106 protein-coding genes (1 of these 106 only partly in view) are annotated in these 84,929 nt (G+C 57.6%); 48 read left to right on the top strand and 58 right to left on the bottom strand.

Translation table 11 applies throughout. The annotated features are described in order from the left end of the window. The 3 genes from DK510_RS12085 to DK510_RS12075 form a co-directional block, all read right to left on the bottom strand. The coding region (locus DK510_RS12085) for a GTP-binding protein (RefSeq protein ID WP_234998857.1) at positions 1 to 127 on the bottom strand (127 nt) is incomplete at its 3' end. Positions 128 to 240: 113 nt separating this feature from the next. Beyond that, positions 241 to 834 (bottom strand): hypothetical protein, encoded by a 594-nt coding sequence (locus tag DK510_RS12080; protein ID WP_058273249.1) that lies wholly within the window; start codon positions 832 to 834, stop codon positions 241 to 243. Positions 835 to 931: 97 nt separating this feature from the next. Further along, the gene (locus DK510_RS12075) at positions 932 to 3,280 is read right to left on the bottom strand and encodes a DNA topoisomerase IV subunit A (RefSeq protein WP_109312299.1); all 2,349 of its coding nucleotides are present in this window, start codon (positions 3,278 to 3,280) and stop codon (positions 932 to 934) included. A gap of 228 nt (positions 3,281 to 3,508) precedes the next feature. Between DK510_RS12075 and DK510_RS12070 the strand changes: the two genes are divergently transcribed. The 6 genes from DK510_RS12070 (at position 3,509) to DK510_RS12045 (ending at position 7,826) form a co-directional block, all read left to right on the top strand. Next, positions 3,509 to 4,120 carry an SH3 domain-containing protein gene (locus tag DK510_RS12070; protein WP_234999046.1) on the top strand — a complete coding sequence of 204 codons (612 nt, stop codon included), beginning with the start codon at positions 3,509 to 3,511 and terminating at the stop codon, positions 4,118 to 4,120. A 69-nt stretch (positions 4,121 to 4,189) separates the two neighbouring features. After that, positions 4,190 to 5,017, top strand: coding sequence for an SDR family NAD(P)-dependent oxidoreductase (locus DK510_RS12065; RefSeq protein ID WP_109312298.1), 828 nt, complete (start codon positions 4,190 to 4,192; stop codon positions 5,015 to 5,017). Positions 5,018 to 5,097: 80 nt separating this feature from the next. Continuing rightward, positions 5,098 to 5,301, top strand: coding sequence for a twin transmembrane helix small protein (locus DK510_RS12060; RefSeq protein WP_058273252.1), 204 nt, complete (start codon positions 5,098 to 5,100; stop codon positions 5,299 to 5,301). Further along, positions 5,302 to 5,874: a cob(I)yrinic acid a,c-diamide adenosyltransferase gene (locus DK510_RS12055; RefSeq protein WP_058273253.1), complete on the top strand. Its 573-nt coding sequence runs from the start codon at positions 5,302 to 5,304 to the stop codon at positions 5,872 to 5,874. Between the two features lie 264 nt (positions 5,875 to 6,138). Beyond that, the gene (locus DK510_RS12050) at positions 6,139 to 6,897 is read left to right on the top strand and encodes an electron transfer flavoprotein subunit beta/FixA family protein (RefSeq protein ID WP_058278923.1); all 759 of its coding nucleotides are present in this window, start codon (positions 6,139 to 6,141) and stop codon (positions 6,895 to 6,897) included. Then, positions 6,897 to 7,826, top strand: coding sequence for an electron transfer flavoprotein subunit alpha/FixB family protein (locus tag DK510_RS12045; protein ID WP_058273255.1), 930 nt, complete (start codon positions 6,897 to 6,899; stop codon positions 7,824 to 7,826). The genes DK510_RS12050 and DK510_RS12045 overlap by 1 nt, the downstream gene beginning before the upstream one ends. A gap of 64 nt (positions 7,827 to 7,890) precedes the next feature. Here DK510_RS12045 and DK510_RS12040 read toward each other — a convergent pair whose 3' ends face one another. Further along, the gene (locus tag DK510_RS12040) at positions 7,891 to 8,712 is read right to left on the bottom strand and encodes a DUF6473 family protein (protein WP_234999045.1); all 822 of its coding nucleotides are present in this window, start codon (positions 8,710 to 8,712) and stop codon (positions 7,891 to 7,893) included. A 162-nt stretch (positions 8,713 to 8,874) separates the two neighbouring features. Between DK510_RS12040 and DK510_RS12035 the strand changes: the two genes are divergently transcribed. Continuing rightward, positions 8,875 to 9,750, top strand: coding sequence for a 3-hydroxybutyryl-CoA dehydrogenase (locus DK510_RS12035; protein ID WP_109312296.1), 876 nt, complete (start codon positions 8,875 to 8,877; stop codon positions 9,748 to 9,750). A 50-nt stretch (positions 9,751 to 9,800) separates the two neighbouring features. On the opposite strand, the gene DK510_RS12030 is transcribed toward DK510_RS12035, so the two are convergent. From DK510_RS12030 to DK510_RS12000, 7 genes are read right to left on the bottom strand one after another with little or no spacing between them, the layout of a single operon-like run. Continuing rightward, positions 9,801 to 10,700 (bottom strand): lysophospholipid acyltransferase family protein, encoded by a 900-nt coding sequence (locus tag DK510_RS12030; RefSeq protein ID WP_109312295.1) that lies wholly within the window; start codon positions 10,698 to 10,700, stop codon positions 9,801 to 9,803. Positions 10,701 to 10,739: 39 nt separating this feature from the next. Beyond that, positions 10,740 to 11,009 carry an HPr family phosphocarrier protein gene (locus DK510_RS12025; protein WP_058273259.1) on the bottom strand — a complete coding sequence of 90 codons (270 nt, stop codon included), beginning with the start codon at positions 11,007 to 11,009 and terminating at the stop codon, positions 10,740 to 10,742. A 17-nt stretch (positions 11,010 to 11,026) separates the two neighbouring features. After that, the gene (locus DK510_RS12020) at positions 11,027 to 11,419 is read right to left on the bottom strand and encodes a PTS sugar transporter subunit IIA (RefSeq protein ID WP_108861263.1); all 393 of its coding nucleotides are present in this window, start codon (positions 11,417 to 11,419) and stop codon (positions 11,027 to 11,029) included. After that, the gene (gene rapZ / locus DK510_RS12015) at positions 11,416 to 12,297 is read right to left on the bottom strand and encodes an RNase adapter RapZ (RefSeq protein ID WP_109312308.1); all 882 of its coding nucleotides are present in this window, start codon (positions 12,295 to 12,297) and stop codon (positions 11,416 to 11,418) included. Before rapZ ends, DK510_RS12020 begins: the two co-directional genes overlap by 4 nt. Next, the gene (locus DK510_RS12010; protein WP_109312294.1) at positions 12,294 to 12,764 is read right to left on the bottom strand and encodes an HPr kinase/phosphorylase; all 471 of its coding nucleotides are present in this window, start codon (positions 12,762 to 12,764) and stop codon (positions 12,294 to 12,296) included. Before DK510_RS12010 ends, rapZ begins: the two co-directional genes overlap by 4 nt. Before the next feature lie 3 nt (positions 12,765 to 12,767). Then, positions 12,768 to 14,477 carry a sensor histidine kinase gene (locus DK510_RS12005; RefSeq protein ID WP_109312293.1) on the bottom strand — a complete coding sequence of 570 codons (1,710 nt, stop codon included), beginning with the start codon at positions 14,475 to 14,477 and terminating at the stop codon, positions 12,768 to 12,770. Positions 14,478 to 14,509: 32 nt separating this feature from the next. Continuing rightward, complete coding sequence (locus DK510_RS12000) at positions 14,510 to 15,214, bottom strand: response regulator transcription factor (RefSeq protein WP_058278931.1); 705 nt, start codon at positions 15,212 to 15,214, stop codon at positions 14,510 to 14,512. Between the two features lie 347 nt (positions 15,215 to 15,561). On the opposite strand from DK510_RS12000, the gene DK510_RS11995 reads away from it, so the two are divergent. From DK510_RS11995 to DK510_RS11985, 3 genes are all read left to right on the top strand, one after another. After that, on the top strand, positions 15,562 to 17,160 hold the full coding sequence (locus tag DK510_RS11995; RefSeq protein WP_109312292.1) for a phosphoenolpyruvate carboxykinase: 1,599 nt from the start codon (positions 15,562 to 15,564) through the stop codon (positions 17,158 to 17,160). A gap of 369 nt (positions 17,161 to 17,529) precedes the next feature. Continuing rightward, on the top strand, positions 17,530 to 17,820 hold the full coding sequence (locus tag DK510_RS11990; protein ID WP_058273655.1) for a hypothetical protein: 291 nt from the start codon (positions 17,530 to 17,532) through the stop codon (positions 17,818 to 17,820). Between the two features lie 111 nt (positions 17,821 to 17,931). Next, positions 17,932 to 18,396, top strand: a complete 465-nt coding sequence (locus DK510_RS11985; RefSeq protein WP_234999044.1) for a hypothetical protein — start codon at positions 17,932 to 17,934, stop codon at positions 18,394 to 18,396. Here the strand turns inward: DK510_RS11985 and DK510_RS11980 are convergent. Further along, positions 18,393 to 19,157 (bottom strand): sulfite exporter TauE/SafE family protein, encoded by a 765-nt coding sequence (locus tag DK510_RS11980; RefSeq protein ID WP_109312291.1) that lies wholly within the window; start codon positions 19,155 to 19,157, stop codon positions 18,393 to 18,395. The genes DK510_RS11985 and DK510_RS11980 overlap by 4 nt on opposite strands. A 145-nt stretch (positions 19,158 to 19,302) precedes the next feature. On the opposite strand from DK510_RS11980, the gene DK510_RS11975 reads away from it, so the two are divergent. From DK510_RS11975 to DK510_RS11965, 3 genes are all read left to right on the top strand, one after another. Next, the gene (locus tag DK510_RS11975; RefSeq protein WP_109312290.1) at positions 19,303 to 20,994 is read left to right on the top strand and encodes an acyl-CoA dehydrogenase family protein; all 1,692 of its coding nucleotides are present in this window, start codon (positions 19,303 to 19,305) and stop codon (positions 20,992 to 20,994) included. Positions 20,995 to 21,211: 217 nt separating this feature from the next. Next, positions 21,212 to 21,766, top strand: coding sequence for a hypothetical protein (locus DK510_RS11970; RefSeq protein ID WP_109312306.1), 555 nt, complete (start codon positions 21,212 to 21,214; stop codon positions 21,764 to 21,766). A gap of 49 nt (positions 21,767 to 21,815) precedes the next feature. Then, positions 21,816 to 22,208: an META domain-containing protein gene (locus tag DK510_RS11965; protein WP_109312289.1), complete on the top strand. Its 393-nt coding sequence runs from the start codon at positions 21,816 to 21,818 to the stop codon at positions 22,206 to 22,208. On the opposite strand, the gene recO is transcribed toward DK510_RS11965, so the two are convergent. After that, positions 22,192 to 22,917, bottom strand: a complete 726-nt coding sequence (recO, locus tag DK510_RS11960; protein ID WP_109312288.1) for a DNA repair protein RecO — start codon at positions 22,915 to 22,917, stop codon at positions 22,192 to 22,194. The two genes, DK510_RS11965 and recO, sit on opposite strands and share 17 nt — an antisense overlap. A gap of 96 nt (positions 22,918 to 23,013) precedes the next feature. After that, positions 23,014 to 23,913: a hypothetical protein gene (locus DK510_RS11955; protein WP_234999043.1), complete on the bottom strand. Its 900-nt coding sequence runs from the start codon at positions 23,911 to 23,913 to the stop codon at positions 23,014 to 23,016. A 278-nt stretch (positions 23,914 to 24,191) separates the two neighbouring features. On the opposite strand from DK510_RS11955, the gene DK510_RS11950 reads away from it, so the two are divergent. After that, a complete protein-coding gene (locus tag DK510_RS11950; RefSeq protein WP_109312286.1) occupies positions 24,192 to 24,497 on the top strand; it encodes a hypothetical protein in 306 nt (101 codons plus the stop codon). Positions 24,498 to 24,525: 28 nt separating this feature from the next. Here the strand turns inward: DK510_RS11950 and DK510_RS11945 are convergent, their stop codons facing one another. The 3 genes from DK510_RS11945 to era all read right to left on the bottom strand — a co-directional run bounded on the left by DK510_RS11945 (position 24,526) and on the right by era (position 26,189). Then, positions 24,526 to 24,798 carry a SemiSWEET transporter gene (locus tag DK510_RS11945; protein ID WP_109312285.1) on the bottom strand — a complete coding sequence of 91 codons (273 nt, stop codon included), beginning with the start codon at positions 24,796 to 24,798 and terminating at the stop codon, positions 24,526 to 24,528. Between the two features lie 156 nt (positions 24,799 to 24,954). Continuing rightward, the gene (locus tag DK510_RS11940) at positions 24,955 to 25,284 is read right to left on the bottom strand and encodes a DUF1491 family protein (protein ID WP_109312284.1); all 330 of its coding nucleotides are present in this window, start codon (positions 25,282 to 25,284) and stop codon (positions 24,955 to 24,957) included. Next, the gene (gene era, locus DK510_RS11935; RefSeq protein ID WP_058273275.1) at positions 25,281 to 26,189 is read right to left on the bottom strand and encodes a GTPase Era; all 909 of its coding nucleotides are present in this window, start codon (positions 26,187 to 26,189) and stop codon (positions 25,281 to 25,283) included. Before era ends, DK510_RS11940 begins: the two co-directional genes overlap by 4 nt. Before the next feature lie 157 nt (positions 26,190 to 26,346). Between era and DK510_RS11930 the strand changes: the two genes are divergently transcribed. Continuing rightward, on the top strand, positions 26,347 to 27,723 hold the full coding sequence (locus tag DK510_RS11930) for a multicopper oxidase family protein (protein WP_109312283.1): 1,377 nt from the start codon (positions 26,347 to 26,349) through the stop codon (positions 27,721 to 27,723). Positions 27,724 to 27,750: 27 nt separating this feature from the next. On the opposite strand, the gene DK510_RS11925 is transcribed toward DK510_RS11930, so the two are convergent. The 11 genes from DK510_RS11925 to folK form a co-directional block, all read right to left on the bottom strand. Further along, positions 27,751 to 28,227 (bottom strand): hypothetical protein, encoded by a 477-nt coding sequence (locus DK510_RS11925; protein WP_058273276.1) that lies wholly within the window; start codon positions 28,225 to 28,227, stop codon positions 27,751 to 27,753. A gap of 156 nt (positions 28,228 to 28,383) precedes the next feature. Then, positions 28,384 to 29,061 (bottom strand): ribonuclease III, encoded by a 678-nt coding sequence (rnc, locus tag DK510_RS11920; RefSeq protein WP_109312282.1) that lies wholly within the window; start codon positions 29,059 to 29,061, stop codon positions 28,384 to 28,386. Further along, on the bottom strand, positions 29,058 to 29,897 hold the full coding sequence (lepB, locus tag DK510_RS11915) for a signal peptidase I (RefSeq protein ID WP_109312281.1): 840 nt from the start codon (positions 29,895 to 29,897) through the stop codon (positions 29,058 to 29,060). The genes rnc and lepB overlap by 4 nt, the downstream gene beginning before the upstream one ends. 57 nt (positions 29,898 to 29,954) lie before the next feature. Further along, on the bottom strand, positions 29,955 to 30,374 hold the full coding sequence (gene acpS, locus DK510_RS11910) for a holo-ACP synthase (RefSeq protein ID WP_109312280.1): 420 nt from the start codon (positions 30,372 to 30,374) through the stop codon (positions 29,955 to 29,957). Next, positions 30,371 to 30,697: a Dabb family protein gene (locus tag DK510_RS11905; protein ID WP_160116505.1), complete on the bottom strand. Its 327-nt coding sequence runs from the start codon at positions 30,695 to 30,697 to the stop codon at positions 30,371 to 30,373. Before DK510_RS11905 ends, acpS begins: the two co-directional genes overlap by 4 nt. 16 nt (positions 30,698 to 30,713) lie before the next feature. Further along, positions 30,714 to 31,337: a LysE family translocator gene (locus tag DK510_RS11900; protein WP_109312278.1), complete on the bottom strand. Its 624-nt coding sequence runs from the start codon at positions 31,335 to 31,337 to the stop codon at positions 30,714 to 30,716. Further along, positions 31,334 to 32,080, bottom strand: a complete 747-nt coding sequence (locus tag DK510_RS11895) for a pyridoxine 5'-phosphate synthase (protein ID WP_109312277.1) — start codon at positions 32,078 to 32,080, stop codon at positions 31,334 to 31,336. The genes DK510_RS11900 and DK510_RS11895 overlap by 4 nt, the downstream gene beginning before the upstream one ends. Continuing rightward, entirely contained in the window at positions 32,073 to 32,771 is a 699-nt protein-coding gene (locus DK510_RS11890) for a DUF2062 domain-containing protein (protein ID WP_109312276.1), read from the bottom strand. Before DK510_RS11890 ends, DK510_RS11895 begins: the two co-directional genes overlap by 8 nt. 16 nt (positions 32,772 to 32,787) lie before the next feature. After that, complete coding sequence (locus DK510_RS11885; RefSeq protein WP_109312275.1) at positions 32,788 to 34,920, bottom strand: bifunctional (p)ppGpp synthetase/guanosine-3',5'-bis(diphosphate) 3'-pyrophosphohydrolase; 2,133 nt, start codon at positions 34,918 to 34,920, stop codon at positions 32,788 to 32,790. Positions 34,921 to 34,946: 26 nt separating this feature from the next. Next, a complete protein-coding gene (gene rpoZ, locus DK510_RS11880) occupies positions 34,947 to 35,300 on the bottom strand; it encodes a DNA-directed RNA polymerase subunit omega (protein WP_010437681.1) in 354 nt (117 codons plus the stop codon). 94 nt (positions 35,301 to 35,394) lie between these two features. Beyond that, positions 35,395 to 35,952: a 2-amino-4-hydroxy-6-hydroxymethyldihydropteridine diphosphokinase gene (gene folK / locus DK510_RS11875; RefSeq protein WP_109312274.1), complete on the bottom strand. Its 558-nt coding sequence runs from the start codon at positions 35,950 to 35,952 to the stop codon at positions 35,395 to 35,397. 153 nt (positions 35,953 to 36,105) lie between these two features. Between folK and DK510_RS11870 the strand changes: the two genes are divergently transcribed. The 7 genes from DK510_RS11870 (at position 36,106) to DK510_RS11840 (ending at position 40,592) form a co-directional block, all read left to right on the top strand. Continuing rightward, a complete protein-coding gene (locus tag DK510_RS11870; RefSeq protein ID WP_058278950.1) occupies positions 36,106 to 36,678 on the top strand; it encodes an NYN domain-containing protein in 573 nt (190 codons plus the stop codon). Between the two features lie 193 nt (positions 36,679 to 36,871). Next, the gene (gene ispH / locus DK510_RS11865; protein WP_109312305.1) at positions 36,872 to 37,822 is read left to right on the top strand and encodes a 4-hydroxy-3-methylbut-2-enyl diphosphate reductase; all 951 of its coding nucleotides are present in this window, start codon (positions 36,872 to 36,874) and stop codon (positions 37,820 to 37,822) included. Continuing rightward, a complete protein-coding gene (locus DK510_RS11860) occupies positions 37,819 to 38,271 on the top strand; it encodes a DUF3429 domain-containing protein (protein ID WP_109312273.1) in 453 nt (150 codons plus the stop codon). The genes ispH and DK510_RS11860 overlap by 4 nt, the downstream gene beginning before the upstream one ends. Further along, positions 38,268 to 38,855, top strand: coding sequence for a bifunctional 2-polyprenyl-6-hydroxyphenol methylase/3-demethylubiquinol 3-O-methyltransferase UbiG (locus DK510_RS11855; protein ID WP_234999042.1), 588 nt, complete (start codon positions 38,268 to 38,270; stop codon positions 38,853 to 38,855). The genes DK510_RS11860 and DK510_RS11855 overlap by 4 nt, the downstream gene beginning before the upstream one ends. Further along, entirely contained in the window at positions 38,848 to 39,315 is a 468-nt protein-coding gene (gene rnhA, locus DK510_RS11850) for a ribonuclease HI (protein WP_108861286.1), read from the top strand. Before DK510_RS11855 ends, rnhA begins: the two co-directional genes overlap by 8 nt. Next, positions 39,312 to 39,935, top strand: coding sequence for a trimeric intracellular cation channel family protein (locus DK510_RS11845; protein ID WP_109312271.1), 624 nt, complete (start codon positions 39,312 to 39,314; stop codon positions 39,933 to 39,935). Before rnhA ends, DK510_RS11845 begins: the two co-directional genes overlap by 4 nt. Positions 39,936 to 39,989: 54 nt before the next feature. Then, on the top strand, positions 39,990 to 40,592 hold the full coding sequence (locus tag DK510_RS11840; protein ID WP_109312270.1) for an alpha/beta hydrolase: 603 nt from the start codon (positions 39,990 to 39,992) through the stop codon (positions 40,590 to 40,592). A 6-nt stretch (positions 40,593 to 40,598) separates the two neighbouring features. Here DK510_RS11840 and DK510_RS11835 read toward each other — a convergent pair whose 3' ends face one another. The 5 genes from DK510_RS11835 to def (DK510_RS11815) are packed head-to-tail and all read right to left on the bottom strand — an operon-like array spanning position 40,599 to position 43,023. Further along, positions 40,599 to 40,835 (bottom strand): GlsB/YeaQ/YmgE family stress response membrane protein, encoded by a 237-nt coding sequence (locus DK510_RS11835; protein WP_058273291.1) that lies wholly within the window; start codon positions 40,833 to 40,835, stop codon positions 40,599 to 40,601. A gap of 1 nt (position 40,836) precedes the next feature. Then, positions 40,837 to 41,091, bottom strand: coding sequence for a hypothetical protein (locus tag DK510_RS11830; RefSeq protein ID WP_058278955.1), 255 nt, complete (start codon positions 41,089 to 41,091; stop codon positions 40,837 to 40,839). Between the two features lie 14 nt (positions 41,092 to 41,105). After that, on the bottom strand, positions 41,106 to 42,011 hold the full coding sequence (gene fmt / locus DK510_RS11825; protein WP_109312269.1) for a methionyl-tRNA formyltransferase: 906 nt from the start codon (positions 42,009 to 42,011) through the stop codon (positions 41,106 to 41,108). Positions 42,012 to 42,013: 2 nt separating this feature from the next. After that, entirely contained in the window at positions 42,014 to 42,508 is a 495-nt protein-coding gene (gene def, locus DK510_RS11820; RefSeq protein WP_109312268.1) for a peptide deformylase, read from the bottom strand. Further along, a complete protein-coding gene (gene def, locus DK510_RS11815) occupies positions 42,505 to 43,023 on the bottom strand; it encodes a peptide deformylase (RefSeq protein ID WP_058278958.1) in 519 nt (172 codons plus the stop codon). Before def (DK510_RS11815) ends, def (DK510_RS11820) begins: the two co-directional genes overlap by 4 nt. Before the next feature lie 94 nt (positions 43,024 to 43,117). Between def (DK510_RS11815) and DK510_RS11810 the strand changes: the two genes are divergently transcribed. After that, complete coding sequence (locus tag DK510_RS11810) at positions 43,118 to 44,290, top strand: MalY/PatB family protein (protein ID WP_109312267.1); 1,173 nt, start codon at positions 43,118 to 43,120, stop codon at positions 44,288 to 44,290. 36 nt (positions 44,291 to 44,326) lie between these two features. On the opposite strand, the gene DK510_RS11805 is transcribed toward DK510_RS11810, so the two are convergent. Next, positions 44,327 to 44,680 carry a hypothetical protein gene (locus tag DK510_RS11805; protein ID WP_109312266.1) on the bottom strand — a complete coding sequence of 118 codons (354 nt, stop codon included), beginning with the start codon at positions 44,678 to 44,680 and terminating at the stop codon, positions 44,327 to 44,329. A gap of 215 nt (positions 44,681 to 44,895) precedes the next feature. Here DK510_RS11805 and DK510_RS11800 point away from each other — a divergent pair, with 215 nt between their 5' ends. Continuing rightward, a complete protein-coding gene (locus DK510_RS11800) occupies positions 44,896 to 45,885 on the top strand; it encodes a glutathione S-transferase family protein (protein WP_109312265.1) in 990 nt (329 codons plus the stop codon). On the opposite strand, the gene DK510_RS11795 is transcribed toward DK510_RS11800, so the two are convergent. Next, positions 45,867 to 46,229 (bottom strand): response regulator transcription factor, encoded by a 363-nt coding sequence (locus tag DK510_RS11795; RefSeq protein ID WP_109312264.1) that lies wholly within the window; start codon positions 46,227 to 46,229, stop codon positions 45,867 to 45,869. The genes DK510_RS11800 and DK510_RS11795 overlap by 19 nt on opposite strands. 182 nt (positions 46,230 to 46,411) lie before the next feature. Here DK510_RS11795 and cobD point away from each other — a divergent pair, with 182 nt between their 5' ends. The 3 genes from cobD to DK510_RS11780 are packed head-to-tail and all read left to right on the top strand — an operon-like array spanning position 46,412 to position 49,469. Continuing rightward, positions 46,412 to 47,377 carry a threonine-phosphate decarboxylase CobD gene (gene cobD / locus DK510_RS11790; protein ID WP_109312263.1) on the top strand — a complete coding sequence of 322 codons (966 nt, stop codon included), beginning with the start codon at positions 46,412 to 46,414 and terminating at the stop codon, positions 47,375 to 47,377. Continuing rightward, positions 47,374 to 48,294 carry an adenosylcobinamide-phosphate synthase CbiB gene (gene cbiB / locus DK510_RS11785; RefSeq protein WP_109312262.1) on the top strand — a complete coding sequence of 307 codons (921 nt, stop codon included), beginning with the start codon at positions 47,374 to 47,376 and terminating at the stop codon, positions 48,292 to 48,294. Before cobD ends, cbiB begins: the two co-directional genes overlap by 4 nt. 11 nt (positions 48,295 to 48,305) lie before the next feature. Then, positions 48,306 to 49,469 carry a lytic murein transglycosylase gene (locus DK510_RS11780; RefSeq protein ID WP_109312261.1) on the top strand — a complete coding sequence of 388 codons (1,164 nt, stop codon included), beginning with the start codon at positions 48,306 to 48,308 and terminating at the stop codon, positions 49,467 to 49,469. A 52-nt stretch (positions 49,470 to 49,521) separates the two neighbouring features. Here DK510_RS11780 and DK510_RS11775 read toward each other — a convergent pair whose 3' ends face one another. From DK510_RS11775 to DK510_RS11755, 5 genes are all read right to left on the bottom strand, one after another. Further along, a complete protein-coding gene (locus DK510_RS11775) occupies positions 49,522 to 50,319 on the bottom strand; it encodes a class II glutamine amidotransferase (protein WP_109312260.1) in 798 nt (265 codons plus the stop codon). Between the two features lie 179 nt (positions 50,320 to 50,498). Next, complete coding sequence (locus DK510_RS11770; RefSeq protein ID WP_109312259.1) at positions 50,499 to 50,849, bottom strand: hypothetical protein; 351 nt, start codon at positions 50,847 to 50,849, stop codon at positions 50,499 to 50,501. A 54-nt stretch (positions 50,850 to 50,903) separates the two neighbouring features. Beyond that, the gene (locus tag DK510_RS11765) at positions 50,904 to 54,359 is read right to left on the bottom strand and encodes a chromosome segregation SMC family protein (RefSeq protein ID WP_109312258.1); all 3,456 of its coding nucleotides are present in this window, start codon (positions 54,357 to 54,359) and stop codon (positions 50,904 to 50,906) included. Positions 54,360 to 54,498: 139 nt separating this feature from the next. After that, the gene (locus tag DK510_RS11760) at positions 54,499 to 54,894 is read right to left on the bottom strand and encodes a hypothetical protein (protein ID WP_109312257.1); all 396 of its coding nucleotides are present in this window, start codon (positions 54,892 to 54,894) and stop codon (positions 54,499 to 54,501) included. Between the two features lie 45 nt (positions 54,895 to 54,939). Beyond that, entirely contained in the window at positions 54,940 to 56,139 is a 1,200-nt protein-coding gene (locus DK510_RS11755) for a PLP-dependent aminotransferase family protein (protein ID WP_109312256.1), read from the bottom strand. Between the two features lie 155 nt (positions 56,140 to 56,294). On the opposite strand from DK510_RS11755, the gene DK510_RS11750 reads away from it, so the two are divergent. Further along, on the top strand, positions 56,295 to 57,062 hold the full coding sequence (locus tag DK510_RS11750) for a FadR/GntR family transcriptional regulator (RefSeq protein ID WP_109312255.1): 768 nt from the start codon (positions 56,295 to 56,297) through the stop codon (positions 57,060 to 57,062). Between the two features lie 7 nt (positions 57,063 to 57,069). On the opposite strand, the gene DK510_RS11745 is transcribed toward DK510_RS11750, so the two are convergent. The 7 genes from DK510_RS11745 to DK510_RS11715 all read right to left on the bottom strand — a co-directional run bounded on the left by DK510_RS11745 (position 57,070) and on the right by DK510_RS11715 (position 62,054). Further along, the gene (locus DK510_RS11745; protein WP_109312254.1) at positions 57,070 to 58,323 is read right to left on the bottom strand and encodes a glycosyltransferase; all 1,254 of its coding nucleotides are present in this window, start codon (positions 58,321 to 58,323) and stop codon (positions 57,070 to 57,072) included. Positions 58,324 to 58,416: 93 nt separating this feature from the next. Beyond that, on the bottom strand, positions 58,417 to 59,352 hold the full coding sequence (locus DK510_RS11740) for a sugar transferase (RefSeq protein ID WP_109312253.1): 936 nt from the start codon (positions 59,350 to 59,352) through the stop codon (positions 58,417 to 58,419). A gap of 131 nt (positions 59,353 to 59,483) precedes the next feature. Beyond that, on the bottom strand, positions 59,484 to 60,044 hold the full coding sequence (locus DK510_RS11735; protein WP_109312252.1) for a F0F1 ATP synthase subunit B: 561 nt from the start codon (positions 60,042 to 60,044) through the stop codon (positions 59,484 to 59,486). 5 nt (positions 60,045 to 60,049) lie between these two features. Continuing rightward, positions 60,050 to 60,601 carry a F0F1 ATP synthase subunit B' gene (locus DK510_RS11730; protein ID WP_058278974.1) on the bottom strand — a complete coding sequence of 184 codons (552 nt, stop codon included), beginning with the start codon at positions 60,599 to 60,601 and terminating at the stop codon, positions 60,050 to 60,052. An 86-nt stretch (positions 60,602 to 60,687) separates the two neighbouring features. Continuing rightward, positions 60,688 to 60,912, bottom strand: a complete 225-nt coding sequence (locus DK510_RS11725) for a F0F1 ATP synthase subunit C (RefSeq protein WP_005981269.1) — start codon at positions 60,910 to 60,912, stop codon at positions 60,688 to 60,690. A 48-nt stretch (positions 60,913 to 60,960) separates the two neighbouring features. Then, the gene (locus DK510_RS11720; protein WP_058278975.1) at positions 60,961 to 61,719 is read right to left on the bottom strand and encodes a F0F1 ATP synthase subunit A; all 759 of its coding nucleotides are present in this window, start codon (positions 61,717 to 61,719) and stop codon (positions 60,961 to 60,963) included. 2 nt (positions 61,720 to 61,721) lie between these two features. Continuing rightward, on the bottom strand, positions 61,722 to 62,054 hold the full coding sequence (locus tag DK510_RS11715) for an AtpZ/AtpI family protein (RefSeq protein WP_109312304.1): 333 nt from the start codon (positions 62,052 to 62,054) through the stop codon (positions 61,722 to 61,724). Positions 62,055 to 62,285: 231 nt separating this feature from the next. Here DK510_RS11715 and DK510_RS11710 point away from each other — a divergent pair, with 231 nt between their 5' ends. Next, positions 62,286 to 62,621: a helix-turn-helix transcriptional regulator gene (locus DK510_RS11710; protein WP_058273314.1), complete on the top strand. Its 336-nt coding sequence runs from the start codon at positions 62,286 to 62,288 to the stop codon at positions 62,619 to 62,621. A gap of 2 nt (positions 62,622 to 62,623) precedes the next feature. On the opposite strand, the gene DK510_RS11705 is transcribed toward DK510_RS11710, so the two are convergent. The 4 genes from DK510_RS11705 to DK510_RS11690 all read right to left on the bottom strand — a co-directional run bounded on the left by DK510_RS11705 (position 62,624) and on the right by DK510_RS11690 (position 65,274). After that, positions 62,624 to 63,037 carry a universal stress protein gene (locus tag DK510_RS11705; RefSeq protein ID WP_058273315.1) on the bottom strand — a complete coding sequence of 138 codons (414 nt, stop codon included), beginning with the start codon at positions 63,035 to 63,037 and terminating at the stop codon, positions 62,624 to 62,626. Between the two features lie 106 nt (positions 63,038 to 63,143). Next, the gene (locus DK510_RS11700; protein ID WP_058278977.1) at positions 63,144 to 63,422 is read right to left on the bottom strand and encodes a hypothetical protein; all 279 of its coding nucleotides are present in this window, start codon (positions 63,420 to 63,422) and stop codon (positions 63,144 to 63,146) included. Positions 63,423 to 63,484: 62 nt separating this feature from the next. Continuing rightward, the gene (locus DK510_RS11695) at positions 63,485 to 64,399 is read right to left on the bottom strand and encodes a DMT family transporter (protein ID WP_109312251.1); all 915 of its coding nucleotides are present in this window, start codon (positions 64,397 to 64,399) and stop codon (positions 63,485 to 63,487) included. Continuing rightward, positions 64,396 to 65,274 carry a LysR family transcriptional regulator gene (locus tag DK510_RS11690; protein ID WP_109312250.1) on the bottom strand — a complete coding sequence of 293 codons (879 nt, stop codon included), beginning with the start codon at positions 65,272 to 65,274 and terminating at the stop codon, positions 64,396 to 64,398. The genes DK510_RS11695 and DK510_RS11690 overlap by 4 nt, the downstream gene beginning before the upstream one ends. Positions 65,275 to 65,392: 118 nt before the next feature. On the opposite strand from DK510_RS11690, the gene DK510_RS11685 reads away from it, so the two are divergent. Together DK510_RS11685 and DK510_RS11680 are read left to right on the top strand one after the other, a co-directional pair. Beyond that, a complete protein-coding gene (locus tag DK510_RS11685; RefSeq protein WP_058279048.1) occupies positions 65,393 to 65,974 on the top strand; it encodes an FMN-dependent NADH-azoreductase in 582 nt (193 codons plus the stop codon). Between the two features lie 71 nt (positions 65,975 to 66,045). Further along, on the top strand, positions 66,046 to 66,786 hold the full coding sequence (locus DK510_RS11680) for an aspartate/glutamate racemase family protein (RefSeq protein ID WP_109312249.1): 741 nt from the start codon (positions 66,046 to 66,048) through the stop codon (positions 66,784 to 66,786). Here DK510_RS11680 and DK510_RS11675 read toward each other — a convergent pair whose 3' ends face one another. Beyond that, positions 66,787 to 67,317, bottom strand: a complete 531-nt coding sequence (locus DK510_RS11675) for a prolyl-tRNA synthetase associated domain-containing protein (RefSeq protein ID WP_109312303.1) — start codon at positions 67,315 to 67,317, stop codon at positions 66,787 to 66,789. Between the two features lie 88 nt (positions 67,318 to 67,405). Here DK510_RS11675 and DK510_RS11670 point away from each other — a divergent pair, with 88 nt between their 5' ends. From DK510_RS11670 to DK510_RS11615, 13 genes are all read left to right on the top strand, one after another. Beyond that, positions 67,406 to 67,924: a hypothetical protein gene (locus DK510_RS11670; RefSeq protein WP_109312248.1), complete on the top strand. Its 519-nt coding sequence runs from the start codon at positions 67,406 to 67,408 to the stop codon at positions 67,922 to 67,924. Positions 67,925 to 68,085: 161 nt separating this feature from the next. Then, the gene (ffh, locus tag DK510_RS11665) at positions 68,086 to 69,591 is read left to right on the top strand and encodes a signal recognition particle protein (protein ID WP_109312247.1); all 1,506 of its coding nucleotides are present in this window, start codon (positions 68,086 to 68,088) and stop codon (positions 69,589 to 69,591) included. Between the two features lie 41 nt (positions 69,592 to 69,632). After that, complete coding sequence (locus tag DK510_RS11660) at positions 69,633 to 70,145, top strand: GNAT family N-acetyltransferase (protein ID WP_109312246.1); 513 nt, start codon at positions 69,633 to 69,635, stop codon at positions 70,143 to 70,145. Next, entirely contained in the window at positions 70,142 to 70,687 is a 546-nt protein-coding gene (locus tag DK510_RS11655) for a GNAT family N-acetyltransferase (RefSeq protein ID WP_109312245.1), read from the top strand. The genes DK510_RS11660 and DK510_RS11655 overlap by 4 nt, the downstream gene beginning before the upstream one ends. Then, positions 70,684 to 71,235, top strand: a complete 552-nt coding sequence (locus tag DK510_RS11650; protein ID WP_109312244.1) for a GNAT family N-acetyltransferase — start codon at positions 70,684 to 70,686, stop codon at positions 71,233 to 71,235. The genes DK510_RS11655 and DK510_RS11650 overlap by 4 nt, the downstream gene beginning before the upstream one ends. Beyond that, on the top strand, positions 71,232 to 71,528 hold the full coding sequence (locus tag DK510_RS11645; protein ID WP_058273325.1) for a chorismate mutase: 297 nt from the start codon (positions 71,232 to 71,234) through the stop codon (positions 71,526 to 71,528). Before DK510_RS11650 ends, DK510_RS11645 begins: the two co-directional genes overlap by 4 nt. Positions 71,529 to 71,595: 67 nt before the next feature. Continuing rightward, the gene (gene rpsP, locus DK510_RS11640) at positions 71,596 to 71,985 is read left to right on the top strand and encodes a 30S ribosomal protein S16 (protein WP_058273326.1); all 390 of its coding nucleotides are present in this window, start codon (positions 71,596 to 71,598) and stop codon (positions 71,983 to 71,985) included. A gap of 12 nt (positions 71,986 to 71,997) precedes the next feature. Beyond that, entirely contained in the window at positions 71,998 to 72,633 is a 636-nt protein-coding gene (gene bluB, locus DK510_RS11635; protein ID WP_109312243.1) for a 5,6-dimethylbenzimidazole synthase, read from the top strand. A 6-nt stretch (positions 72,634 to 72,639) separates the two neighbouring features. Next, on the top strand, positions 72,640 to 72,789 hold the full coding sequence (locus DK510_RS22975; protein WP_199520026.1) for a hypothetical protein: 150 nt from the start codon (positions 72,640 to 72,642) through the stop codon (positions 72,787 to 72,789). After that, complete coding sequence (gene rimM, locus DK510_RS11630; protein ID WP_058278985.1) at positions 72,782 to 73,285, top strand: ribosome maturation factor RimM; 504 nt, start codon at positions 72,782 to 72,784, stop codon at positions 73,283 to 73,285. The genes DK510_RS22975 and rimM overlap by 8 nt, the downstream gene beginning before the upstream one ends. Next, entirely contained in the window at positions 73,285 to 74,100 is an 816-nt protein-coding gene (locus DK510_RS11625) for a hypothetical protein (RefSeq protein ID WP_109312242.1), read from the top strand. Before rimM ends, DK510_RS11625 begins: the two co-directional genes overlap by 1 nt. Further along, positions 74,097 to 74,906 (top strand): tRNA (guanosine(37)-N1)-methyltransferase TrmD, encoded by an 810-nt coding sequence (gene trmD / locus DK510_RS11620; protein ID WP_109312241.1) that lies wholly within the window; start codon positions 74,097 to 74,099, stop codon positions 74,904 to 74,906. Before DK510_RS11625 ends, trmD begins: the two co-directional genes overlap by 4 nt. 134 nt (positions 74,907 to 75,040) lie before the next feature. Continuing rightward, positions 75,041 to 75,466 carry a hypothetical protein gene (locus DK510_RS11615; protein ID WP_160116504.1) on the top strand — a complete coding sequence of 142 codons (426 nt, stop codon included), beginning with the start codon at positions 75,041 to 75,043 and terminating at the stop codon, positions 75,464 to 75,466. Here the strand turns inward: DK510_RS11615 and DK510_RS11610 are convergent. Beyond that, positions 75,463 to 76,266 (bottom strand): GH25 family lysozyme, encoded by an 804-nt coding sequence (locus DK510_RS11610; protein ID WP_109312239.1) that lies wholly within the window; start codon positions 76,264 to 76,266, stop codon positions 75,463 to 75,465. The two genes, DK510_RS11615 and DK510_RS11610, sit on opposite strands and share 4 nt — an antisense overlap. A 378-nt stretch (positions 76,267 to 76,644) precedes the next feature. Here DK510_RS11610 and rplS point away from each other — a divergent pair, with 378 nt between their 5' ends. Continuing rightward, a complete protein-coding gene (gene rplS, locus DK510_RS11600; RefSeq protein WP_058273331.1) occupies positions 76,645 to 77,028 on the top strand; it encodes a 50S ribosomal protein L19 in 384 nt (127 codons plus the stop codon). Positions 77,029 to 77,039: 11 nt separating this feature from the next. Beyond that, positions 77,040 to 77,261, top strand: coding sequence for a 50S ribosomal protein L31 (gene rpmE / locus DK510_RS11595; RefSeq protein ID WP_010437577.1), 222 nt, complete (start codon positions 77,040 to 77,042; stop codon positions 77,259 to 77,261). 80 nt (positions 77,262 to 77,341) lie between these two features. Here rpmE and DK510_RS11590 read toward each other — a convergent pair whose 3' ends face one another. From DK510_RS11590 to DK510_RS11580, 3 genes are all read right to left on the bottom strand, one after another. Then, positions 77,342 to 77,806, bottom strand: a complete 465-nt coding sequence (locus DK510_RS11590) for an N-acetyltransferase (protein ID WP_109312237.1) — start codon at positions 77,804 to 77,806, stop codon at positions 77,342 to 77,344. Positions 77,807 to 77,865: 59 nt separating this feature from the next. Then, positions 77,866 to 79,461 (bottom strand): MFS transporter, encoded by a 1,596-nt coding sequence (locus DK510_RS11585; RefSeq protein ID WP_109312236.1) that lies wholly within the window; start codon positions 79,459 to 79,461, stop codon positions 77,866 to 77,868. Between the two features lie 81 nt (positions 79,462 to 79,542). Next, positions 79,543 to 80,430: an AEC family transporter gene (locus tag DK510_RS11580; protein WP_109312235.1), complete on the bottom strand. Its 888-nt coding sequence runs from the start codon at positions 80,428 to 80,430 to the stop codon at positions 79,543 to 79,545. Between the two features lie 217 nt (positions 80,431 to 80,647). On the opposite strand from DK510_RS11580, the gene DK510_RS11575 reads away from it, so the two are divergent. Together DK510_RS11575 and DK510_RS11570 are read left to right on the top strand one after the other, a co-directional pair. After that, the gene (locus tag DK510_RS11575) at positions 80,648 to 81,457 is read left to right on the top strand and encodes a division plane positioning ATPase MipZ (protein WP_109312234.1); all 810 of its coding nucleotides are present in this window, start codon (positions 80,648 to 80,650) and stop codon (positions 81,455 to 81,457) included. A gap of 323 nt (positions 81,458 to 81,780) precedes the next feature. After that, positions 81,781 to 83,247, top strand: a complete 1,467-nt coding sequence (locus tag DK510_RS11570; protein WP_109312233.1) for a uracil-xanthine permease family protein — start codon at positions 81,781 to 81,783, stop codon at positions 83,245 to 83,247. A 77-nt stretch (positions 83,248 to 83,324) separates the two neighbouring features. On the opposite strand, the gene DK510_RS11565 is transcribed toward DK510_RS11570, so the two are convergent. Both DK510_RS11565 and DK510_RS11560 read right to left on the bottom strand, forming a co-directional pair. After that, a complete protein-coding gene (locus tag DK510_RS11565; RefSeq protein WP_109312302.1) occupies positions 83,325 to 84,569 on the bottom strand; it encodes an adenylate/guanylate cyclase domain-containing protein in 1,245 nt (414 codons plus the stop codon). A gap of 60 nt (positions 84,570 to 84,629) precedes the next feature. Next, positions 84,630 to 84,929, bottom strand: partial view of a MarR family winged helix-turn-helix transcriptional regulator gene (locus DK510_RS11560; RefSeq protein WP_109312232.1) — the 3' portion only. Its footprint extends 153 nt past the window's final position; the window shows 300 of its 453 coding nt (coding positions 154-453); its start codon lies off the right edge, out of view; its stop codon occupies positions 84,630 to 84,632.

Here is an 84,929-nt window from a genome sequence, read left to right as displayed (position 1 = left end):
CATACGCTTTGAAGTCACCGAAATACTTGGTGATTGCTGCGGTCAGCGTGGTCTTGCCGTGGTCAACGTGGCCAATCGTGCCGATGTTGACGTGCGGCTTATTACGCTCAAACTTTTCCTTTGCCATTCCTCAGGCGCCCTTTTGCGATTGGGGGGACCCGTGGTCCCGTGTTTACATCTGCGCGCGCGAGATATTGGGTTCAAAGAAGAAAATCAAGCACATCCTGCTTGAAAAGCTGGTTAAGACGCCGGATTTTGGGTGACCTCGACGGATTCCAACGGCTGGATCAGGTCGGGACGCTTGTCGAACCAGCCGTTGTCCTTGTGTTCCTCGGCCAGCCATTCCTCGACACGATCGGCAACCTTGAGGGCCAAACCGTCCATTTGCTCTTCTCTGGTGCGGGTATGCCCGGATCCTGTAAGTGCGCTTTCACCAGTCGTGTCTTCAAGAACCTGGAACTGTTTGCCTTTAGCCAGAAACTCTTTTTTGCGCACGTCGTAAACATTCACCAGAACGATTGCCGTGCTTTTGGGGTTGTAGATCACCGGCACACCCGGAGGGGCCAGCATAAACCCCTCAAGACTGATTCCTATGTCGTATTCCTGGGCACCCTCATACCGGCCAAGCCGAATATTGACGGCGTTCTGAATAGCGTCTTCCCACTCTTTAGGCGTCGCTTCCCGCGACACTGGCCCCTTCCGGGCCTTTTCAGCAAAGGCATAATTCACGCGCAATTTGAATTCGCCCAGCGACTCAGGCTCTTCGTAAACCTGTGTCTGCGTACACGCGCCCATCAGGGCCAGTCCGGTAATCAGGGTCAAAGCTCGCAACATGTTCTCGTCTCGATATGCCTGTTTTTCTTTGATCTAGCGCAACGATACGGCTTGTGCCAAGCCGTATCGGCAGAAATCCACTTGCCTGCGCGCTTACTCACGAAAATTTATAGTCGCGCGGGAAACCATAAGGCGCTTTTTTCCCAACGCTGGCCCGTTTGGCCAGCCACTGTGACATGTCCGCCTCGTGCCGGGTCTTGTCACCGCCCATGGACCACCTCAGCCCCTCTTCCCAGTTGAAGGTCGTGATGTCGGACAGGCCACCATCCAGTTCCAGTGTCCCCTGTCGGCCACGCGCCATATTGTATTTTTGCAGGCGTACGCCCTTACCGCGACCCATTTCGGGCAGCTCTTCCACTGGGAACACCAAGAACTTGCCGTTCTGCGACACAACCGCGACGTGATCGCCCGAAACGGGCTTACATATCATCGCCGTCTCGTCAGCTTTGACGTTCAGCACCTGCTTACCGTTGCGGGTCTGGGCCAACACGTCATCTTCGGGCACCATGAAACCGTTACCCGCGTCTGACGCCACCAACAGCTTGCGCCCTTGCTTGTGGATCAGGATGTCGATGATCTGTGCCTCATTCGGCAGATCGACCATCAGGCGCAGCGGTTCGCCCATACCGCGCCCGCCCGGCAGATTGGCGGCGCTGAGCGTGTAGAATCGTCCGTTCGAGGCAAACACCAGCAAGCGGTCAGTCGTCTCAGCGTGGAATATGAAACGCGGGCCGTCGCCGTCCTTGAACTTTAACTCGCGCATAAGGTCGATGTGACCGGTCATGGCGCGAATCCAACCCATCTGAGAGCAGACAACCGTGATCGGTTCTTTGTCGATCATTGCCTCAAGCGGCACTTCTTCAACCTGCCCGGCTTCGGCGAATTGGGTTCGGCGCGCGCCACCTTCATAGTCTTTGCCAAAGGTCTTCTTGGTCTCTTTCAACTGCTCGGCGATTTTGGCCCATTGCAGGGCCGGGTCGGCCAGCAGGTCTTCGAGATTGGCGCGTTCCAACATCAATGCGTCGCGCTCACGAACCAGTTCCATCTCTTCCAGACGGCGCAAGCTGCGTAGGCGCATGTTGAGGATCGCATCGACCTGAACCTCGGACAATTCGCCCTCGCCCGGCTTGGGCGACACATAGTCCGCCTCGCTGGTGGCGCGGATATGGTCGATGCCCCAATCCTCGCGCATCAACGCGGCTTTGGGGTCGTCGTCGTAGCGGATGATGTCGATCACACGATCCAGGTTCAGGAAAGCGACGATAAAGCCTTCCAACACCTCCAACCGGTGGTCGATCTTCGCCATACGGTGACGCGAACGGCGCAGCAGCACCTCTTGCCGGTGATCAAGGAAAGCGCGCAGCACTTCCTTCATCGAGCAGACCTTGGGCGTCACCCCGTCGATCAGCACGTTCATGTTCAGGCTGAATCGAACCTCAAGGTCCGAGCTGCGGTAGAGCATGCCCATCAAAACCTCAGGGTCCACGTTCTTGGAGCGCGGTTCGAGAATCAGGCGGATGTCATCTGCGGATTCGTCGCGTACGTCGGCAAGGATCGGGATTTTCTTGGTCTGGATCAGTTCCGCGATCTTTTCGATCAGTTTGGATTTCTGAACTTGATAAGGGATCTCGGTGACAATGATCTGCCACTGGCCGCGGCCCAGATCTTCGACCTCGTATTTGCACCGCAGACGGAAAGATCCACGCCCGGTTCGATAAGCCTGCGCAATATTCTCTGGGGGCTCGACGATAATGCCACCGGTCGGGAAGTCCGGACCCGGCACATAGTTCAGCAACGTATCATCGCGGGCATCCGGCACCTTGATCAGATGCAAACAGGCATCACACAGCTCGGCAATATTGTGCGGCGGGATGTTCGTTGCCATGCCCACCGCGATCCCGCTGGACCCATTGGCCAGCAGGTTCGGAAACTGCGCCGGCAGTACGACCGGCTCGGACAGCGTGCCATCATAGTTGTCGCGGAAATCGACGGCGTCTTCGTTCAGCCCCTCAAGCAACGCCTCGGCCACGATGGTCATCCGCGCCTCTGTGTAACGTGAGGCCGCCGGGTTATCACCGTCGATGTTGCCAAAGTTGCCCTGCCCGTCGACCAGCGGGTAGCGAACGTTGAAATCCTGCGCCAGACGCGCCATCGCGTCGTAGATCGCGGCGTCGCCATGCGGGTGATAGTTACCCATCACGTCGCCGGAAATCTTCGCGGATTTACGGAACCCGCCCGTTGCGCTGAGTCGAAGCTCGCGCATCGCATAGAGGATTCGCCTGTGCACAGGCTTCAGCCCATCGCGCGCATCAGGCAATGCCCGGTGCATGATGGTGGACAGCGCATAGGTCAGATAGCGTTCGCCAATCGCGCGGCGCAGCGGTTCAGCTATCTCGCCCCCATTGTCGGGGGCCTCCATATTGGGGTCGTCGATCGTATCGTTCATATATGATGTGATACGCCGCAAGCGCGCGCTGGTAAAGCAATCAGCTTAGATTTTGCTGGGGACAAGTCGCGCTTTTTGCAACAGGGGGAGACAAGTCCCGGAATTCCCCCGGTTTTCGACTCGGACCGAGAAATATGGTAGGCTGTCTTCATTAGACTGCTGCCAAAGACTGCTGCCAAAGACTGCTGCCAATTTCTTGTACCTGACGATTGACTTGGGGGATGCGCCATGACGCGCCTTATTATTTTGACTTTCACCGCACTTGGCTGGTGTTTTTACGTTATGAGCGGCGGACCAGATTTCGAACCGCGCGGCTTGCGGAGCGATCAACCCGTGCGCGTTGCTTCTGTACCCCAACCTGCGGAGGTAGCACCCACCCGGGTAGAAGAACTTGTGACCAGTGTGGCCGTACGGGCTCCGACCGTGCGTGCTCAACCTCAACTTGAACCCGAAGAGATCGTGCAAATCGTGGCCGAACCAGCCAGCCTTCAGTCTCTGTCCGGCATCTCGGTGTTCGATGATCAGAGCGCAAACATCACGCTTGCTTCGCTGGAAGACGGCGTGGCGGGATTGCGTCAGACCGATGATGCGCCCCTGCCGGAAACATCAGAGGCCGCGGCGATTCCCGAACCTGAAAAAGACATCCGCGAAATCTCGGGAACGCGGGTGAACATGCGCGATGGGCCTGGCACCATATACCCAATTGTCGGCAAAGCGGCCATCGGACAAAAGGTCGAAGTACTGAGCGATTCCGGAACCGGCTGGCTGCGCCTGCGCGTGTTGCCCGCGCAACAGGTCGGTTGGATTTCCGCCTCACTGGTTCGAAAAATTCAAAACTGACGCTGCACCGTCATTGTCCTGACCCACACCTCGCAATAGCTTTGGCCTGAATTGAAGGTCAGGAAGATCATGCAGAAAACCATTCTTATCACCGGCTGCTCATCCGGCATCGGTCTGGACGCGGCACACGGTATGCGTGCACGCGGTTGGCGTGTCTTTGCATCCTGCCGCCAGCAGCGTGATTGCGACCGGCTGCGCGCGCAAGGCTTTGAAAGCCCGCGCATAGACTATACCGACGCCGCAAGTATCGCCTCGGGCCTGACCGAAGTGCTTGAGGCCACCGGAGGCACGCTGGATGCGCTGTTCAACAACGGAGCGCACGGCTTGCCCGGCGCAGTTGAAGATCTGCCGACCGAAGGGCTCCGCGTGATATTCGAGGCCAACTTCTTTGGTTGGCATGAACTGACACGGCTGGTGATTCCAGTTATGCGCGCGCAAGGACATGGGCGAATCGTTCAGAATTCGTCGGTTCTGGGCCTGGTGGCCTTCCCATGGCGCGGCGCATATGTCGCCACAAAGTATGCCATTGAAGGTCTTACCGACACGCTGCGTCTGGAACTTACCGGGACGAATATCAAGGCCATCCTGATCGAACCCGGCCCAATCACGTCGAAAATCCGCGAGAATTCGATCCCTTTCTTCGAGCGTTTCATCAACTGGGAGAACTCGGCTCTGCGCGAAAAATACGAGGCTTCGCTGTTGAAAAGACTGTACGAATCCTCAGGCCCGGACCGGTTCGAACTGCCTGCATCAGCGGTGACCGACAAGCTGGCCCATGCGGTTGAATCAAAAAGGCCGCGCGCGCGCTACTATGTCACTACGCCAACCTATATCGCCGGATATCTGCGCCGCCTTTTGCCCACCCGCACCATCGACCGCATTCTGTCGGACGTCTGAGGCGAAATTACCCGTTCGCTTTTCATGTACATGAGGCTAGATGATAGCCAAACGAAACAAGAAACGCGGACGGTGTGCTTATGGACCTTTTGATGGTCATTTTGCTGTTGGCCATGGCGGCGGTCGTCGTCGTGCTGGCGATCGGCATCTCCAATTTCGGCAAAAGCGGCAAAGCTGCTGCGATGAAAAGCAACAAGATGATGCGCCTTCGCATCCTGTTCCAGTTCATTGCTGTGGTGCTGATCGTGCTCTACGTCTACCTGCGCGGACAAGGAGCTCAATAAATGGTCGTTCTGAACAAGATTTACACCCGCACCGGCGATGATGGAAAAACTGCGCTGGGCAACGGCGAAAGGGTCGCCAAGTATTCTGGTCGCGTGGCCGCGTATGGGACCGTTGACGAACTGAACGCTTTTGTTGGCGTTGCTCGGACCGAGGCGGAAGGCGACGTCGATGCCGCCCTGGCGCGCATTCAAAACGACCTGTTCGATCTGGGCGCAGATTTCTGTCGCCCCGACATGGAAAAAGACGCCGAGGCGGACTACCCGCCCCTACGCATCGTTGCATCTCAGATTGATCGGTTGGAAGGCGAGATTGACGTGATGAACGAAACGCTAGAGCCGCTGCGCAGCTTCATTTTGCCCGGCGGGTCGCGTCTGGCAGCGAATCTGCATGTCTGCAGAACCGTATCCCGCCGCGCCGAACGCCTTGCGGTCGAATTGACCAACATGGAGCCCGTGAACGCAGTCGCGGTGAAATACCTCAATCGTCTGAGTGACTGGTTTTTTGTTGCCGCCCGCTGCGCCAACGAAAACGGAACTGCGGACGTTTTGTGGGTTCCGGGCGCAAACCGCTGAAGTTGGCGCGGGATCCGGCGAACCCTGCAGCGACCAACAAAGCAAAACCCCAGCCAAACGGGTGGGGCCCAAAGCTCTGGCACCGGCCACCAAAGCAATAAAATTTCACGCCGTTGCGTCAAAATACATGAAACGCGACGTCTCAAGTTCATGACGTGACGATTTTGCCCTGTTGCAGCGTGAACTGAGACGCTATTCAGTCCCCCGAGAGCATTGGTGGAGTCGCTTCGCGGCTTACCGTTTTTTGTGAGGAGCAAGCGCAAAATGAAGGTACTCGTGCCTGTCAAACGCGTGATTGACTATAATGTGAAAGTTCGCGTGAAAGCGGACGGTAGCGGTGTTGATCTCGCCAATGTCAAAATGTCGATGAACCCGTTCGACGAAATCGCTGTGGAAGAAGCGATTCGCCTGAAAGAAGCAGGCAAGGCTGACGAAATCGTTGCGGTTTCGATTGGCGTCAAGCAATCGCAGGAAACCCTGCGCACCGCACTGGCCATGGGCGCTGACCGCGCCATTCTGGTTGTTGCCGCCGATGACGTCCATCAAGACATCGAACCGCTGGCCGTTGCCAAGATCCTGGCCAAAGTGGTCGAGGAAGAGCAACCCGGCATCGTTTTGGCTGGTAAGCAAGCGATCGACAACGACATGAACGCTACCGGTCAGATGCTGTCGGCCCTGCTGGGCTGGTCGCAAGGCACCTTCGCGTCCGAGCTGGACATCGAAGGCGACAGCGCCAAGATCACCCGTGAAGTAGACGGCGGCCTGCAGACCATCAGCGTCAAGATGCCGACCATCGTCACTGTTGACCTGCGCTTGAACGAGCCGCGCTATGCGTCTCTGCCGAACATCATGAAGGCGAAGAAAAAGCCGCTGGACGAGAAAACCGCCGCCGATTACGGCGTCGACGTCACACCGCGTTTGGAAGTTGTCAAAACCGAAGAGCCGCCGGCACGTGCTGCTGGTATCGTCGTCGGCTCGGTTGATGAGCTGGTCGAGAAACTCAAAGAAGCGGGGGCTGTGTAATGGCTGTTCTTCTTCTCGCAGAAGTCAACAACGGCGAACTGGCGATGGATGCCACCGCCAAAGCTGTCACGGCCGCAAAGGCACTGGGTGACATCACCGTTTTGGCCGCGGGCGGTTCTGCCGCTGCTGCCGGTGAAGCCGCCGCCAAGATCGACGGTGTGTCCAAGGTACTGGTTGCCGAAGACGCGTCGCTGGGTCACCGCCTGGCTGAATCGACCGCGGCGCTGATCGTGGGTCTGGCTGATGGCTATGAGCACATCGTTGCCCCAGCGACCACCGACGCCAAGAACGTGATGCCGCGCGTTGCAGCCCTGCTGGACGCGATGGTGATCTCGGATGCATCCGGCGTGGTTGACGGCTCGACTTTTGAGCGTCCGATCTATGCGGGCAACGCGATCCAGACCGTGAAGTCACACGATGCCAAGAAAGTCGTCACCTTCCGTACCGCGTCCTTTGACGCGGCTGGCGAAGGCGGCTCGGCTGCGGTTGAGACCATCTCGGTTGGTGACAACCCAGGTCTGTCGTCATGGGTCGAGGACAAGGTTGCCGCGAGCGACCGTCCGGAACTGACCTCGGCTGGCGTTGTTGTCTCGGGCGGCCGTGGTGTCGGCTCGGAAGAGGACTTCAAACTGATCGAAGGTCTGGCTGACAAGCTGGGCGCCGCTGTTGGCGCATCGCGCGCCGCCGTGGATTCGGGCTATGCACCGAACGACTGGCAGGTCGGTCAGACCGGTAAGGTTGTTGCACCCGACCTGTATGTCGCGATCGGCATTTCGGGCGCGATTCAGCACCTGGCTGGTATGAAAGACTCGAAAGTCATCGTTGCGATCAACAAGGACGAAGAAGCGCCGATCTTCCAGGTTGCGGATTTCGGACTGGTTGCAGACCTGTTCCAGGCCGTACCCGAACTGACCGAGAAACTCGGCTAACCGCTGGCTTAGCTTTTTCATCGCGAAATTTGGAAAGGCCCGCTAATTGGCGGGCCTTTTTTTATTAATGCAGATTGCGTATTGGTCCCATCAAAGCTGCCGCAATCGCCCGATGGGCAGCTGGGCCAATCATGTGCTCTGCCATTGGCTGTTGCAGTGTACCGAACAACATGTCCTCAATCTCGTCAGACTGGCCGCACACATGGGTTTTGACGTCGGCGATATCCGTGCAGGATTTGCCAACGACCTGGATCATCTGATCCGTTACGTCGACATCGGCGAAGTCAATGTGATGCGCGCCCTGCTCTCCTCGAAGGACCTGCAGCCGCAAGAGGATCACCGGGGTTTCGAGGCCTTGCAAAAATTCACCAATCTTCCGAACCCAGTTTCGGCGCAGTTCGTCCAGAACAACTTCGATGCGCGCGTCGCGAACCTTTTGCAGGCAGGTCATCAGATGGCGCACGAAATGAAACTCGGTGAAGTCGATTTCGGGATACAGGCTGATCAAGTCCTTGGTTGGCGCCAAAAACCGGTCGTTGCGCCTGGAATGAACGCGATAAAAACGATTGGACTGCCCAAGAAGCCCTGGCGCCTGCATGACGCACAGATCTGCGCCCCTTAGCAAATTGCACAACCCCATGTCATCACACAACGCGTCAACGCCGCTGAACAGGCATCCAAAGTTCAGAACGCGTCTTTCAAGCCGGTCTTCGAGAATAGCTGAGAATGGCCGGTCGACGAATCGCCCAAATGTCTCATCCCCGCCAACGCAAGCTGCGTAGGGTTGATCCAGAACACGCCGAGCACCGCGAAACCACAGCCGCGATCCGTCATATTGGCATACCTCATGCCCGGGTCCCCCCGAGCCTGTTTGATGATAGCTCATATCACTCACCCATTTTTCACCCGGTTGCCATCTTGCAGCCGCAAGTCTTGAGAAAATCCTAATGTGCGCATTTGAAGCAAAATCGAACGGTCGGATCCCCTTGCCGCCCGCCCCGATCTGTCGATACTGTCGCCGTATCCCGAGACACAAAGGCACCTGAACATGGATGTAAAATCGGTCGGAGTGATTGGCGCAGGTCAGATGGGCAATGGCATTGCTCATGTTCTGGCGCTGGCGGAGTATGACGTTCTGCTGAACGATGTCTCGCAGGACGCGCTGGACAGCGCCGTAGCGACGATTGAAGGCAATCTGGTTCGACAGGCATCAAAAGGCAAAATCTCGGACGAAATGATGCAAGCCACGCTGAGCCGGATCAACACGACGTTGGAGCTGCCCCAGTTGGGTCAGACCGATCTGGTGATCGAAGCCGCAACCGAGCGGGAAGCAATCAAACAGGCGATTTTCGAGGACCTGCAGCCGCATCTTCTGCCCCATACGATTCTGACATCCAACACGTCCTCAATCTCGATTACCCGCCTGGCCAGCCGAACGGATCGGCCGGAACGCTTCATGGGGTTCCACTTTATGAATCCGGTGCCCGTGATGCAACTGGTCGAGCTGATCCGGGGGATTGCCACGGATGAAGAGACGTTCAAATCGTGTAAAGCGGTTGTGGACCGGCTTGGCAAAACCGCAGCTAGCGCGGAAGACTTCCCGGCCTTCATCGTGAATCGCATCCTGATGCCGATGATCAATGAGGCCGTATATACTCTCTACGAAGGGGTCGGCAGCGTGCAGTCGATTGATCAATCGATGCGGCTAGGCGCAAACCACCCAATGGGCCCGCTGGAACTGGCTGATTTCATTGGGTTGGACACATGTCTGGCGATTATGAACGTGTTGCACGACGGGTTGGCAGACACCAAGTATCGGCCCTGCCCACTGCTGACAAAATACGTCGAAGCCGGCTGGCTTGGCCGTAAGACCGAACGCGGGTTTTATGATTACAGAGGTGAAACACCGGTCCCAACGCGCTAAAGGGGCCCAGCCCCCTCGCCCGGGATATTATGAGCCAAATGAAGAGCGGATCAGGAATCGCGTGATTTACCAAGCGCCATTGTGCGTTTTCTGAGCCACGCCATGAAACCGCGCGGATCACTTTCCAGCAGCTTCATATCCTCGTCCGAAATCGGCTCGCCAATCACCGGAGATTGCGGCTTGTTGCAAGAGCGAACGATCTCATGCAACAGAAGCCCCTGTCGTAGGATCGGCGACAGCTTGTTGGCAATCTGATAGGCGCGTGAATTGCTGCCGGGGAAGAAAATCGGAACCACCTGCGCGCCGGATCGGCGGATCATCTTGGCGGTAAACACATTCCATTCCTGCTCTTGCGCAGGACCGAACCAGTCGTCCGAGGACATCACCACACCCGACGGGAACAGCGCAACCACGCCACCTTCCTTCAGGTGTTCCATCGCCTTGCCACGCATCTCAAGCATTTTGGCTTGCGCTTCGGGGTCGTGTGGAAAAGGAACCGGGATCATGAACGAGGTCGCGGCCTCATCCAGTCCAGTCAGGACCGAGCGGGTCAGGATGCGGTAGTCATTGCGAACCTGCCCGATCAATTCGGCCAGTATCATGCCGTCGACCATGCCATGCGGGTGATTGGCCACGACGATCACAGGCCCTTCTTTCGGGATATTTGCATATTGGTCCTGCGGCGTGGTCAAGTTGATTCCCATGACCTCAAGCGCACCGCCCCAGAACCTTTGACCACGATAGTATTCGTTCTTTTTTTCGAACTTATTGACCATCCGCAGAATGGTTAGCTTACCCGTACACCATTCGATGGCGCGGATAGCTGTAGACGTCCAAGCATCGTCGAAGGAATTCGCATAGGTCAGGGTTCTACGATCATAGATTTCGCCCTGATCTTCCGTCCCGTCCACCACCGGGCCTGTCTTGGTCTCGTGCGTCGTTTGCGCCAATTCCTGGTTTTCCCGTTCTTCGTATCGCGACTGGCAGGATTAGAACCCTTCCCCGAACTTTCCGTTCACAAGGGTTTCCAATGCATCCGCCAACGCCTCAGCATCCGGTCCGGACGTCTCGACGTCAATAGTCGTTCCGCGAGACGCTGCCAACATCAAAAGACCCATGATGCTGTCCCCTGATGCAGAAAGTCCGTCTTTGGACACCTCTGCCTGCGCGTCAAACCCCTCAACTACTTCGACCAGCTTAGCCGAGGCGCGGGCGTGCAGGCCTTTTTCATTGATTATTTTCAAGCTTCGGTTGGTCATTCTTAATCAATCCGGTCTTAATCTAACGTCACGTTTTGGGCATTGATATATTTGCGTCCAGCCTCCATCGCCCGCCGGACCGCATCCCCGATCGGCAGGTGGCGACTTTTGGCCAATTTAATCAGCATAGGCAGATTTGCACCGTAAAGAATACGCCGGTCCTGCGGCGCACAGGCCTTCAGACTTAGATTCGACGGGCTGCCGCCGAATAGATCCGTGACGACAACCACACCGTCGCCGACATCGACACCGTCAGCGGCGGTGCAGATTTCTGACTGCTTGGCTTCCCGGTCGTGGTCAGCCTCAATAGAGATTGCGGCCAGGCCCGGTTGATTTCCGACAACATGCTGCATTGCGGCCAGATATTCCTGAGCCAGCCCGCCATGTGCTACGAGTACGATCCCGATCAATCCAGCCTCTCATTCAACGATCGACGTTCCATTTCGCGGTGCCTAATTGCCACTTGCTGCCCTTCCTGTGCAAGGGCCTTTGCGACCGCTTCTGCAGTTGCGACCGATCTGTGTTGCCCTCCGGTACACCCGAAGGCCACCGAGAGATGCGCTTTGCCTTCGGCGCGGTAGGCTGGAAGTAACAATTTCAGCAGATCGACAACACGGTCAAAAAACGGCGCGTAATTCGCGTCAGACTGTACATAGTGCGCCACGTTCTGGTTTCGACCATCTTCGGCTCGCAATTCCGGACGCCAGTAGGGATTCGCCAGAAACCTGCAATCAAAAACCATGTCCAATCCGTGCGGCAAACCGCGTTTGTACGAAAAAGATTCGATGGATACCGCCAGATGTCGACCGCCTTCCGGAGCGAACCAATGCTCGACCTCCTTGCGAAGCTGGTGAACGTTAATCTGGCTGGTGTCGATCAGAATGTCCGCAATTTCTCTGATCGGGGCCAACAGCCCCTTTTCCTGCAATACACCGGCTTCAGGGCCTGCATCGGCCGCAACCGGATGGCGCCTTCGGGTTTCCGAAAACCGCCGCAACAGCACTTCGTTTCGGCAATCCAAATAGAGAACCGTCAGCTCGACTTGTTCGGTCCGCCGCAGCCGCATAATAAGATCAATGAACCCGATGGTCGAGAAATCGCGATTTCGTGCATCGATGCCCAACGCCATTGGCCGATCGTTCTCCGGACCGTCCAACAAACGCATCAAAAGGCCCATCGGCAAATTGTCGATGGCTTCGAACCCCAAGTCTTCAAGCACACGGATCGCCGTTGTCCGCCCAGCACCCGAAGGGCCGGTGATCAGAACGATCCGCCGCTGTTGTTTCATTTGCTGGGCCATTCCGGGTTCACGCGCCCCATTTTAATCAGTTGCATCAATGCCGAAGCCAAGTTGGGGACGCCGCGCCCGCGAAGCAAGGGCACAGTTTGCCCAAGGGCTCGGATCGAGATCGGATCTGGCAAACGTGCTTCTTCCCGCTGGTCCAGATCCACCACATAGCGCAGGCCCACTGGTCCTACGGGTGGCGCGCGCAACAATCCGATACCGCGGGCCTCAATAAAGCCGCGGATATTTGGGGCCGCATCAGCAGTCACTTCACCGCCGTTATTGCGTAAAGCCACGCGGTCATCACCGACAAGTTCGGCACCCAGCGCCATCATCTGCAAGACCAGCGCGGATTTTCCCGCTCCTGACGCGCCAACAACCAGCAGACCGCGCCCGCCAACAGCCACGCAGCTGGCGTGAAGTGTGGCACTGTCCTGTTTTTCCAAATCATAGATTGACAGGGCACTCATGATTTACACGGGCAAGCCGACTACAAAGCGCGCGCCTAGCGGGTCCGAGGTAATATCGGCATCGGTAGGCCGGATGTTTTCGGCCCAGATCACACCACCATGTGCTTCGACAATCTGCTTGGAGATTGCCAGCCCCAGGCCCGAGTTATTTCCGAAGTGCTCGGCGGGACGCTCGGAATAAAATCTTTTGAAGACCTTGGTCAGGGCCTGCTCCGGAATGCCGGGGCCGGTGTCTTCGACCACGACCAGCACCCTGTTTTCGCGCCGCCGGACCCAGACGCGGATCGCATCGCTTTCCCCGCAGAACGAGGTGGCATTGGTGATCAGGTTGACAAAGACCTGCGCCAGTCGCGCCTCCAGCCCGTTGATTATGATCGGATTGGATGGCAGGTCGGATATATAGTCGATGCCCTTTGCCCGCGCATCTTCACCCAGATGCTGGCTAATATTGCCAACCAGCTTCACCAGATCAAATGGCAGTTCTTCTTCCTTGACTAGTTCGGCATCCAGACGGGACGCGTTCGAGATATCGCTGACCAGACGGTCCAGACGCCGAACGTCATGTTCGATCACACCCATCAGTTTTTCACGTTGGTCATCGCGTTTGACCATTCGTAACGTTCCCACAGCAGATTGAAGGCTGGCCAGAGGGTTCTTGATTTCATGCGCGACATCAGCAGCGAACTGTTCGTTCGCATCAATTCGGTTGTACAGTGCTGTCACCATGCCCCTCAGCGCGCGACTGAGCAGACCGATTTCATCCGGACGTGCGGTCAGGTCAGGGATACGGATGCGGCCAGGGTTGACGCCGGCGCCCCGGTCCTTGCCCAGCTCGGCGGCTGCCGCAAGATCCGCCAACGGGTTTGCGATGGTTGAGGCGAGAACAAGGCTCAGTCCGATCGAAACAAGAAGCGCGACAACAAACATCTGAAGGATGCGCTCCTGCTCGCGACGGGCGAGGGCGTCAATCTCTCCGGATGGACCGGCCATGGCAACGGCCCCCACGGCGACGCCATCCTGCAAGATCGGGGCGGCTGCCACGATGACCGTTTCGCCAAAGTCATCCTTGACGGCCTGCACCTGCATCTGCCCCTGCAGCGCGCCGGGCACTATGGTCTGAACCCGTTGCGCCAGCGTAGGCGCTTCGCTGGGTTCTGTGGAGGTGAACACGCGCGACAAACCCGTCCACACGGCGTTCAAGGCGTCGCTGATCAACGTACTGCCGGTTTGCACCTCAGACTCGGACGCCAACAGCGCCTGCTCGGATGCGGCGCCACGCGCCCATCCAATCAGAGTTCCCCGTTCGTCATAGACAAAGACTTCGCCCCCTTGGGGCAGTGTGAGGCCCTCCAGCGTGTCCTTTACGTCCAGTGTGCCGGCATCCTGCGACAGGCCGGATGCTGTCTGGCGCAGCTGTGCTTCGAACACGTTGCTGACCAGTTGCGCATCCCCGATCAGATTGCGCGCGGTCTGCTGAACCTGCTCATCACGGGAATCGTCCAGATACAGCAACCCGGTGACAAGGATCACCAAGGCGATCAGGTTGAGCGTGATGATTTTGCGCGCAAGCGGCGAGCCGCGCATTGCAAACAGGCCGCGATGGCGGCGCGCATGCCGAAGTTCGGCTGACTCAGGATCCTGTGGGATGACCCAATCATCCCCTAGAACGACATCACCGTCCCGCAATTCGCTGGCTTGTTCTGTATCCCGCACGAGACCCGGTTACCCCTAGTATTTGGCCACGCCTATTCTTCGTTGTACCTGTACCCAATTCCGTACAGTGTTTCGATCGCCGAAAACTCGGAATCTGCGGCGCGCATTTTCTTGCGCAGTCGCTTAATGTGACTGTCGATCGTACGATCGTCCACATAGACCTGATCGTCATAGGCAACATCCATCAGCTGATCGCGGCTTTTGACAAAGCCCGGTCGCTGGGCCAGCGCTTGCAACAGCAGGAACTCGGTCACGGTCAAAGAAACGTCCGAGCCCTTCCAGCTGACCGCGTGGCGCAGAGGATCCATCCGCAGATCGCCGCGCTCCATAACCTTGGCGTCACCTGTGTTGGCGGTTGTCACATCGCCAGTTGTCGCCTCTTGCCGGCGCAGCAGCGCGCGGATGCGTTCAACCAATAGACGCTGAGAAAAAGGTTTCTTGACGTAATCGTCCGCGCCCATGCGCAGGCCGAGAACCTCGTCAATTTCGTCATCCTTGGATGTAAGGAAAATCACCGGCATCTGGGTTTTCTGCCGCAGCCGCTGCAACAGGTCCATCCCGTCCATCCGCGGCATCTTTATGTCCAGAACAGCCATATCGGGCAGTTTTTTGTTGAAAGCGTCCAGCGCTGCCTGCCCATCATTATAAGTCTCAACCTCGAACCCTTCGGCTTCGAGCGTCATGGATACGGACGTCAGAATATTTCTGTCGTCGTCCACCAATGCAATCTTCGACATCGGGTTAACCCCTATTCCTGCTCACTCACGCAATATTTCGCTTATTAGTAGGGCATCTTTGTCGTTTTTATGGCCGCGAATCAATCCGTATCTGCGAATCGTGCGATTGTTGTCACACAGATGCGGCAAAAAAGCCGTTAATACGCGCGTAAAAGCGCCTTGTTTTCTGGCGGGAAATTAGTGGTGGCGCTAAACTTTGACTTGGTTGCGCTAACTGCGCCAAACCGTCCTGTTCATGCCCCAAACGACCATGTTAAGACCCGCGCATCCGCCGGTTTTTCCCGGTATACTGCCCCAAGAGCGCTCCCGGCCCAACTGCCGGCGCGCCGCCACAGGAGAAGAAACGCATGACATCTGGACGGGTTAACCCGCAATTCCGCCTCGAAGATCAGGGCATCGAGGGTCTGGGCAATGTCTATTACAACTTCATGGAACCGGCGCTGATCGAAGAGGCGCTGAAGCGCGGCGAAGGCACTCTTGGTAATGGCGGAGCCTTTCTGGTTACCACCGGCAAATTCACCGGCCGTTCGCCCAAGGACAAACACGTCGTCAAAACCGACAGTGTTGCCGATACCATCTGGTGGGAAAACAACGCCGCGATGACCCCCGAGGGTTTTGACGCGCTGTATACCGATATGCTCGAGCATATGAAGGGCCGTGATTATTTCGTGCAGGATCTCGTCGGCGGCGCCGATCCCGCCTATTCGATCAATGTGCGCATGGTCACCGAACTGGCATGGCACAACCTGTTCATCCGCCACTTGCTGCGCCGTCCGGATCGCGAAGATCTGGAAGAGTTCATTGCAGATTTCACCGTCATCAACTGCCCTAGCTTTCTGGCCGACCCGGCCAAGCATGGCTGCCACAGCGAGACCGTGATTGCGCTGAACTTCGACCGCAAGATGATCCTGATCGGCGGTACGGAATACGCGGGCGAGAACAAGAAATCGGTTTTCACCCTGCTGAACTACATGCTGCCTGAAAAAGGCGTGATGCCGATGCATTGTTCGGCCAATCACGCCGTTGGCAACCCGGTCGACACCGCCGTGTTCTTTGGCCTGTCCGGCACCGGCAAGACCACCCTGTCTGCAGACCCTGCCCGCACGTTGATCGGCGATGACGAACATGGCTGGTCGGATCGCGGCACCTTCAACTTCGAAGGCGGTTGCTATGCCAAGACCATCAATCTGAATGCTGAAGCCGAGCCGGAAATCTATGCGACAACCAGCAAATTCGGCACTGTGATCGAGAACATGGTCTTTGACCCCGAAACCAAGGAACTGGATTTCGAGGATGACTCTCTGACCGCGAACATGCGCTGCGCCTATCCGCTTGAGTATATCTCGAACGCCTCGAGCAGCGCGCTGGGTGGGCACCCCAAGAACATCATCATGCTGACCTGTGACGCATTTGGTGTACTCCCTCCGATCGCACGGCTGACCCCGGCGCAGGCGATGTACCACTTCCTTTCGGGCTTCACTTCGAAAGTGGCGGGAACAGAGCGGGGCGTCACCGAGCCTCAGCCCACCTTCTCAACCTGCTTTGGCGCGCCCTTCATGCCGCGTCGCCCGGAAGAGTATGGCAACCTGTTGCGCGACAAGATCGCCCAGCATGGGGCGACCTGCTGGCTGGTAAACACCGGCTGGACTGGTGGTGCCTATGGTGTTGGCAGCCGTATGCCGATCCGCGCGACCCGCGCGTTACTGACAGCTGCCTTGGAAGGATCGCTGCGCGACGCCGAGTTCCGCAAAGACGCCAATTTCGGCTTTGACGTCCCGGTATCCGTGCCTGGCGTGGCCGAGGTTCTGCTGGATCCGCGCCGCACTTGGGATGACCAGGCCGCATTCGACAAGCAGGCTGAAAAACTGGTGCAGATGTTTGCCGAGAACTTCGAGCAGTATCTGCCCTTTATTGACGATGACATCAAAGCCGTCGCAATCGGTTGATATCAAAGGGGGCGGTTTGCGCCCCCTTCCTCTTCCCACAGACGAGTAACTTCGCGGTAATCTTCTTGTGGTTGTATAATGCACCTTGCATATACAAATTCATTGCCCGCTGCAGCAGATTGCAGTACTCCACTGTGTCATTATGACGTAAAAGCCCGGCGCTTTCGCACCGGGCAGGAAGTAAAAAGACCTTGGGGACACTCAATGAGCGCGCACTCACATTCGCGATTTGAGCAACCTAATCAGATATCTAGTGTAATCCATCGGGGATGGGTGTCAACATGAGACGTGCTGAAAAAATTCAGTTTCGGCGAGTTTCTAACTTTCGCTTTAGCGCGAAAGGCGACAGGGAAAACGACAGGTAAACAAATGACGGAAATCTCGAAACTGACCGAACTTCGCAAATTGATGCAGAGTATGGAACGGACGCTTGGGCTGGAACAACTCTCTCCGGTTGAGCGTGACATTTACTACGCGGCTGAAGAATTGTCGAAAGCCGATCAGGAAGTCCGTACGTTCGGTTTGATCGAGCATACCCTTGTTCAAAGCGTCTCGCGCCCGACGTTTTTCCGTGCGCTGAAATCGCTGGTCCAAAAAGGCTATCTGTCTCAAAGCGGCAACGCCAACCGGGGGCGGTATATCGTACATGCGCCCAGGTGACACCGCCAACCTGCGTGTTGATGGCTAATCATCGTGCGCAGATGGGCCTCTGACACTTTCTTCGCCTCACTGGCTTACATAGTTGCATCATTCCTCACCTTTGAGGTCTTGATGCCGCTGCAAAACGTGTTCTTTCCGGAATATCCAAGCCGGGCCAGCCTGCTGTTCCTACCTCACGGGGTTCGGGTCCTGGCGGCGTGGCTGTTAGGGTGGCGTGCGATTTTCGCATTGTTGCCGGGCGTCTTTGCAGTCTTTGCATTCCTGGGGGGTGCGGATGTCTTTTTACCAAGCCGCATGTTGGCAATTGTCATCGCGGTCACAACGGTTCCCACCGTGTTCTACCTGCTCAAATGGGCAGGTTGGGACTTATTTCCCAGACCTGATCGCAAACCCTGCTGGCTGTGCGTCATGGGTGTCGGCGTGATCACGTCGTTCCTGGCATCCGCCATGACAAACATGAGCTTTGGCAGCGCAGGGGTAGAGTATATCGCCTTTCTGATCGGCGATATCTCGGGGCTGTTTTTCCTGATGCTGGGGCTTTACTTCACGTTTCGGTTTATGGACCGCAGAACTTAACCCATCAGGCCGCGGCGCAGCAGGTTCAATCCTGCGGCCAACAGCACAACCAAAGTCACTTTGCGAAACAGCGCCTGATCGATTCTCGATTGCAACTGCATGCCCACCCACATCCCGATCACCGCCGGAGTGATCAGGGCAGCCGAAAACGGCGCGGTGTCGACCCGCAGGATACCTGATCCCATATGGGCGACCATCAAGGCTATTGCGCCCAGCCCATAGATGACCCCCTGCACCCGCATTTGCACGGCTTTCGGCGTGTTCAGGGCCGTCAGGTACGCCACAGTTGGCGGCCCCCAAATACCGGACATACCACCGACAAATCCTGCGACGGCCCCAATGAGAACCTCTACACGGGCCGATGGTTCTTTCAGCACCAGTTTCACACCCAGGACCTGAATCAAGGCAAAGAACGTGACAGGAACGCCTATCATCAACAGGAAGGTCGATGTCGGCACCAAAGTGACTAGCTTGGCTCCGGCCAGAAGGAACACCAAGCCCACGATTAAAAAGATGCGAAACTCCCTGACCGACGACACGGCCGCGGAAACACCCTGTCCCAAAGCCTGAAAGACATTAGTTACCAGTGTCGGAAGGATCAGACCCGCGATGGCCAGCTCGGGCGGTAGAAAGACACTCAACCCTGAAACCATAACCATCGGCATGGCAAAACCGACGATACCTTTGACCCACCCAGCCAGAAACGCAACGCTCAGAGCCAGCAGAAGATCCTGTGGAGGTAGTAAAGAAAACAATGTCATGGCCCCCTGATATCATTCCTGACGGGCGCTGCACTGCAAAAACGCTCGAGAAATATTAGAACTTTTTCGCAACGTAATACGTATTTTTGTTGCGCTGCACGTGCAGCATGATATGACCAGACGACACGAGAAAAGGACACGATTCATGGCCCATGACGGACAGGATATGACCCAGATGACGACACCTGCGATTTTGCCCGATCTTCTGACGCTGACCCGTGCGGCCGCACCCGCCGTTGAAACAGTGTTTGAGCGTGCGCGTGAGTCGGTGCGCGGTATGGTTTCCGCTGATGGCCGTGTATCCGGTGCCTTGATCGAAGCCAATCAAACTGCCGCCCATGGCTTGTCATGGCTGGCCACATATTCTCAGTCCCTAAAACAGATGCAACGCTGGGCCGAGGCGCTGGAGGCCGATGGCAAGTTCGGCGAGATCGAACAATTGCTGCACCAAATCGCCTTTGGCGAATACCTGCACCAGGTTGCGGGCGGCATTCCGATGAACCAGGGCGAAGTCGTGCGCCTGCAGGACATGGGTCTTGGCTGGGACGCGCTTTCCGGATTTCAGATCCCCGAAATTCAAACGCTGATGGCACAGGCCAATTCTCAGGCCGCCCGCACACGGCTGGTGGCTCTGATGGAAGATCAGGCCGGTGCCACTGTGTTCGGCGCCTCAGGCCTGGATGAAGAACTCGAGATGATCCGCGACCAGTTCCGCCGCTATGCGGTCGAAAAGGTCGAGCCCCACGCTCATGATTGGCACCTCAAAGACGAACTGATCCCGATGGAAGTCATCGAGGAACTGGCGGAAATGGGTGTTTTTGGCCTGACCATCCCCGAAGAATTTGGCGGCTTCGGCTTGTCCAAAGCCTCGATGTGCGTCGTGTCCGAGGAATTGTCGCGCGGTTATATCGGCGTGGGCTCTCTTGGTACACGCTCCGAGATCGCGGCCGAGCTGATCATCGCGGGCGGCACCGATGAACAAAAAGCCAACTGGTTGCCTAAACTGGCCAGCGCCGAAATTCTGCCGACAGCCGTTTTCACCGAACCAAACACTGGCTCGGATCTGGGCAGCCTGCGTGCACGTGCGGTCAAGAACGCGGACGGTGACTATGAGATCACCGGCAACAAAACCTGGATTACCCACGCGGCACGGACCCATGTGATGACGCTGCTGGCCCGGACCAACGCGGACACTACCGATCACCGCGGTCTGTCCATGTTCCTTGCGGAAAAGACGCCAGGCACAGACGAGACCCCGTTCCCTACCCCCGGCATGACCGGCGGTGAGATCGAAGTTCTGGGCTATCGCGGCATGAAGGAATACGAGCTGGGCTTTGACGGTTTCAAAGTCAAGGGCGAGAACCTGCTGGGCGGTGAAGAAGGCAAAGGCTTTAAACAGCTGATGGAAACCTTCGAAAGCGCACGCATTCAAACCGCTGCCCGCGCCATTGGTGTGGCCCAAAGCGCGCTGGATATCGCGATGCAATACGCGCAGGACCGCAAACAGTTCGGCAAGTCGCTGATCAACTTCCCCCGCGTGTCCGGCAAACTAGCCATGATGGCGGTCGAAATCATGATCGCACGTCAGCTGACATATTTCTCAGCCTGGGAAAAAGACCACGGTCAACGCTGCGACCTTGAGGCCGGCATGGCCAAGCTGCTTGGCGCTCGTGTGGCCTGGGCTGCGGCGGATAACGGTCTGCAAATCCATGGCGGCAACGGTTTTGCGCTGGAATACAAGATCAGCCGCGTTCTGTGTGACGCGCGCATTCTAAATATTTTTGAAGGGGCTGCCGAAATTCAGGCACAGGTTATTGCACGGCGTTTGCTGGGCTAACCGGAATTAGGCATCCCGTTTCCCCAACTAGACCCGGTCTTGTGCCGGGTCATTTTCTTTGTTCCGAACCCCAGTTTGAAATTCATGCCATCCGACCTGTGACCGGATAGAGACCTTTTCAGATCCTCGACCGAAAAAACTTCCCCCTTTGCTTTTTGTTGAAACCCCTTTAGGGCACGCTGCGACCCAGACCGGGCCCAAGGATGGTGATGACAGAATGACCCGACTATTTTTTGCGCTTTGGGCGACCGTTGCAGCCCTGATACTGGGCGGATGCGCCACAACCCAGCCTGTGGCGGGCTACACCGAGGTAGACGAGCTGGCACTGGCGATCGAAAACCTTGGACCCCAAGTCGATCCTGCCGAGGCACAAAAGGCCGCCACCATCGCCTACACCTATTCGCAGCAACTGAAGCGGGATTGGAACGTCACAGACCCGGCGATTATCCATAACGCCAAGGTCATCAACGGGTTCCGGGAAAAGGGATTGTGCAATGACTGGGCGCAGGCCATGACCCGCCGCCTGCAGCAGGAAAACTTCCGAACTTTGGACGTGCACTGGGCTACGTCGCCCCCAACCGCCTTTCGGATCATCCACCATTCTGCCGCTATCAGCGCCAAAGGAGACACGATGAAAGATGGCATCATCCTTGATCCATGGCGCAACAGCGGTGCACTGTTTTGGGATCAGGTAACTGACGACACCAGATACAATTGGCGGCCGCGCCTGGACGTTCGCGAAGAACTTATCAGCGGTGAGATCCCCTACTAGTCTGGCTTCGCCGGTTCCCTCGGCACCAGTAAGAAAGTAAGACACCCGAATGATGCGTCTGATCCTGACACTGCCTTTGATTGGCCTGTTTCAATGCGACAGGGACGAATCTGTTGCCGCCTACGGCGCCGCGGACCAGACTTGGGTGCTACAGGAAATCGACGGACAGCCTTTCGAGGCCATCGCCATGTTGCGGTTCCCCGAAGAGGGCAAGATCGCGGGTAACGCCCCTTGCAACAGCTATAGCGGCACCCTGAACGCGCCCTACCCCTGGTTCGAGATTATGGACCTGAACGCAACACGTGCGGCCTGTGCCGGGCTTGAGGCCGAAGGCTTCTATTTCGCTGCGCTGATTGCGATGACGCAGTCCGAAGTGTCAGGCGACTTGCTGATACTGCGCAATGATGACGGGCACGAAATGGTGTTCAAAGCCGCCGAGTGAACTGATCCACAAATCTTGCCCGCGCATCCGGCAAGGGGTTATGCCCCAGGGACGGGGCAAGATGGTGTTCCAGAAAGTTACCGGTGGTTTTCAACCCTGCGGCAATCTCAGCGTCCGGCGCTTGCCCCTCACCGCGCAAACAGGGTGGCAGGGGCAACAGCTTATCCGCCCATTCGCCAGCACCATCGGCGCTAACGGCTCGACCAGTCTTGGGGGAGACATAGACCAATCCATCCGCCGCCCCTGTCACAGCACAGGCCGACAGGTCCAGGCCAAAGCCCAGTTCTTCAAGCAACGCCAATTCCCAGCGCAGGTAAGCTAGCGGCCAGATTTCGTCCTGCCCCAGCAGATCCAACAACTGTTCGGTCTGTTTGTAGATCGCTGGATGCGGTTCACGCTCGGGCAGGCAAAAGGACAACAGCGCAACGGACGCGTTCAATCCTGCCAACGCCATCCGACCCGAAAATGCCGCTGCTGCACGTGAACGCAAAGGTTCAACCTGAAATGTGCCAAGGTGTTCTTCTAACCGCGCGCGCCATAAAACATCTATTTGCGCGCCGGGCTGCAGGATGGGGGCAATTTTGCGGCTGGTGCCACCGCGTACGACGCCTGCATGACGACCGTGGCCTTCGGTGAAGACCTCGATAATCGCCGCCGTTTCGCCATGCCGACGAGACGTCAGAAGGATGCCGTGATCGCGCCAGTCCAAGTCAGGCTCCTTTCGTCTCAGGCTCGCCCCCGGTTTGCAACAGATCGCAAGGCTGAAACATCCGCAAGTGGGCAGGCATCCAACTGGTCTTTGGAATTAGAACCGGGCCCTGAAGGCCACCCCTACCAAAGGCGCGGTTTCATAGTTTTGGCGGCTGAGTTCCGTGCCGTTCGCATCATCCAGTGTAAGACGCCCATCCAATTCAGCACCTGCGAAAACGTTCAGCGAAATGCCGGGATTGGGATTGTAGCCAAAGGAAACCACCACTGGAATACTTTTGTCCTCGCCTATCCCGTTTGGGGCCAGCCCTTCCTCGTCAAGCCGGAACCGAATGCGCTCAGAGCGAGCAGAAAGGCCGAGGGTCATCGTGTCATTCAGCGCATAGCTGAGTGTCAACCCCGGCCCCTGCGTTGCGCCAATCCCCGAGCCGGTATTCAGGTTCCAACGGTCATTGATATCCCAATCCACCAGAAGCGCCGGAAAAAAATCGATATCATCGTCTTCGAACTGCGAAAACGCTCCAAACGCAGGGCCGATGGTCAGGCTCTCGCTTAACTTCCAGGCAATACCAGCAAAGACACCATAAGTTCTGCCGTCCGCCGCATCAGCACCGCTCTGGTAATCCCAGCGGACCTGCGGTGACACGAAAACGCTTGCAGTATTGCCGGCACGAAATCGAACTGGAAAAGAGATTCTGATGTCGCGGATGTCCTCCCACGGTTGGTTATCCGCCTGACTAAAGTTGTAATCGAACCTGCCGATGCTTGCTGACAGCCCAACCGAGGTTCCACCATTCAGATTATACAAAGCGGTTGTTCGCAAAAACGCGCGGCTGGCCGAGAACTCCCCGCTTTCACTCAGGTCCGCGTTGCTTTGATAAGCGGTCAACCCATCGATTTGATAAACCCACCCCAACCTCTGCTGCGCAAAGGTGGGCGAAGTCACCATGCCCAAGACTAGGATCGTTGAACAGCAGGCCAAAGTGAAGGTTTTCATCTTTTTTCAACTCGATAGGGGCAAGGACACATTCTCAGATAGCATTCTGTCGGACACGATCAAATGATTGAAGGGAACTGAATTGTAGAGTGTGACAGCGAAGTCGAAGACAAACCCTGCGTGCTGGCTTTTGCTCACCACCGAAACGATGGCCGCCAGAAAAGACCTGAGATTGCGCTGTAACTCCCATCTATGGTCAATAAGTTACCAACCTCGTTTCCTTGACAACGCGGGGTTGCCACCCTTTATTTAACAGCACAGTTAAACAGGAGGTCACGATGCGAGGCATAACCATTACATATTCCTTCGATGGCAACGAAGCCAAATGGCAGGCCACCATCCGCACATTTATCGAGGCAATCAACGCCGACCCTGAGGCGGCTGGAAAATTCACCTATCAGGTTGCGGTCGCTGATGACGGAAAGTCCCGGGTTCACTGGGGCCGCTGGGACAGCGCCGAGACATTGGCTCATGTGCAATCGCAACCCTATTTTCAGGCCTTCGCACCCAAAGTAAAGCAATTCACCGGTGAAACATTGACCACCACCGGACACGATATCACGCTTAAAAGCATCGGCTGGTGACGCCTTGGCACCGGATCGTGGCGGCTGGTCAAAACGTTAAACCGGCGTGGATCAGGATGCCCAGAACCATCAGGACATTCAGCACCATCGAGATACCGTTGCCCACGTAAATAGGCAGCTTGCCGACCACCAGCCCGTAGGCGAACCATAAGAATGACAGCACAGCGCAGAGCGACCAAGACAGCAGAGACTGGCCGGTCGCATGTTGTGAATGCGTGAAGTACAGCTTGATCAACTGCGGCAGCGTGGCAAAAGGGCCGACAATGCCAATGAAGACCATGAAGCCTTCAAACCGATGCATCCAATGACCAAGTTCTGAATTTTCAAGCTTTTTCAGCGAGTGTTTCGGCCATACATACACCTATTATCTATTCAAACGGTGCGGCGATCCTCGCCGACAGAGTGCGGGTAAAATAGACGTTTTGGTCCGAGCGACCAAGACCCGTTGAACTGCGTGCTAGTCCAATCCCTCTTCGCCCAGCAGATGACGCCCTTGTCGGTCTTCAACCTCGATCACCCAAAGGTCAGGGTCAAAGCTGCGTTGCCGGGTGATGGCGTCGTCGACCTCTGTCTCGGCACCGGAGGAAAGCTCGACCCATTTGCGCTCACCGCTCATCAGATCAAAGCTGCGCTGAAATGCGGCCGCTTGCCCATCCAAGGTGTTTAGTTTGACCAACACCGCGCCCGCTGTGTCGTCGCCATGTGCCACGACAAAAGCAGGGATTTCCTGAAACCGTAACCGCGCCAAATAGGCGTGGACCCAAAAATCAGCCGTCAGGCGGGTCATGCGTTTCCGTCTTTGAAATCCAGACCCATTTCCGAGTAACGCTCGGATTCCTCGAGCCAGTTCGGGCGCACTTTGACCTGCAGGAACAGATGTATCTTGCGGTCCAGGAACTCTTCCAACTCGGCCCGCGCGGCTTGGCTGACCGCCTTGATCGTCTCGCCCTTTTTGCCCAGCACGATGCCTTTGTGACCGTCGCGCATGACATAGATGATCTGGTCAATCTTGGCAGAGCCGTCTTTGCGCTCTTCCCAGTTTTCGGTCTCGACCGTCAGCTGATAGGGCAACTCCTGATGCAGGCGCAGGGTCAGTTTCTCGCGCGTCATCTCAGCCGCGATCATGCGCAGGGGCAGATCGGCGATCTGATCTTCGGGATACAGCCACGGGCTTTCGGGCAATTCCGCAGCCAGCCATTTGCGCAGATCCTCAACGCCATAGCCCTTTTCGGCGGAAATCATAAAGGTTTCGGAAAACGGGTAGCGTGCGTTCAAGTCACTTGTCAGGGCCAGCAGCACCTCAGACTGGACCTTGTCGATCTTGTTGATCGCCAACGCAACCTTTCGGCCCTGCCCGATCTCTTCCAGACCTTCGAGGATACGCTCGACCCCTTCGGTGATGCCGCGATGCGCTTCGATCATCAGAACGACGACATCTGCATCCGCGGCTCCGCCCCAGGCCGCGGCAACCATGGCCCGATCCAAACGACGACGCGGTTTAAACAGGCCGGGTGTGTCTACAAAGACCAGCTGCGCATCGCCTTCCATTGCCACACCGCGAATGCGGGTACGGGTCGTCTGAACCTTATGCGTCACGATCGAAACCTTGGCCCCGACCATGCGGTTCAGCAGGGTGGATTTGCCTGCGTTGGGCTCTCCGATCAGGGCGATAAATCCGGCGCGTGTGGTCATGTGTCTGGCGTTCCTGGTTGCAAGTGCGCACCCCTATAGCAGAAAGGCCGCGCGGGCCAGAGGGATTTGTCGCATTGCGGTCATGCAAAATCGGTGGCACGCCTATTCCAAGCCGCGCCAAATCCAGCCAGGCAACCATCGGAAAAAGAGGCAAGACATGAAACGTCGCGAGTTTCTTTTGGGCAGCGGGGCCGCTGCCGGCGCGCTGGGTCTGGGCGGTTTCGGGTTGGCGCAGGGGACGCCGGAGTTAACCATTCAACCAGCAAGCTTTGCCCTGCGGGATACGTTGACGACCGGAATGGTCAGCCTGTCCCCTAACGCACCGCCGCCGGTATTGTATGGCAAACAAGGGGAAGTGATGCGGCTGCCGGTGCGCAATACGCTGTCGGAATACACGGCAATGCACTGGCACGGGATGCGGATCGCGAACAACATGGACGGCGTCCCTTACCTGACCCAAATGCCATTGGGTGAAGGTGAGGTCTTTAACTATGAATTCACTCCGCCCGATGCAGGCACCTACTGGTATCATCCACATTGCATGACGATGGAGCAGATGGCCCACGGTTTGACGGGCGTCATGGTGATTACAGAACCCCATGACCCCGGATTTGACAGCGAACAGGTGATCAACCTGCGCGATTTTCGGTTGGATGAAGATGGCGCGTTCCTGCCCGCCTATACCCAGCGCGGCGCCGCGCGGGCCGGGACCTTTGGCAATGTCCACACCGCCAACTGGGTGCAGGGTGCTGTCTACGATCATGCCGCAGGCAGTCTGGTGCGACTGCGAGTCGTAAATACGGACACAACGCGTATCTACAAACTGCATCTTGAGGGCGGCGATGCACGGATTATCGCGTGGGATGGCCATCCGCTTGAGATTAACATCCCGATGCCCAGCGCTGATGAGCCGCTTCTTGTCGGGCCCGGTCAGCGGGTGGATTTTGCGGTTGCAATGCCCGGCGACGAGGGGCGCAGCGTTGCGCTGATGGCAAAATTGCCCGGTCAGCCGCACAGACCTATGGCACAGCTGCGCGCAATCGGATCATCAGCGTCACGGGACCTGCAAGAGTTGCGCCCTCTGCCCGTCAACCCGGTCGCGAAACCCGATCTGACCAATTCCGAGCTGCACGAGTTTGTTTTTGGCTGGACCCCCGAAGGTGGTGAACCCAACAACGGGTTCTGCGGCTCGCTGGGGTATAACTTCTGGTCTATCAACCGCAAACCATGGCCCGGCGACGCGGCGCAGGGTGTTGGGCCTTTGGCAACGCTGGAAATGAGCAAAAGTTATGTCCTTCGGCTGCGAAATGAATCTCCTAACTTGCACCCGATCCACCTGCACGGGTTGGCTTTTGTGCCGATACGGTCGAACCTGCGCCAACTGCCGCCTCTGATGACCGACACGATGCTGTTGCTAAAAGACGAGGTTGCCGAGATCGCGCTGGTCGCTGATAACCCGGGCGACTGGGCGTTCCACTGTCATGTCATCGAGCACCAAAAGACCGGGCTGACTGGATTTATCCGGGTGGTCTGAGGGGCGTGCTAGACGCCCCCAGGCATTTCATGCGTTCTGGCGCTCAATCAAGCGCAAGACGGCAACCATGACGATCCCATAAAGAACATGCCCGATTAGTGCGACCCAAGTGATCGCCGAGAAGTTCAAGAAGGTCGGCAGACCGGACAAGGTCGTGATGCCACCCAAAGCAAAAACCCAGAGACCAAACCCGTAAATAGCCGAGGCCACAAACATATGAACGGGGCCAAGTACCTTAACCCAGACCGGTTTGAAGATCAGAAACCACCCCAGCGGATAGGCAATCAGGCCCACAAGATAGAAGTGCACGAAAAAGCCCAAAAACGCATTGCTGGGCAGGCCGAGACTGGACAACAGGCTCTGGGCCAGCCCTTCCGGTGAAAGATTGGCCCAGCCGATGCCGGGGCTGACAACCTGCCCCCAGAAATCGAAGGCGATCGTGGCGATAAAACCGGCGATGAACAAAAAGCCGATATTCACGGTAGTCAGTTTTGCGTTTTGCATGGAAATGCCTCAACTCATTGTATCCGTTTCGCCTTGCTCGCTTGTTCTTAGACATGCGCCAAAGCGGATGATGTTCAGATACGCCCGCGACCCGAGGTCTGCTATAGGCCTCAAGTTAGATTGAGAATTGTGACATGTTCGGGCTGTCGAGGGTTGCTATTTCAACTGATCCAGCAGCGCCCTTGCGGCGGCTTGTTCCGCCTGACGTTTCGACCCTGCCGTTGCCTGCGCTTCGGTTCCGTCCTGCAACCTAGCCGCAATCGTAAACACCGGTGCGTGGTCGGGACCGCTGCGTTTGACCTCGACGTAAGCCGGCGGTTTTTGCCCACGCGCCTGCGCCCATTCCTGCAGCGATGTTTTGGCGTCGCGCGCATCCGCTTCAACGTTGTGGACGCGATCCCCCCACAGTCGCAGGATGACGTCCCGGGCTGCCTCAAATCCGGCATCGCGATAGATCGCGGCGATCACAGCCTCCATCGCATCACCCAGCAAGGCCTGTTTGCGGCGCCCACCTGACAGCATCTCGGACCGGCCCAGTTTCAGCACCACACCAAGATCGATTTGCCGGGCCACATCAGCGCAGGCTTCTTTGCGGACCAACGCGTTGAACCGAGGGGCCAACTGCCCTTCGGATGCTTTTTTGTCGGCCTCCAGCAAGGCGGTTGCCATGACAAGGCCCAGAACCCGATCGCCCAGAAACTCCAACCGCTGATTATCAGGTCGTGTCGAGGACGAGACCGATCCATGGGTCAGTGCGCGCACCAGCAGTTCAGGGTTCGAAAATTCGTACCCCAGACGCTGCTGGAACGCCTTTATCTCGGCCGAAAGCTTCAATTGACCGCCTTAAAGAAGCGATCCCCGCGCCATGTCCAGAAGAACAGCATTGACCGGCCAGCGGATGAGAACAGGATGCGATCAGCCCGCCCGATCAGGTCTTCGTAAGGTACATAGCCAACGCCACCTGCGGATTGCGGCACGCGGCTATCGCTGGAGTTGTCGCGGTTGTCCCCCATGAAGAAGTAGTGCCCTTCGGGAACCGTATAGATGCCGGTATTGTCAGCGGCCTGGTTGCCGATGTTCAGCACTTCGTAGGACACACCGTTTGGCAGTGTTTCGATCATACGCGATTTTTCGCAGACACCGCCAAAGCCGACAGGACCGTTTTCGCAGCGTGGGCGTAAACCTTGCGAACCTTGTGGTTCGGCGACTTCGGTGAACACACCATCAGGTTCTTGTTGTACGGGCGCACCGTTCAGAATGATCTGACCGTCCCGCACCTGAATGCGGTCCCCGGGCAGACCAATCAGACGTTTGATATAGTCACGACCGCTGACCGGGTGGCGGAAAACAATGACGTCACCGCGTTCGGGGTCACCACCCCAGATACGGGTGTTTTCATCGCTTTGCATCCAGCCGCAGAGGTCTTCGGCGTCAACATTCAGGCCGACGCTTGGGATGATCAGGCTGGGGCAGGACGCGTAGGAATAACCGTAAGACATTTTGTTGACGAACAGGAAATCCCCGATCAACAAGGTGGGCTTCATCGAACCCGACGGAATCCAGAACGGCTGAAACAGGATCGTGCGGAAGACGCCCGCGATCAGCAGGGCATAGACGATGGTTTTGATCGTCTCCCAAACGGCGTTACCTGTTTTGGCTTCCTCGGCCATACTGCTCTCCGGTCGTTTATTCGTTGGGGTGCTACATGCGGGTCAGTTAAGGGCAAGTCAAGGCTGCGCGGGGCCATCGTGAAGCGGACGCGCCTCGATCACCACGAATGCCTGTGCCCAGGGGTGATCGTCGGTCAGGGTAACGTGGATGATGGCCTCATACCCTTTGGGCGTCATCTCTTTCAGCCGATCTGCCGCCCACCCGGTGACATGCATCACAGGCTGACCGGTGCGCAGATTGGTCACCGACATGTCCTTCCAGGCGATGCCCATAGCCAGACCGGTGCCCAGCGCCTTAGAGCATGCCTCTTTTGCGGCCCAGCGTTTGGCATAGGTTCCGGCGACATCAGCGCGTCGTTCGGCTTTGCTCTGTTCGATCTCAGTGAATACACGGTTGCGAAACCGGTCGCCAAACCGGTCCAGCGTGCCCTGAATTCGGTCGATATTTGCGAGGTCGGTGCCGATGCCGAGGATCATTGCGCGCTCCGTTCCTGAGCATCCAAATCAAACACCAAGATCCCTGCCGCTCCACCGGTGCACAGCTGAACCAGACGGGCACCCAGTTCCTGATGCTGAGGGTTCTCGGCATATTGGCGCAAGGCTGATGCGTTCTCAAAATCCAAAGTGAAGCCATATGCATAATCGGGAGACTTGGCTTCAAAGTCCCTGTTAGGACCACAGACAAATCCAGAGCAACCCGGCAACTTTTCTGCAACGTCCTTTAGCCTGGCCATCACATCCAAAAGCTGTGACGGATCATACCCGGCAGCAAGGTTCAGCATCACACAATGGCGGATCATCATTGCACCCCTTTTGTCACCCCAACCGAACTGTAAGTATCTTATAACTCGCCACCCCAAAGAACCCGGCAAAGGCGAAGTCGAACCAGCGACGGGCGCGGCTGTAGACGCACACCATACGCTCGGAAGAGAAGAGAAAGGCGTAGCCGATGAAGATCAGCAAAGATCCTGCATAAAGCATGGCGAAATAGCCCAGCAACATCGAAAGGCTGGAATCACTAGGGGCGACGATGGCATAGATCGACCCCCAACTTAGGATCGCCTTAGGGTTGGTCAGGTGAATGGCCGCGCCCTTGGCAAAGATTGTGCGAAAAGAGCCGGTGACAGGGTTGCCCATAGCAACCTCATCAGACGTCATCGCCCGGCGCAGCGCCTTGATCGCCAGCCAGCCCAGATAGGCAACCCCCACATAGCGGATGATCTCGAACACCCAGGCATTTGCCAACATGATTGCTGATAGGCCCAGCGCGGCGGCGATGCCCCACGCGGCAGAGCCTGCGCAAATGCCCAAAGCAAATACCAGGCCAGCGCGGCGACCTTCGTTCATTGCGTTTCCGGCAATCCCCATTGTTGCAGGCCCCGGAGAGCCACCGGCCATCAGCCAGGCAAACCAGATGGCAACAAATCCGGGTGTGATCATCCGCGCGCCTCATCCATTAGACGCCGCATCTCGGCCATGGCAGGCGTGAGGCCGCGAAAGATCGCCTCGCCAATAAGGAAGTGGCCGATATTCAGCTCGCGCACTTCGGGGAATGCCGCGATCGGTTGTACGGTGTCATAGGTCAGGCCGTGACCCGCGTGCACCTCAAGGCCCAGTGAATGTGCAAAAGCGGACATTTCGCGCAGGGCTTCCAACTCACTGTTGGCTTTGTCGTCGTGGTCTTCGGCCATGGCATCGCAATATGCACCGGTGTGCAGCTCGATCACTTCGGCGCCGATACGATGCGCCGCCTCGATCTGGCGCTGATCAGCAGCAATAAAGATCGACACACGACAACCGGCATCGCGCAGCGGAGCGATAAAATGAGCCAACTTGTTTTCCTCGCGCGCGACTTCCAGCCCGCCTTCGGTGGTGCGTTCCTCGCGCTTTTCAGGGACGATGCAAACCGCATGCGGCTTATGCCGCAAGGCAATTTTCAGCATCTCGGGCGTCGCGGCCATCTCAAAGTTTAACGGCACCGACAGGACCTCCATCAGGCCATCGATATCAGCGTCCGAGATATGGCGACGGTCTTCGCGCAGATGCGCGGTAATGCCGTCAGCCCCGGCCTCTTCGGCTAGCTTTGCAGCGCGCAAAGGGTCAGGATAGGCCCCGCCCCGCGCGTTACGCACTGTGGCCACGTGGTCGATATTCACGCCAAGACGCAGTTCGTTGTCAGACATCGCTCGAATCCTTCTTCAACCCTTGGCCTGAACCTAGGGCATTCATCAATGGAACGGCAGGCTTTGTTTCGGCCAAGCGTTTGATTTCGTCAAACTTTGCCTTGATCTTGTCGCGACGGCGCTGCTGATAGGTGCGGATCAGCGGCAAGCTGAGATAGGAGCAAATTACACCCGCCAAAATGCCCGGAAGAACGCCGCCAATCATGTAGGGAAAGAACACCTCGTTATAGAAGATGCTGAGCCCATGCCAGTCCGCGACACGGTCGGTGAACATGGCAATAAAGTTGTTCTTCAGATCTCCCATTGCATCTGTGAACTTGCCCATCAGACCATGCGTGTCGCCTTTGTGAAACTTGGTTCCCAGCAGGAAATGCCCGGTCTGCAGGCAAACCACACCGATTGGCACATAGGTGAGTGGGTTGCCAAAGAATGTTCCACTCAGTGCCGCCAGAATATTGCCATTCAGCAAGCGTGCCACCACAGCAGCGACCAGAAAATGCAATCCGTAGAACGGAGTGAATGAGGCAAAGACGCCTGCACCGATGCCACGCGCAATGCGCTCGGGGGAATCCGGCAGCCTACGAACACGATGCTTTACATAGTGAAAGGCCCGCGTCCATCCACCACGGGGATAGACGAATTCAGACGCGATCTGGACAGGCGAGCGTCGGTCTCGGCGCTTAAATACCACTCCTGATCACCCCTTCTCAGCCAGCCGCTACTGCGGTTTTGGTCCTATCCCGATAGCGTTCGACCGCGGCAACATCGCTTTCGGCCTCAAGCATAAGCATCAGCGAATGCAACTGTTCCAGGTCACGCAATTCGACACTGACCAGAAGGCGGTAAAAATCCGGTTTGCGGTCGACAAATTCCAGGTTCGAAATATTTGCCTTTTTCTCGCCTATCAACGTACAAATGCGCCCTAGCACCCCCGCATCATTGCCAATCGTGACGTCCAGCGTCGCACCATGAACGGCCGGGTGCGTGCCAGAATGCCAGTGGAGATCAACCCAGCGATCTGGTTCGCTTTCGAACTCGGACAGGCGGTCGCAATCGATTGCGTGCACCACAACACCCTTGCCGCGATAGGTAATGCCGACGATGCGTTCGCCAGGCAAAGGTTGACAACAGGGCGCGCGGTCGAATTTCTGGCCGGGTTCAAGGCCGATCACCGCGCGGCGCGGAGAAATGGCGTCACCGTCATCCTGGGTAAGTTCAGGGTAAACGGCGCTGACCACATCATGCGCCGTCAGCTCGGCGCTGCCGAGACGCGCCAGCAATTCATGACGATCCTTCAGGCGCAGGTGTTTCGCCGCGGTATCCAGCGCCTTGTCGGTAGCCTTTCGACCGACATGTTCGAAACCGGAACGCGCAAGTTCCTTGCCCAGCTTGATGAACCGCTCGCGGTCGACCTCGCGCAGCGCACGCCGAATGGCGGTCCGGGCCTTGCCGGTCACCGCAATCTCAAGCCACGTTACCTGAGGCGTCTGGCCGTCAGCGGTAATTACATCCACCGACTGACCATTCTTGATCCGCGTCCACAGTGGCACACGGATGCCGTCCACCTTGGCGCCAACACAGGCATGTCCAATGCGCGTATGGATCGCATAGGCGAAATCAATCGGCGTAGCCCCGCGCGGCAGCTTGACAACATCGCCCTTGGGCGTGAAGCAAAACACCTGGTCCGAGTACATTTCCAGTTTGACCGCTTCGAGGAAATCTTCGTGATCTTCCTCACTGTCGAACTGTTCAGTAAGGTTCGCAATCCACTTGGCCGGATCAACGGCAAAAGGGTTTTCCGAGCGGACACCGTCGCGGTACGACCAATGCGCCGCAACGCCGGTTTCTGCCACATCATGCATCTGACGGGTTCGAATCTGAACCTCGACCCGTTTCCCGTCGCGGCCGGAAACTGTTGTGTGGATCGAGCGATATCCGTTCGATTTCGGCTGACTGATGTAATCCTTGAACCGTCCCGGCACCGCGCGCCAACGCTGGTGAATGGCACCCAGCGTGCGATAGCAATCTTCCTCGGACCGGGTGATGATGCGAAAGCCGTAGATGTCAGACAGGCGCGAAAAGCCCTGATCTTTTTCCTGCATCTTGCGCCAGATCGAATACGGCTTTTTGGCGCGACCAAACACTTCGGCTTCGATGCCCGCCTTTTCCAGCTCGTGCCGCATGTCGCCGGTGATCCGGTGAATCACGTCGCCGGTTTCACGTTGCAAGGTGATAAAGCGGCGAATGATCGACTGGCGGCCTTCGGAGTTCAGAACGCGGAAAGCAAGATCCTCAAGCTCTTCGCGCATCCACTGCATACCCATGCGACCCGCGAGCGGCGCATAAATATCCATCGTCTCGCGTGCCTTCTGCACCTGCTTTTCCGGGCGCATTGCCTTGATCGTACGCATGTTGTGCAAACGGTCGGCCAGCTTGACCAGAATGACACGCAGGTCCTTGGACATGGCCATGAACAGCTTGCGGAAATTTTCTGCCTGTTTGGTTTCGCGGCTGGATAGTTGCAGGTTGGTCAGCTTGGTGACGCCATCGACCAGCTTGGCCACCTCTTCCCCGAACATTTCGGACACTTTGCCATAATTGGCCTTGGTGTCTTCGATCGTGTCATGCAGCAACGCCGTAATGATCGTCGCATCATCAAGACGCTGTTCGGTCAGGATTGCGGCCACGGCAACAGGATGCGTGAAATAGGGTTCGCCTGAATGGCGAAACTGACCGTCATGCATCTGCTTTCCGAACTCGTATGCTCGGGCGATGCGGTCAGCATTAGTCTTGGGGTTGTAGTTGCGGACCAGCGCAATCAGGTCGTCTGCAGAAATCATCCGGTCCGCACCTTTATCTTTGGGGATTACCCCTGGCCTTGAGCCTCCATCAGAGCGCGCAGCAGCTTCTCTTCCGACATATCGTCATCGGCAGGTTTGTCCGACTCCGCACCCATCAGCAGAGCCATCTGATCTTCTTCCGGCTCGTCGACCTCAATCTGGGTCTGGTTGGCCTCGATCAGGCGCTCGCGCAGTTCATCCGCGCTTTGGGTTTCGTCCGCAATCTCGCGCAGCGACACGACGGGGTTCTTGTCATTGTCACGGTCGACGGTGATCGGGCCGCCGGCAGAAATCTCGCGCGCACGATGGGCGGCAAGCATCACCAGTTCAAACCGGTTAGGAACCTTGTCTACGCAATCTTCAACCGTCACGCGGGCCATTGGGCGCTCTCCGTTACTGAATCCATGTCAGGAAGAGGTTTATCTAAGGGCGAATCCCTGCCTTGACAAGCAAGAAATGCTGCAAATGCACCGTTCACACAGCCGTGACCTCTGCAATATCCGCCGCGGGCAGGTCTGCCAGCATTTCGGTTACCGTCCGGCCCAGCACAGGATGTCGCCAATCCGGAGCTACGTCCGCCATCGGAACAAGTACAAAAGCACGATCCTGCAGGCGCGGATGTGGAATAATCAGCCGATCCGGCGCCTTTTGCGTCTGTTCCTGTGCTGGCAGGGTCAGCCAGCTATCATATACGGTGCGATCCGGCAGAACCAAATCATCATAGCACACCAGATCCAGATCCAGCGTTCGCATACCCCATCGCTGCACCCTTTCGCGGCCAAACTGATGCTCAATCTGGTGAAGCAAGTGCAACAAATCGGCTGGTGTCCTGTCCGTTTCGATCACTGCAGCCGCGTTAATGTAGTCGGGCCCGGCACCTGCCGGGAAGCACGGGGTCTCAAAAAAACGGCTGACGGCACGAATCACCACCCCTTGACGCAACATCGCGTCAAGTGCGCTTTGAAGTGTCACCTTGGGGCCAATACCTCTCAATTTGAGATTTGCGCCCAGCGCAATAACCGCTTTTGACATAGATTTGTACGTTCCATTCACTATATTCGGCGAATTGCATGCTTGCGATACGACCGAAATGGCCTAATTATAGAAGATCAGCGCGCCGCATATTTCCAAATACCCACTCACGTAACACCACGGCGTCCTGTATTGTACCGGAAGGACCTATTTATGTTCTATAAAGACGAACGGCTAGCGCTGTTCATCGACGGCTCGAATCTTTATGCGGCCGCAAAAGCACTGGGGTTTGACATCGACTACAAATTGCTGCGCCAGGAGTTTATGCGCCGCGGCAAGATGCTTCGGGCTTTTTACTATACGGCGCTATTGGAAAACGATGAGTATTCCCCGATCCGCCCCTTGGTTGACTGGCTGCATTACAACGGCTTCACCATGGTGACAAAACCGGCGAAGGAATACACCGACAGTATGGGGCGTCGGAAAGTCAAAGGTAACATGGATATCGAACTGACAGTCGACGCCATGGAACTGGCACCGCGGGTCGATCATATTGTGCTGTTTTCGGGCGATGGGGATTTTCGCCCGCTGATTGCCAGCCTGCAGCGTCAGGGCGTGCGCGTTTCGGTGGTTTCGACCATCCGCAGCCAGCCGCCAATGATCTCGGACGAGCTGCGCCGCCAGGCTGACAACTTCATCGAACTTGAAGACCTGCGCGACGTGATCGGGCGACCTCCACGTGAAATGCCCATGGAGCCACGCAGCGTTGCTGCGGGTGGACAGTAAGACCCGGCCACTCACCAAGCCCGGGGGAAGAAATTAGCGCGGTCAGGCTGTACCAACCTGGCCGCGCTTCTTTAACTAAAAGCAGGTACTGAAACACCTGCTGGCTAGCAGTGCTTCATGTCAGATCAATGACAACGTCCTGTCTGGACCATAGCCGGGAAAAGACTTACCTGTGGCCTATGGAGACCAAGACATGACCAAGCCGCCCCTTACCCTTTACCTTGCCGCACCACGCGGGTTCTGCGCCGGTGTCGACCGGGCGATCAAGATCGTTGAAATGGCGCTGCAGAAATGGGGTGCCCCGGTCTATGTGCGGCATGAAATCGTGCACAACAAATTTGTCGTCGATGGTCTGCGCGCCAAGGGGGCCGTTTTTGTCGAGGAGCTGGACGAGTGTCCTAACGACCGACCCGTTATCTTTTCAGCGCATGGCGTACCGAAATCCGTTCCCGCGTCGGCGGCCCAGCGGGAAATGATCTACGTCGATGCCACCTGCCCGCTGGTCTCCAAGGTCCATGTCGAAGCGCAGCGCCATGCTGAGGCCGGGTTGCAGATGATCATGATCGGGCACAAGGGCCATCCGGAAACCATCGGCACCATGGGTCAGTTGCCTGACGGCGAAGTGCTGCTGGTTGAAACCGTTGATGACGTGGCCTCGGTTCAGGTGCGCAATCCGGAAAAGCTGGCATTTGTCACCCAGACTACGCTTTCAGTGGATGACACCAAGGACATTATCGCGGCCCTCGAAGCCCGGTTCCCTGCCATCGTTGGCCCGCATAAAGAGGACATTTGCTACGCCACCACGAACCGGCAAGAGGCCGTTAAGGCCGTGGCTCCGAAATCGGATGCTTTGCTGGTTGTGGGCGCACCGAACTCGTCGAACTCACGTCGGCTGGTCGAGGTTGCTGCACGCGCCGGGTGCAACTATGCGCAATTGGTGCAGCGCGCGCACGATATCGACTGGCGGGCACTAGAGGGCATCTCAACCATCGCCATTACCGCAGGCGCGTCAGCACCCGAAGTGCTGGTGAATGAGGTGATTGACGCTTTCAACAACCATTATGACGTAACGGTTGAACTGGTCGAAACTGCCGTCGAAAATGTCGAATTCAAAGTGCCTCGCGTCCTGAGGCAAACCGCATGAGAGGCGTCCCCAAGGCGCCGTTGGTTCTAGCGCTGGCGGGGCTGATCCCGTTCATTTGGGGCGCGCTGACCTCCTTGAACGGCGATTTGCAGGATTGGGGCAGGCAAGAGCTTGGTCCGCGGTTCGTCGGGCCGTATATTCAACTGTTCTACGGCTCGGTGATCTTAAGCTTTATGTCCGGTGTTCTGTGGGGGTTCGCATCCAAGACCTCGGGCAGTAAGGCAGCGACATGCTATGTGCTGTCAGTCCTCCCGGCGCTTTGGGCGTTTTTCATGACCGGCGGTGGACCTGTCGAGGCGGGCATCAACCTGATGTACGGCTTCGCCGGTTTGCTGATGTTGGATGCAATATTTGCATATTGGCGGCTGGCCCCAACATGGTGGCTGAGGCTGCGCGTTCTGCTGACAGCCATCGTCCTGATATGCCTTGCCGTAGGAGTGTACCTGTGACCGATCGCAAGACAATTGATGCCTACACCACGCGTGTTGCCGAGTATCTGAGCGTCCCATTGCCACCCGAACAGATCGAGGCGCGTATGGCCTTTGCCGAAGCGGTTGCGCCGGGCGGCTATGTGCTGGACCTCGGCTCAGGCCCTGGGGCGGACAGCATGTTTTTCCTGCGTGAGGGGCTGCTGGTTCGGGCATTGGATGCGACGCCGGCCTTTGTGGAACACGCCCGAGAAAATGGTGTAGATGCGCATGTCGGTACATTTGACGATGTGACCGAAACAGCCACGTTTGACGGCATCTATGCCAGCTTTTCGCTGCTGCATGCGCCGCGCAAGGATTTCCCGCGCCATTTGGCGGCCATCCACCGGGCACTCAAGCCTGAGGGTATCTTTTTCCTTGGTCTGAAACTGGGAACCGGTGAACACCGTGACGACATTGATCGCTATTACACCTATTTCTCACAGACCGAGATCGAAGAGGCCCTGGCCGAGGCAGGGTTCACAATTGACCGGATTACAACCGGAGTCGGCAAAGGTCTGGCCGGGTCTTATGACGGCTTTATTCTGGTGATCGCCCATGCCTGAGTTGTTTGCCTATACCGATGGTGCCTGTTCGGGCAATCCTGGCCCGGGGGGCTGGGGCGTGCTGATGCGCGCGATGGACGGCGAAAAAGTCCTGAAAGAGCGCGAGCTGAACGGCGGCGAGGCTGAAACCACCAACAATCGCATGGAATTGCTGGCAGCGATCAGCGCGCTGGAAACGCTGGAGCGGGCCTCGAAGATCACCGTGGTAACCGACAGCGCCTATGTGAAGAATGGCGTCACCGGCTGGATTTTCGGCTGGAAGCGCAACGGCTGGAAAACCTCGAACAAGAAGCCGGTCAAAAATGTCGATCTGTGGCAGCGACTGGACGAGGCGCAGGCGCGCCATGACGTGACCTGGGAATGGGTCAAGGGCCATGCTGGCCATCCCGAAAACGAAAAAGCCGACGAGCTGGCCCGCGCGGGCATGGCCCCGTTCAAACCCAAAAAGGCGCAAACGTGAGCGGTCTGGCACTGCTCGACTATGCCTCAGTTCTGGTTTTTGCCCTGACGGGTGCATTGGTGGCTAGCCGGGCACAGCTGGATTTGGTGGGTTTTGCCTTTATGGCCTGCCTGACTGCTGTGGGCGGCGGAACCGTCCGCGACCTGCTGTTGGACCGGCACCCGGTGTTCTGGGTCGGTCAACCGGACTATATCCTGACCGCCACAGCGGCAGCCGTGGTGGTGTTTTTCACCGCCCATTTGGTGGAAAGCCGATACAACTTGCTGGTCTGGCTGGACAGTTTCGCTCTGTCGATTGCCGCGGCAGCAGGTGCTGGCGCAGCCTTGTCGCTGAACCAATCCGGTGTCATCGTTGTGCTGATGGGCGTCACAACGGGCTGCCTTGGCGGCTTAATGCGGGACGTGGTCTGCAACGAAGTGCCACTGGTCCTGAAACAGGGTGAGCTCTACGTCTCTTGCGCGTTTGCCGGGGCTTTTGCCGCTGTGATCGCAACCCGACTTGGTTTCGACGAGCTGGCCACACTGGCCGCATGTGCGTTGATCTGCTGGGCATTGCGGGCGGGATCATTGGTGTTTGGCTGGCGGCTTCCGGTTTACAAGGCGCGCCCGCCGCGGCAATAGATGGGTGCAAAATGTTCGATCTGCATTTCCTGTGCCACAGAGGTGAGAACTGAAATGAAATTCACTTTCCCCGTTTTTGTCGCCTCACTGGCTCTTCTGGGTGCGTGTGCAGAGCGATACGACGCGGTCAGCTTCGTTGTACAGGGCGACGAAATCGTTGCTTCGGGGGCTATTGATCACACGACACTCAGCGCTTTTGAAGAAATCACTGCGGCCAATCCCAAGATCAAGACCCTTGTACTGCAGAACATCGAAGGCTCAGTCGATGATGATGCAAATGTCGTTTTCAGCCGCGTTGTTCGGGACGAAGGGTTTGATACTGTGGTGCCCGCAAACGGCTTGGTCGCCTCTGGTGGCACCGATCTGTTCCTGGCCGGCAATCGTCGCACTCTGGAACCTGGCGCATGTGTCGGGGTTCATAGCTGGGGCGGCGGCGGATATGTGGCTGCCAACCTGCCCGAAAACCACCCCGAGCACGATCGCTATCTCGACTATTTCAATGATATTGGTGTCGACCCGGCCTTTTATTGGTTCACGCTTGATGCAGCGTCCGAGGACGAAATGCACTGGATGTCAGCAGAGGAAGCCAATCGCTTCAAAATGGCGACGCGCAATTCGAAATCGTTGGGATCAACAGTGATTTGCGACGAGCGGTAGCCACGTTCAACGTCGTAGATAGGTCTGCCAGATCCAGATCACCAGCAGAGCCCCCAGAACGGCACCCACAAAACCGGACAACCATCCTGCCACGGTGATCAAGGCCCGCAACAGAAATCCGCCAACCAGTGCACCAACGATGCCAATCAACATGGTTGTGGGGATGTTGGCCTCGATCCGCATTAAACGGGTGGCCAGGAACCCTGCGGCGGCTCCGATGACGATCAGGGCGATAACAGGCATGTCACTTCCTCCAATGGGTCGGCACGATGATCAGCGCGCCGACGGATGACACAATAGCGTTCAATCCCGGGGACCCAAAAGCAAGGTTAAACCCGAACATCCTGCCAAACATGATCTGAGCAAAGAAAAACAGAAAGGCACCGCCGATACAAATGATGATAGATTGCAGATAGCCGTTTCGGGTAAACCCGGTTTTTTCCGCGAGGCTTCCAACGACGGCTGCGATTAACACCGTCCCCATCAAAGTCATGTACAAGTCTGTTATTCCTTCTAAATCCGACTTCCCTTGGCCACAGGCCAGCCCCGCAGAAAGGTTTCCTTATCCTGTGCGCCTTTGCCCGCCCGTTGCAGGCGCAACAGATCAACGGCACCCTCGCCGCAAGCTATTGTCAAGGCATCGTCCAGAGCTTCGCCGGGTACGCCCTGCCCCTCGGCCAGACGCGACGCCAGTAGTTTCACGCGGTCCCCGTCAATCTCGGTCCAGGCACCTGGGAACGGGGACAGACCACGGATCTGCCGGTCCACCTCTGCTGCGGGCCGGGACCAGTCAATCCGTGCCTCTGATTTGTCGATCTTGGCGGCATAGGTCACACCGACCTCGGGCTGCGGCTCGGGCGACAGATCTGGCAGGTCATGCAAAGCCTCAACGATCAGTTTGGAGCCCATTATCGACAGCCGGTCATGCAACTGGTCGGTGGTTTCCTCGATCCCGATATCGGTTGCTTCGCGCATAAGAACCGGGCCTGTGTCCAACCCGGCCTCCATCTGCATGATGCAGATACCGGTTTGCGCATCGCCGGACATGATGGCGCGATGGATCGGGGCCGCCCCGCGCCAGCGCGGCAACAGGCTGGCATGGATATTCAGACATCCCTGGGCAGTCGCGTCCAGAATGGGCTGCGGTAGGATCAGGCCATAAGCGACCACCACAGCCACATCTGCGTTCAGTGCAGCAAAGGCATCCTGTTCATCTGACGATTTCAGAGACACCGGATGGCGGACAGTCAGGCCTAACGCTTCGGCCCGTGCGTGAACCGGTGTCGGTCGGTCCTTTTTGCCCCGACCAGCCGGGCGCGGGGGCTGGCAATATACGGCGACGATATCATGCCCAGCTTCGACAAGCGTATCCAGAACCGGAACCGAAAAGTCGGGCGTACCCATGAATACAACGCGCATCTCTACCCCAGCTTTTTGGCTTTGCGCAGCAGCATGTCCCGTTTGACTTTGCTGAGCCGGTCGAAATACATCTTCCCGTTCAGATGGTCGATCTGGTGCTGTACGCTTGTGGCTTCGATCCCGACAAAATCGCGGCGATCCACCATCCCCTGCTCATTCAGAAACTTGACCGTCACTGCGCGCGGGCGCTTCACCTTGGCCGAAACACCGGGCAGGTTCGGGCTGGCCTCATCATGTTCGCGCAGTTCGATTGAGCTGTGCAGGATTTCCGGGTTGGCCAGACGCACAGCCTTACCGCGTTCAGCCGAGCCGTCCACCACAGCCAGGCGCAACATCACGCCGATCTGCGGCGCGGCAAGGCCAACACCGGGCATCGCTTCCATCGTGTCGATCATGTCGTCCCAGATGGCACGGATTTCATCGGTGATCTCGGCGACGTCCTCCGCCTTGGTGCGCAGGCGTTTATCGGGCCATGGCAGGCAGGTGCGAGCGGTCATGCGCGGGCTTGCTCGCGCTTTAGTTTCTGCATCTTTCGCGTGATCATCTGCCGTTTCAGCGGCTTGAGATAGTCGATGAACAGCTTGCCGTTCAAATGGTCGATCTCATGCTGAACACAGGTCGCCCACAGGCCGTCGAATGTTTCCTGTTGCAAGTTGCCATCCTGGTCGATCCACGTGACATCAACCACTTTGGGGCGCGTGACTTCGGCGAATTGCTCGGGGATCGACAGGCAGCCTTCCTCGTAGACATTGGTCTCATCGGACGAGGCGATAACCTCGGGGTTGAACATGATCAGCGGACGCGGGGCTTCGCCCTCTTCCTTAATGCAGTCCAACACGATCAACCGATCCAGCACGCCGATCTGAGGCGCGGCCAGACCAACGCCAGGCGCGTCATACATCGTCTCCAGCATGTCGTCGGCCAGCTTGCGCAGCTCGTCGCTGATATCTGCCACAGGCGCGCAGACCTTTTTCAGGCGGGGGTCGGGATGGATCAGGATATTACGTTTCATGGGGTTGATTTAGGCCATCCCGCACTGCACCGCAACGCCCCCCTTGCACCCGCTGGAATTGTAGCTAGCTTTCGTCCGGACAGATGGAGCAGACATGACTTTCAACGACCTGATCGACCGCCGGGGAACCAACAGTTCAAAATGGGATAAGATGGAGCAAATCTACGGTGTGCCCCCGCAGGACGGGCTGGCCATGTGGACGGCAGATTCCGATTACCCAACAGCGCCTTGCGTAATTGATGCGGTTCGCAAAGCGGCTGACCATGGGGTCTTTGGGTATTCGTGGATTCACCCGGAATATCTGGCATCGATTCAGTGGTGGATGAAGAACCGCCATAGCTGGGACATCGACACCGATTGGGTGCTGACTTCACAGGGGTTAGGCAATGCGATCGCCCTGTCTCTGGATGTCTGGAGCGAACCCGGCGACGGCGTCGTCATCTTCAGCCCCGTCTACCATGAGTTTGCCCACAAGGTGAACAAATCGGGACGTCGCGTTGTCGAGTGCCCGCTAGTTCGCCAAGGTGAAACCTATGGCCTGGATCTGGACGACGCTCAGTCGCGTCTGGACGGGTCGGAAAAGCTGTTGCTGTGGTGCTCGCCGCAAAACCCCTCGGGCCGGGTGTGGACACCGGATGAACTGCGTGCCGTGGCCGCATTCGCCGAACGAAATGGGCTGATTTTGGTCTCGGATGAGATCCACCACGATCTGGTTTATCCTGGCAATACGTTCGTGCCGATGGATGTGGCTGCGCCGGATGCGCGGCCGTGGACCGTGACCCTGACTGCGGCGTCCAAGACATTTAACATCGCCGGTCAACGCACCGGTAACATGATCATTCCGGACCCCAAACTGCGCGCGGCCATGCGGCACCGCATTCAGACGCTGGACTATGACCCCAGCGCGTTGGGCGTGGCGATGATAACTGCCGCCTATTCGCCCGAGGGTGCGGCATGGGTTGACGAGCAGGTCGCGCATCTTGCGGGCAACTGCCAGGTCTTTGACGCAACAATCGCCGAGATCCCTGGTCTGTGGTCCATGCCATTGCAGGCTACTTATCTGGCTTGGGTAGAATTCTCAGGAACCGGCATGACCCATGAAGAGTTTGTCCGCCGCCTGCGCGAAGATGCCAAAATCGCAACGTCCTCAGGCCCCGGTTTCGGCGCAGGTGGTGAGACCTTCGAACGGTTTAACTTGGCCACTCAGCGTGCACGGGTCGAAGAGGCATGCGCCCGGCTAAAGCATGCATTTGCTGATTTGCAGTAAACGAGGCGGCCAACGGCGATGTCGTTGGCCCTGTCCTCAATCCTTGTGCCCAAGCAACGCAATCGGCGCGTCCGGCGCGCGGTAGAAATCCAGCGGAGCCTTGTCGGCTGCGGCCGTGCTGCGCTTGAACTCGTACCGCATTTCGCCTGCTTCATCCTCATCCGCGATGATTAGGCATTGGTACAAGTGACTGACACCATCATAGATATCCACAAGCCCGCGCAGTTGAGGCGTGGTTTCGGCCTCAACTGTAAATCCGTCTTTCCACAATCGAAGAATCTTGTAGGTATTGTCGCCAATATCGACACGAAGGCGGCTGATCTTTTTCAATCCTGCGATTCGCGCCGCATCCAATTCGGCAGTAATTTCCTTTGAAACATAAGTACTCATAAAAATATCTCCCCCGGCAGTGTATTCTATTGTGAGGCGCAAATTGTAAAAATCCAGTGAACCTGATCACAGTCAGCGCCGGGATTTCAATTTGTTGCACAGAAATCCCAATCCTTCCTGTGCATATGCGCAGGAAGGATGCGCGCGCCCTCGCATAGGAACGCCCCAAGTACCCGCCTATGTTTGGCGCAAACGCTTTTCGGAGGGCATGAGAAATGGGCCTGTTGGTCGACGGTAAATGGCACGACACTTGGTATGACACCAAATCCACGGGCGGCGCGTTCAAACGCAGCGCCGCGCAGTTTCGCAATTGGCTGACGGCAGATGGCAGCGCCGGACCATCGGGCAAGGGTGGCTTCAACGCTGAAACCGACCGCTACCACCTCTATGTCAGCCTGGCCTGTCCATGGGCGCACCGCACTCTGATCTTCAGGGAACTGAAAGGTTTGAACAAGCACGTCTCAGTCTCGGTGGTACACCCCGACATGCTGGACAAAGGCTGGACCTTCGAGACTGATGACCATGGGGCGACCGGGGACACACTGTACGGCCTGGGCTTTGCCCACCAGATTTACACCAAGGCCGACCCGACATATTCGGGCCGTGTCACAGTGCCGATCCTGTGGGACAAGAAACAGCAGACGATCGTTTCGAACGAAAGCTCGGAAATCATCCGCATGTTCAACTCGGCCTTTGACGGGATTACCGGCAACGCCGACGATTATTGGCCCGAAGCGATGCGCGATGAGATCGAAGAGGTGAATGCGCGCATCTACTCCAACGTCAACAACGGCGTCTACAAATCCGGCTTTGCCACCAGCCAACAAGCTTATGACGCCGCCGTGGACCCGCTGTTTGAAACGCTGGACTGGTTAGAGGATCGTTTGACTTCAAACCGTTATCTGATGGGGGATCGCCTGACTGAGGCTGACTGGCGGTTGTTCACGACGCTGATCCGGTTCGATCCCGTCTATCATCTGCATTTCAAATGCAACCGGCGGCGACTGATCGATTACCCCAACCTGTGGGCTTATACGCGCGAGCTGTATCAATGGCCGGGCGTCGCTTCGACGGTGAACATGCACCACATCGTGCGCCACTATCACTATAGCCACGAAAGCATCAATCCGCATCGGATCATCCCGACCAACCCGGTTTTGGACTACATGGAACCGCACGGGCGCGGTCAGCGGCCCGCCGCGTAATGTTCAACCATCGCCGCCAGATCTTCTGGCGGCGTGCCGCTTTGCACATAAGCGCACGCGTTTGGACTGTGGGCAAAGATCGATCCATCTGAAAAAAAGGTCGTGTTGGTAACAAAGATCACCCGCGCCTCGGGGCGGCGATAGCTGGCGAAATCAGCCACTGCCAATGCGCTGCCTTTTTCCAGCACCAGATCCAACACGATGATATCAAAATCCGTGCCATACAACGCAAGGATCGCAGCCTCTTGTCCGGCAACAAGCGTCACTTGGGCGCCTTGCCGTTCCAGATGTCTTTTCCAGACCCGACCAAGGTCGGGGTTACTCTCAACAATCAGTACATTCATTTGCAACAACCTCGGCACTTGGTAGAGTGTGCGGTGCCGACCCCCGTGGTTTGTGATCACGCTTATTCCTTAACAAAGTGTTAACGGTGCCGGTCAACCGGGCCGATCACGCGGATTTGCTTGTGTAAGCGGCAAAAATCCGCTTGAAGCACAACAAACGCGCAATTCCGACGAGAACACCGATGGCAAGCCCGAACGCAGATTTGAACCCCCGTGCCGCGCGCGACCATGGCGGCGGGCTGGACGGTGCTATCGCCCGGTTCGGCGGGGCACGCGACGATTGGCTTGACCTGTCCACCGGCATCAACCCACACCCATATCCGGTGTCGGGACTGAACCCGTCGGATTGGGCCGCGCTGCCGGATCATGGTGCGTTCGAACGGCTGTCTGCCGCAGCACGCCAGTTCTGGTCTGCTCCCGAAGGTGCCGCGATTCTGCCCGCGCCCGGCGCATCAGCAGTAATCGCCCGCATGCCTGCGCTTGCTGCGACGGGTCGGGTTCAGATCACAGCACCCACCTACAACGAACACGCGGCAGCTTTTTCTGCGCAGGGTTGGACTGTTCAATCGAACGGTCCAGCCGAGGCGCGCGTCCTTGTGCACCCGAATAACCCGGATGGACGTATCTGGACCGTAGAGGACGCCGATGCCCCGCTGACCGTGATTGATGAGAGTTTTTGTGACGTTTGCCCTGACGCATCCCTAATTCATCTGGCCGAGCAGCCCGGTGTGATCGTGTTGAAAAGTTTCGGCAAGTTCTGGGGCTTGGCCGGGCTACGACTGGGATTTGCGATTGGCCGCCCTGACCTGATCACAAAGCTGAACGATTTGACCGGGCCGTGGTCTGTCTCTGGCCCTGCCCTTCGGATCGGGGAACGGGCGCTGCGGGACACGGACTGGGCCAAAGCAACCCGTCAGCAGTTGGCGGCAGCGACACAACAGCTAGACCGGATCATGACCGGCAAGGGGGCAAAACTGGTCGGCGGCACCACGTTGTTCCGCCTTTATGACGTCGACGATGCCGCCGCTTGGCAGGCCAAGCTGGCCCGCGCCAATATCTGGAGCCGCATATTCCCCTACTCAAACACTTATCTGCGCCTTGGCTTGCCGCCTGCAGACGGATGGCGTCAGCTTGAGGCCGCGTTGTGAGTACGGCTTTTCTGCTGGTTTGCGCCATGTGTCTGGACGCGGTGCTTGGAGAGCCAGATTGGATCTGGTCGCGCATTCGTCATCCGGCAGTGATGATCGGCACTGTCATCGGCTGGTTGGACCTGCGCCTGAACCGCGGAACGAATAGGCGCTTGAAAGGCGTGGCCATCGTGCTGCTGCTGATCTTTGGCGCAGTGATTCTGGGCCGCACGCTGACCTTGTTTGGGCCGGTGATCGAAATCGTCCTTGCCGCAATTCTGCTGGCACAGAAGTCACTGGTGACCCATGTGCGCGATGTCGGTGACGGGCTTCGCTCCTCCTTAACCGAGGGCCGCGCCAAAGTCGCCATGATCGTTTCGCGCGATACGCGGGACATGACCGAGGAGCAGGTCGCGCGATCCGCTATTGAAAGCGCTGCAGAAAATCTCAGCGACGGCGTAATTGCGCCCGCGTTTTGGTTTCTGGTCGCGGGCCTGCCGGGGTTGCTGATCTACAAGGCGGTCAACACTGCCGATAGCATGATCGGCTACCGGTCGGAAAAGTACCGCGACTTCGGCTGGGCCGCGGCGCGTCTGGACGATTTGTTGAACCTCATTCCCGCCCGTCTGACCTGCGTGATGATCGTGGCGCTATCCGGTCAATGGGCGCGCTGGCCAGAAATGGTCGCGGATGCACGTCGCCATATCTCACCCAACGCCGGTTGGCCCGAGGCCGCGATGGCGCGCGCCTTAAACGTCGCCCTTGCCGGGCCGCGCAGCTATGACGGACAGGTCCGCGATCTGGCCTGGGTCAACGGTGATGCGCCACGTAACATCGGCGCGCCGGAGATTTTCCGCGCATGTGACATGCTTTGGCGGGTTTGGGGGCTTGCGCTGGGCCTCGTGTCGGTGTGGGTTGGGGTCAGCTTTATTTTCTGACGGACCCTAAAATGCGTTTACTCTCGGGCATCATTGCCGCCACCCTGCTCGCCTCTCCCGCCCTGGCCCAATGTGGCGGCGGGTTCAATTCCTTTGTGAAGGGTCTGAAGGCCGAGGCCGTTCAGCAAGGGTTCGATAAATCCACCGTGAACAGCTTTTTCAAAGGTGTTCAGCAGGACAGCGCGGTTCTAAAGGCGGATCGGGCGCAAGGCGTATTCCAAATACCGTTCATCGATTTTTCACGCCGTCTGATTTCGCAAAACCGGATTGATCGCGGCAAATCCATGTCTCGCAAATACGATGCGGTGTTTGACCGGATTGAGCGGGAATATGGCGTGTCGCGCGGTGTACTGCTGGCGTTCTGGGCGTTCGAGACCGACTATGGCGCGGTACAAGGTGACTTCAACACCCGCAACGCTCTGGTCACTCTGGCGCATGACTGCCGCCGACCTGAGTTGTTCCGACCACAGGTTTTTGCAGCCATCGAGCTCTACAGCCAAGGGGATTTCGACCCCAACCGCACGACCGGAGCCTGGGCAGGCGAGATCGGTATGGTGCAGATGTTGCCCCGCGACATTCTGGAAAATGGCGTGGACGGGGATGGCGACGGCAAGGTCTCGCTAAAAACCTCAGCCCCGGATGCGCTGATGTCGGGCGGCAAGATGCTGTCGCATCTGGGCTGGCGTCCGGGTGAGCCCTGGCTGCAGGAGGTAACTGTTCCCGCCCAGATGGACTGGTCCCTGTCCGGCCCCGGCAAGTCGCGGTCCGTATCCGAATGGCAGGCGATGGGCGTTCAAGCGCGCAGCGGATCTCTGGCCAATCTGCCCGCGTCGCTGATCCTGCCACAGGGTCGCAACGGCCCCGCATTCTTGGCCTACCCAAACTTTGACGTCTATTTCGAATGGAACCAGAGCTTTGTTTATGTCCTGACCGCTGCCTATTTCGGTACGCGGTTGGAGGGCGGCCAAATCTATGACGCAGGTTCCCCGCCACAAGGCCTGTCGGGCGCGCAGATGAAGCAATTGCAGACCAAGCTTCAAGCGCGTGGGCATAATGTGGGCAAGATCGATGGTATTCTGGGTGCCGGCACGCGGGCTGCCGTTCAGGCCGAACAGGCACGGCTGGGGTTGCCCGCGGATGCGTGGCCAACAGCTGATTTGCTCAATCAGTTATGAGCCCCGATGCGTCCCGCACAGACGGGACGCATCCGGACGCAACACCACAGAGTTATGCAACCTCGGCGCGGTGATGCGGCGCTTTTGGTTCAAACGCGTGTGAAGTCAACGCCCCTCCCCGCGTTTCAATCGCCGTATTGGCAGGGATTTCAGTCCATTCGCCGCTATTCGCGTCCAACGGTTCGGACGAAATAATGAACCCATCCTTACACGCCTTGTAGTGGAGGCTTGGGGCAAAGCGGTCCGAGGCATATCGGGCGGCAAAAAGGCGATCGCCGTCCGACCAACAAGCGGCAAAGCGAAGATATGGCATCGTACCTCGGCGTCGTGACAGATCTTCGACACGTTGGACTGCCCGCTCCATGGCGCCGATCGGATCGATATCCAGACCTTCGCCATGGGCAATCAGGAAAATCGCTTCGCTTTCGGTTGCGCCAAGCCGGTGGCTGTAGAGGTCAGGTGGTATCATCCCGTCCAACTCCTGCCGGATACGGTCATGCCCTCCGGCCTGCCCATTATGCATAAAACTCCATTTTCCAACGCCAAACGGGTGGCAGTTGTTCCGCGAAGTTGCAGTACCCGTTGATGCCCGCACATGGGCCAGAAAGAGATGCGACCGGGTGTGATGCGTAAGCTGTTTCAGGTTGGCATCCGACCAGGCGGGGTTAGTGTCCTTGTAAAAACAAGGCGTCTCACGTTCGGAATGCCAGGCAAGGCCAAATCCATCTGCGTTGATCGGCGTCTTTCCGATCAGAGCATTTCGGCTCTGAATGACAAGCGATTGCTCTTGGTTCAGAACCAATTCATCTAGATAACGCTTTGCGCCTGCCCAAGCCAGAAATCGGCACATCTGTTAGCCCCATTGAGTATGAATTTTTTCAGAGCATACCACCGGCTCAGATAAGAAACTCACCATTCTTCGCGGGCATTCGGTTTTATTTCGATCAAATGACAACGAAAAACGCGAATTTTAAATCAGCTAATGCCGTACTTGGATCCAATGCCTGATCGTCGAGGCGGCAACCAAACTCATTCAGGCCGGACCGGGTATCGGTCGCCTTTCTCGTCAATCAAAACTAGGCGCTTACCGCTGCGTACATAGAGATCGCAGCGGCTGAACCCGTTACGATACGTGATGCAGACACTGCCGTCGTCGGCAATGGAATATGTCCCAAACGCGGAATCCCCGCTGGCGTAGGTAAAGGAATAAGCCCCACCAGCCGAAAACTTGGACTGTCCGTCGTCATAGAAGGTCAGCGTTCGCCCCGCGAGGGCGTCCAGCTCGGCAGATGAAAGCGGGACATCTCCGGGTTTTGTTGGCCATTCCGCCGCCACAACCGGGCTGGCAGCCAACAAGGCAAAGATCAGATATCGGGTCATGCTGCCACCTTAACCCGCCACGCGGCGATTGAGGCATAACGTTGCAGTGAACGATCAGGCGACCATCTGTTCGGCCTTTTTCAGATCGACCGAAACCAGCTGGCTGACGCCCTGTTCCTGCATGGTCACGCCAAACAGCCGGTCCATCCGCGCCATGGTCACCGCATGGTGGGTGATGATCAGGAAGCGAGTATCCGTCTGGCGGCACATTTCGTCCAGCAGGTCGCAGAAACGGGTGACGTTGGCGTCATCCAGTGGCGCGTCGACCTCATCCAGCACACAGATCGGCGCGGGGTTGGCGAGGAAGACGCCAAAGATCAGCGCGGTCGCCGTCAAGGTCTGCTCGCCGCCCGAAAGCAGGCTAAGGGTGGATAGCTTCTTGCCCGGTGGCTGGCACATGATTTCCAGCCCGGCATCCAGCGGATCGTCGCTTTCGACCATGACCAGATTCGCCTCACCGCCACCGAACAGGTGCTTAAACAGCATGGCAAAGTTCGAATTCACCTGCTCAAACGCGGTCAAAAGACGCTCACGGCCTTCCCGGTTAAGGCTGGCAATCCCACTGCGCAGGGCCTTGATCGCTTCTTCCAGATCAGCCTTTTCGGTGTTCAGCGTATCGAACTCTTCCTGAACTTCCTTGGCGTCTTCTTCGGCCCGCAGGTTCACCGCACCCATCGCGTCTCGCTGGCGCTTGTGGCGGTTTACTTCGGCCTCCAGCGCGTCGGCTGCAGGCATCTGGTCAGGGTTCACATCCAGTTGGTTCAGCAACTGGTTCGGCGTCAACTGCTGATCTTCAGCGATCCGCTCAGCAGCTGCCACGACGCTTTCTTTGGCTGCGTCACAGCGCGCCTCAGCCGCTGCACGGGATTCGCGGGCTTCAGACGCCAAACGTTCAGCTTCTCGCTCGGCCAGCACGACTTCGCGCTGCTGCGTCTCAGCCTCGGCAAGCTTGTCGGCGGCCTCGGCACGCCGGGCCTCGGCTGTCTCGATCAACTCGTTCAGTTCTTCGCGGGCTTCGGCGATCTCACTCGGGGCAGCCATCGCCTCAGACAGTTCTTCCTCAGAGCTTTCCTTGCGTTCGACCAATTCCGCGATACGTTTTTCTGCTGAATCCAACCGGTGCCGCCAGCCACTGAGGTCCTTGGTCACTTCCTGGGCCCGCCGGGTTCGTGCCTCGCCTTCACGGCGCAGCTCATCATGGGATGAGCGATGGGTCAGCATGGTGATCCGCGCGGCCTCAACCGTCTGTTTGATATCCTCGACCTGCGCGCGCGCGCTGTCGACGTCACCCAGGCCGGCCAGAGTGCCTTCGGCCTCGCGCAGTTGCGCGCGGGCAGACATGGCATCATCCTTGTGTCTGTCAACGGCAAGGGTAAGCGTTTCCAACCTGCCCTGCGCCAGATTGCGGTCAGCCTCGGCCCGGCTCAGCCCGCGCGCGGATTCTGCCATCCGCTGGTCGGCGGCGCGTCGAGCTTCGCGTGCGCGGCGGTCTGCCTCGGTGACATCCGCCAGTTGCTGCGACAGCGCCTCATGTGCCGCGCGGGCACCATCAGCCTGCGCTTCGGCGCGGGTAAGCTCCTGTTTCAGCGCTTCAAGCTTGTTGAGCTGCTCCAACCGCAAGGCTGCAGCGCTTGGCGCATCTTCGGCCCATGCCCGGAACCCGTCCCAACGCCACAAGTCACCTGAACGGGACACCAGACGCTGCCCCGGCTTTAATGAGGCTTGCAGCCGCGCGCCCTGATCCGCATCAACCAATCCGATCTGAGCGATCCGGCGGCTCAGACGGTCTGGGCCCGAGACATGCAACGCCAATGGTTCTGCCCCATCGGGCAGGGGCTGATCTGCATCGTAGCCTGACACCTGCACCCAGCCGGATGGTCCATCGGCATCGACCAACGGTGTACGCAGGTCGTCAGCCAGTGCCGCCCCCAGCGCCTTTTCATAGCCGGGCTCGACCCGCAGCAGATCCAAGACCTGCCCGCCTTCGGCCGTATCCCGTTCGACCAGCTTGGCCAAGGCGGATGTCTCGGCACGGATTGCGCCCAGTTCACCCTCGGCCTCAGACCGCTGGGCGCGCGCTTCGGCTTCTCTCGCTTGCGTTTCATTGCGCAGTTCGTCCGCTGCGGCCAGCGCTTCGTCGGCGGCCTCAGCGGCCTCGCGCGCTTCTTCCTCACCCTCTTGCGCTTCCTCAAACGCTTCGCTGGCGCGGGTCAAAGCATTGCGGGCTTCGTCTACCGCAGCACGGGCTTTCTCTTCTTCGCCTTCGGACCGGGTCAGCGTCTTGCGGCTGTCTTCGACCAAACGCTGAGCCGACTGGTGACGCGCCACAAGACGCGCCACATCTTCGGTTTCCTGCGACAGGTGATCTTCTCGATCTTGCAGCACGGATGCGGATTCGCGCGCGATCTCGGCGGCCTCAGCCACTTTGTCGTCATGCCCATCTGCCGCTTTGGCCAGTTCGCGCGCTTCCCATTCCAGACGCTCAATCATCTGGCCCGCGTCCCGGTTCAGGCCGGTTTCGCGTTCGATATCGTTGGCCAATTGCTGAATTCGGTTGGTCAGCGTCTCGATCGTCTGACGCGCGCGGGTTTCCTGATCAACCAGTTGGTCGCGCTGTACCTGCTGTCGTTGCAAGACGGCGGCGGCGATTGCCTCTTCCTCGCGCAGAGGCGGCAGAATTTCCTCGATTTCAGACCGCTTGGCGCTGGCGGCGCGGGCTTCGGCCTCCGCGCGCGAGGCTTCGGTGATCCGCTCGCGCAAGACGTCTTCGCCCTGTTGGCGGGCCATGTCAGCCTCTTTCCAGCGGCGATAGAGCAGCATGCCTTCAGCCTGCCGTAGTTGCTCCCCAATCTCACGGTATCGCGCGGCCTGACGCGCCTGCCGCGCAAGCTGCGCCAATTGGGTGCCAAGCTGTTCGAGAACGTCATCCACACGGGTCAGGTTGGATTCGGTGCCCTTCAGCTTTAGCTCCGCCTCGTGGCGGCGCTGATAAAGGCCCGAGATACCGGCTGCCTCTTCCAAAATGCGGCGACGCGCGCGGGGCTTGGCGTTGATCAGCTCGGCAATGCGGTTCTGCCCCACCAGTGCAGGTGAATGCGCGCCGGTCGAGGCATCGGCAAACAACATCTGTACATCGCGCGCCCGAACATCTTTGCCGTTGGTCTTGTAAGCGCTGCCGACATCGCGGGTGATGCGGCGAACAATTTCCAACTGATCGCTGTCATTGAACCCCGAAGGCGCCAAACGCTCCGAGTTATCCATCGTCAGGACAACTTCGGCAAAATTGCGGGCCGGACGCGTTGCGGCCCCGGCAAAGATCACATCCTCCATCGCGCCACCGCGCATGGATTTGGGGCGGTTTTCACCCATTACCCAACGCAACGCTTCCAGAAGATTGGACTTGCCGCAGCCATTTGGGCCCACCACACCGGTCAACCCATCCGCGATAATCAGATCGGTCGGGTCAACAAAGCTTTTGAAGCCGGTGAGTTTGAGTTTGCTGAAACGCAAAAGCCGCTCGTCCCATGATTCCTATATCTGGAAGTCTGCGCAACCCATTGGGGGTGAGTCAACGGAGTAACGCAGGATATGGGATTTCACGCCAAGTTATCCACAATATCTTGCCAAAATACGCAAAAAAGCGCGTATCTCAGTAAGGAGCACACTCAAAAACCTGATATCCATAGTCTTCGTAGTAGCCATAGTCGATACATTCATAGGGACCGCGAAGAAGGCTGCCGAAAATCAGCTTTTGCCCAAGTTCCCGGTCACATCCCAGAATGCCCACGGTGACCGCAGCATCGCCCAGAACATCCAACAACGGGCAACCCGACACCTGTGCCATAGCCAGTGCGGCCCGGTCGCGAATGCGGCCAAGGCGCGGAGCATATTGAGAGTTGATGCGTACAGCCTCGGCCAGTTGATCGCGGACCCGCACATCAAATACACTGCCGTTCACCGCCACACGGGTCGCAGGCACATCGCGAAAGTGGGGCGTGCCAGCCGAACAAGCGGCCAGCACTAGGAGGGACAGATACCGGATCATACCCCCAGCATTGCGCCATCAAGGTTAACAAAACCTTTCCGCCGGTCAGGCGCGCAGAACCTCGCCCAATCGGCGAATACCTTCGCGGATCGTATCCTCATCCGAGTTCGAGAAGCTCAACCGGATCGTGTTGGTCCCGCTGCCGTCCGGGAAAAAGGCCCCACCCGGGACAAAGGCGACTTTGACCGTGTCCAGCGCCCGGGCTAGCAGTTCGGCCCCGTTTGTACCGACCGGCAATGTCAACCACACGAACATGCCACCTTCCGGCTTGGTCCACTGCACGCCATCGGGCATATGGTCCTGCAACGCCTGCAACATGGCGTCGCGACGGGCACCGTAGACACGACGCAGCATCGGGATATGCGTGTCGAAACAAACCCGTGCCACCTGGTCAATGGCCATCTGGTTGATGGTTGCCGAATGCAGATCGGCAGCCTGTTTCATCAACACCAATTGAGAAATCACTGGCTTTGCCGCCACGACCCAACCAACCCGCAACCCCGGAGACAAGGTTTTCGAAAAGCTTCCACAATAGATCGTGCGGCAATCCTCAATCGACCCTTTGCACGCCAATTCCAGTGCCAGAACCGGGGGGATGGCATTACCGTCATAACGCAGGGCCTGATAGGCGCCATCCTCGATCACCGCACAGTTCAACTCATCCGCCAGATCCAGCAGCGCTTCCCGCCCCCGCAGATCCACGGTTTCGCCTGTCGGGTTGGCGAAATCGGGCGAGAGATAGGCAAATTTGACCGCGCCTTCGCCCGCTGACGCCGCGTATTCTGCCGCGCCCCGGTTGCCATTGATGCTGAGCCGGTCAAAACGCGGTTCATAGGCATTGAATGCAGCCAATGCGCCCAGGTAGGTCGGCCATCCGACCAGCGCAGTATCGCCCGGCGACAGATAGAGTTTACCCAGATAATCTAGTGCCTGCTGCGAGCCTGATGTGATCAGGATGTTCTCAAGCCCGCATTCCACTCCGATTGAACGCATGTGATCGACGAGCCATTCCCGCAGCGGGACGTAACCTTCGCTGACGGAATATTGCAGCGCCTGGGCCTGCTGGTCCGGCCCTAACGCAGCTTGAAAGGCGGTCGAGAACCCGTCGGCTGGAAACAACGCGGGATCGGGGATGCCGCCTGCAAACGAGATGATCCCCGGCTGATCCAACAGCTTTAACAATTCGCGTATCTCAGACGCTTTCATCCGGGATGCCCGCGTGGCGAACAATTCGTGCGTAGACATGAGTCTCCTCCGCTCTCAGTCACGGTCAGCGTAGAGAGGAACAGCATAAAGTCAACAATGCTGACCTAATATTTTAGACCACGTGACCCCACATTCTTGAACCTCGCCGGCATCCGTGGTCATATCATTTGACCAATTTCCGGAATGACGCCCGCATGCCTTTTCAAAAAGTTCAAACCGAAAAGCTTTCAATCGCAGTGGTTCGCCAGATTGAACTGCTGATCCTGCGCGGCATACTGCGCCCAGGCGAACGTCTGCCCGCCGAACGCGAATTGGCCGAGCGGCTGGGCGTATCCCGGCCGTCCCTACGCGACGCAATCGCAGACCTGCAAGACCAAGGCTTGCTGACAGCCAAGGCAGGGTCCGGCATCTATGTGGCCGAGGTTCTGGGCTCAGCCTTCTCCCCGGCGCTGATCCGGCTGTTCGGCAGCCATGACGAGGCGGTGTTCGATTACCTCTCGTTCCGGCGCGACATGGAAGGGTTGGCTGCCGAGCGCGCGGCCCGGTTGGGCTCGGACAGCGATCTGAAGGTGGTTCAGACGATCTTTGACAAGATGGAAGCCGCCCATATCCGCAACGCGACAGAAGATGAGGCGCAGCTGGACGCGCAATTCCACATGGCGATCATCGAGGCCAGCCATAATGTGGTCATGCTGCATATGATGCGATCAATGTACGATCTGTTGCGGCAGGGCGTGTTCTATAACCGCCAGATGATGTTCCAGCAGCAAACGACACGCGAGGCTATCCTGGACCAGCACCGCGCCATCAACACGGCGCTTCAGGCACGCGACCCTGCCGCTGCCCGTGCCGCTGTCGACATGCACTTAACCTATGTCGAACAATGCCTTTGGGACGGGAAGAAGGCCGAACGCAACGAAGACATCGCCAAACAAAAATTGATGCACGAGGCCGAAGATTAGGCGGGTGTCAACACTCTGATGTTGCGCCAAATCCATACTCAGTGCTATCAGCGATCTCTTCATAGAGCGCCTGATATTGGCCAGCGACCACAGCCTCTGCAAAGCTGTCCACGGCATGTTGCCGGGCAGTACCTGACATGGCCAACCCGGTTTCATTGTGGCGGTTCTGCAGGATCGAGATAACACCTCGCGCGAGGTCTTCTGCCTCGAATGGGCGCGCCAAATACCCCAGGCTTTGATTTGGAACCAGATCCGACAACCCACTGGTTTTGAAACCTGCGACCGGAACGCCACAGCACATGGCCTCGACACCTGTATATCCCAGCACTTCGCGCCGGGATGGCAATACAAAGACATCTGCAGCCGAATAAATGCGCTTCAGCACCCGGTTGTCGCTAATCCGCCCCATGAAATGGATCGGATAAGGAAATTCGGCATCGATCTTGTCGCTACCAAATACAACTGCCTGAACATCAGGAACGGCGGATTGCACCCGTCGCATAGCCTCGACGAGGTGGGCAAAGCCTTTGTTGGGATCCTGAGTCGCTTGGACGGCACCAAACAATACCAGCGGAGCGTCCTGAGGCAGTGACAGATCAGCGCGCGCCTGGGCTTTTTCGAAAGGTGCCCAGAAATCGGTATCGATTGCGTTGGGGATCACGGTGACAGGCCAATCCCGCATCAACGCACTTTGCCGAACACAGTCAGCCAGCCAATTGCTGGGGCAAACGACCTGAAAAGGTTTTTTCCAATGCGCGGCTTTTCTTTTCCAGACCCAGCGGTTCAGGTCAAACCCACTGAATTCGGATGACACGTAACCGTCACGCCACCTGTCCAGCTCGCTCACATGTTCAGCCCCGGAGAACGGCCACATGTCATGAAACGTCCAGACCACCGGATGTTTCACCGCCCCGATCTCGGCAATCGAAATCATGTCGGAATTCACCCAATGCAAATTTAATATTTGCGACGGTTGGCTGTTCAGATACGCGGCCAGACCCGACCTTGCCAGACCAAGAGACGCCAACCCGTTGACCTGAGTTCTTGCATATTTCTTTCGCAGAAGACGTGCGTATTCACGCTGGCAAAGCCGCTTTAGTGTTTTCCGCGGCGCGAATTTTGTGATCCGATCCTCGTCCGGGCCATCGACGACGGTCATGTGCGAATTCGCCCCTTTGGACAGCAAGGCAAGATGCAGCCTGCGGGCAGCGATGGCGGCACCTCCGCCAGAATAGCTATGGCTAATATGGTTTACGCGCATTGGAACGAATTCCGTGAAGATGACCGACGTCCAATCGTCAGAGCCTTTGTATTATCGTCGCCAACTGACATCCCCATTTTCAAATGACGCCAATCAACCAAGAAGTTTAGCCCCCAGCCTTCTGATCTTGCGTCTTAAACGGGTCAAACGATCCGGTCTATAGCTGAAATGCGCCCGCAGCGCCTCGAGCGCGACTTTGTCTTCGGTGACATCGTCGGGAAGTGGCAGGTCAAAGTCATGGCAGAGATCTTTTGGCTTAACCTCGTCCACTGGTCCGCAATGGGTACCAGACCCGTCCAGGCCGATATTCTTGGCAAAAGACCTGCAAGGCGACAGACAAAGGCCATCCTGCCTGAAAATCGTTGCGTACCAGAAAATCGCCCAGGTCCGAATGTCACCGCGCAAATTGCCTTGTACCTGACCCCATAAATCCTCGGCCCCGCTCAGGTTGAACCGATGAATGTCATCATCGGAAAACTGCTGAACCAGTTTTTTCGGGTCGCGTTCGAAATGCTGCCAACGGTCGGCCCAGCTGGCCCACCCCCAACAGCTCATGAAGCGCCAGAAAACCGCGCCACGCCGATCCAACAAGGGAGGAAGGTCTTCGTTGAACCCTGCGATATGCCAGACCCGCGGGTCATCTTGGTATCGATCCAGCGCGCGGTTCATGTAGGTGAGAAACGCGGGCGAGGTCACAATGTCATCTTCTACAACAATCGCCCTGCCATAAGATTGCATCGTTCCGGTAACGCCTTCCTGAATCGATTGGGCCAACCCGGCGTTAGCATCACGTGCGCGCAATGTAAGAGTGGCAAAGCCAGTCTGCGCTTCAATCACCTTTCGGGTTTCCGCAACCGGGATAACATCATCTGCCGAACGCGGCCCATCTAGATAAGCAATTACATCGGTGCGCGCAGCCAAAGGCGACGCAGCAAGCGCCCGCAAGGTCCGCGCAGCGTGATCGGGTCGGTTGAAAGCGAACAGACAGACCGGTGCTGGATCGGCAATCGCAGGTGCTGTGTCAATCATAGCAACTCTCCGTCAGGTTTCGCGCAGGGTATTTCACGCCAAAAACTTCGCCAAGAGCAGTTCCCTAAGAAAAGAAACCCGAAAGCGATCAGCCTTCGGGTCACTCTTTGTCGAAACGGCGTTGGAAGCTATCAATGCAGCTTGTCACCAACATCCGCGATGGCCGCGTCGATCAGCTTGTTCGCCTGTGCCGCGGTCATTTGCTTGGCCAGAACCGCGTTGGCAGCCGATACCGCAACGGTGATGGCCTGATCGCGGACTTCCTTGACAGCTGACGCCTCAGCCGAAGCGATCTGGTCCTGAGCTGCTGCCAGACGGCGGGCGATGGATTTCTCCAAATCGACCTTTGCCTGTTCTGCCGCCAGAATAGCGTCTTCCTTGGCTGCAGCCACGATGGCATCCGCTTGAGTCTGCACTTCACGCTGCTTGCGCTCGTACGAGGCCAACAGGCTGCGTGCCTCTTCATGCAGGGCGCGGGCTTCGTCCAGTTCGGACTTGATGCCGTCGGCGCGATTGTCCAGCGCGCCACCAATCATGCCCGGAACCTTGAAATAGAACAGGACCGCGATGAAAACGATGAAGCCCAGAAGGACCACAAAGTCGGTATTGCCAAGCGAGAAGAACGGGCCGCTTGCAGCCAGCGCGGGGCTGGCGGCGCCGACGGTCAGGATAAGGGCAAGAGTATTCCGCATGTCACTTATCCTTTCGTCTGCGCGTCAATTGCACTGTCGATGGCTTTGGCATCTGCCTCGCCGCCCAGTGCTGTGACCAGTTCAGCTGCCGTATCCTTGGCAACCACTTGAATGCTTTCCAGCGCGCCGGCACGAATATCGGCAATTGCCTTTTCCGATTCAGCCGCCTTTGCAGCGATTTCCAAGTCTGCCTTGGCAATCGCGTCATCCAGACCAGACTGAATTTCAGCGCGGGCTTCCGCTGCGATACGCTGTGCCTCAGAACGGGCATCGGCCAGCGCCTTGTTATAGGCCTCTTCAGCCTCGACCGCTTTGGCCTTCAGATCTTCGGCCGCAGCCAGGTCATTTGTAATGGTCCCCTGACGTTCCGCCAGGATTGCCGCGATGCGGGGCAAGGCCACGCGAGACAGGACCAGAAAGATGACGACCAGCGTGATGACCAGCCAGAAAATCTGGTTGGGAAACCAATCGAAGCAGAGCTGCGGCATACCGATGGCCGAGCCGTAGGCGTCGACGCAGGTGCCAGCTACTTCTTTGGCAAGGGGTTCAGTCGCCATGATGTCCTCCGTCGGAACGTTGTCTTTACAACAGGTGGGCCGCTATGGCTTGGGCCCACCTGCGCGTAAGGATCAGGTTCCGCAGATTAGACGGCGAACATCAGCAGCAGCGAGACCAGGAATGCGAAGATCCCCAGGGCTTCTGCGAATGCGATACCGATGAACAGGGTTGCGGTCTGCGAAGCAGCCGCCGAAGGGTTGCGCAGGGCGCCGGCCAGGAAGTTGCCTGCAACGTTGCCCACCCCGATTGCGGCTGCGCCGGAACCGATTGCTGCCAGGCCTGCGCCGATGTGTGCGAGATCGCCTTCCATGATGTTTCTCCTTACGAATTGGAAGTTTCGATGTTTGGGTATCGGACCTTAGTGCGAAGGATGCAGCGCATCTTTCAGGTAAACACAGGTCAGAATGGTGAATACGTAGGCCTGAATAAAGGACACGAGGACCTCGAGGCCGTACATTGCGGTGATCGCCAGAACGGACACCGGTGAGATCACGGCAATCGCGGCAAAGCCTGCGAAAACCTTGATAACCGCGTGGCCTGCCATGACGTTACCGGCAAGACGAATAGAGTGGCTGACCGGACGCACGAAGTACGAGATCAGCTCAATGATCGCCAGGACAGGGCGCAGTGCCAGCGGTGCGCTGGACACCCAGAACAGACCCAGGAAGCTTGCGCCGTTCTTGACGAAACCCAGAACGGTTACGGTCAGGAACACAGCCAGCGCCAGCGGGATGGTCACGGCGAAATGCGATGTGGTGGTGAAAGACATGGGCAACATGCCCAGGAAGTTCGCGCAGACGATGAACATGAACAGGGTCATGACATAGGGGAAGTACTTCACGCCTTCCTTGCCGCAAATGTCTTCCAGCATCTTGTAGATGAAGCCATAGGCCAACTCAGCAACAGACTGCATCCGGGTCGGAACAATGGCGCGTTTCGAGGTACTGAGAACCAGCAGGGCAAAGATCGCCGCAATAGCCAGAAACAACCACAGAGTCACGTTGGTCGGCGTGTACCACGCAATCGCACCGTCACCGAAAAGCGGCTTAACGATGAACTGATCCATCGGATGGAAAACCAGGCTGCTGCCTTCTGCTGCGGTGGTCTCAGTTGCCACGTTCAGTCCCTCTCGTCCTTATCGACCGCCTCAGCAGCCGCTTGTTTCTCCTGAACCTCTTTCGCGCTGCGGAGCATAACCTTCACGCCCGCGACAAGGCCCAGCAATGTGAACAGCACCAGAAAGATCGGGATTGTCCCGAGCAGGCTGTCCAGCCCGTATCCGATGCCAAATCCGATCCCAAGACCGGAAACCATTTCGATGACCATCCTCCAGGCAAGCTCGCCTCCGGACACGTCAGCATCCGCACGAGGTTTTGGCGCTTTGGCCTTTTTCGCCGCTGTGATCTTGGCCTCCAGCTGCGCCATACGCTGCTTTTGGTCATCATCGGTCACGGGCAATTCCCTCGCACAGTCTTGGATAGGGTGCTAAGGGGCGCAAGGCACAGAGTCAACGGTGTTAAATGTCCGACTTGCCGTAGGTTAAGTAATTGAATTTATGCACCTTATTCATGCAATTGAAGCACCATTAAAATGTCCCGATCCATCGGCGCGCGTAAAAACCACTCAATTCGTATATTCAACCAAATGGTTGACCAAAACCGGGCGCTGTGATTGAGCGATAGCATGTCCAATGACCTCGATACCGTTTTCGCGGCCCTCGCCGACCCGACCCGCCGCGCCATCCTTGCGATGCTGCTTGAGGATGACATGGCCGTCACCGACGTCGCCGACCCGTTCGAGATGTCGCTGGCCGCGATCTCGAAACATCTGATCATCCTGACCAAAGCCGGGTTGATCAGCCAGGAAAAGCGCGGGCGGGTGAAGTGGTGTAAGCTGGAACCGGATGCGCTGCGCGCGGCATCCGTCTGGATGCAGGGGTTCGGTCAGTTCGAACCGGTCAATCTGGATGCGTTTGAACGATTTCTGGAAGTCGAACTACCAGCAACAGACGATCCCTAGACCTATCTGACGACAAACACCGATACTTTGGCATGCTTGGCCAGATATCCGGCATGGCTGGAAAAGATGTGGTCCGTGATGCGCGGTGCGTGCGTCCCAACGACGATTAGGTCGGCCCCAATCTCTTCAGCGGCGCGCGTCAGGTCACCGTCGACCTCTGCAGCTACATCAACCGAGTGGATGTTGCGCGCGGAAACCTCGGAGCCGCTCTGCTCGGTAAGTTGATCCACAATGGCTTGCAACTCGGTGCTAATCTCCGCGTCTGAATGCGTGACGTCGCCCGGCTGGGTTCCGGTCACGCTGACGATCGTGATCCGGGCGTTTTGCCATCTCGCCATTTGCGCCGCGACATCCAGAGCTTTGCGAATTTCCGGCGGCAGGTGAATATCAACCGGGATCATAATGTGACTAAACATGGCATCTTCCTCCTGCCGCCGATGTTAGCGGGCTCAGGAATAGAGCACTTTGATCTGTCTCATGTAGATGACTCCGACCATTTCATTCGGTTTGGCCGGTTCCCAGCTAGCCTTCCTGACTATACTCGACGCCGATGATCACACCCGTTGCATCCGCAAGACACAACCACGGTGCCTGAGCGCCAGTGACCTCAATTGTTGTGATTGTTCCAGTCGGCACGGACTCGGTCGAAACCGCGTTGACGTCAGCGGCCTGAACACCTGTTTCAGCCGACACGAGTGCCTCACAACTGCCTTGAAGGTCGGTCTCCGACGACCCCTGCCCCCCTCCTTGCGTACAGGCGGATAACATCGCACCGACGACAAATAGAATAGCTTGCTTCATCATTCCCTCCGGGATGGTTCATCAGACCCGAGGGTTGTTGGATTACGGCCAAATGGCAAGGGTCATTCCGAGACCGGCGCAGTGTCTTTCGCAGGTTGCTCTTCGCTTTTGAGCAGCAGAACAAGCGCGATCGCGGTTAAAACGACGCCGACCAGCACCATGACGGTTGGCGCAGGGCGCCCAATTGCGATTTCCCACAAGATCACCCAGCTGGGGATCAGATAAGTGTAGGCCATGACCTTGGCCGACGGCAGGCGTAGCGCTGCAAACTGGACCAGAACGAAACTGGAGGCCGTTGCGAAGATAGAAAGATACAGCAGACTGACCCAGACGATCAGCGGCAGGTTCGCCCAATCGGTTGCACGGATGTCTGACCAGCCGACCACCGTCAGGATCACGCAGCCAGCAACCAGTGTTCCAAATGTAAAGACTACTGCGGGCTCACCCCGGTTCAGTTTGCGCACCATCGGCGTGTAGATTGCATGCGCCATGCAGCCCCAGAAAAAGATGATCTCTCCGCCGCCGATCTCGAAGGCGCGAAAGGACTGCCAATCGGCGCGAAAGATAACCCATAAAGCACCGGTTGCCCCCACCGTCAGGGCAAAAGCCATACGCGGAGTGGTGATCTGGCGCAGCAGAACCCATCCGGCTACCGCAGACATGACCGGCGTCAGGGTGAATACCGCAGATGTGCTGACCGGGTCGGCGGTTTTCAAGCCGTAAAACATAAGAACAAAGTAAGTGGCGAACAGCCCGCCCAAAACGGCGTATCGCCACTGCGCTTGCGCAGCGCTGCGCGACAAACCGGTGGTGGCTAACGCGGCAATGCCGATGATGACGGCCGCAATCAGAAACCGCCCGGCTGTAATCGCCAACGGCGCAATCTGGTTGGCAACAATAGACCCCAACGAGAAACTACCCGCCACCAGCAGAGTGAATGTGATCATTGCCAAATGACCACGCCCCTGCGGTGTCACGAGAGCCAACCTTTGGATTCTTCCTTAAGGAACGATAGGAATGCCTGCACTTTGGTCGTGCGATGCAGGTCGACATGGGTCACCAGCCAAAGTTTGCCGAACCATTCGGGCAACGGCTCAATAACTTCGACCAACTCCGGATCGCGCGATGCCTCCCATCGTGCCATGAAACCGATCCCTGCCCCGGCTAGAACCGCCTCGCGCAAGCAGAAATTGTTGGTACAGCGGAATGCGATGGCCTCGGCCGGGACAGTGGCACGTAACCACTTGGAAAACGGAGCGCGGCTGTTTTCATCGTCCGTGCCGACAAACAAGTGGTCTGCAAATTCGTCAATGCTCGCTGGTTTACCTCGGCGCTCGATATATGACTTGCTGGCAAACAAGCCGACCTCCTGTTCGATAAACGGCTGCACAACATTGTCGGGTTGGTCCGGGGCGGCCCCCGCCCGGATGGCCACATGTGCCTCGCCGTATTCCAGGCGGAACAGGCGGTCCCCGGTGAGGTAGCGCACAATCAGACCCGGGTGCATGGACTGGAATTCGGACAGGGCCGGAACGACCAAGGGCGCCAGCGAGGCCAGAGACGTCACAACCAATTCGCCCGACACATCATCGCCACGCCCTTTCATTCGGCCCACTAACTGATTGAACTGATCTTCGGTGGCCTGAGCCACGCGCAGAAGGTCCTCTCCGGCATCGGTTGGGGTATAGCCACGCGCGTGGCGCTGAAAAAGTTTGACGCCCAGCCGCGCCTCGATCGCGTCGATATGGCGGATCACGGTGGCATGGTGCACGCCCAAGATTTCGGCCGCGCCGCTGACAGTGCCCATCCGAGCGACCTGATAGGCGGTTTTGACTTCGTCCCAATTATCCATGCTCAAGCCCACTGTGCAAATTCCAACAATACCTGTTGGTATATCCGCGTTTCGTTCGCTGACGCAACACTCATATTGGAACCGGAAACAGTTACCCCGCCAAAAAGGAAACCCTGACATGACCAAGACCATCCTGCATATCGACGCCTCGGCCCGCCGTACCGGATCCGCCACCCGCGACCTTTCCGGCCAGATTATCGGGCATCTTGGCGCCGGGCGCATCATCCGCCGCGATCTTGCCAGCCCCCTGCCCCTGCTTACCGAAGACTGGATCAACGCCAACTTCACCCCCGCCGATCAGCGTGACGAGGTTCAACGTGATCTGCTGGCCCTGTCCGACGAGTTGGTAAGCGAGCTGCAAAACGCCGACACCATTGTTATCGGGCTGCCGATCTACAATTTCTCGGTGCCTGCGGCCTTCAAGGCCTGGATTGACCTTGTCGCCCGCGTGGGTCTGACCTTTGCCTATTCGGAAACCGGCCCCAAAGGCCTGCTGGAAGGTAAGCGCGCCGTGCTGGCAATCGCGTCCGGCGGCACCGAGGTAGGGTCCGAGATCGACTTTGCCACCAACTATGCCAAGCACGTTCTAGGATTCATCGGTATCCACGACGTCGACGTGATTGCGGCTGACAAGATGGCGCTGGATGCGGACGCCGCGTTGGCGAACGCCCAAAAAGCGGTAACTCAACTCGCCGCCTGACCCACCTCTGGCCTTTGTCTTGTGAAACGTCCAGTCTGCCTTAAGCGAGATTTGCAGACTGGGCGTTCATCATGAAGAAAATCGGCATTCTGGGCGGTGTGGGCTGGGCCTCGACCGTGGATTACTACCGAGCGATCGCAGAAGGGGCCAGCAGGCACTTTGCCAATCGCGGCCACGGCTCGCCCTTGCCGATCCCGCCTATGACAATCGAATCCGTTACGCAGGCCAAAACCCGCGCCCTGCGGGGAACCGCCGGGGACGAGGCCAGTTGGTCCGGGTTCGACGCGGTGTTTCGCGAGGCATTGCTGAAGCTTGAAAACGCGGGCTGCGACTTTGGCATCATCGCCTCGAACACTCCGCACGCGCGACTGCATGCGATCCGGCAAGGTATCACCATGCCCATTCTCAGCATTTTCGATGCAACCGCTGAGGCCACAGCATCTGCCAGGGCGTCCACAGCCCTGGTTCTGGGAACGACAGTGACCATGCAGGCCAGCAATTATTCAGACCGATTGGCCGCCGAAGGGATCACTGCAAATGATCGCCTGCCCGAAACGGAAATTGCCGAGATGCAGGCGATGATCGACAGTGACTTCTACGGCGGCGCATCAGCCACGGCGCGCGCTCGTTTACTAACTTTCTGCGACAAGCACGCAAAACCTGGAACTGCGATCTTGCTGGCGTGTACCGAACTGCCGCTGGCCTTTCCCGACCACCTGGATGACCCTGTTTTTGAAGCTGACGGCCACCTGTTCGTCAATCCGTCCGCCGTCCATGTCGCCGCAGCCCTCGAAGAGGCGCTGAACGACTGATCACGGCAGCCAGGTGACTGCGCATCCGACCTGATCGAAGAATGCCATCAGGTCATCGCGCGTCATGGCGACGGTCCGATCGTTTACCAGAGGATGCATATAGATGATGTCCGTCGTTTGCGCGGTGGCGTCCATGAAGAACCGCACATCGTTTTGCACACCGTTTATCATGGCCAACGGGCTCACTGCTCCAGGGCGGATGCCAAGGTTTTGAAACAGCCGGTCCGCCGATCCGAAGGACAGATTACCGATCCCTAGCTCTGTGCCCAGCGCCTTGAGGTCAATCTCGCGGCTTTGTTCGAGCGTCACCAGATAGTTCCGCTTTTTCTTGTCGCGCAGGTACAGGTTCTTGAGGCGCAGGGAGTTTTCGCCCGGTACCAGGAATTGCTCTTCAACGCCTTTGGCATCCTCAACCGTGCGCAGGGGGATATGCGTGTGCAGACGATAGCTCAGCCCCCAGTCATCCAACCGCTGCAACAGCGCGTCTGAACTGATCGGCAACGTGTCCTGAAAAGCGGATGATGCGTCCATGGGAACCTCCTGTTGGATGCGCTCATCGCGCAACACGAGGATGAATTCAAGCCACGACAGTGCCAAAATTCAGTGTTAGCGTGCCGCCATGAAAGTGACGCGCAACACCCCGAACCAACTGATCCTGACCAACACGCCGTGGTTCATCGGCATCACGTTGGTGCTCTTTGTACTCTGTTTTGTTGGGGCTGGTTTATTCATGGTCAGCGACGGTGGCGAGGGCATATTGTTCGGCATCTTCTTTGCTCTGTTCGGTGGCGGGTTGGGTTTTGGCGCATTCTGCGTCTTTGTGCGCCGCGTACAGGTCATAATTGACCGCAGCAGCAATAGCATCTTGATCCGTCGCCAATCGATCTTTGGATATGACGCTGTAGAACATGAGTTGTCGAACCTGTCCCATGCTGAGGTGGAAACGACCACCTCGACCCGCGACAGGACCACGTCCAAGATGCATCGGCCCGTTCTGATCCTTGAAAAAGGCATGAGTGCTGGTCGTCACCCGATCGTCGAAGCCTATGTCAGCGGGCGCGGCGCAAAGCGGATGGTTGATGCGGTCAACAGCTGGCTACCCGCGCGAGAGGTTGACTCGGACAGCCAATCGGCCTAAGTCGCCGTCAAACATCCGGAAGCGTCTGATCTTCCGGTCCCTTGAGTCGTTCAGGGATCGCCCCCCACCAGCGTGTCACGCCCGTGGGGGCAATTGTGCATTTAACCGGCGCTTCCTACCTAGGAACTGCCATCAGATAACCGGCTAAGGAGGCCGAAGGCATGTTTGAAAATCTATCCGAACGCCTCTCTGGCGTCTTTGACCGGCTGACCAAACAGGGTGCCCTGTCCGAAGAGGACGTCAAAACTGCCCTGCGCGAAGTGCGCGTGGCCTTACTTGAGGCTGACGTCTCGCTGCCGGTTGCACGTGAATTCGTCAAGAAAGTGCAGGATCAGGCCACCGGTCAGGCGGTGACCAAGTCGATCACGCCCGGACAGCAGGTCGTCAAGATCGTGCACGACGCGATGGTTGACACACTGCGCGGCGAAGAAGATCCAGGTGCGCTGAAAATCGATAACCCGCCTGCTCCGATCCTGATGGTCGGCCTGCAGGGCTCAGGTAAAACGACCACGACCGGCAAGCTGGCCAAACGCCTGAAAGAGAAAGAGGGCAAGAAGGTCCTTATGGCCTCGCTCGACGTCTATCGCCCGGCGGCGATGGATCAGCTGGCCGTTCTCGGTACGCAGGTCGGCGTCGATACCCTGCCGATCGTTCCTGGCCAAAAACCCGTCGACATCGCCAAACGTGCCAAGCAACAGGCAACGTTGGGTGGCTATGACGTCTATATGTTGGATACTGCTGGCCGTCTGCACATTGACGAAGTGCTGATGAACGAGGTCGAGCAGGTTCGTAACGTTGTTGATCCGCGCGAGACCCTGCTGGTGGTCGACGGCCTGACCGGTCAGGTCGCCGTTGAAGTGGCCGAGGAATTCGAAGCCAAGGTCGGCATTTCCGGCGTCGTCCTGACTCGGATGGACGGCGACGGGCGCGGTGGTGCGGCGCTGTCTATGCGTGCGGTTACCGGAAAGCCGATCCGTTTTGTCGGTTTGGGCGAGAAGATGGACGCGCTCGAAACCTTCGAGCCGGACCGGATCGCCGGTCGTATTCTGGGCATGGGCGACATCGTTGCCCTGGTCGAAAAAGCCCAGGAAACGATGGAGATGGAACAGACCGAGCGCATGATGAAGCGCATGGTCAAAGGTCAGTTCAACATGAACGACCTGAAGATGCAGCTGGAGCAGATGATCCAGATGGGCGGCATGCAGGGCATGATGGGCATGATGCCCGGCATGGGCAAGATGGCCAAGCAGGTCGAAGAGGCGGGCATGGACGACAAGGTGCTCAAGCGCCAGATCGCCCTGATCCAGTCCATGACCAAACGCGAGCGTGCCAACCCGCAACTGCTGCAAGCCAGCCGCAAAAAACGGATCGCAGCCGGTTCTGGGATGGAGGTCAGTGACCTCAACAAGCTGCTCAAGATGCACCGGCAGATGTCGGACATGATGAAGAAGATGGGCAAAATGGGCAAAGGCAAGATGCTGAAACAGGCCATGAAAGGCATGTTCGGTAAAGGTGGCCCCAGCCCCGAAGACATGGCCGCAGGCATGGACCCCAAGGCGCTGGAACAGGCGGCCAAAGCGATGGGCGGCAAGATGCCCGGTATGCCTGGAATGGGTGGCGGCATGGCCCTGCCCCCGGGTCTGAGCGGTTTCGGTAAGAAAAAGTGACACCAGCACGCTGCACCCAGCCCCCGTCCGGAAAGGCGGCGATGGCAGCAGCGCAATATCGCGCGGCCCTGCCGGTCATTCAGACCCGGCGGCTGGTTCTGGGTGCGCCCACTCTGGATGACTTGCCTGTTTGGACCACAGTTTGCGGCGAGAGCTTTGGCAGTTCCGAACAGGAGGCTTGGACCGAGTTTTCCTACTATACCTCCGGGTGGCTTCTGCATGGGCATGGCCTGTTCACGGTAACCCTAAAGAACGACGATCAGATCGCTGGTTTCGTTTTGCTGGGGCTGGAATGGGATGACCGCGAACCCGAGCTTGGCTATATGTTCAGCGCTGAGCACCGCAAGCAAGGCTACGCGACTGAGGCATGCGCGGCCGTACGTGACTTCGGTTTCGACCTGCTCGGATCGGGCCAGTTCGTCAGTTATGTCTCGCGGTCGAACACGCGTTCGAATGCGTTGGCGCAACGCCTTGGCGCATCCAGGGACGCAGCGGCCGAGAGCGCCTTTGACGCAGATCAGCGTGTCTGGCGCTATGGCGAGGTGCAGGCATGACACCGTCGATCCCCAGGTTGGAAACCGAACGCCTGATCATGCGGGCCCCTTGCGAAGCGGACTTCGAGGCCGAGGCCAAGTTCTTTGCCAGCGATGCGTCGAAATTCGTCGGCGGCCCCCTGCGCCCTGATGAAACATGGCGCGCCATTGCCATGCTGTTGGGTCACTGGGCCATGCGCGGCTACGGGTTCTGGGGCGTCGAGGAAAAGGACACCGGCAACTATGTCGGCCATGTCGGCCTGTGGTGCCCGCACAGCTGGCCCGAACCTGAAATCGGCTGGACGTTGATGAACAACGCAACTGGTAAAGGTTACGCGACCGAGGCCGCGCTGGCCGCGCGCGCGCATGCCTATGATGTGCTGGGCTGGGAAACGGCAATTTCGCTGATCGACCCGGAGAATCTGGGCAGCAAGGCCGTGGCCGAACGTCTGGGTGCCCAGTTCGATTACACTTTCGAGCATCCGGCTTTTGGTACGATGCAAGTCTGGCGGCACCCTGCCCCGGCCGATCTGGTGAACGGCGGGATGGAGGCCTACGCATGACCTCGTACACCATCCCCACCGTAGAAACCAAAAACCTGATCCTGCGCGCTCCGCAAGAGGGTGACCTGCCCGCGATGACAACCTTCTTCGCGTCGGACCGCAGCCGCATGGTCGGCGGCCCAAAAACGCCACTGGAAGCATGGCGGTCCCTTTTGGGCCGGTTCGGGCATTGGGCCATTATGGGTTACGGTGGTTGGCACATCGTTGAAAAGGCCGGCGGCGCCTTTGCAGGCTGGACCGGCATCATCAACGCGCCGGGCTGGGATGAGCCCGAATTGGGCTGGGTCATTTTTGAAGGTTTTGAAGGCAAAGGAATTGCGTTCGAGGCCGCGATGGCTGCCCGCGCCTATGCCGCCCAACACCAGGGGGTGAATGGCCCGATTTCGTACATCGCCCATGAAAACAACCGCTCGCGCGCGTTGGCAGAACGTCTTGGCGCCACCTATGAACGCGAAGGCGAGGTTGTGGGTCAACGCTGCCAGGTTTGGCGGCACCCGAAACTCGAATTCCCTGACACCGCTTTGACCACCGAAAGGACCGGCCAATGAACAACCCTGTGACTCGGGCTGCGACGTTGCTGAAAGAGCATCGCGAAAGCATCGACCGGCTGGACGCGATCCTCGTCTACACTCTGGGCGAGCGGTTCAAGCACACTCAGGCCGTTGGCAAGCTCAAGGCCGAACACGACCTTCCCCCGTCCGATCCCTCGCGCGAGTCCGCGCAGATCGCACGGTTAGAAGACCTGGCGGACAAGGCCCATCTGGACCCAGATTTTGCCAAGGCTTTCCTGAACTTCATCATTCAGGAAGTCATCCGACACCATAAGAAACACCAGAACTAAACCGGGAAAATCCCGGCTTTAACAAAGACACGCCTCTGGCGTGATGCCATCCAAAGGAGATACCACCATGGCAATGAAAATTCGTCTCGCCCGCGGCGGCTCAAAAAAGCGTCCCTTCTACCGCATCGTGGCTGCTGACAGCCGCATGCCGCGCGACGGCCGTTTCATCGAGAAGCTGGGCACCTACAACCCGCTGCTGCCGAAAGACAGCGAAGAGCGCGTGAAAATGAACATGGAGCGCATTCAGTACTGGCTGGATCAGGGCGCACAGCCCACCGACCGTATTGCACGCATGCTGGAAGCTGCCGGCACCCTTAACAAGGCCGAGCGCAACAACCCCAACAAGGGTACCCCGGGCAAGAAAGCTCAGGAACGCGCAGAAGAGAAAGCTGCAAAGGTTGCTGAAGCCGCCGAGGCAGCTGCTGCTCCGGCTGAAGAAGCAGCGGCAGAAGAGTAAGCAGGTCAGCGCGTGCAGGATCAGGATTTCACCGACGATTTTCGCACGCAGTTTGAACTGTTGATGCGGCTCCGGCGCGATGTGCGCCGATTCCGCACCGATCCCGTGGACGAGGCGGTGCTGACGCGCTGCCTCGACACATTTCGTCTGGCCCCTTCGGTGGGCCTGAGCGAACCCTGGCGCGTCATTCGCGTCGAAAGCGAAGCGGCGCGTGCCGCCGCGCTGGAAAATTTCCAACACGCCAATGAAAAGGCCCTTGCAGGCTATTCGGGCGACAAGGCGCTGAAATACAGCCGCCTGAAGCTGTCCGGCATGCAGGAAGCGCCTGTTCAGCTAGCTGTTTTCTCGGACGAGTCGACCAACAAAGGTCTGGGGTTGGGCGCGGGCACGATGCCCGAGATGCGCCGCTATTCTGTAGTTGCCGCAATCACCTTGTTCTGGCTCGCTTTGCGGGCCGAGGGGTTGGGTCTGGGTTGGGTCTCGATCCTTGATCCCGAACGGATGAAACGTGACCTTAACGTACCAGACGATTGGTCCCTCGTCGGCTATTTCTGTGTCGGCTTTCCGGAAGAAATGTCTGAAAGACCCGAACTTGAGCGTGCAGGCTGGGAACAGCGCAGCGCCCGGTTGCATATCGAAACGCGGTAAAGCCAGATGTTCGGACTGATACGGCTTCCCATCCTGTTGCTGATCGCTTTTATTGTGGGCGTGTTCTTTGAGCGCAATAACCAACGCGAGGCATGTGCCCCGCTTGGAGACTGGCAGGACGGACTATGTGTAACGACGGAAGAGCCAAATGACTGATCTGATCTGCGTGGGCAGCGTTGCGGGGTCTTACGGCGTGCGCGGCGAAGTGCGGCTTAAAAGTTTTTGCGCCATCCCTGAGGATATCGAGACCTATTCGCCCTTAACTGACGAAGACGGCAAGGAACGCTATCCCCTGGTGCTGACCCGCCCAATCAAAAACGGCTTTGCGGCGCGTTTGGGTGGGATCGAGACCAAAGAACAGGCAGACGCCATCAACGGCCTCCGCTTATTCGCGCGGCGTGATCAGCTGCCATCATTGCCTGATGACGAATTCTATCACACCGACCTGATCGAGCTTGAGGTCTATGACACCGGCGGAACGCTGCTGGGTCGTGTGAAGTCGGTACAAAACCACGGCGCCGCAGATCTGCTGGAACTGCACGGGCCGGGGTTGAAAGGCACCGTTTTTCTGCCCTTCACGCTTGAGGTTGTTCCAACTGTGGATCTGGACAAAGGCCGCATCATCGCAGACCCGCCCGAGGGGCTGATCTGATGCGACGCGTTCTGCTGCATCTGGGGCTACACAAGACCGGAACCACTGCAGCACAATCGTTTCTGTATGAAAATCGCGAATTGATCTGGCCACATTTTGCGCTGTTGCTGCCTTACAAGACGCGCAAATTGGGGCTGTCAGGTGCCGCGACCCGCCATTCCATCTATGGAACCGTGGGAACGCTGTCCGAATTCAGCTCGCAGACCCGAGAGTATCTGGCCACGCGGAACTTCGGCACGAAACGCGGCCTGATCGTCAGTGAAGAGAATTTCAGCGGCCTGCGTCCCAGCCGCAATATCGACCAGGGATATGCCGCCGCACCGGATCTGGCCGCTTGTCTGGTGGATGCCATCCGCGATCGGTTTGAGGATCAGGAGGTCGATATCACGATCTACCTGTCCTTGCGACAGCGCGGAGCGTGGTTGCGCAGCCTTTGGGCACACGATCTTCAGAGAACCCGCGAGGTCCAGGAATTCGACATCTTCCGCGCGAACATGGATCACCTGCCCCCGCTCGAGGAAACCGTCTCGGACATTCGCAAGAAACTGCCGTCGGTCACTGTGACCGAAGAGTGGCTGGAAGAGACGCATTTGCGACGCTTTGGTCCCGGTACGCCTTTTGCCGAATTCCTGAACTTGCCTCGGGAAAAAGCGCAGCTTTTGGTGCCGCCCACAAAATCCAACAGCAGGCTGCCGGAAAGCGTGTTGGCGGAATTGCTGACGCTGAACCGATCCCATCTGGACGAAGCGGAGTTGACCCGGCAAAAAGCGCTGGTAGTAGAGCGGGCAAAGAACGCGATGGTCGGCACAATATGACAGACAAGCCAAGCAAATCTCACGGACGCAAGGCAATCCGACCCACGCTGAAGCCGCGTGAATTGATGACTCCGACACCTGATCTGCACGGGGTCTGGAAGGCGAAAATCATCACCCTGTTCCCTTCCGCCTTTCCCGGCGTTCTCGGCGAAAGCTTGACGGGCAAAGCCTTGCAAGATGGATTGTGGCAGTTAGAGACGGTTGACCTGCGCCAGTTCGGCGTTGGCAAGCATCGCAATGTCGATGACACGCCGGCTGGCGGCGGCGCGGGTATGGTGTTGCGCGCAGACGTGCTGGGTGAGGCAATCGAACACACAATGGCTGGCGTGCAGGGCAACTGGCCATTGATCTACCTCAGCCCGCGCGGTCGCCGCATGGATCAACGTATGATGCAAAACCTCGCACGCTGCGACGGCATGACCTTGCTCTGCGGTCGGTTCGAAGGCGTCGATGAACGCGTGTTGGAACATTACGGCGTTCAGGAAGTCAGCCTTGGGGATTTCGTGATGACCGGCGGCGAGATCGCAGCCCAGGCGCTGATTGACTCAACTGTGCGGTTGATTCCCGGCGTATTGGGCAACCAGGCCTCAGCCGAAGACGAAAGCTTTTCCTCGGGTCTTTTAGAGCACCCGCAATACACCCGACCCGCAGATTGGAAAGGCCGCCCGATCCCCGACATTCTGATGTCTGGTCATCACGGGCGCATTGCCGAATGGCGGCACCAGATGTCTGAAGAGATCACCCGCAAGCGACGCCCTGATCTGTGGGAACGCTATGAGGAATCCGGGGACGACACACAGGATTGATACCCCGAGTGTGGCTAGTATGCAGCACGTTCCTGTATTTAGCGGACACCGCTTGAAGCTGAAGTTCTGAAAAAATACTCATCTTGCAGATATTGTAAAATGCGATTTCAATTCAACGCATAACAGGCTGCTAAATGAAAAAAATCATATGCTTAGCTATGCTTGCCCTTTCAGCTTGCACAACCAAGCCTCTTGAGATGGCAGTGCCCACTCAGGCGGGCCATAACCTGCACTCCGCAAAGGTCGCCGTGCAATCATGCGCCGCCGAGGAAGATATTGGGGGCAACAGCGCGGTGATTGGTGGATACGCCACGAATATCCTGCTGTGGGGCGTGATCCTGGGCCCCATCGTCACGGCGCCCTTCGACGATAAGCTTCGCTCACAGGGTGAAATTGACCAGGTGCACCGCTGCATGACCAAACTTGGCTTCGAGCGACGCGAACTGACTGATGGAGAGCGGTTCTGGCTGCATCACACATCTGGCGAAGAACGGGTACGCCGTCTGGATCACCTTGTGGCCGGAGGGACCATTGAAATTTATGGGGCATCAAGTGGCTAGGCGCCTCCCGCCTTCCATCTGGCCCATATCTCAGGCGGGCCGTTGAATGTGTTGATGTCCACTTTCCCCTGAACGCCAGGAACCAAACCCGTGCCCGTATACTGCCAAAACCGCCATGCGGCCTTGGGGTAAACGTTGCGCGGGTGCCCGGCGACGGACCGTAGCCAGAATTCCGTCTTGGGCAGGCGCGCTATGTCGGTATCACCGTAGAAATCCACGGTCGTATAGACGATCGGGCGGCGGCCATAGTGGCTTTCCAGGATATCAAGGAACCGCTTCGCCTCGGACCGGACGGTGGCGCCATCGGGTCTGATGGTGCAGGTCTTTGAATGTGGCGTCCATTCCATATCCAGCACATGCGGCAGGTCGGCACCTCGGGGCACGTTCTCGATGAACCATTTTGCCTGCTCATGCGCCGGTCGGCAAAAATAGTAATAGTGATAAGCACCCCATGGAACACCGGCGGCTTGCGCGCCGCGCCGGTGATCATCAAACAAAGGGTCGGCCACGTCCCCCCCCTCGGTCGCCTTGATGAATACGAAACTGACACCGGAGGACTTGGCCCTGCGCCAGTCAATCGGACCCTGCCATCGTGAAACATCGAGCCCGTGAACCGGATAGTGCCCCGGATGCCGGCCTTCCCACTCATGCGGCTTGGCATCCCCAAAGCTTGGAAAAATGACCGAGGGCGACGTGGTGCTCAGAAATGCCTTAGCTTCGACCTGTTGGGGCGGAGGGCTGCTGCGACCGCAGGAAAGGGTCGCGAAGGCCAAAACAGCCAGCATCAATGCTGTGCGCATGGTATGTTCCTGTTCTAAATTTCTGCTCTTATAATTCCCTCTAGAATGCCTGATCTGCCTGACAAGGCAACGGTGTTGTTGGCCGGTGGCGAAATCTTACCATTCGGCCCTGACCATTCTTGCGATTCAGGCTTGATCCCTGCCCACAAAGCCCGTAAAGCAGCGCAATCCGGTGCCGCGACATGCGACTCCGGTGTTTTGGTTTGCATCATGGCGTGACGCCCGGCTTTCTTCGGCCACGGCGCGGCAGGGCGGACCGGACCAAAGGAATATTCGATCTGACCTCTGGCGGGCTGTACGCAGGACCCGGTGAAGACCAAGAGCTCTCAGGCCGTGCTCAACTTCGTGGACCAACCACGAGCAGATAGGAGAAATGCGATGGACCTGATCGCACAGCTTGAGGCGGAACAGATTGCCGCCCTGGGGAAAGACATCCCCGATTTCAAAGCCGGAGACACCATCCGTGTCGGCTTTAAAGTGACCGAAGGGTCGCGCACCCGTGTACAGAACTACGAAGGCGTCTGCATCGCCCGCAAAGGCGGCAACACCATCGCCGGTGCGTTCACCGTTCGCAAAATTTCGTTTGGCGAAGGTGTGGAGCGTGTGTTCCCGCTGTATTCGACCAACATCGACAGCATCACCGTTGTCCGCCGTGGCCGCGTCCGTCGCGCCAAACTGTACTATCTGCGCTCGCGCCGTGGTAAATCCGCGCGTATCGCAGAAGTCACCAACTACAAGCCCAAGGCTGGCGCCGAAGCGTAAGGAACGGAAAGATGAAAAAAGACATCCATCCCGATTATCACGTCATCGACGTCAAAATGACCGATGGCACCGTAGTTCAGATGAAATCCACCTGGGGCGCTGAAGGCGATCAGCTGGCTCTGGAAATCGACCCCTCTGTGCACCCTGCATGGACCGGTGGTTCGTCGCGCCTGTTGGACGCCGGCGGCCGTGTGTCGAAGTTCAAGAAAAAATACGAAGGTCTGGGCTTCTAAGCCGGAACCTTTTGAGATGCGAAGGGCCGCCCACCGGGGCGGCCTTTTTTTGTGGGTAGAACGTTGCCAGAAATTAGTGGCTAAGCCAGCCGCATGATCAACTCGACCTCACCACCGACAAGCCGGCCAGTCGGCGCAAACCCGAACGATTTATAAAGCGGCAGCGCACTGCCGGGTTCGTCGACGACGCTGATCACCAGGTTAGAGCGACCCTTTTTCAAAGCCACGGATTTCGCAAAATCCAATGCGGCCATTCCATAGCCCCGGCCCTGACGAGATTTATCGACCATCAGCCGCCAGATATAGACGCCATCCGGGTCATCCTCGTCATCCAATTCTGCATCGGGATGTGCCATGTCGATAATGGCAAGCAATCCCACCGCATCGCCGCCATCCCAAATGCCATAGATTTCTGACCCCGGTTCGAAAATCGACTGCGCCATCGTCATTAGATTTGTCGCGACAAACCCTGCCTGATTTTCGCGCACAGACAATGCCACCAAAGGGCGCAAGGTTTTTTGAGAGAGTAATGCAAACTCAACCATGGAGACCTACTATCACAGCCGGATTTCCAGTAGAAGAATTGCCAACAGTTGAAGCGAACTCAACTCTTCGCACGCGTCAGCTCGGCTGCGCTGTGTACGGGCGGAACCGGGCCCCGAAGCAACATCAGCGCCAAAGCCATCCCGACTAGAGCCGCCACCGCGGCAACAAGCATCGTGCTGTCGAAGGCGTTGTCCTGCAAGTCCCTAAGGGCCTTGGCTAAAGCGCTGCTAGTTTCAGGATCCATTTTAGCGATCAGTTGTTGGATTTGACTCGGCGTCCCATGGGTTAGGGCATGGGCCAGATCTTCTCGCTGGTCGGAACCGGCGGGCAAAGCATTCATGACGTCGGAAATACCTCTGCGGGTCGTTATCGCTTCGGCCAAACCTCCGACCACGGCGCCCAGTGTCGCGCCAAAATACAGGCAGGCGTTAATCACCCCGGATCCCTGCCCCACATGTTCTTCTGGCAACACGCGCAGACCGAGCCGGGGTAAAAGTGAAAAACAGATACCTAATCCAATGCCGACGATCATCAGCTTCCACCAGATCTCGGCATATTGAGTGGAGTTCGAAGTTGTCATCAACAGCAAGAACCCACAGGCCATCGCCCCCAAGCCGATCACGATAGGCCATTGAAAGCTGTAGGGCGCCAGAAACCGGGGTGCAGTGACCGAGATCACGAACATGCTGAGGCTAAGCGGCATGATCGCTAAACCTGCGCCGATGGGCGAATAACCGAAGGCATCCGGGGATTGAACGAACGTGTTGAAATACACAAAGAAACAGAACAGCGTGAAGCCGGTGAAGAACATGCCAACGGCGGCCATGAAATAACGCGGATGCTTGAAGTATCGCAGTTCGATCAACGGATCGTCGCTGCGGCGAGACACGATAACAAGGATGATTGTCGCAACCGCCGCAACACCCAGCGGCATCAATGTCATCGGCGTTGCCCACCCGCTGCTTTCCCCATTGCTGAGCGCAAAGGACAGCGGGCCAAGGAACAACAGCAACGCAAAAGCGCCCGGATAATCAAACTTGGCCTCGGCCTGACGCGTGTCCGGCACGTAACCGCGTCGGCTAACATGCAGCCCAATCAGGAAGGCGAACACCAGCAACACCAGATCGGTCGCAAACACCGCACGCCAGCTGATATAGTGGGCAAAGGCACCGCCGACGATCGGGCCGACGCCAATGGCAAGTCCGACAATTGCACCCCATGCGCCGGTAACACCTGCACGCTGTTCTTCGGGTGTGGCGGCGGTGAGCAATGACAGAGATGTTCCAAATAGGGCCGCAGCACCCGCACCCTGCGCCCCACGCCCAAACAGAAGCATCGCGCCGTCTTGCGCAAACAGGACCGAGGCGGACCCAATTCCGAAGACAATCATACCAGCGAAGAACACGCCCATCTTGCCGGTGATATCGCCCAACCGGCTGACTATTGTGACCAGCGTGGCGCTGGCCACGGTATAGGTTGCCATCACCCATTGCAGACCGGATGGCGTCAAATCGAACTCGGCCTTGAGGTTGGGCAGGATGGTCGCAACAGCCGTTGTGTTAAACCCAACAACCATCATACAGATAGCCGTCATCGCCAGCACAACGCGGGCACCCCCCTCGTGCGTTGGGTCAGAAGGCGTCTTGTCGGTCATAATTCCACCCCAAAACTCATTGTTCTTAAATGCAATTCATCAGCAGTTTAGCGTTTTTTGTCGCTGCGCATAGGGTCGGCTTTAGATCCAGTAAGACAGAGCCACCGGCAGGACGATGATCGTGACCAGCGTCGACACAAGAATGAAACCAGCAACATCCGGCCCGTATTCCGGTACGTGCTGGTCAATGAACAGGTAAGTCGCAACCGAGGACGGCATCAGGCAACACAGGATCACCGCGCCGCGCTCAGCCCCGGTGAAACCAAAAACCCATACCAAAGCGCTGGCGATTGCAATCGCCATGACCAGATGCAGAACGGTCAACAGCACCGCCCGGCCCAGGCTTTTGATCCGCAACGTCGCCAGCGTATGGCCCAATGTCAGCAGCATCAGTGGGATCGACAGCCCCCCAAGAATGTCAAAGGATTTTGCCAGCGGTTGAGGCAAGCTAGATCCGCTCGCCATAAGGATCAGGGATAGGATCACTGCATAAATGATCGGGGACGTGACGAGCTTTCTGGGTGAAAACTCCCCCGCCGGTATCCACATACCGACGGTGAAAATGCTGATCAGCACCACCACGACGAATCCCATTGTATAGGCCATTCCCGCATCACCCAACGCAAGCAAGGCGATAGGCAACCCGATATTGCCCACGTTCCCATGCATAAGCGGCGTCAAAAAGGCCCGAACCGGCAGACGCATGGTTTTAAGTGCCAGAAATCCCAACACTCCGAACCCCGCAATGGCCAGCGCTGCGGCCGTCATGACGTCCAGAAAGGTGCCTACCGCGATCTTGGTTGTGGACAGGTGCGAGATGATCAGCGTCGGGTACCCAACGCGCGAAACGATCCCACCGATAACTTTGTTGTCGAACGGTGCCTTGATCGCGGCAAGGGCATAGCCGATTCCGGCGCAGATCAGCACCGGCAGAACCACGTTCAAAACGTTCAAAAACAGATGGTCCAACCGGTTCCCCTATTGCAAAACCCTGATTTGAACTGTGAAACAGCCTATTCGCTTTGGCAAGCGCGGGTCCTAACCGACCCAGCCGGTTGAGTTTTCCAAATTAGAGCCTGATATTGCTCTGCGCGGGCGCTTGGGGTTCTTCCCTTCCCGGCCTCCACAACATATAGTGGTTGGTAACAACGTGTGGTTAAGCACGGCGGGACGTGGGAATACAAGCATGGCACATATTATCGTAGTGGGGAACGAGAAGGGCGGCGCAGGCAAATCGACCGTGTCGATGCATGTAGCGACCGCACTGGCGCGATTGGGTCACAAGGTCAGCACACTGGACCTTGATCTTCGACAGCGCAGCCTTGGTCGGTACTTCGAGAACCGCGGCAATTTTCTAAAAAACGCGGGCCTGACCCTGCCCGGCCCCCGCCATCATGACCTGCCCGAGATTGATGCGTCCAAACTGAAGCCCGGCGAGAATATCTATGATCACCGCTTGTCCGCCGCGGTATCCGAACTGGAAAGCGACAGCGATTTCATCCTGATCGATTGTCCCGGATCGCACACCCGCCTAAGTCAGGTGGCACATTCGCTGGCCGATACGCTGATCACGCCACTGAATGACAGCTTTATTGACTTTGACCTGCTTGCACGGATCGACTCGAAGGGTGAAAAAATCCTGGGCCCGTCTGTCTATTCGGAAATGGTGTGGAACGCGCGCCAACTGCGCGCGCAGGCGGGACTAAAGCCCATCGACTGGGTGGTTGTCCGCAACCGCGTCGGCACCCAGCGCATGGTCAACAAGGAAAAGATGCAGCGCGCGATTGAGATGCTGTCCCAGCGCATCGGCTTCCGCGTCGCTTCGGGTTTCTCCGAGCGGGTTATATTCCGCGAGCTTTTCCCACGCGGCCTGACCTTGCTGGACCTCAAGGATATCGGGGTCAAACAGCTGAACATTTCGAACATCGCTGCACGGCAAGAGCTGCGCGACATGATGAAAGAACTGAACCTGCCGGGCGTTGAGATCGACTTCTAACGGCCACGTTCGGGCGTTCCAGCCCCAGCGCTACCATACCTCGCTAAAATTGTAGATCGGGTGTGCGCCCCTGCCCTTTTGGGCAATGAGTTTTGACAATACCGGGCGCCTGAAGCTTCAGCGTCGCGTTCAGGCTGACTCTGGACCGCCATTGGTTTCTTTAACTAAAATACAACTACCCAAAGCACCTTTTTGGTATTTTTGATAATCACCACTTTCCACCTGATCTAATAATAGACAACTTTGAATGGATCAGGATGTGAATTCCACACCGGGTTATCAAGGGACAGGACGCCAAATCGCGCGTTGACGGGAGGACAGCCATGACCAATTCATCCATTGGGACGCCGGAGCAACTTCGGGATCCAAACTATTTTCCAGCCATTTACCGGGCCGTACCGCTGGGGATACAGCACGTTCTTGCAATGTTCGTGTCGAACGTTACTCCGGCGATTATCGTTGCCGGCGCGGCGGGTTTTGGTTTTGGTTCAAACAGCCCGGACTTTCCCGAGTTGCTGTATCTGATCCAGATGTCGATGCTTTTCGCCGGTGTTGCCACGCTGTTGCAAACGGTAACGCTTGGCCCGGTTGGCGCAGCGCTTCCGATCGTACAGGGCACATCCTTTGCCTTCATTCCGATCATGATCCCTCTGGTTGCCGGAAAAGGCGTTGACGGTCTTGCCGCCCTGTTCGGGGGCGTGATTATCGGTGGTTTGTTTCATGCCCTGTTGGGCACGGTGATCGGCAGGATTCGCTTTGCACTGCCGCCACTGGTGACCGGATTGGTTGTGACGATGATCGGTCTTGCGCTGGTGAAGGTCGGCATCGAATACGCTGCGGGAGGTGTTCCAGCCAAGGCCGCTGGTGCTGAAAGCTATGGCTCATTGTCCAGCTGGACACCCGCGCTGATCGTTGTGTTTGTCACGCTGGGGCTGAAGTTCTTCGCGCGTGGCATGCTTTCCGTATCGGCTGTCCTGGTCGGTATTTTGGTGGGCTATGTTTATTGCCTACTGGTTGGGAAGCTGCCTGTCGAAGTGATCTCAGGCTCGTGGGAACGCTCTGCAGCTTTTGCACTGCCGCAGCCGTTCAAATACGGTTTCGAGTTCTCGTTCGCCGCAGTAATCGGTTTCTGCCTCATGGCCTTTGTGTCCGCTGTCGAAACGGTCGGCGATGTCTCGGGGATCACCAAAGGTGGCGCAGGTCGTGAGGCCACCGACAAAGAGATACAGGGCGCCACATATGCTGACGGTTTCGGCTCTGCCATTGCTGGTGTGTTTGGCGGCTTCCCGAACACCTCGTTCAGCCAGAATGTCGGTCTGATCGCTATGACCGGCGTCATGAGCCGCCACGTGGTCACCATTGGTGCCATTTTCCTGATTGTGTGCGGTCTGGTGCCCAAGGTCGGCGGGTTGATCCGAACGGTTCCGATCGAAGTGCTGGGCGGCGGCGTCATAGTCATGTTCGGCATGGTTGTCGCCGCAGGCGTATCCATGTTGTCGGATGTTGTATGGAACCGCCGGAACATGGTGATCTTTGCGGTTTCGCTTTCGATTGGTCTGGGGCTTCAACTCGAAGTCATGAACGTGGCACCCGGATCGGTAAATGCGCTGCAGCACCTGCCCGACACCCTGCGGGTTTTGGGCGCGTCAGGCATCCTTCCAGCAGCGTTTATCGCTATTGTGCTTAACCTCATCCTGCCAGAGACACTCGCTGATGAGGCGACAGAAGAAGTCTCTGGGGGTATGGCCGGCCACGGGCGGGGCGCGTTGGTTAAGGACGATCACGTCTGAGCCAGAAACCATTGCTTGGGCCTGTTCACAAATGGATAGGCCCATGCCGCAGTTAATTTCGGCCACGAAACGCAAACTCAATCCCGTGCGTCATTCGCCTTGTAAACCGTAAACAGTTCTTTCGGTTCCGGCACTCCACGCAGCATATAGCGACCGACAGAGACCAGCTCTGACGCGGCAGGTCGTGCAGCCTTTGCCACATCGTCCGAGATCAGGATCCGTTGCCCCAGCGACCGGTGCATTCCGGCAATCCGCGCGGTCTGGTTGACGGTCGGGCCGATGACGGTGAAGTCCAGGCGGTTCTCAGAACCAATATTGCCGTACAGAATCTCACCTGCATGCAGAGCCAGCGTATAGTTCGACACAGGCAGGCCATCGGCGGAACGTTGCGCGTTCAGTTTCGCCATCGATGTCTCCAATTCGGCGACGGCCGCCAGTGCCGCACGCGCGTCCGCATCGATCTCTCCGACATCGAACATGGCCATTAGCCCGTCGCCCATGAACTTGAGGATGCTTCCATCGCATTTGTGGACCACGTCTATCGCAGCGGCCAGATACTCGTTTAGCATCTCAATAAGGGCATCGCCCGGCAGCTCTTCGGACAGGCTGGTGAATCCCTCAAGGTCAAAGTTCCAGATCACTGCATCGATCTGCTGAAGCGACCCACGCCTGATCTCGCCGGACAAAACGCGCCGACCGGCATCACGACCCAAATAGACGCGCATCAGGTCCTTTGATATCCGCTGGTTGTTTGCCGATTTCAAAGCCAATCCGAGATGTGGCAGGGCTGTATTGATCAACGCCAGATCGCTGTCCTTGAACCCCTCGGGCGCGTTTGACGTCCAGGACAACAATACACCGTTCACCGCCTTTTTGGCGTCCTTCGGCTGATTATGAGTCGGAATGTCAAAGGACACACCCGTCGCGTAATATTCAGTGGCGCCATGTTCGCGCAGGTCATTCAGTAAGGGAAATCGGCTTGGTTCATTCTGATCCACCAACCGTTCGTGCACAACGCTTTCGCCTTCGTTCAGAACAGCAAACAGAGGGCTAGCACGCCATTGATCGCTGGGTTGTTCAGAGTATTCGAACTTTTGATATTCCCCGCCTTTGCCGTAATACCAGCTATAGCCGGTTCCGCCATAAATCGGGTGCAGGGTCGATTGGGCCGCGTGAAATCGCATTAGCGGAACGCCCAGTTCCACCAGGCGATTGCAGTACTCCTCCAGCAGTTCTTCTTTTTCGACACCCTCAAGCCCGCGCGCCACCAGCCAGTTGATCAGATCGCTTGATTTTGCCGTATCGGCATCCAAGGTCGTCATGTTTTGTCCCATTTTTGTTCTGGGCTTCATCTGGGAATTGAGGCAGTAAATTACCAGTGGTCAATTCATATGCGCCAGACGCCGAAGCATTTTGCGCAACAGTTCTGCTTCGTTTCGGGAAAACAGGCCGGCAAGCTTTGAATCATAGGCCTCGGCCACCAGGCGCAAGTCCCTGTAAACCGTCTGACCTGCGGATGTCAGCGTCAATTGTTCAACCCGGCGGTCGGATGTGTCGCGATTACGGGCTAAGTATCGGCGCTGTTCCAATTTCGAAACTGCACGGCTGACCTTGGTTTTGTGAATTTTGGCGCGCTCACCTATTTCTTTCGCAGTCATCTCGCCGTAATTTCCCAGATGAAA

It is taken from the genome of Ruegeria sp. AU67 (genome assembly GCF_900312795.1).
GTDB classification, from domain to species: Bacteria; Pseudomonadota; Alphaproteobacteria; order Rhodobacterales; family Rhodobacteraceae; genus Ruegeria; species Ruegeria atlantica.
The sequence above is the reverse complement of the archived record's forward strand: the minus strand, read 5'-3'. Positions and strand labels throughout refer to the sequence as shown.

Excerpts from the sequence above, each read along its gene's own strand:
- DK510_RS12080 (WP_058273249.1), bottom strand. The coding sequence starts at position 834 with ATGTTGCGAGCTTTGACCCTGATTACCGGACTGGCCCTGATGGGCGCG.
- DK510_RS12075 (WP_109312299.1), bottom strand. The coding sequence starts at position 3,280 with ATGAACGATACGATCGACGACCCCAATATGGAGGCCCCCGACAATGGG.
- DK510_RS12070 (WP_234999046.1), top strand. The coding sequence starts at position 3,509 with ATGACGCGCCTTATTATTTTGACTTTCACCGCACTTGGCTGGTGTTTT.
- DK510_RS12065 (WP_109312298.1), top strand. The coding sequence starts at position 4,190 with ATGCAGAAAACCATTCTTATCACCGGCTGCTCATCCGGCATCGGTCTG.
- DK510_RS12060 (WP_058273252.1), top strand. The coding sequence starts at position 5,098 with ATGGACCTTTTGATGGTCATTTTGCTGTTGGCCATGGCGGCGGTCGTC.
- DK510_RS12055 (WP_058273253.1), top strand. The coding sequence starts at position 5,302 with ATGGTCGTTCTGAACAAGATTTACACCCGCACCGGCGATGATGGAAAA.
- DK510_RS12050 (WP_058278923.1), top strand. The coding sequence starts at position 6,139 with ATGAAGGTACTCGTGCCTGTCAAACGCGTGATTGACTATAATGTGAAA.
- DK510_RS12045 (WP_058273255.1), top strand. The coding sequence starts at position 6,897 with ATGGCTGTTCTTCTTCTCGCAGAAGTCAACAACGGCGAACTGGCGATG.
- DK510_RS12040 (WP_234999045.1), bottom strand. The coding sequence starts at position 8,712 with ATGAGCTATCATCAAACAGGCTCGGGGGGACCCGGGCATGAGGTATGC.
- DK510_RS12035 (WP_109312296.1), top strand. The coding sequence starts at position 8,875 with ATGGATGTAAAATCGGTCGGAGTGATTGGCGCAGGTCAGATGGGCAAT.
- DK510_RS12025 (WP_058273259.1), bottom strand. The coding sequence starts at position 11,009 with ATGACCAACCGAAGCTTGAAAATAATCAATGAAAAAGGCCTGCACGCC.
- rapZ (WP_109312308.1), bottom strand. The coding sequence starts at position 12,297 with ATGAAACAACAGCGGCGGATCGTTCTGATCACCGGCCCTTCGGGTGCT.
- DK510_RS12010 (WP_109312294.1), bottom strand. The coding sequence starts at position 12,764 with ATGAGTGCCCTGTCAATCTATGATTTGGAAAAACAGGACAGTGCCACA.
- DK510_RS12000 (WP_058278931.1), bottom strand. The coding sequence starts at position 15,214 with ATGTCGAAGATTGCATTGGTGGACGACGACAGAAATATTCTGACGTCC.
- DK510_RS11995 (WP_109312292.1), top strand. The coding sequence starts at position 15,562 with ATGACATCTGGACGGGTTAACCCGCAATTCCGCCTCGAAGATCAGGGC.
- DK510_RS11990 (WP_058273655.1), top strand. The coding sequence starts at position 17,530 with ATGACGGAAATCTCGAAACTGACCGAACTTCGCAAATTGATGCAGAGT.
- DK510_RS11985 (WP_234999044.1), top strand. The coding sequence starts at position 17,932 with ATGCCGCTGCAAAACGTGTTCTTTCCGGAATATCCAAGCCGGGCCAGC.
- DK510_RS11980 (WP_109312291.1), bottom strand. The coding sequence starts at position 19,157 with ATGACATTGTTTTCTTTACTACCTCCACAGGATCTTCTGCTGGCTCTG.
- DK510_RS11975 (WP_109312290.1), top strand. The coding sequence starts at position 19,303 with ATGGCCCATGACGGACAGGATATGACCCAGATGACGACACCTGCGATT.
- DK510_RS11970 (WP_109312306.1), top strand. The coding sequence starts at position 21,212 with ATGACCCGACTATTTTTTGCGCTTTGGGCGACCGTTGCAGCCCTGATA.
- DK510_RS11965 (WP_109312289.1), top strand. The coding sequence starts at position 21,816 with ATGATGCGTCTGATCCTGACACTGCCTTTGATTGGCCTGTTTCAATGC.
- DK510_RS11955 (WP_234999043.1), bottom strand. The coding sequence starts at position 23,913 with ATGAAAACCTTCACTTTGGCCTGCTGTTCAACGATCCTAGTCTTGGGC.
- DK510_RS11950 (WP_109312286.1), top strand. The coding sequence starts at position 24,192 with ATGCGAGGCATAACCATTACATATTCCTTCGATGGCAACGAAGCCAAA.
- DK510_RS11945 (WP_109312285.1), bottom strand. The coding sequence starts at position 24,798 with ATGCATCGGTTTGAAGGCTTCATGGTCTTCATTGGCATTGTCGGCCCT.
- DK510_RS11940 (WP_109312284.1), bottom strand. The coding sequence starts at position 25,284 with ATGACCCGCCTGACGGCTGATTTTTGGGTCCACGCCTATTTGGCGCGG.
- era (WP_058273275.1), bottom strand. The coding sequence starts at position 26,189 with ATGACCACACGCGCCGGATTTATCGCCCTGATCGGAGAGCCCAACGCA.
- DK510_RS11930 (WP_109312283.1), top strand. The coding sequence starts at position 26,347 with ATGAAACGTCGCGAGTTTCTTTTGGGCAGCGGGGCCGCTGCCGGCGCG.
- DK510_RS11925 (WP_058273276.1), bottom strand. The coding sequence starts at position 28,227 with ATGCAAAACGCAAAACTGACTACCGTGAATATCGGCTTTTTGTTCATC.
- lepB (WP_109312281.1), bottom strand. The coding sequence starts at position 29,897 with ATGGCCGAGGAAGCCAAAACAGGTAACGCCGTTTGGGAGACGATCAAA.
- acpS (WP_109312280.1), bottom strand. The coding sequence starts at position 30,374 with ATGATCCTCGGCATCGGCACCGACCTCGCAAATATCGACCGAATTCAG.
- DK510_RS11905 (WP_160116505.1), bottom strand. The coding sequence starts at position 30,697 with ATGATCCGCCATTGTGTGATGCTGAACCTTGCTGCCGGGTATGATCCG.
- DK510_RS11900 (WP_109312278.1), bottom strand. The coding sequence starts at position 31,337 with ATGATCACACCCGGATTTGTTGCCATCTGGTTTGCCTGGCTGATGGCC.
- DK510_RS11895 (WP_109312277.1), bottom strand. The coding sequence starts at position 32,080 with ATGTCTGACAACGAACTGCGTCTTGGCGTGAATATCGACCACGTGGCC.
- DK510_RS11885 (WP_109312275.1), bottom strand. The coding sequence starts at position 34,920 with ATGATTTCTGCAGACGACCTGATTGCGCTGGTCCGCAACTACAACCCC.
- rpoZ (WP_010437681.1), bottom strand. The coding sequence starts at position 35,300 with ATGGCCCGCGTGACGGTTGAAGATTGCGTAGACAAGGTTCCTAACCGG.
- folK (WP_109312274.1), bottom strand. The coding sequence starts at position 35,952 with ATGTCAAAAGCGGTTATTGCGCTGGGCGCAAATCTCAAATTGAGAGGT.
- DK510_RS11870 (WP_058278950.1), top strand. The coding sequence starts at position 36,106 with ATGTTCTATAAAGACGAACGGCTAGCGCTGTTCATCGACGGCTCGAAT.
- ispH (WP_109312305.1), top strand. The coding sequence starts at position 36,872 with ATGACCAAGCCGCCCCTTACCCTTTACCTTGCCGCACCACGCGGGTTC.
- DK510_RS11860 (WP_109312273.1), top strand. The coding sequence starts at position 37,819 with ATGAGAGGCGTCCCCAAGGCGCCGTTGGTTCTAGCGCTGGCGGGGCTG.
- rnhA (WP_108861286.1), top strand. The coding sequence starts at position 38,848 with ATGCCTGAGTTGTTTGCCTATACCGATGGTGCCTGTTCGGGCAATCCT.
- DK510_RS11840 (WP_109312270.1), top strand. The coding sequence starts at position 39,990 with ATGAAATTCACTTTCCCCGTTTTTGTCGCCTCACTGGCTCTTCTGGGT.
- DK510_RS11835 (WP_058273291.1), bottom strand. The coding sequence starts at position 40,835 with ATGCCTGTTATCGCCCTGATCGTCATCGGAGCCGCCGCAGGGTTCCTG.
- fmt (WP_109312269.1), bottom strand. The coding sequence starts at position 42,011 with ATGCGCGTTGTATTCATGGGTACGCCCGACTTTTCGGTTCCGGTTCTG.
- def (WP_109312268.1), bottom strand. The coding sequence starts at position 42,508 with ATGACCGCTCGCACCTGCCTGCCATGGCCCGATAAACGCCTGCGCACC.
- def (WP_058278958.1), bottom strand. The coding sequence starts at position 43,023 with ATGAAACGTAATATCCTGATCCATCCCGACCCCCGCCTGAAAAAGGTC.
- DK510_RS11810 (WP_109312267.1), top strand. The coding sequence starts at position 43,118 with ATGACTTTCAACGACCTGATCGACCGCCGGGGAACCAACAGTTCAAAA.
- DK510_RS11805 (WP_109312266.1), bottom strand. The coding sequence starts at position 44,680 with ATGAGTACTTATGTTTCAAAGGAAATTACTGCCGAATTGGATGCGGCG.
- DK510_RS11800 (WP_109312265.1), top strand. The coding sequence starts at position 44,896 with ATGGGCCTGTTGGTCGACGGTAAATGGCACGACACTTGGTATGACACC.
- DK510_RS11795 (WP_109312264.1), bottom strand. The coding sequence starts at position 46,229 with ATGAATGTACTGATTGTTGAGAGTAACCCCGACCTTGGTCGGGTCTGG.
- cobD (WP_109312263.1), top strand. The coding sequence starts at position 46,412 with ATGGCAAGCCCGAACGCAGATTTGAACCCCCGTGCCGCGCGCGACCAT.
- DK510_RS11780 (WP_109312261.1), top strand. The coding sequence starts at position 48,306 with ATGCGTTTACTCTCGGGCATCATTGCCGCCACCCTGCTCGCCTCTCCC.
- DK510_RS11775 (WP_109312260.1), bottom strand. The coding sequence starts at position 50,319 with ATGTGCCGATTTCTGGCTTGGGCAGGCGCAAAGCGTTATCTAGATGAA.
- DK510_RS11770 (WP_109312259.1), bottom strand. The coding sequence starts at position 50,849 with ATGACCCGATATCTGATCTTTGCCTTGTTGGCTGCCAGCCCGGTTGTG.
- DK510_RS11760 (WP_109312257.1), bottom strand. The coding sequence starts at position 54,894 with ATGATCCGGTATCTGTCCCTCCTAGTGCTGGCCGCTTGTTCGGCTGGC.
- DK510_RS11755 (WP_109312256.1), bottom strand. The coding sequence starts at position 56,139 with ATGTCTACGCACGAATTGTTCGCCACGCGGGCATCCCGGATGAAAGCG.
- DK510_RS11750 (WP_109312255.1), top strand. The coding sequence starts at position 56,295 with ATGCCTTTTCAAAAAGTTCAAACCGAAAAGCTTTCAATCGCAGTGGTT.
- DK510_RS11745 (WP_109312254.1), bottom strand. The coding sequence starts at position 58,323 with ATGCGCGTAAACCATATTAGCCATAGCTATTCTGGCGGAGGTGCCGCC.
- DK510_RS11740 (WP_109312253.1), bottom strand. The coding sequence starts at position 59,352 with ATGATTGACACAGCACCTGCGATTGCCGATCCAGCACCGGTCTGTCTG.
- DK510_RS11735 (WP_109312252.1), bottom strand. The coding sequence starts at position 60,044 with ATGCGGAATACTCTTGCCCTTATCCTGACCGTCGGCGCCGCCAGCCCC.
- DK510_RS11730 (WP_058278974.1), bottom strand. The coding sequence starts at position 60,601 with ATGGCGACTGAACCCCTTGCCAAAGAAGTAGCTGGCACCTGCGTCGAC.
- DK510_RS11725 (WP_005981269.1), bottom strand. The coding sequence starts at position 60,912 with ATGGAAGGCGATCTCGCACACATCGGCGCAGGCCTGGCAGCAATCGGT.
- DK510_RS11710 (WP_058273314.1), top strand. The coding sequence starts at position 62,286 with ATGTCCAATGACCTCGATACCGTTTTCGCGGCCCTCGCCGACCCGACC.
- DK510_RS11705 (WP_058273315.1), bottom strand. The coding sequence starts at position 63,037 with ATGTTTAGTCACATTATGATCCCGGTTGATATTCACCTGCCGCCGGAA.
- DK510_RS11700 (WP_058278977.1), bottom strand. The coding sequence starts at position 63,422 with ATGAAGCAAGCTATTCTATTTGTCGTCGGTGCGATGTTATCCGCCTGT.
- DK510_RS11690 (WP_109312250.1), bottom strand. The coding sequence starts at position 65,274 with ATGGATAATTGGGACGAAGTCAAAACCGCCTATCAGGTCGCTCGGATG.
- DK510_RS11685 (WP_058279048.1), top strand. The coding sequence starts at position 65,393 with ATGACCAAGACCATCCTGCATATCGACGCCTCGGCCCGCCGTACCGGA.
- DK510_RS11680 (WP_109312249.1), top strand. The coding sequence starts at position 66,046 with ATGAAGAAAATCGGCATTCTGGGCGGTGTGGGCTGGGCCTCGACCGTG.
- DK510_RS11675 (WP_109312303.1), bottom strand. The coding sequence starts at position 67,317 with ATGGACGCATCATCCGCTTTTCAGGACACGTTGCCGATCAGTTCAGAC.
- DK510_RS11670 (WP_109312248.1), top strand. The coding sequence starts at position 67,406 with ATGAAAGTGACGCGCAACACCCCGAACCAACTGATCCTGACCAACACG.
- ffh (WP_109312247.1), top strand. The coding sequence starts at position 68,086 with ATGTTTGAAAATCTATCCGAACGCCTCTCTGGCGTCTTTGACCGGCTG.
- DK510_RS11660 (WP_109312246.1), top strand. The coding sequence starts at position 69,633 with ATGGCAGCAGCGCAATATCGCGCGGCCCTGCCGGTCATTCAGACCCGG.
- DK510_RS11655 (WP_109312245.1), top strand. The coding sequence starts at position 70,142 with ATGACACCGTCGATCCCCAGGTTGGAAACCGAACGCCTGATCATGCGG.
- DK510_RS11650 (WP_109312244.1), top strand. The coding sequence starts at position 70,684 with ATGACCTCGTACACCATCCCCACCGTAGAAACCAAAAACCTGATCCTG.
- DK510_RS11645 (WP_058273325.1), top strand. The coding sequence starts at position 71,232 with ATGAACAACCCTGTGACTCGGGCTGCGACGTTGCTGAAAGAGCATCGC.
- rpsP (WP_058273326.1), top strand. The coding sequence starts at position 71,596 with ATGGCAATGAAAATTCGTCTCGCCCGCGGCGGCTCAAAAAAGCGTCCC.
- DK510_RS22975 (WP_199520026.1), top strand. The coding sequence starts at position 72,640 with ATGTTCGGACTGATACGGCTTCCCATCCTGTTGCTGATCGCTTTTATT.
- rimM (WP_058278985.1), top strand. The coding sequence starts at position 72,782 with ATGACTGATCTGATCTGCGTGGGCAGCGTTGCGGGGTCTTACGGCGTG.
- DK510_RS11625 (WP_109312242.1), top strand. The coding sequence starts at position 73,285 with ATGCGACGCGTTCTGCTGCATCTGGGGCTACACAAGACCGGAACCACT.
- trmD (WP_109312241.1), top strand. The coding sequence starts at position 74,097 with ATGACAGACAAGCCAAGCAAATCTCACGGACGCAAGGCAATCCGACCC.
- DK510_RS11615 (WP_160116504.1), top strand. The coding sequence starts at position 75,041 with ATGAAAAAAATCATATGCTTAGCTATGCTTGCCCTTTCAGCTTGCACA.
- DK510_RS11610 (WP_109312239.1), bottom strand. The coding sequence starts at position 76,266 with ATGCGCACAGCATTGATGCTGGCTGTTTTGGCCTTCGCGACCCTTTCC.
- rplS (WP_058273331.1), top strand. The coding sequence starts at position 76,645 with ATGGACCTGATCGCACAGCTTGAGGCGGAACAGATTGCCGCCCTGGGG.
- rpmE (WP_010437577.1), top strand. The coding sequence starts at position 77,040 with ATGAAAAAAGACATCCATCCCGATTATCACGTCATCGACGTCAAAATG.
- DK510_RS11590 (WP_109312237.1), bottom strand. The coding sequence starts at position 77,806 with ATGGTTGAGTTTGCATTACTCTCTCAAAAAACCTTGCGCCCTTTGGTG.
- DK510_RS11585 (WP_109312236.1), bottom strand. The coding sequence starts at position 79,461 with ATGACCGACAAGACGCCTTCTGACCCAACGCACGAGGGGGGTGCCCGC.
- DK510_RS11575 (WP_109312234.1), top strand. The coding sequence starts at position 80,648 with ATGGCACATATTATCGTAGTGGGGAACGAGAAGGGCGGCGCAGGCAAA.
- DK510_RS11570 (WP_109312233.1), top strand. The coding sequence starts at position 81,781 with ATGACCAATTCATCCATTGGGACGCCGGAGCAACTTCGGGATCCAAAC.
- DK510_RS11565 (WP_109312302.1), bottom strand. The coding sequence starts at position 84,569 with ATGACGACCTTGGATGCCGATACGGCAAAATCAAGCGATCTGATCAAC.